The organism is Mucilaginibacter sp. HD30, assembly GCF_054061755.1.
In genome coordinates this window covers 288358-403700 of the sequence record NZ_JBSSEO010000001.1, presented here as the reverse complement: position 1 = coordinate 403700, position 115343 = coordinate 288358, and the positions used below count along the sequence as shown (strand labels likewise).

The window sequence follows — 115343 nt, the reverse complement described above, 5'->3', positions numbered from 1 at the left end:
TGATGTTAAATTTGATATAGCCAACAAGTTCATCAGCGGCAATAACCAATTTAAATTTACAGCGACACAGAATTTTACTAAACTGCAGTTTGACCTGTTCAGCAACCTGAAAGTTGAAAAGGTAGTTTACAAAGGCGCCAATCTTCCTTTTAAACGCGAGTTTAACGCGGTTTTTGTAACCTTCCCTAGGGCCATTGTTAAAGGCACCAAAGGCGAGTTTACGGTGTATTATTCAGGCAATCCCGTAGTAGCAAAAAAGGCACCATGGGATGGTGGCGTGGTTTACAAAACCGACTCATTAGGCAATCCTTTTGTTGCAACGGCCTGCCAGGGGCTTGGAGCCAGCGTTTGGTGGCCCAATAAAGATCATCAGGCTGATGAAGTAGATAGCATGCTTATCAGCATAAGTGTGCCCACAGGTTTAGCAGAGGTTTCAAACGGTCGCCTGCGTAAAACAACGGATCTGAACAACGGCTATACACGTTTCGATTGGTTTGTTGGTAATCCTATTAACAACTATGGCGTTGCGGTAAACATAGCAAAGTATGTACACATAAATGATACTTACGCAGGCGAAAAAGGCAACCTTGATCTTAATTATTGGGTATTGAGTTACAACGCCGATAAAGCAAGGAAACACTTTGAAGCCAATGTAAAACCAATGCTAAAATCATTTGAATATTGGTTTGGCCCTTATCCGTGGTATGAAGATGGGTATAAACTGGTAGAGACACCATTTTTAGGCATGGAACACCAAAGCGCGGTTGCTTATGGTAATGCATATGGTAATGGTTATTTGGGGCAAGACCTTTCTGGCACAGGCTGGGGTTTAAAGTGGGATTATATTGTTGTGCACGAAAGCGGGCACGAATGGTTTGGCAATAACATTACATCTAAAGATATTGCCGATATGTGGATACACGAAGGCTTTACAGATTATTCCGAATCCTTGTTTATTGACACTCATTATGGCAAACAGGCCGGGCAGGAGTATAATTTTGGCCTCCGTAAAGGTATTGATAACGATGGGCCAATTGTAGGACCTTACGATGTTAACAAAGAAGGATCGGGCGATATGTACCCTAAAGGGTCGGTACTTTTGAATACGATACGTACTATTATTAATGACGACGCTAAATGGCGCGATATACTGAGAGGGCTTAATAAAACTTTTGGCCGTAAAACGGTTACTTACGACGATATAACAGGTTACATATCGAAAGAGGCAGGTATAAATTTAGCGCCTGTTTTTGATCAATATCTGCATTATAAAACCTTACCTGTATTTAATATAGAAGTTGTTAGGGGTCGCTTATATTACCGCTGGATAGCAGAAGCGCCAGGTTTTACCATGCCTGTTAAAATACGTATAAAAGGTGGCGAGTATAAATTTGTTACCCCCACCAATGTGTTAAGGCCACTGGAATTTCCGGGCCTTACCAAGGACAATGTGGAAATTGATACGCTCAATTATTATGTAGGTACCCTTATTGAGTAATTGGCAGCAAGTTTGCTTTACAGAAATGGCTCCGACTTATACGGGGCCATTTCTGTTATGAAAAAAGGAGATAAAGTTACCTGGAAATGGGGCAAAGGATCTGCCGAAGGCGAGATAGTAAAAAAGCACGACGAACCTGTTGAAAAAACAATAAAGGGAGCGCATGTAAAACGCAATGCCAGTAAGGAAGACCCGGCGTATGAGGTTAAACAAGATGATGGCGGTAAAGTGCTGAAATCAGAAAGTGAATTGCGGAAAGCATAAAGCTCTAATTTTTTAAAGCCAGGGTTTAAAATCAGGAGTATTTGAAATATTCCAAAAGTCTTTTTGTCATTCTGAGCGATAGCGAAGAATCTTATCCGCTTTACAAGCCGAGCGCTGGGTGTAGTATTATTTATAAGATTCTTCGCTATCGCTCAGAATGACAAATCCATCTTTCGAAGAATCTATATTTAAAATCCATCGCCAAACCATACCCCTACCTTCGCCGCTTTCGCCGCGCATTTACCGACAATTAGCTTGCGTTTACCTAAAAACTGTGTGTAATTATGCTGATTTGAGCCAATTTTGGTGTATAATCAATCGCATAGCAATGGAAAAGTTTTTAACTGCATCGTTACTCTTTATAGCTGCCAAATTTATTGCACATGTTGCTTTGGCAATTCAACTGATAGGTCATCTGGTTAAATAATACGCAAACAGGCAAAAAAATGCAATTAACCTAAATTATTATTGCTTTGTAGGTTTTTCTGCAGCACCTTTACATTATGGCAAAACAACCCATTATCACGGTAAAAAATCTGGTAAAAAATTATGGCGATTTTAAGGCTGTAAATGATATAAGCTTTGAAGTTTATGAGGGTGAGATCTTTGGTTTACTTGGCCCTAACGGTGCCGGTAAAACCACCACGCTTGAAATAATTGAAAGCCTGCGCGAAAAAACATCAGGCAGCGTTACTGTGGATGGGTTCGATATTGACAGCCAGTCCGGCGAAATAAAGAAACGCATAGGCGTACAACTGCAAGCCGCGGGATATTATCCTAACCTTAACTTATCAGAATTGATAGCGTTGTTTTGCGGTTTATATGGTGTTGATAAAACCCCTGCCGAAATGCTGGCTAAGGTAGCACTTGAAGATAAAGCCAAATCAAAATACAAAGAACTTTCTGGCGGGCAAAAGCAACGCTTTTCTATAGCTACCACGCTTATTAACGACCCACGCATTGTATTTTTAGATGAACCTACTACGGGGCTTGATCCGCAGGCTCGGCGTAATCTGTGGGATTTGATACGAGAGATACGCGACAATGGAACAACTGTAGTTATAACCACGCATTATATGGACGAAGCTGAAGTGCTTTGCGACCGTGTGGCTTTTGTTGATGGTGGCCGTATTATAGGCATTGACACCCCCGACCAGTTTATTGATAACCTTGTGGCTACCGGCTTTGAACGCCCTAAACAGGTCAAAGCCGCTAACCTGGAAGATGTATTTATTAACATGACCGGGAAGGAATGGCGCGGGTAGTTTGATTTCGAATTTTGGATGTTCAATTTTGAGCTTTCTGCCTTGCTGCCTGTTACAACAACTTACTAATGACTATTGACCAATGACCAACAACAACAAACCATACAACAATGTTCGCGCCACGCTGGCTATAGCGAAGGCCGCTTTCAGATCAATCATGCGCAGCCCTTCGGCTGTAGTTTTTAGTCTGGCGTTTCCGCTGATATTTATTTTGGTGTTTGGTTTTATCGGGGGCGGTGGGCTTTCTGTTGATGTGGGGTTGGCTAAAGGCAGCGATACATCCAATTATATATACACAGCGTTGAAAGGCAGCGGGGTTATCAGGATGAATGATAAGCTCCCGACTGATGAGATGGATAAAAGCCTTCAAAAAGGAAGCATTGATGCGATCATCAACATAAGAAAGAATCAGTCTGCGCCTCCGTTTACCATCGACGTGCAATACACCCATGCATCGCTGGAAAAAGGAAACATCCTGAAATCCATTCTGAATAATATCATATACCAGGCAAACACTCGCGGTGGACAGATGCCTCCCCCGGTTGCTGAGTTAAAAGAAACAACCGTACATGGCCGCGAGTATAAAACCATTGATTTTATTTTGCCTGGCCAGTTAGGCTTTTCGTTGTTAAGCACGGGCGTGTTTGGTACCGCGTTTGTGTTTTTAAGTCTGCGTATAACCTTGGTTATTAAACGCTTTTTTGCCACCCCTGTACAACGCTATAGTATTGTTTTAGGCGAAGCTATTGCCCGTATTTCCTTTGCGTTAATTGGTGCCCTGTTTATTATATTGATAGGTCACTTCGCATTTGGTTTTACACTGATACATGGCGTGGTCACAGTAATAAATATGCTGCTGCTCTCTACCCTTGGGGTTATAGTTTTTATGGGCTTCGGCTTTGTGGTATCTGGCATAGCCAAAAACGAAAGTTCCGTGCCGCCAATTGCTAACATTATTACACTACCGCAGTTCCTGCTTTCGGGCACCTTCTTTTCTATTAATGTTTTTCCATCATGGTTGCAGCCTATAAGCCGTGCTTTACCCCTCACTTATTTAAATGATGCTCTGCGTAAAGTAGCCTTTGAAGGTGCCGGGTTATTTGATGTCACTCACCAGATCTTGATCCTGTTGATTTGGGGTGTGGTAATCTATGCTGTCGCAGTGAAGCTGTTTAAGTGGGAATAATATGTCAGTAAGCTGTTCACATACTGAAGACCGTGACGTCATTGAAAAAAACATACAAGATTTTGGTTGTCATTTAGTATTGATAGAACCCGATAACTATTTGCCGGGATTTGTCTATTCCATAGGGTTATTTGAACGCTTTAATCACCCCGAAATCATTTGCTTCGGCCTCAACATAAATGTTACGGCGAGTATTATTAATGATGCATGTGCCCAGATCAAAGAGGGAACTATCTTTACAACCAACGAAAAATACGCGCACTTTTTGCAAAATTATGATATACAATTTTTAGATGTAAACGCTTCTTTTTACCCTAATTATTTAGGTTATGGAGGTTGGTATTACGGCACTTTTGACTTTCCTGCATTGCAATTAGTATGGCCCGATAAACAACATAAATTCCCGTGGCATGAAGGTTTTAACTCTGATTGGAAATTTAAACAACCACTGTTAGATCGTGATTCTGACTTTAAATTTTACGAAGAACGTAATGTCGCTGTATTTACTACTGAGCAGGCGTTCGACGGCGATGCAATTTTATATGTTTATCACAATGAAGATGGCGATTGGCAATTCCATACTAGTCTGAATCCGAACTTAGATGATAGTAAGGTGGTTAGCCTCGAACAAATTACCCAAATAGACCCGTCTATTAATGAAATTTACTACTTGCAATATGGTTGGCATGCTTGGCGTGAAAACAAAGCGGCGAAGTGGCAATATGGAGAAGATACCGACTAATAGCTTGTTAACACAAATTTAACATTGGAGAACACAAACTTAATGTTGAGGTAATATTAACAAAATACATTTGCCATCAGAATTTACACAAAATTAACATGGCAAACTTTAAGGCGCAGTTATTCGCTCTGCTCTCCCTACTTTCTGTTATTTCTTTTTCGGCTACGGCTCAAAACAATAAAACAGGCGTTTTTGGCATAACCACCATAACAATGCCGGGCGATAGCGTTACCCGCTGGGGTGGTTATATAGAATTACAAACGCGCTCTAATAAGTTTTTTAACCAGTTTTTTTATTACGAAACCAAGGGCGGCATAAGCTATGACATAGCTAACAATTACACAGCACTTTTGGGAGCCGGCCGTTATGTTACCGATGAAAATGATCTGGGTTTAACGCCTAATACTGAATTTAGAATGTGGGAACAAATGACTGTTAACAGCTTTTTGGATAGGGTTAAATTTGAGCACCGCTACCGTGCCGAGCAGCGCTGGGTTAACGGTATTTATCGCAATCGGTTCCGCTATCGTTTAAGCATGGTAATTCCGCTTAATAATAAAAAAGTTGTGCCCGGCACTTTCTTCATTGGCATGTTTGATGAGGTTTTCTTCAATAATAAAGCGCCGCATTTTGAGCGTAACCGCTTCTCGGCTGGGCTTGGTTATCAGTTTGATAAGTCGCTTAGCTTACAGTTAGGCTGGCTCAATCAGTATAACTATAACCTTACCACAGCAGGCGCTAAAAACAACCTGGCCATTAATATCAACTACCGCATACACCGCGATCACAAAAAATCGAAAGAACAAATACCAACATCGGCGGACTAAGCTTTCGTATTAAGCCATTGTTAATATTTAAAGTTTTTAGGCTTATTTATTGAAGATTTGTATCTTTGAATAATCAAAGTGTACACTTTACACTTTGAGTTTATAAATTAATCCTAAATAGAAAATGAGTTTAATAATTGATGTTCACGCCCGCCAGATACTTGATTCTCGCGGTAATCCTACTATTGAAGTTGATGTGTTAACCGAAAACGGCTTTGTTGGTCGTGCTGCTGTGCCATCAGGCGCATCAACGGGAGCACACGAGGCAGTTGAACTTCGTGATGGCGATAAGTCAAAATACCTGGGTAAAGGTGTTTTAAAAGCGGTTGCCAACGTAAATGATATTATAGCAAAAGAACTGCAAGGTGTTGACGTTTTTGATCAGAACAGCATCGACAAAATAATGATTGATCTTGACGGGACACATAATAAAGGCAACTTAGGGGCGAATGCCATTTTAGGTGTATCATTAGCTGCTGCTAAAGCTGCTGCGCAAGAAAGTCGCCAGCCTTTATACCGCTACATTGGTGGTGTAAACGCTAACACGCTGCCTATCCCAATGATGAACATTGTTAACGGTGGCTCACACTCTGATGCGCCTATCGCGTTTCAGGAGTTTATGATCATGCCGGTTGGCGCACCTTCTTTCTCTGAAGCTTTGCGCTGGGGTGCTGAAGTGTTCCATACATTAAAGAAAATATTACATGACCGCGGCCTTTCAACAGCAGTTGGTGACGAAGGTGGCTTTGCTCCCACTTTTAGCGGTACCGAAGATGGCGTTGAAACCATTTTACAGGCTATTGAAAAAGCAGGATACAAAGCTGGTGAAGAAATTTGCCTTGCGTTTGATTGTGCTGCCTCAGAATTTTATGTAAACGGTAAATACGATTACACCAAGTTTGAAGGTGAAAAAGGCGCTATCCGCACCAGCGAAGAACAGGCGGAGTACCTTGCCGAATTAACCCGTAAATATCCTGTTATTTCTATTGAAGACGGTATGGCTGAGGATGATTGGGCCGGATGGAAAATATTAACCGACAAAATTGGCGATAAAGTACAATTGGTTGGTGATGATTTGTTTGTTACTAACGTGGTACGTTTACAACAAGGTATTGATAGCGCTACTGCAAACTCTATTCTGGTAAAAGTTAATCAGATAGGTTCATTAACCGAGACCATCAACGCGGTATCATTAGCGCAAACCAGCAGTTATACCTCAGTAATGAGCCACCGCTCTGGCGAGACTGAAGACGCTACCATCGCTGATTTAGCTGTTGCATTAAACTGCGGCCAGATCAAAACCGGTTCGGCTTCACGTTCAGACAGGATAGCTAAATACAATCAATTATTGCGTATTGAAGAAGAATTGGGCGAGAACGCTAAATTCATCGGCAAAAACTTTAAATACGCTTATAAGAAATAAGCTTTTGAGGTAAAAGGCGAAAGCTAAAAGGTTAAAGGCTCTCCGGATTGGAGGGCCTTTTTTGTGCCTTATATTTTATGCGTTAATTTTAAAAAACACATAACTAACAGCATTATCGTACCAATGGTCATAATATATTTCCCTTGTTTACGATCACTCTCGCTGTGTGCTAAAACTACTTCGCCGTTAGGTAAGGTCTTTCTGTAGCCCGCTAAATACTGCCCAATAAAAACGCCTATCAGTCCGCCAAGCAAGGCAAATATATAACCCACTATAATAACATTCTTTTGTGAGCCTTGCGGTTTTTCCAGTTCTTGAATTCTTTCTTGTTGAATGTTCTCCATTTTCGATGTTGATTTTTTTTACTAAAAACTACCCATAAATTTAAGAAACAATCCCAATGCAAAACATGCAGTAGCTATATAAAATATATTGCGTCCGTGCTTACGATCATTTTCGCTATAAATGAACACCATTTCGCCATTGGGCAAAGTCTTTTTGTGCGCGTATAAATGTCGCCCAATAAAAACACCAATTATGCCTCCCATCAGGGCAAATACATATCCTAAAACTATCCAAAAAGTTGGCGAAGGCCCAGGTAGTCTTAATTCTTCAATTCTATCCTTGTGTATCTGTTTAATTTTCCTGTCACTTACATCCTCGCCGCGATTGTTTAAAATTTTTCGTGCCAGCATTACATCAAAGGCACTCCACTCATCAGCTTTAGTTAAAACAGCGAACAGCTCTTCGTCAGTAAAGGCAAAAAGGTAGTGATCGCTATTTACCTTTTCAATATCTCCAAGTACGCTTTGTTGTAATAAATCATTTATCTTTTCAAAATCATCATCGTAGGCCATAATTGCATACAGCAAAGGCGCACTTGTCATGGTAGCGATGTCAATTTTAGGGGCAAATGTTTTAAGCTCGTATTGTATTTTGTTTTGCTTAAGCGTATTAGCGATGTCTTCTGCCAGGGCCAGGTCATCAAATGTTCTGAAAGTAATCAATTCTTTCTTCATTGATATTTACCTGCTAAAGCGTCCTGTTGCTTAAGTTTAACAGCCACCGCATGGTCCTTAATATGGCAATGTCGGCAGTATATTGATAAAATAGTTGAGCAAAGGTGGTTAGAGAGCCACGTTTGGTAAAGGCAATACTAAAAATTGATGTCATTATTGTGATACCGCTTATCTTGCTTAAAATACTGCAATAAAATCGGCATTACAAAAGGCCTTGCAGTATTTTTTCACAAATAACTGGGTCAGCTAACAGATACAATCTCAAACTGGTGTATACCGTCCGCCATTTCCCACTCCGTTTTGTGCCCGTTACCGTAGCCCAATAAAGCTATTGATAGAGGATCCGTAACCGGTATTTTATTCAGGCTGTTTCCGGATTCCTGGCTTTCATCAACAATATGTACCCTATAAGTTTGGCGCTTGCCAATGTCCCGTACCAGTACTTTTGATCCCGGGCGAACGATATTGAGCGGCAAAGCATCATCTTTAACTATGCTTGCATCATTTAACTCATCATATAGCTTGCGTTTGTTAAAAACAGAAAGTCCTTTTGAAAAATAGTATTTCATTAACAATTTAAAATTGTTGATGGTTAGGGTCAGTTGAAATCGTTTCCTCATAGTGGTAAATGGAGATGATATTGTTGTGATATGCTATGGGGCAAAGCATCCCTGCAACGTTGTTATTCTTCCAATCAAAACGCAGTTTAAGGTTGAATAGTATTGGCTTTCAGCACCATGGTTACCTTATTACAAACCACCAACAATGTGTAATCAAAAAATATTCAAATTTCATTTTCTATACTTAGAACTTCTATGTATAATTGTATATGCAAGAACTTAACAAGGATTTGATGGCAAGCTCACTGGCGCCAATGGTGTTGCTGATACTTAAGCGCCAGGAGAGTTATGGCTATGAAATTATACAGCAGCTAAAAGATAAAACCGGCGGTGAGCTGGCTGTTGCAGAAGGCACCCTGTATCCTGTTCTGAAAAAAATGGAAGAAAAACAATGGCTGCAAAGTTCATGGAAAAAGGCCGACACCGGCAGGGAGCGTAAGTACTACGCCATTACTGAAAAAGGCACCAGAGAACTGGAAGAGCAATTATCACAATGGAACTATGTAAATAACCTTATCACAAAATTATGGAAACCGGAAATTTCAATTTAGATGCGGCTATCAAAACGCATGTGGAAAACCTGCAAAACAAGGGCAGTATTACGGCGGCAGACGGTATAGAATTAAGCAGCCATCTGTACGACTCTAGCGAAGCATTAATTAAGCAGCAACTTACTGTTGAAGAGGCTTTTATTATCTCAGCAAAGCGGCTGGGTACTGATGATGTTTTACACAATGAGTATAGCAAGGTTAATACATCGCTTAATGTAAACCGGACGTGGGCTTATATGATATTGGGCTTCAACTTGCTTTATGCGGCACCCCTTGTGGTTTTTACGTTGCTGGTGGGTGCCAGTAATTGGATGCTGCGTATGTATTCCGCATCGATAACGACAACGGTTGTGGTAACAACTTTAAATATTTGCGCCTGCATAGCAATGATATATGCAGTAATGCAAAAGCATCGCATTGCCCGCTTTATCGAAAATTTCGTTGAAAAACAACCACTCCGGACGGTGGCATGGTCGTTTTTTTTGCCCGTGTCTATCACCTTCATCTCCAGCTTTTTGTTTCCCGGGTTTACAGGTCCAAATATAAATTCTACTATGATCGCTAGTTTTCACAGTTCATGGGTAGAAAGGAGCTTTTACCTGGTGTTTATAACGTTTGCATTGGCTGCAATAAGTTTAGTGGCAAGTATAAGTAAGTTTGAGAAACTAAGCTTAAAAAGCTTAGTTGAAAGACCCGCAATGACTTTTCTTTTTATATCCGGTGCTGTAGTTGAAATTCTGGCCGCCAGTACACGCACCATCAGACTGCCACATAATTTACCTCAAGTGCTTGGTACTATCTTTAGCTGTGCAATTTTTGGCGTCGTATATATGGCATTTTCAGCCCTAATATCATTTTACAACGAAAAGCAATCGTGGCGATATCTGGTTGTATTCGCTGTTGCAGGTTTTACAATAGAGACCAGCGCTGGCATTAATGCTGATATGAACAGCGGTAATACCTATTTTACGGTCTTTCACGTTTCTGCGCTGGTATTAGGTGTTATTGCCGGGAAATATATTGGTGAAGTTTTAAGGAACAAGAATCACACCCTTGCATAATCACCCAAACAACTCCTGCTCATCAGTATAATATGTACTGCGTCCGCCCAACTCTTTTTGGTGGATAGCAACACCTGTGGGCGTTTGCTTTTGTTTTGGTAGATGCACTTTTAAAAAATCACGCACTTCACCACTGATGATGTCAGGCTTGTGTTTAATGATTTGCTTTTCGGCGTCTTCGAGAACATCTTTTATAGATTCGATCAATTTGTTCAAGGCTGCATCAGGTAATTTATTGGCCGGTGAAAAAGGCGATATCCGTGCTTCCCATAATATTTCGTCGGCATAAGCATTGCCTATGCCACGCAGCACTTTCTGGTCCATTAATACAGTTTTAACAGGCGACCGTTTTTTACCAAATTTCTCTTTCAAGTAAGTTATCTTCACATCCAAAGCATCTGGTATGTCTTTCTCCTCCGGATCAAGTGTAGGTGTAGCCGCTCCCTGGTAATCGGTTAACGCAAGGCCTTTTCCGCCCTTAAAATGCAGCTCAACAATGGCATATTTATTAGTATTGGCGCTATCAAATGTATGAAACTGACCATGCAACATAAGGTGCAAGCCAAGCACACGCTTATTAAACTCAAAGTGTAGTTCCTTACCTACGCGTTTTACGTTGGTTAATTCCTTTCCCTCAAGCGCAGCCTTCAATTCCCTAACTGTAACATTTAACTTCTTTTGGTTGGGCGCTTCAATTTTTTCTAAAGTTTGGCCTTTGAACAATTTGTTAAGGTTACGGGCAAATACTTGCAAGTCGGGTAATTCAGGCATGATTATCAATTTAGATTATAACTGTAAAAGTTGCCGTTGGTTTCACTCAATTCTAACATCCGAATTAAAACCGTATCTTTGCAAAAAATAATACCCGTTAGCTTACGGTTTTGATCATTTCCACGACGAGAGACTCTTCAGATCCGCTTATGCAATCGCGTTAGCATCTATATATTAAGATACATTACATGTCATTTGAAAATTTAAATTTAATTGAGCCTATTTTAAAGGCTCTTAAAACCGAGGGTTATACAAACCCTACCCCAATACAAGAACAAGCAATCCCCATTATATTACAAGGCCGTGACCTGTTAGGTTGCGCCCAAACAGGTACCGGCAAAACTGCCGCGTTTGCTATCCCTACTTTGCAAACCTTGTATAAAGACAAACTGCAACACAAAGAGCAAAAAACGATAAAGACTTTAATATTAACGCCAACCCGCGAACTGGCCATACAAATTAATGAAAGTTTTGCCGCTTACGGGAAGCATACCGGCCTTAAACATACCGTAATTTTCGGTGGCGTATCGCAAAACCCGCAGGTAGACACAATACGCCGCGGCGTTGATATATTAACCGCTACACCTGGCCGCTTGCTTGATTTGATGAACCAGGGCTACATTCGCCTTGACCATATAAAAATTCTGATATTGGACGAAGCCGACCGTATGTTGGATATGGGTTTTGTGCATGATGTTAAGAAGATAATAGCCAAGGTTCCTGTAAAAAGACAAACGCTTTTTTTCTCGGCAACTATGCCTAAAGAAATACAGCAACTGGCTGACAGCATTTTAACCCGCCCCGAGAAGATAGAGGTTACACCAGTGTCATCAACTGCCGATACCATTCAACAGGAATTATACTACGTAGAGAAGAATGACAAACGCTCTTTACTTGCGCATATACTGAAGGACAAGGGCATTAAAACCGCTTTGGTATTTACGCGCACCAAACATGGTGCTGATAAAGTAGTGAAGGATCTTCATAAAATTGGCGTTACTGCCGAGGCTATCCACGGCAATAAATCGCAAAATGCAAGGCAACGTGCATTAACTAACTTTAAAAACCGTACCACACGTGTATTAATTGCTACTGATATTGCCGCGCGCGGTATTGATATTGATGAGCTGACACACGTAATTAACTACGAGATACCTAACATTCCCGAAACTTACGTACACCGTATCGGCAGAACCGGCCGCGCGGGCGCAAATGGCATAGCCCTTTCATTCTGCGACCAGGAAGAGATTGGTTATATCAAAGACATCCACAAATTGATAGGCAAGCAGATCCCGGTTATTGAAGACCAGCCCTACCCTATGAGTGCGAAAGCTATTGCTACTCCTTTACCTCCACCGGCGCAAGGCGGAAGAGGAGGTGGCGGCGGCGGTGGCCCGAAACGCGGGCGTGGGTTTGGCCGCACCGACCGCAAACCCAGCGGTAATGCACCCCGTAAAGAAGGCAGCATGAGCGGAAGATCAAGACCGGCACGTTAACATACCCCGCAAATAAATTCATTGGGCTTTGTGATAGAATTTCGGATTAATCAGATATTTTAGCTGCATGAAAGGCCTTGGCAAACTTATTTGGCGCTTTGTTAAAATATTTGCTTTTGCATTTATTGGCATTAGCGTTTTAAGCGTTATTGCTTACCGTTTTATTAATCCGCCTTTTACCTGGCTGATGATTGGGCGCGGCTTTGAACGCAAGGCAGCTGACAAGGAATGGAAAATTGACAAAGATTGGCGTGATCTTGACCAAATATCTCCTTACATGGCCAGGGCAGCTGTCGCTGCCGAGGATGCTACGTTTTTAAATAATGTTGGCTTCGACTTTAAAGCTATTCAACGGGCGGCAAAAAACAATGGCAAAGGAAAGCACGTAGTAGGCGGCAGTACCATCACCCAACAAACTGCTAAAAACGTATTCCTGTGGTCGGGGCGCTCATGGCTGCGTAAAGGCCTTGAGGCATATTTTACGGTACTGATACAGATATTCTGGAGCAAGGAGCGCGTTATGGAAGTTTATCTTAACGTTATTGAAATGGGCGATGGCATTTACGGGGTACAGGCTGCAGCTCAGGAATATTATAATAAAGATGCCAAGGACCTAACACGGTCACAGTGTGCGGCCATAGCATCTATTTTTCCAAGTCCGCTGCATTGGTCGCCAAATAATCCGAGCCGTTATGTGAGACACCGTCAATACCTTATTAAAAGAAATATGAAAATAATAGGCCCGTTGGAATTTGATTAACCCCGTAAAGCGGAAATATTAGTGAGGCAGTGGCCACAAGAATTCCCCCTTTAGGGGGTTAAGGGGCTTAAGCTCTCGCAAATCTCCTTCACCGTTTCACTTACCGGTTTAAATTCAATACCGATAGCCTGTTTTATCTTGCTGTTATCAAAGTTGCGTACCTGGCTGGCTGCCCGGGCTGCTATCTTATCTAAAAACGGTGGTTTACCTGTAAAAAGTGATACAAAGCGCGCCAACCTCCAGCCTGTTTCCATCATCCATGGTTTGGTATAAACAGTAGGTGGTGCTACATTAAAGCATGCGGCAATTTCAGTGGTCAACTCGTGGTAGTTGCGGTTTTCTGCACTAATAACATACCGTTCCGCGGTAATATCGCTTTCCATTAAAGATATCATACACCTGGCAACATCCTCCACATCAACAAAACCGGCAACGCCTTCGGTGTAAAATTTTAATCCTTTACGCACCGCCTCAAATAACTGACCACTGCCTCTGGTGCCTGCACCAGGCCCGATGATCAATGATGGATTAACAATAACTGCACTAAGCCCTTCGGCAATACCGCGCCATACCTCCATCTCGCTTTCCAGCTTTGATATGGCGTAACCATCATCTTCTAAATTAATATCCAATTCATTACGCTCGGTAGTAAACTCGCCGGGTTTGGCGTGGCCAATGGCGGCAATAGAACTTACATGTACCAGTCGCGCGTTATTTTCAAGGCAGAGATTAACCACATTAGAGGTACCGCTAATATTGGCGTTTATCATTTGCTTTTTATCCGCCTGTTTAAGCGACACCCATGCCGCACAATGGTAAACCTTATCAACACCAATAAAAGCATCTTCAAGGGCAGCAAAGTCCAGCATATCGGCTTCTACCCATTCAATAGCTTTAAAAGGTTGCAATAATGGCGGAATAGCAGAAATCCTTCGTTTAGTACAACGAATTACCTCGCCCCTTTCGGCTAACTGTTTGGCAACCTCTGCCCCTAAAAAACCTGTCGCGCCGGTAACGAGTATCATTGTAAATTTGTAAATATGCGCATGTGCAAATGTGCGTATAGATGTGCAATTGTGCAAATGTGCGGATGTGCAGATTTTTTATGCGAATGTTTAGATGTTTTTATCATTTGCCACTAAATGATTGCGCACCAAGTGCTACCATAAATACCCGTATCGCTATAAATCATCTCCACATTTGCATATCTTCGCATCTGCACATCACATAATTTTGCACATCAAGTACCATGTCCCTGTCCGATTTTTTTTCGCCTGTCGATCTTAATAAAATACTTCCGAAAAACGGTTATTACACCAGTCATTTAGGAAGCAAGATCGCTCTGTATGCTAATGATTTTCCGGATTTGGATGAAGGAATCAACATAGCCATTATTGGCGTGCAGGAAGATCGTAACGCGGTAAATAACCCGGGCTGCGCCTTAGGCCCCGACTACGTGCGCGAGAAACTTTACCTGCTTAACGAGGGCGGCTATACTACAAAAATTGCTGACCTGGGTAACATTAAGCAGGGCGAAACGGTAACCGACACTTATTTCGCGCTTAAAACTGTTGTTAACGAGCTGATAAAAAAAGATATTCTGCCAATTATAATAGGCGGAGGGCAAGACCTTACCTATCCCCAATACCTGGCTTATGAAACACTGGAACAAAAGGTTGACCTGGTTATAATTGATCCACGCTTTGATCTGGATGATGATGATCATCCGGAAACGATTGAAACCACATCAGCATCTTATCTGCAAAAAATATTATTACACCAGCCCAATTACCTTTTCAATTACAGCAACCTGGGTTATCAAACCTATTACACCAGTCAGGATAGCCTGCGGGTGATGGAGAAGCTATATTTTGATGCCCATCGCTTAGGTGAATTAAGTGGACAAGTGACTGTTACAGAGCCTATCATCCGCAATGCTAACATGATAAGCTTTGATATGGGTTCGGTTCGCTCATCAGATGCAATGGGTAATACCAACGCCGGCCCTAATGGTTTTTATGGCGAGGAAGCCTGTCAGATCTGCCGCTATGCTGGTATCAATGATAAGCTTACCTCAATTGGCTTTTATGAGTTTAACCCGGCGTACGACAGTAATGGCCAAACTGCCATGCTTTTGGCGCAAATGATATGGTGTTTTATTGACGGCTTTTATAATCGCAAAAAAGATTTCCCGCTTAATCCAAAATCGCAGTACCTTATTTATAAAACCAGTTTAAAGCACGATGACCATGAGCTGGTATTTGTGAAAAGTAAAAAAACCGACCGGTGGTGGATGCAGGTACCCTACCCTACAGCCGGATCATTAAACGAGCGATTCCATTTGGTACCGTGCCGGTATGATGATTATACCACGGCTGTATCCGGCGAAATGCCCGATCTTTGGTGGCGCACTTATCAAAAATTAGTTTAGCCATGCAATTGAGTGCCAAATTGCACGTTATGTACAAAAACAATTTGATTTGAAGAAGATTTGGTTATTCGCGGTGGCTGCGCTGCCGTTGTTTGCAACTGCACAAACAATTACCCCCCAATTTACAATTAATGGCAAAGTAGGCTCCCTTACCGCCCCTGCCAAAGCTTATTTGATTTACCAAATTGGCGCTGACCAAATGGTAGACTCTGCCAACATAGTTAACGGCGTGTTTAGCGTAAAAGGGCAGGTTTCAGAGCCCAATATGGCAAAGCTGGCTATAGATCATAAAGGTGTTGGTATTCAGCAATTAAGTGGCGATAAGAATGTTGATGTTTTAACTTTCATTCTTTCTAACGAGAATATTGATATATTGAGCAGTAACGACTCTGTTAGTACGGCTGATGTAAATGATTTGTTGAATAGCCAGGGCAAGGAGCTGAATATGCAACTGCTCAGGGTTGAAAACGATGCGAATAAATTAAATTCCGAATATCGTGCCGCTTCAGCTAAGGACCAAAATTCCATTTCGTTTAAAAACGATCTGCAAGCGCGGGCAGCTATCTTACAGGAACAGCGCAACAGGATATTAAAAAACTTTATTACCAGCCATACTAATAGCTATGTGAGCTTGATTGCCTTAAGGATTTTAGGCAGCCGCTCGCCCAATTTTACGGAACTTGAAAAGCTATACAGTTTGCTCTCCACTGAACTTAAAAATACCAGTGCGGGTATGAACCTTAAGCTTACTATGGAAATGACCAAGGCAACCGCCATTGGTTCTATAGCCCCTGATTTTACGCAGAATGACGCTACGGGCAAACCTGTATCGCTTTCATCATTCAAAGGGAAATATATTTTGATAGATTTTTGGGCATCGTGGTGCGGGCCTTGCCGTCAGGAAAATCCTAATTTAGTCAGGGTATACAATAAATATAAAAACAAAAAATTTACTGTTTTAGGTGTATCGCTTGATAAGCCCGACGCCAAATACAGTTGGCTGGCCGCTATAAAAAACGACGGCTTGGTATGGACACAGGTGTCCGACTTAAAATTCTGGAACAATGAAGTAGCCATGCTTTACCATATATCAGCAATACCAGCTAATTTTTTACTGGACCCAGAGGGCCGTATAATAGCCCGCGACCTTCGCGGAGCTGATCTGGAAAAGAAATTGAGCGAGATATTGTAGGCATCGACAATAAAAAATTGTCATTCTGAGCGGTAGCGAAGAATCTTATAAGCTTTACTAACCGAGCGCGTGACTTAGCAGGGTCTACAAGATTCTTCGCTGTCGCTCAGAATGACAATAAAAATTGAAAGCCCCTACTGCAAATACTTCCCAACTATAGGCATCCTTCTGCCCATACCGAAAGCTTTTGGCGATACACGTAAAATAGGCGGGGTTTGGTAGCGTTTATGTTCAGCTATGTTTATCAGTCGTAAAGCGCGTTTTACGGTTGCTTCGTCATAACCCATTTTTACTATCTCTGCTGATGAGCGTCGTTGTTCTACGTACTCAAAAATTATTTTATCCAAAATATCGTATTCCGGTAACGAGTCCGAATCTTTTTGGCCCGGGCGCAGCTCTGCCGATGGTGGTTTTACAATGGAGTTGACCGGGATGATCTCTTCATCCTTATTAATAAATCGCGCCAGCTCAAACACCTGTGTTTTATAAACATCTCCGATAACAGATATACCGCCGCACATATCGCCATATAATGTACCATAACCTACCGCAGCTTCGCTTTTGTTGGATGTGTTGAGCAGTATATAGCCAAACTTATTACACATTGCCATCAGCAATACAGCACGGCTGCGCGATTGTATATTTTCTTCGGCTATGTTAAACGGCAGGTTCTGAAACTGCGGATGCAAGGCTGTTTCAAATGCATCGGTTATATGTTCAATTGCAACCGTCTGGCTCATGCAACCCAGGTTATCTACCAAGTCCTGCGCATCCTTAAGCGAGTGGTCACTTGAAAATTTCGAGGGCAGCAATACCGCCATCACATTCTGCGGACCCAGGGCCTTTGCTGCCAGGGCGCACACCACTGCAGAGTCTATCCCGCCCGAAAGCCCCAAAATGGCCTGCTTAAAGCCAGACTTTTTAAAATAATCCTGAATGCCCAATATAAGGGCATCATGAATTTGAGAGATATCGCTGTCGCGTTCTTGTTTTTTTGTAGTTGGATGATCGAATGTTATTCCGCCATCATCGTTCAATAAATAATAAGCTATGCTCTCTTTAAAGTAAGGCATCTCATCAACCAGGTTTCCCTCATTGTCAAACACCAGCGATCCGCCATCAAATATTAACTCGGTTTGCGCGCCTACGTGGTTTACATACAGCAGCGGCAATTTGTAGCGCGTTACGTTATCTTTTAAAATAGCTATACGTTCCTCATCGTGGTTATAAGCAAAAGGCGACGCGGCAATGTTTATCATCACATCGGGCTGCTGCTCAATAAGCGTATCCATGGGGCGGGTAATATACAACGGGTTTTCAATGGTGTTCCAAAGATCCTCGCAAATAGTAAGCGCTATGCGTTTACCTTTAAAATCAATACAGTTAAATTCGGTTGACGGCTCAAAATAGCGGTATTCGTCAAAAACATCATAATTAGGTAGTAATGCCTTCTCTACTACCGCCTTAACCTCGCCGTTTTCAATAAACCAGGCGGCGTTGCTTAAGTCTTTACCTTCGGGCTTATTATTGGGTATTGGCAGTCCAATTATACAAGCAATATCGGTACAGGCGGCTGCTATGGCACGGGCAGATTCATCACAAAGCGTAATAAACTCATTCAGTTCTAAAAAATCGCGGGCAGGGTAACCACTAATGCAGAGTTCTGCAAAAACAACAAGATCGGCACCATTTAAGCGGGCCTCATCTACAGATTGAATTATCTTGGCTGTATTTGATTCAAAGTTACCAACGTGGTAGTTAAGCTGGGCTAAGGCTATTTTCATAAGTGTATAACGGTTAACTATTGCACCCAAATGCAAATAATAAGCTAATTTTGCTGAAAGTATAAAAATGACAGCAACCTACTGCAAGGTCAAACAAATTTATTCAATTTTTTTTATCGGCGTATTATTTACATCATGTAGCAACGATAAAAATATTGATGTGAGTAATATACCTGTAGAGGTTAAAATTGAGCGTTTTGACCGCGATTTTGATCAGCTGCGTCAAAAACCCATGTCTCAGCAGGCCCTGTTACTGCAGAGAAAATACGGCAACTTTTATGCCGATTATGTGGGACAGATACTGGAAATTGGCAACCCAAATGATACCGCTTATTTTGATGTGCTGCGCAAGGTGTTTGACGGTGATGCTTACAAAGACCTGAAACACGATGTAGACGCTGTTTTTCCGGGCGATATGGCAAAGCAGAATGAAGAACTTACAGATGCTTTCCGCCGCATAAAGTATTATTATCCGCAAAAAAACCTGCCAAAAGTTTATGCTTACTTTTCCGGCTTTAAAGCGCAAACATCTATCGGCGACGGTTATTTTGGCATTGGCCTGGATATGTTTTTAGGTGCTGATTCGCGCTTTTACCCTGCGCTAAGGGAAACCTTTCCGCACTACGTTTCGCGCCGCTTTACGCCTGACTATATTGCAACACGTGTGGTAGAGGGTATTGCCCGCGAGGATATGTTTCCCGAAAATGATAAGGACCGCAGCCTTTTATCTAAAATGGTCTACGCCGGGAAGGTCCTTTATTTTATGGACCAAATGCTGCCCAGTGTAGCCGACTCAGTAAAAATTGGTTACACTACCGAACAAATGAAATGGTGCACTGATTTTGAAGGAAAAATATGGGGTTATTTTTTAGAGGAAAACCTGCTGTACGAAACTGACTATCAGAAAATACAAACTTACCTTAACGAAGCGCCCTTTACTCCGGGGCTTGGCGAGCATAATGATTCATCGCCCAAGTTAGGCATATGGACCGGTTGGCAGATTGTTCGGAAATATATGGCAGAACATAAAGATGTTACCCTGCAGCAGTTAATGGCCGAGCCTGATGCGCAGAAGATATTGAACGCATCTAAGTATCGCCCTAAATAAAAATAGCGATGAGTTTAAAACCCATCGCTATTTTTGATATACTATTTTGTTGCTTACTTTATTATAGCAAACACAGCTTTTAAACCTATAGCAGTGCCTATAACCAAAATTACGTTAGCTATGCCCGATGCGTATTTAAAATCGAAAAAGCGAAGGTAAACACCCACTAAACCTATAACTATGGCAACTACTAACAGTATGTAATGACGTGGTGCGTTTGCTTCTTGTGGTGATATCATGTTGCTGATTTATTTTACTGCACAAAAATAAAAATGTTTGCCGAATAAACTAATGTGGAAGTGAAATTTTATAAGTTGATATATTAATTTATCATTGCGTGGCACGGAGCAATGACAAAGCGTCTAAATCCGAAATCGAAAATCCGAAATCCGAAATCTCCTACACTTCTCCTTCGCGCTTGCGCAAAAACCACTCAATGCTTAATAGTACAAATATAAAAGCGAAGATCCACTTCACATCTATCATGTCGCTGTAGTGCTTATCCTCAAACACAAGCGTTTTAATGTTCTCGTTCTTTTTTATTAGTTCAGCAAGTTCTTCCATTTGCTGCGGGAATAACATTTTACCACCACTTTGTGCGGAGATACTATTTAACAACTGGCGGTTGGCTACGCTTTGTCTTATCTCCAGGTTAAGCGGCTTAACGGTAAACTGCCCGGTAGCATTAAAGGCCCGGTTACCCAGCAAGGTTGTGGCGCTGTAACTGTATTCGCCAATTGGCAGGCTGCCTGCATCTAACTGGTAAGTTTGGCCTATGCGGGTAAACAGGAAGTTATAACTTTTACCCTCTGCGCTTTTTATAGCCATTTTAACATCAGGCGTATTGGTTAGTTGCAGTGCATCGTCATACAATTCAGCGTTCAGCAATACGTTGTCGCCCTCATCAAAAATATTCTTTGAGGGATAGGCCCTAAAGCGCTGCTTATCAGTATTAGCAGTAAGATATTGTACACTTTGGCTAAACAGCTCTTCTATCGCATGGTGGTTGGCGTAAGTTTGATACTCTGATAATTGCCAGCGCCACAAACCCTCGCCCATAAAAACGCCGCTTCTGCGCCCCGCGTCATCGCCAAACATTAACAGCGGGTACGATGTAGGCACGGCACCAATACGCTGCTTCAGCAATACCCCATTAGGCACTGTTACACTGTAATTGGCATAAGGCGCCATCAACGGCGGAAACTTATTGATCTTTTGCAGCGTAGAATCGCTAAGCGTAAATGATGAAAAGTCGGTCGCCGTCATGGCAAAAACCTCCTGCATATCAAAACGGTTGCTGCTTATGCCTGCTAATTTTTGCTGGGTATTAAACCCGCGAATATCCGCCTGCGCACCCAGCATATACCAGATAGGGATACGTATTTTAGCCAGTTCAGGCTTAAGCAAGGTAAGGGTAGAATACGATGGCTGATAAAGGATGAGCAGGCTGTAATCGCTCCATTTTACTGCGCCCATATCGGCAGTAAGGCCGGCCTTTAACTCAAAGTTCTTGTTACTTTCAATAGCTTGCTTAATAACGGTTACATCCGGGTGCGGGCCATCATATAGCAGCAAGATCTTCTGCTGTACATCTAAAACTTCAACATAAATAGTTTCAGAATTATTTTGAGTGGACAGTTCATTTTTTACAGGCGCAATGCTGATGTTGTATTTATGAATTCCTTTTTTATCTGCAGTAAGCTGAAAGGTGCTTACCTTTTTAAAGGCATCGTTGCTTACCTCAATATTTTCAGAATGCACAACCCTGCCACCTTCGCTAACGGTTAGGCGCATGGCCTCGCCCCTGCTTTGCCAGGCTTCTGTTAATACCTCAATTTCAAAACTATTACCCAGGTAAGCGGTTTTATTGTAATTAACGTTGCCGATCAGCAGATCGCGACGGGCAACGGTATCGCCTAAGGCAATGGTATAAATGGTAGATTTTATGTTGCGGGCATCGTATTGCGGATCGGCCCCCTGGTTGTACATCCCGTCGGTAGCTAAAACCAAAGCGCCAATGTTTTGATTGGTATATTGATCATTAAACTGGCGTAAGGCTGCCGATATATCCGTTTTGCGAGCGCTAAATGTATTAGAAAGCCCATTATTAAGATTGGCGCCGAAATTAAATTCGCGCACATCGTAATCATCCCCTAAAAGCTCTTTGAGTTTACCCAGTTGGGTTACAAAAGCAGCAGGATCAAAACCGGCGGGTTTAAACTGCGATACAGACTGCGAATTATCCTGCGCAACCAGAATCAACGGTTTTTGCGGCTGATAACTCAACGATTGCAGCAAAGGCGATAGCAACAGCAATGCTATAACAAATACAGCTACAGCACGCAGGGCAAACAAGCCCCTCCTGAAGTTTTCGCCCAAATTTACAGGCTGACGATACATTAACCATGCATACGCCACACCAAGCAGCAGGCAAACCGGCGCCCACCAACCAGAAACAGCGCCCCAGGTAATTGAAAATAATAGCATTTTTGAGGTTTACGTTTTACGCAGTACGTTTACGTTACCGCAAAATGCAAAAAATATTATTAAATGGTTGAAATGTTTTTGTTACAGAGTGGGATTTTGGGGTTGCAGGAATTACGTTTGACGTTGTACGTAAAACGCCCCGGTAAAAACCGAGGCGCTTGTATAATTTAAAAATTCTAACAATTTAAAATCGCAATTCAAAAAATCCGAAATCGAAAATCCGAATTTCGAAATCCTTCCTACAACATTCCCCCATCAACCGGGATAACCTGCCCGGTAATGTAGGTAGCCATGTCTGATGCCAGGAAAACGCATGCGTTTGCTACGTCCTCTGTCTCTCCTGCACGTTTAAGCGGGATGGATGCTGCCCAGCCTTCAACAACTTTAGGGTCTAAAACCTCTGTCATTTCGGTGCGGATAAATCCCGGTGCTATAACGTTGGTACGGATATTACGCGAACCCAGCTCTTTAGCCATTGATTTAGAGAACCCAATGATGCCCGCTTTTGATGCCGCATAGTTGGCTTGCCCGGCATTACCGTCTACACCTACAACAGAGCTCATATTAATAAATACACCTGTGCGGTTCTTCATCATTATTTTTGATGCCGCTTTGGTAACGTTGAAAATAGATTTAAGGTTTACTTCTATCACATCATCCCACTGTTGCTCCGTCATGCGCATCAGCAAACCATCTTTGGTTATACCGGCGTTGTTAACCACAATATGCAGGGTGCCGAAATCGGCGACTATATCGTTTATCAGTTTATCAGCCTCATCAAATTTTGATGCATCAGAGCGGTAACCTTTAACCTGTGTACCGAAGCTTTGCAGTTCCTGCTCCAAGGCCAGGCCTTTTTCAACTGATGATAAGTAGGTGAAAGCCACGTTAGCGCCGTGCTCGGCAAATTTCTCGGCAATTTTGCGACCTATTCCTTTTGATGCACCTGTAATAAGCGCGGTTTTTCCTGCTAATAATTTCATAAACTTTTCAAAATCCTTTTCGGGCGGTGAAGATAAACATTTAAGCTGAAATAGGGAATTTCTGAATGGTAGCGATTAAATTGATATATAATTTTATCTATTTTTAATAATTCCCACGTAGGTAGCAGTCATGAATTTAGTAGTTGGTCTAAAAATTTTCTTTTTCGCATTTATTACCAATGTAAGCTTCGCGCAAACTTTACATTCAATCAGATTTGTTCATATCGGCGAGGAAGACAAACCAATAGGAACTTTAGCCATCAGTGTCGAAAAAAAAATAATTCCGAGGGATAGAATGACTGATCACTACCTGGGTAAAAGCGTTAAAACAAATATGAAAACATTTGAAACCATAAGAAATTTTACCGAAGCAAGCAAACATTTGGTTTCGCGAAAAGACAATGAATCCGACTATCGCATTATTATTAATAATAAAAAGAATTTATATCTCAATTACAAAAGCGGTCGGAGTTTTTTTGAAGACTTGAGAGCAAAATTAGCAAAAACGAATTGCGATAAAGCAGTTATAGCCGCTTTTAAATATAAGTAATTCTAAAACTTCCCAACTTATGCGAAACTCCGGACTAAAACCTACTTATTCAACTTCTCCGCCGCCTTTATACTATCCTGTTTAGCTTTTTCGCGTTTTTTAAAGAAACCTTTAAGAAAGAAGTTGCTTTGAAGCGCTTGCATATTATCATTTAATTTGACAGAGCTCTGCTGTAGATTACTGATAGTGCTGCGGACCTGACCGGCGGCGGCACCATCGTTTAATAAAATGCCGATGGCGTTGTCGTTGGTGTTAAATTTATTGGTTGCCTTGTTAAGGTTATCTGTAATGGCAGACGCATTTTTAGCGGTTTGCTGTAACTGCGCTACTGATGCGCTTAGCTTGTTGAATGTAGCTGTATCTGTAAACAGCTTATCAGCTAAGCCGCCTTTAGTGTTCATCGTATTGCTGAATCTATCCAACTGCACAGCCATTCTCGCAGCGCTGCCTGTAGCTGCTTCCAAATTACGCATAGAGTTACGCAGTTGTACCGCCATTAAACTATCGGCCATCAGCGTGCCTACAGTGCCTTTTCCTTGCAATATCTTACGGCTTAATAATTTAAAGTCGCCGGTTATTGATAGTAGATTTTGGTTGTTTTGTTGCAGGGTCTTCATGATGTCATCAGTCGATGTCATTTTTTCCGATTGTAAAACGTCGCCTTCTGCAATAACCGGAGCCTGTGGCGTACCACCGTCAATAACAATAATTTTATTGCCTATCAGCCCGTCAGAACCGATATGCACACCCGCATTGCGGTGTATATAAGGTTGGCTGCCTTCGTCAATTTTCATATCCACATCAACCTGGCCGGCGCCAATAAATTTTATTTTACTGATGCTGCCTACCTTTACGCCCGAAAACCAGACGCTGTTACCACTTTTCAAACCGGCAACATCATCAAAAACAGCACTGATGCGCACGCTTTTTGAAAAACTTTTTGATTGGCTGCCCAGTGTAAAAACGCCCAGTAAAAACACAACCAGCCCTATGGCCAGGAATATGCCTACTGTTATCGCGGTTTTATTGTCTGATCTGTCCATAAATATCTTCTTTAAATCTACTTTATAAAATTGTAATCAAAAAATGGTTTTACCCGTTCATCTTTTGTATCAAATACCTCATCAAAAGTGCCCTGGCGCTGAAACTGCCCGTCCAATAACATTGCAATACGGTCGCCGGTTTGTTTGGCGCAGGTTAAGTCGTGTGTAATTATTATTGACGATGTGTTATAACGTTCCTGCACCTCGTTTATCAGTTCGTTTATTTCAATACACGTAATGGGGTCCAACCCCGCTGTAGGCTCGTCATACAGCATAATTTCCGGGTTAAGTATCAAAGTACGGGCAATCCCTATACGTTTACGCTGCCCGCCCGAGAGCTCTGACGGCATCTGGTTAATGGTTTGCGAAAGGCCCACTGCATCCAGCACGGTCTCAACCGCTGTATCCACCTCACCGCGGGTTAAATTTCTTTTATTACGCACCAGCGGGAACTCCAGATTTTTACGTACCGTCATACTATCATACAAGGCGCTGTTCTGAAAAGAAAAGCCCAACCTAACGCGCAATTCACGCAACTCGCGTTCCGTGATCTTACTGATATCCTGACCCAATACTTCAACATATCCGCTATCCAATGTAAGCAAGCCTGATATGATCTTTATCAAAACAGATTTACCTGTACCGGAACGGCCCAGCACCACCAGGTTCTCGCCCTGGTAAAGCTCAAGGTCAATACCCCGTAGCACGTCATAGTCGCCAAAGGATTTTTCCAATCCCTTAATGCTAATAACCGCGTTGCCTTTATCTATGGGTGCCTTTGCCTTGCGCATATTTGCTATCTAAACCAGCTGGTTATCTGTACTATTACAATTTCTTCAATAAAAACTAAAAACATAGCGGTAACTACTGCGCCATTAGCCGCTTTACCTACCCCCTCAGTACCCTTATTTGAGTTGTAACCCTGGTAACAGCCTACTATACCAATGGTAAAGCCAAAAACAATTGATTTTATAAGCGATGCGTTAAAATCAATAAAACTCAGCGGATCAAAAAACTCCTGTATAAAAGTTCTGAAACTGGTACCCTCATTAAGAGCCACGTTAATATAACCACCTAACATGGCTACTAACCCTGTGTAGGTTGCTAAAATGGGGATGGTTAAGGTTGTGGCCAGCACACGTGTACAAACCAAAAATTTAAAAGGGTTGGTGCCCGATACCTCCATTGCATCTATCTGCTCGGTTACGCGCATGGAGCCTAACTCTGCACCAATGCTTGACCCTACTTTACCGGCAGCTATCAACGCTGTTACCAAAGGCGCCAGCGCACGCATGATAGCTATTGATACCAACGATGGCAGCCATGAGCTTGCGCCAAACTGCGCCAGCGACGGGCGGGATTGTTTGGTGAAAATAAGGCCCACAATTAAGCCTGTTAAGGATATTAATGTGAACGACCTTACGCCTACTTCAAAGCATTGCCTTACTATCTCTCTAAACTCAAATGGCGGTACAAAAGCCTCTTTAAAAAAGCGGATAATGAACTTATGAATATCATAAAGCGTAACAAAAAAATCTAATGCCTTTTTACGCGGTTGATTTTTCTTTTTTTTAAGTACTGGAGCCTCGGTGCTTTGTATATCCATTAATGGCGGCAAAGGTATTATTTAATGTATTATAATCTACAAACACATAGGTATGTTGTTTGAGTTCGGTGCAAAATTAATCAAATGATTAATACCGCAAAGTTACATTTGTAATTGTTAGGTAAAGTAAAGCGTACGTGAAGTTTGAATGGTATATAAAGAAAATATACCGGTAGCAAAACTATTCGTGCCGAAAGGATATTTTATAATAAAAAGTTAATATGAATGTTTACCAGCAAAAATGGATTGATGTGTTAAACAGCGTCGGACTAAAAGGATGGACAATCACGGCTCTGGGCGATGACATTTTTATAGAAATGCCGCATGTTACTGATTTGAAACTGATACGCGACAATTTGCCGTCTACTCTTGCCTCTCTGTCACTGGATATTGATGAACCAAAATCCCGATTAAAATTTATCGTAAAAAACGGGTACGAAAAATTTGAATACATTTTAAACCCATCAGGCAGCGACTTGAACAGCGAAAGATAGTTCAGTCTTTAAATTATTAGCGTCATTGTGAATAGATTTATTGCACAACGACGCTAAAATAAAGTAGTTTCTTATTGGTAACTAACGCCTAATGTAATAGGCGCGTTCAGTACTTTTGATATGATACAATTAGCTTTTGCACCTTCTGCAATTGCTTGAAATTGTTCTGCAGATACGCCTTCAATTGCAGATGCTTTCAGCTCCAAATGAATAGCGGTAATGCTTAGTGCTACCATATCCAATTCTAAAATTGCTTCCGTATCCAGATCACCTGGGGTAAAACCGGCTTTGGTAAGTTCAGCGCCAACGGCCATAGTAAAGCAACCTGCATGTGCAGCCGCTATTAACTCCTCGGGGTTAGTACCAACACCATCTGCAAAACGGGTTTTAAAAGAATATTGTGTGTTGTTTAAAGTAGTGCTTTGGGTAGTTATTGTACCTGCACCCTCTTTTAAAGTGCCGTTCCAGTGGGCTTTTGCTGTTCTTTTCATAATGTTGTGTGTTTATTTTATTATTGGTAAAGTTAATACTTGAAGATTAAAGATTGGTTATTGAAGATTAAAGAATTGTTATTAAAGACTGGTTTTACTGTTAAATTAGAAACTGAGTAAGCGCCCTGTTCAGCTTTTTTAAAATTTCAACCCTGCCCTTAAAAATACTGCGCTCCCTACTTCAATTGTACCAAAATAATCTTTAAATTTTATAAAGTAACTTGCCTTAGGGTAAATATTACGGAACATGCGCTGCGTTGCGGTATCGCCGCTGTAAAAGTCATTGTTAATTGGATTATAACCTAAAGTTGTGCCCAAATAACCGCGTATGCCGTGCTGAAAATCGGTATCGTTCTGGTTGTGGAACAGTACTTCGCTGGTTAGGCCTATGCTTAACAGATCTGTACGCGCGTCAACTTTATAACCGGGCTGCGTTATTAAATATTTGCGAAAGTCAGCATAATCGCCAAACTCATGACTATAAGCCGCCTCTACACCAATAAAACGGATATCGGCCCGGTCCTGATTAACATAGAAATTAGCCGAAAACCGCCCACCTACTGCACCAAAAAATTTGTCGCTAAAATAGTTGGCCTTTGCCTTATCGTTTGATCCCGTTTGATAGTCGCCAAAAACGCCGAAGGCACCATACGCCACGTTAAAATTTTCAAAGGTATGCGCACGGCTTAGGTTAAGTTGTCCGCTCACCAACACGTCGTTAATGTTAGTGTTGGTATACATATTTAAACCTGCAGATGCATAATTAGCAGTGCTTTCCTTATCAAATGATGCGGGCTTAGGCAGATAAGCAATATCCTGATGATAAAGCGCCGGGGTGTATACCTGCGAGCACGAACTCAGCAACATACACACGGCAATAATTATAATAGGTAATTGTATTTTCATGGTGATTTAACGTATACAAGTTAAAAAAAGTCTGTAATATCTATTCCAAACAAACAGCGCTTGTTATACTACCAGTCCTTCAAAAAACCCGCCTGTAAAATCATCAGCAAAGTGTATCACGTTCGGCAGGTTATCAAATTCATCCTGTTGATGGGTGGTGGTTAAAATAACCGCTTGCATCCCGGCGTTAAGCGCAGCTTCGGCACCTTTGGGCACATCTTCAAATACGAGGCAATCTTCGGGCTGTACCTGCAATAGTTCGGCCACGCGCAGGTAAGTTTCGGGGTGGGGTTTGCTTATGGCCACATCATCGGCGCTTACTATCGCCTTAAAATAATGGCGTATATTTAAATTGTCCAGCACAAAATCAATGTTAAACGGAATAGCCGCCGATCCTATCCCCATTACGATACCTGCCTTATGTGCTTTATCCAAAAACTGATGTAAACCGGGCAGCAAGGCCAGCTGCGGCAGGTACTCCTGCTGATAGCGGCGCTCTTTTTCAAAAGAGAGTTCTTTCATTTCATCCTCAGTAAACCTGAAGGCGCCAAACATGCGCACCAATACCTCGGGGTTTTTGCCGTACATCTGCGCCTTTACTTCGTCCCATGTAAAATTCCCGCCCAGGTCATGGTTCATTAAATGCATCCATGCGCGGGTATGAAACTCCATGTCGTTTATCATGGTACCATTCAGGTCGAATATAAAGGCCCTCATATTTTATAATTTTTATGCGCTACAAAAGTATTAAATGATTAACACCAGCCCGCAAAAAGTTAAACATAACGTTGAAAGACATCGAAATATCGCGATAGTTAATTTATAACTGATAGGTAACATTTGTATTACAAAAGTTACAGCAGAATAATAATGTAACCACGACATTTAAAAACCGAGTTTATCCCTGCTGCGTATACAACATATACTTATGAGACACAATAAAAGCCTTGCCTGCATTTAGTATGAGTGACGAAAAAAGCCGCCTTGACGCAGTAAGCAGATTTAAAAACCTTGATACCCGCGTAGCCGCTGATCTTAACGAAATTGTTGACCTTGCCGCCCAGATCTGCAACACGCCTGTGGCGCTTGTTACGCTTATTGACGAAAATTTGCAGTGGTTTAAGGCCAGCAAAGGTGTTGATATGGAAAGCACCCACCGCGACATGGCCTTCTGTAACCATACTATTCAACAACCAGATTTGTTGGTGGTGCCAAATACTTTGGCTGATATGCGCTTTCGCGATAATCCGCTGGTTGCCGAAGCGCCCCACGTTCGTTTTTACGCGGGTGCCACACTAACCACTAAAGATGGCCATAACATAGGCAGTTTGTGCGTGATTGATATGGAGGAACACCAGCTTGACGAGTTGCAGCGCAACGCTTTAAAAATACTTTCAAAGCAGGTTATGCACCTGATGGAAGTAAACTGGGCCATACGTGCCTTGGAAGACCGCAACGCTGAAACCGACCGACAGAAAAAACTGATAGAAGAATCGGAATTTAAACTGCAGGCCATTTTTGACAGCTCAAATGATACACACATTTTGGTTAATAAAAATTTGCAGATACTGGCCTTTAACACAGCAGCCGATGAGTTTTGTATAGCAGAACATGGCAAACGGTTGAAAACAGGCGCTTATGTTACCGACTTTACGGCACCGGAAATAGTTGAGGCAATGACCAGGCATTTTAAAAAAGCTTTTGCCGGCGAAACTGTAAGGCGTGAATGGAACGTGTGCCCCGGCCGCGACCCTGAATGTTGGAAAGACCTCACTTTTATGCCCATTAACGGGCCAAACGGCGATATTATTGGCGTGGCCATGAACTCTACTGACATTACTGAACGCAAAATGCATGAGGACCAGATCAACATACAGAACGCTGCGCTAACGCGGATAGCCATTATACAATCGCATGAGTTGCGGCGGCCGGTTGCATCATTATTAGGCATAATGGCGCTGATAAAAATGGAGCGGAATAAAGACAGCAACGATTACCTGGACATGTTGGAATATACTGTAAAAGAGCTTGACCAAAAGATCTGCGAGATAGTGAAAGACTCTGAAAATATAATTAACAACTACATGGCTACAGTGGCTTAAAGGGTGCTTTACTTTTTGTTTAAAGTTTTGGTTAGTTTTGCAGCGCTAACAGCCTTTGCTAAATGAAGAAATATCTATCGCTTGTAACCTTTTCGCATACCATATTTGCAATGCCTTTTGCCTTTATCGGCTTTTTTTTGGCGGTGACTACCACTAATCACCCCTTTGTGTGGCAAAAACTGGTAATGATGGTGCTTTGCATGGTGTTTGCCCGCAACTCGGCTATGGCATTTAACCGCTATCTTGACAGGGAGATTGATGCTAAAAACCCCCGCACTAAAGTACGCGATATACCGGCCGGTCGTATTAGCCCCACGTCCGCACTGGCCTTTACGCTTATTAACTGCACCTTTTTTATTGTTGTAACATGGTTCATTAACCCGCTTTGTTTTTACCTATCGCCGGTGGCCCTGCTTGTGGTATTAGGTTACAGCGCCACTAAACGCTTTACCGCGCTTTGCCATTTGGTATTGGGGCTCGGTCTTTCGCTGGCTCCTGTAGGCGCATACCTGTCAGTAACAGGGGAATTTGCTTTGCTGCCCATCTTTTTCTCGTTAGCTGTATTGTGCTGGGTAAGTGGTTTTGATATTATTTATGCCCTTCAGGACGAAGATTTTGACCGCAGCGAAAATCTGCACTCCATCCCCGCTTATTTAGGTAAGGTAAATGCGTTAAGGCTATCTACCTTTTTACATGTATTATCGGCATTGTTCATCATGCTACCTGTATTTTATACCAATGTGGGGGTATTGTATTATATCGGGATAGCGTTTTTCTGCGCCATGCTCATCTATCAGCACATGCTGGTTAAACCTAATGACCTGAGCCGCGTAAACTTTGCCTTTATGACCACTAATGGCATTGCCAGTGTAGTGTTCGCAGTTTTGTTTTTGCTGGATAGGACTCTGGGTTAGTCTGAAAATTCGCTTTTGTCGGGAAGTCCCGATATATCGTTGGTCTAAATTTACAAATCAACAGCATGACAAAAACTCGGTTGTCATCCTGAGCGATAGCGAAGGATCTTATACGCTTTGCCAATCCTGTGGTTTGTCCGCGCTATTTGTCAGTTATATAAGATCCTTCGCTATCGCTCAGGATAACAAAAAGTGGCCTTTGGAATATCACGAACACTCATAATTTACAATCTCTTACTACCAAAAAACTTCAAAATAATCTGCAACTTTATAGCCCAAATAAATCTCTATGAAAAAATACTTATTTCTCTCGCTTGCTTTCGCCCTGGTGTTGGGTTTTAAAGTTAAAGCACAATCTAATTTTAGCAGTAAACTAATTGGTATTGGCGTAGTTGTAGCCGACATTGAAAAATCTGTCGACTTTTATGTTAACGGTATAGGCATGGTAAAAGCCAGCAGCTTTAATATTGCCGAAGACTTTGCTAAACGCTCGGGTCTATCAAACGGGGTACCTTTTGCAGTAACCGTTTTAAAGCTGGAAAACAGCCCCGAAGCTAACGAATGGAAACTCATCAGCATAAAGGGTGCTAAAGCAACACATCCCAAACAAAATTTCATACAGGATGATGTGCGCCCCCAGTACATAACCATCAATGTAAAATCATTAAAAACGGTGATAGACAAGCTGGCTAAAATGAACGTTAAATTATTAGGCAGCACACCAACCGCCCTAAATGCGCAAAGTCAGTTTGCTTTTGTACAGGATCCGGATGGTAACTTTATTGAACTGATTGGGCCAATGTAATAACCATAAAGCCTCGAAATAATAAAGCCGCAGTGGATTACCGCTGCGGCTTTTTTTTTAGACCGGTTAGTGGTTTATTTTATATTTCATTTTTGGCAGGGTTTATGTACTATTTACTTAAATACCAACAACACAACTATGAAAAAGATATTACAACTTAGCCTAAGCGTTTTAGCCCTTACTTTTATTTTACAGGCATGCTCAACCACCAAAAGCTTGGTAGGTGCCCAAAATGGCCCTGTTAATGGCAATTGGACATTAACCAACGTTACCTACGAAGGCATTGTGGCTAATGCGGTACAAAGTGTTTTTGATCAGGCGCCGCCCTCAGCCTTTGTAAACAGTACCTGGAACTTATCTAACAGCGGTAACGGATCATATACTCTACAAAGCGGAACTTCACAAAAGATTTTCTGGAGTTTTAACAACCAGGATAAAGCGAACCCTACATTTCAGTTTAAGAAAATTTATGAGGGCGAAAAAGCTAAAAACATAGCAGAAGGATACGTACTTAACGTTGTACAGGCAGATAATACCTCTATGACGCTGAAATCGCCAATAACCAATGGTGCCAGAACGGCCTATATAGTGTATACTTTTAGCAAACAATAAAAATAATTTATCTCAATAAAAAAGGGCAATCTACTTATAGGTTGCCCTTTTTTATTGAGATAATTTGCTAATTTTATTAGTAAATTATTAATTTTGAGCTGTAAAGCTTTTTATAATGCAACTAACTAAAGCAAAAATTTACCTTACCGCCGAAGCGAAGGCATGGCTAAACAGGCCAAATGGCGGCGAGGTTATTCGTGTTGTTCCGTCGTACGCACCGGTTGGCATGCAGTGTTATGAACTGTACACATCCTTTGAGAAAACATCCGATAATTTAGGTCGTATTTTATTTGACAACGAGGGTTACTGGATCTATGACGGCCACCATTTAAGTGTTACTGAACAAGAACAACTGGCGGGTTTTATTATCAATTATATGGACCGCTTATGATAGAACAACTGGCGTTATTTGCTGAGGCCGGACAAAGCAGGGGTTTACCCGGGCATTTGCTGGAATACCACCCGTACTTACTTAACGAAACGGAAAGCGACAGGCTATTGGAAAAGCTAATTGCCGAAACACCCTGGCAACAAACCACCCAAAAGCTTTGGGACAAGGAATATTTGACGCCCCGCCTTACCTGCTGGTATGGCGATACCAACCGTATTGAAGGCACCCTACCCTGGACGCCCGAACTGCAAGCGCTGCGCGAAGTGGTGGAACCGCTGGCAGGTATACGCTTTAACAGCGTGTTGCTAAATTATTACCGCGATGGGAACGATTCGGTAGCGTGGCACAGCGATAAAGAAAGCATTATGGGCAGCCAGCCTGTAATTGCATCAATAAGTTTTGGGCAGGTACGTAGTTTTGATATCCGCAAAAAAGACGATCACAAAGAGCATTATTCGATAAAACTGGAACATGGCTCGTTTTTATTGATGAAAAGCGGGTTACAGGAGCATTGGCAGCACCGCATAGCCAAATCTACCAGGCCAATGAAAGCGCGCCTTAACCTTACCTTCAGGCTCATATTATAAAAGATAACCTAACAAACCATAAAGGCCGCTGTAAATTGATGATGGCCTTTGTGTTTTACAAATGTTAAGCCAGTGTTATGTTTGCCACCTACCCTAATATCTGCGCTGATTTAACCTAAAAAAGCCAATCATTTTTATGGGTGCGTTGTTACAGAACAAAGCAAACACATGAATATCGATCATATATTTATTATTGTTAACCCGTCTGCCGGTAAAGACGAACCTATTTTACAGTTGATAGCTGATGTTTTTAGAAACTCTGCGCTGAAAACCACCGTTCATATTTTGAAAATAGATGAAGATCCTGCAGAAGTTGCCCGCATGGCATCAAAACCCAAAACGCTGATTGCGGTATATGGCGGAGATGGCAGCGTTACGCAGGCAGCAGGGGCCTTGATCAATACTGCTTTTCCGCTGGCTATTATTCCGGGTGGTACCGCCAATGTGTTATCAAAAGAACTCAGCATTCCGCAAGATACTGAAGAGGCCCTTATGTTGCTTAAAGAGGGAAATTATGAACTTACCAAGATAGATACGGGAACAATCAATGGCCGACCGTTTTTACTACGTATCAATTTAGGCATAATGGCCGAAATGATAACCGAAACAGATCCCGGCCTGAAAGACAAGATAGGCCAGTTGGCTTACGGAGTTGCTACCGTTAAAAGCGTAGTAAATGCCGAACCAACCACCTACAAGTTGACCATAGACGGACAAACGATAAATACAGAAGGCGTGGCGTTAACCATTACCAATTCGGGCAGTATGGGTATCGGTCAGTTGCAATTGGTTTCGGGCATTAGTGTAAGCGACGGCTTACTGGATGTTGTTTTACTGCAAGATGCCGGTTTTTTATCAATTGTAAAAGCCACAGGGGGCGCTTTGTTAGGCAAAGAAACCGATGCGGTTGCGCATTGGCAGGGCAAAAATATTACAGTGCAATTGCCCAACAAGCAAACTTATTTGTGTGATGATTGCGAGGACACGGCCAGCGAGCTAAACATTAAAGTCGTTCCGGCATCACTAACTGTTTCGGTACCATTAAAAACCTCGTAATGACAAACAAAATAAAAAGCGTTGCCATCCTGATAGTTATTTTCTGGCAGAAGATATGGGACAACATTTACCGTTTTTTTAACGGAATACCCACGCTTAAACGCAGCCAGATAACAGCAGATCTTTTTCTTGGTAGCCAATACAGTTTACTGGGTTTACAAAAACTGAAAGCTTTGGGCGTAACCGCCATCGTCAACATGCGCGAGAACCCAATTTTTGCTGAGTCGCAATACGAGGGTTTCAAGTACCTGCATTTGCCTACCATAGATAATACGCCACCCCCTTTGGAAACACTGGTAAAAGGAGCCGATTTTATAAGCAACGAAATTAAGGCAGGAGGAAAAGTGTATGTGCATTGCCGGCAAGGACTTGGGCGCGGGCCAACCATGGCAATTGCCTATTTGTTAAGCACGGGCCTTACGTATCAGGATGCATTTGCACTGGTAAAAAAAGTACGCACCTTTATTAATCCGCGCGTTACGCAAATTGCGCGACTGAAAGAGCTTGAAAAATATTACAAACAACATTAACAGGCAACGCACTTAGTTAAAACTTGTTAAATTCTACTATAACTGAATTAAATGCGGTAAAATTGGTAATTGTTTTTAAAGCGGCCAATTGAAAAAGATCACCTTATTACTCTTAGCTTTTGTACTTTATATTAAAGCTGATGCACAAACGCAACAGCAAATTGATAATCAAATAGCCTTTACCAAACTCTATGGTTATGTGCGTTACTTTAATCCGAGTGATGAAGCGGCGGGGATAGACTGGGACAAGTTTGCGATATATGGCAGTAAAAAGGTTGCGGCATGTAACAACAATCAACAACTCAAAACCGCCCTTGAAGATCTGTTTTTGCCCATCGCCCCTACTTTACAAATTGGCGATAAAAATTTAAGTTTAAACAAAGCGCAGCTCATTCCTTCATCCCTTAGTGGTTATAAAACCATAGCGTGGCAGCACCTGGGTGTTGGTTTAGTAAATGATAAGCGTAGCCCTTACCAAAGTGCCCGTACTAACCGTAACCTTGTTTTTGAGCAGATACCTTTACAAGCCGGCGCATTGATAGTAAGCGGCCTTGATGCCAGGCCCTACCGCGGCAAGGAGTTTAAATTGCAGGCACGGGCAAAAATGGTTAGCGGTACCGGCACCGGGCATTTGTGGGCCCGCGCTGATCTGGATAACCGCAAATCCGGCTTTTTTAATAATATGATGGAAGATCCGATCATTAAAAACGAATGGCAGGATTACACCATTAAAGGCGTGGTAGACACTAACGCAGTAAGCCTTGTAACCGGAACTTTCTTATCTGGCACAGGTGAATTTTTATTTGATAATTTTAAAGTCTCTGTAAAAGAAGGCGGCGAATGGAAAGAGATATTTAAAGATGAGGTCAATAGTAAAAAAAACGGTCCGTTTAACATAAATGCTTACGCAAATGCAGAATATTCATACAATATTATTGAGGATGAAACAGCGCCGAAACAAAAATGGACATCAATTACAAGTATACCAAAAGAAATTGCCGAAAAACACAGCACTTATTTTAAAGCTTATCCTGCTGTTGGCGAGTTCATTAATAAAAATATAGGCAGCGGGCTCAATGCTATTATTCCGCTTGCACTTTACGGGACTACCCTCCACACTTATCCACTTGCAGATACGGCCAAATTATCAGCCTTAAAAAGCAATTACAGTAAAATACCGGATGCAATGATTACCGGCGACGACCTGAACACACGCCTGGCAGACCTGTGTATCACCTGGAATGTTTTACAGCACTTTTTCCCATATTTTGATTTTGCCCAAACCAACTGGGCCGCCGATCTAAGGGACGCTATAACTACCGCATATGCGGATAAAACAAGCTATGATTTTAAGAAAAACCTGCAAAGATTAACCGCGCGGTTAAAAGACGGGCATATTTTTATAAGGCAGACACGAGGAGACAAAGACCTTTTTATACCACCCATTGCATGGGAATGGATAGAAGGCAAACTGGTTATAACCCATGTTATTGATAATGCCATAGCATTAAAAAAAGGCGATATTGTAACAGCAATAAACGGAATAAAACCAGAAGACCACTTTAAAACGGTAACGCAGTACATATCGGCAGCAACTACAGGATACTTAAACCACCGGGCGCAGACAGAAAGTTTGTTGGGCGAAAGGGACAGTGAGCTGAAATTGACGGTTTCAAATACAGCGGGCGCAACCAGTGATGTATTGCTTAAGCGGAGCATGCCCAGTCAGCAATTTGACTCACCGGCTTATGGCGATATTAAAATGTTGACGAATGATATAATGTACATTAACATTGGCAGCGCTTACATGAAAGTGATAGATAGCGCACTGCCGCAATTACAAAACGCTAGGACTATTATTTGCGATCTGCGAGGTTACCCGAAAGACAATAACAACTTTATAGAATACCTGCTTACAAAGAAGGATACCGCTGCCAACTGGATGCAAATTCCGCATATTATATATCCCGATCAGGAAAAAATAGCGGGGTATACTAAGGAAGGCTTTGAGTTAAGACCACGCAAACCGCATTTAAATGCTAAAATTATTTTTTTAACAGATGGGCAAGCCATTAGCTGGGCCGAAAGTTATATGAGCTTTATAGAGCACTATAAGCTGGCAACCATTATTGGTCAGCCTACGGCGGGTACAAACGGTAACATAAATAATCTGTTCTTGCCCGGCGGCTATCATATTGTCTTCACCGGTATGAAAGTGGTTAAACTGGACGGCTCACCACACCATGGCGTTGGCACAAAGCCCGATATTTATGTGAATAAAACCATAAAGGGAATTAGGGAAGGCAGAGACGAATTTTTAGAGAAAGCCATTGAAGTGGCGCAGGGATTTAATAAGTAAATGGCCGCACTTCGTCCTGATATGACTTGTCATTTTTTCTGTTGGGACAAAAACAAGTAACTTACCAATATACTGAATATCAATATATTAAACCAATTTTACAGTTAAATTTGCTAACGAATAAGTAGTCCCACTTTGTCCCATCATAAAGTGGCAAGGTACTTACTACCAAACATTTACGTAAAATTCCGTCCCAAAGTGTCTCAAACTGTCTCACACGCGCGTGGGACAGAACGACGGCATAACTATCGCATCTTTCATGTCATCTGCAAATTTGCACATCTGCACATTTACTCATTTACCACTTTCAGACTTCCCGACTAATCTGCACATTTGCATATCTGCATATTCACGCATCAACTAACATGATCCATAAGAAAACACGAAAATACATACCTGCCGACCTTGATATTAAATGGGAGAACCTTGAGCCTCTTTACCTTGACCTGGTAAACCGCCACATAGACAATGCCGGCGACCTTGAGCTTTGGATGCGCGACCGTAGCGAGCTTGAAGCCGCTTTAGAAGAGGATTTTGCCTGGCGCTACATCCGCATGACCTGCGATACCAACAGCGAGGAGAAGCTGGCAGCATTTCAATACTTTGCCACTGATATTGAGCCTAAAACAGCACCCTACAGCAACGAACTGAACAAGAAGCTGGTAGCCAGCCCCTATTTTGAACAGTTGGACCACGATAAGTATTTTGTATATCTACGCGGTGTTAAAAAGGCATTAGAGCTCTTCAGGGAAGAGAACATACCATTGCAAACGGAGCTACAGGTTACCGCGCAGCAGTACCAGCAAATAAGCGGCGCCATGTCTGTCACTATCGGCGACAAAGAGTATACCCTTGAGCAAGCCGGTGCCCTGTTAAAAGACACCGACCGTAATAAGCGCCACCAGGCTTGGGAGGCCATAACCGCCCGCCGCCTGCAAGACAAAGACAAGCTTGATGAGCTGTTTGACCGTTTGCGTACGCTTCGTCACCAGGTGGCCCTTAATGCGGGCTTCGAGAACTACCGCGATTACATGTTCCAGGCCCTGGGCCGGTTTGACTATACCCCGCAGGATTGCTATGCCTTCCACGAGGCGATAGAGCGCGAGGTGGTGCCAATTTTGCAGGAGCATGCGCACCAACGCCAGCAGGCATTAGGCTTAAGTGAGCTACGCCCCTGGGATATGGACGTAAATACATCCGGCAAGCCGCCGCTTAAACCCTTTAGCAATGGCGACGAACTGATAGATAAAACCATACAGTGCTTTACCAACATCAGCAAATATTTGGGCGAGCGCCTGGAGATAATGAAGGCCAACAACCTGTTTGACGTGGAGAGCCGCAAAGGCAAGGCACCCGGCGGTTACAACTATCCGCTGTCTGAAACCGGCGCACCGTTCATCTTCATGAACTCGGCTAACACCTTTCGCGACCTGACTACCATGGTACACGAGGGCGGGCACGCTGTGCATACCTTCCTGACTGCTGATCTGGAGCTGAATGACTTTAAACATTGCCCATCCGAGGTGGCGGAATTGGCATCCATGTCGATGGAGCTGGTATCAATGGATACCTGGAATGTCTACTTTACTGATCAGGATGATCTGCGCCGCGCCAAGCGCGACCAGTTAGTTGATGTGCTTAAAACCCTGCCTTGGGTAGCCGTGGTTGACCAGTTTCAACATTGGATCTATACTAATCCTGAACATACCGCTGATGAGCGCCGCGCCGCCTGGAAACAGATCTATGAACCCTTCGGTGCCGGCTTTGCTGACTGGAGCGGGTTAGAGGATGCAGAGGCGAATCTATGGCAAAAACAGTTGCACATTTTCGAGATACCTTTCTACTACATAGAGTACGGCATGGCTCAATTAGGAGCTATAGCCGTATGGAAAAACTATAAGGAAAACCCCGAAAAGGCCCTTGAGCAGTATCTGGACGCGCTAAAACTGGGTTACACCAAAACCATTAAAGAGATCTACGAGACAGCAGGTATCAAATTTGATTTCAGCGCTGATTACGTTAAGGAGTTGGCCCAATTTGTAAAGGCGGAGATAGAAAAGTTATAGGTTGGTGAGTGGTTGAATGGTGAAGTGTGAGTGGTTTAGTCTATCAACTTAAAGACTTTTTACTCGTCTCTTACTCCCATGTTTATCTAATCATTAACCACTCTCCACCCACCATTTACTACTCACTATATACAAAACTGGTACGGTTTTGGGGTTACGGTCTGTATGAAAAAGATAGTATTAGGTGCCGCCTTGCTGCTTTTTACCACAGCAGGATTTGCACAGGAACTTGAACCGGTAAAAATTGATAGTTTGGTAACCGTGTCGTTACCGGCCGATTATAGTAAGACTGACACGCTGAATCAGCAGGTATTTTCTGCAAACAGCGATTATGGTTACATGGTGGTTGTAAAAGCAACCGACAAAACTAATAAGCCGCTGGCAAAGGAGAAAGACCTTAACAAGGTAATGAATAATTACGTTGATAACTTTAAGCAACAATACAAAGACGCCAGCGCTCAAAATGTTCGCGATACTACTGTAGGGAAGCTTAAGGCAAGGGCCTTTACTTTGGAATATCGTGCGGACGACAGCAGTGTTCAGTTTAAAAACTTTGTGTTATTGTACACCACAACAGCAAGTTACTTTTTTGAGTATGCCTACCCTGGTATGCGTGCCGGTGTGATAGGTAACGAGTTAAAAACCTTTTTAACATCGATAAAGTTATCGCCTGAGCTGCAACGAAACGATCAATACCTTTCAAACGACACAGGCATGTCGCCGGTTGTTAAGACTGGTTTGATTGCGGGTGGATCGTTATTAATAGTTGCGATGGTGATCGTATTCATCAACAAACGCAGGAACGCTTTGGCCTAATATTCAGTTAGAATTTAGATCTATAGGATTTAAGGATTGTAGATGCTACAATTCTTAAATCCTTTTTTATTTTCTGCCGATCTTGGTTAAGCCGGTGTTCCACTTTTCTGATCTTAAAAATTCCCGGCCCTCGGCCCAATAAAGCCATATAGCTGTTACAACTACGCCAACGGCCGAACCGGCAGTAACATCTTCAAAAAAGTGCTGGCTTAGATACATTCGCGAATAACCGACCAAAGCAGCCAATAAAAAAAGCGGAAAGCCCCAAAGTTTGTTGCGGCACAAATAAGTGATCATCATTGCCGATGTAAAAGCGCTCACAGTATGCCCAGAAGGAAAGCTATGCAGGCTTAGCTGTTCGGTACCAAGCACAAAATGAATACGGTCAAGCTGATCTTTAAAATATAGCTGTGGGCGTGGTGCATCAAAATAATGTTTAAGTGTTTGCGCTATAAGAGCGGTCACAATATTAGCGGTAGCAAATAAAAAAGCATTACGAAAGCTGAAGAGCAGCAATACGAGTGTTAAAACTACCACCGTCCAACCACTGCCCAAATTGGTTATATACGGAGCGGCTGCATCCGCCCAACCGCTGTACATGGCGTTTACGGCGTAATATATCTCCTCGCGGGTGTAGGTTAACTTAATGATAAGGCACAGGCCCAGGGCTATCAGATAAGGAATGAAAAACCACCGTAACTGATATAAAATCTGTTTCATGCTGCAAAGTAAAGCTTATACTTATACTGAGCAAAAAAATCATTATGTTTGGTATCCATTGACTGATCTTACGTAAATGTCTAAAAGCATATTTCGCAAAAAATCCATTACTAAAATATTGGCTGATGTTGCCAGCGGCTTCAGCGACGCAGAACACTCCGGCGTCCATCTCAATAAAGAATTAAAAGTTAAAGACCTCACCCTGATGGGTATTGCGGCCGTAGTTGGCGCAGGTATATTTTCTACAATAGGCGAAGCCTCGTTTTATGGCGGGCCGGGCGTAAGTATATTATTTGTGCTAACAGCCATCACCTGCGGATTTTCGGCCTTATGCTATGCTGAGTTTGCATCGCGCATACCGGTAGCAGGTAGCGCCTATACTTATGCTTACGCTTCGTTTGGCGAGTTGATTGCCTGGATAATAGGTTGGGATCTGCTTATGGAATACGCCATCGGCAATATTGCCGTAGCCATATCATGGAGCGGCTATTTTGTCAATTTGTTAGAAGGATTTAATATCCACATGCCTGTTTACCTTACAATGGATTACCTATCGGCTTTTAAGGCACATGAGCATGTTCAGCAGCTTACGGCAAGTGGCCAGGCAGCACAAATTACCGCTGATGTTAAACAGGCAGCCTTGGCATGGGCAACCGCGCCGGGTGCCGGTAGTTTTAAATTGATAGCAAATATACCGGCATTGATCATAGTGGTAATTGTAACCTATCTGGTCTATATCGGCATCCGCGAAACCAAGAAAGCCACCAATGCTATGGTGTTTTTGAAAATTGCTGTAGTAATTGCTGTTATCATTATCGGTTTTTTTTATGTTACGCCTGCCAACTGGCACCCCTTTTTACCTAACGGTTTTGGCGGAGTAATGAAAGGTGTATCAGGCGTATTTTTTGCTTACATCGGTTTTGATGCCATATCAACCACCGCCGAAGAATGCGAAAACCCGCGCCGCGATCTGCCACGCGGAATGATATATTCTCTGGTAATTTGCACGGTGCTATATATACTGGTGGCGCTGGTGCTTACCGGCATGGTCAGCTATAAAGATCTACAGGTTGCAGATCCGCTGGCGTTTGTTTTCGGCAAGGTGGGTTTAACCAAAATAAGTTACGTAATATCCATAAGCGCAGTTATTGCAACTGCCAGTGTATTGTTGATATTTCAATTGGGGCAACCCCGTATTTGGATGAGCATGAGTCGTGATGGTTTGCTGCCAAAAGCATTTTCGCGCATCCACCCAAAATATCACACGCCATCATTTTCAACCATTGTTACCGGTTTTGTAGTGGCTATACCCGCCCTGTTTATGAATTTGACCGAGGTTACCAACCTAACCAGTATAGGCACCTTATTTGCCTTTGTACTGGTTTGTGGAGGTGTTCTATTGCTGCCTCAGGAAGCAGCAGTCAAAGGTCGTTTTAAAATGCCTTACATCAACTCCAAATTTATAACCCCTGCCCTGTTTATAGTTGGCGTAATTGTTTTCAATAAACAGTTTATCAACCTCTTCTCTGATGAAGAGATCCACAAAAATTTCCCTTATTTTCTTTTTGTGTTGATAGCGGCCGGGTTAGCCATTGCATCTTTTATCAAAAATCTCTCGCTTATCCCGGTGCTGGGCCTATTAAGCTGCTTTTACCTGATGGCATCTTTAGAATACGAGAGCTGGATACGGTTTTTAGTATGGCTGATAATAGGCCTGGTTATCTATTTTTCTTACAGCTACAAAAACAGTGTTTTAGCTAAACAAAATAATTAGCAAGTGAATTTTATTGATATAATAGGTTTGGTGGCAGCATTGTGCACCTCTACTTCGTTTTTGCCACAGGCCATAAAAACTATCCGCACGCGCGACACCTCCGGCATTTCGTTAAGCATGTATTGCGTATTTGCAGCAGGCACATTGTTATGGTTAATTTATGGCGTAATGATAGGCAGCTACCCTGTGGTAATTGCTAATACTATTACCATTGTGTTGGCAAGCATAATATTGTATTATAAGATAAAGCATAAATAGTGAGTTTGTCTGAACAAGGACTTTTAAGATTTCACGATGATAAGAGCGCTTTAATATCCTGAAATCATTTAATCCTATAAATCCTGGTTCACACAAATAAACTTCAAAATGGTAGTTTACTTTTCCACACCGCCTCCACTCCCATTACTTTTTTAATAAATTTGTATACTACCGATTTGAGGGACGGAGATACAGCGAGATATTATGCCAGAGTTTTCACATTTACACGTACATACCCAGTTTTCGTTATTAGACGGCGCTGCCGACATATCCAAGCTATACAAAAAAGCGGCTGCGGATGGCATGAAAGCGCTGGCCATTACCGACCACGGTAACATGTTTGGCGTGTTTAAATTTGTAGCAGAGGCAGGCAAACACAACGTTAAACCCATTGTGGGCTGCGAGTTTTATGTGGTGGATGACCGCCATAAAAAGCAGTTCACCAAAGAGAAAAAAGACGTGCGTTGCCACCAGCTTTTGCTGGCTAAAAACCCGGAAGGTTACAAAAACCTGGTTAAACTGTGCTCGTTGGGCTACATGGAAGGCCTGTACAGCAAGTGGCCCCGTATTGATAAAGAACTTATACTTAAATACCATAAAGGCTTAATCGCCACAACCTGTTGTATTGGCGCATCGGTGCCTCAAGCCATCCTGAAAAAGAGCGAGGCTGAGGCGGAAGAAGAGTTTAAATGGTGGCTGAATATTTTTGGAGAGGATTATTATATAGAGCTGCAGCGCCACGCTATCCCCGATCAGGAAATAGTTAATAATGTACTGCTAAAATTTGCCAAAAAATATAATGTAAAGGTGATTTGCTCTAACGATTCGCACTATGTGGATCAGCAGGACTCCAACGCGCATGACATTTTGCTATGCGTAAACACAGGCGACATGCAAAGCACGCCTATTGCTACTGATGAAGAGGGCGGCAAGGGCTACCGATTTGGTTTCCCTAACGACCAGTTTTATTTTAAAACGCAGGATGAAATGGGCAAACTGTTTCATGATCTGCCCGAATCATTAGATAATACCAACGAAATTGTAGACAAGGTGGAGGTATTAAAGTTAAAGCGCGATATACTGCTGCCTAACTTTGTTATCCCTAACGAGTTTAAAATACATAGCGAAATCACCCCCGATTCTGACACGTTAAATCAATGGGAGTACCTAAAGCACCTCACATTTAAAGGCGCTGCAGAACGATACCACGACCTAACAGCCGAGATTGAAGAACGTATCAACTTTGAGCTGTTTACGGTACGAACGATGGGCTTTGCCGGCTACTTTTTAATTGTAGCTGACTTTATCAAGGCCGGGCGCGATATGGGTGTATTTATCGGTCCGGGGCGTGGTTCGGCGGCTGGTTCTGTTGTTGCATATTGTATTGGCATCACAAATATTGACCCTATAAAATACAACCTGCTGTTTGAGAGATTTTTAAATCCCGACCGTAAATCAATGCCCGATATTGATACGGACTTTGACGATGCGGGCCGCCAGAAAGTTATCGACTACGTAGTTGATAAATATGGCAAAAACCAGGTAGCGCAAATTATCACTTACGGCTCTATGGCTGCCCGTACCAGTATTCAGGATGTGGGCCGAGTGTTGGATATGCCACTATCTGATGTTACAGCGCTGAAAAAGCTGGTGCCTGAAACCTTGGGTATCAACCTTAAAACTGCCATTGAGCAGGTGGCAGAATTGCAGGCCATCTACAAATCACCAGATCTAAAAGGCATTGTATTACGTGAGGCGGAAAAACTGGAAGGATCTGTACGTAATACCGGCGTACACGCGGCTGGTATTATCATTGCGCCATATGATTTGACTGATATAGTGCCCGTAGCTACTGCAAAAGACTCGGACCTGTTGGTTACCCAGTATGATGGCCGCGTAATTGAAGATGCCGGCGTTATCAAGATGGACTTTTTGGGCCTTAAAACGCTTACCATTCTTAAAGATGCATTGCGGTTGATCAAGCAAAATCACGGGGTTGAAATTGATATTGATACCATTCCGCTTGATGATCAAAAAACTTTTGAGCTTTATCAGCGCGGCGATACCAATGGCACGTTCCAGTTTGAAAGTGATGGTATGCAAATGTATCTGCGCGACCTTAAACCCGATAAGTTTGAGGATCTGATAGCCATGAACGCGTTGTACCGTCCCGGGCCTATTGAGTATATACCCAACTTTATCAGCAGAAAACACGGGCGCGAGGCAATAACCTTTGATGTACCCGATATGGAGGAATACCTGGGCGAAACCTATGGTATAACGGTATATCAGGAGCAGGTGATGCTTTTATCACAAAAACTGGCGGGCTTTAGTAAAGGCGATGCCGACGTACTGCGCAAGGCCATGGGTAAAAAGCAGATTGAAGTGCTTAACAAAATGGAAGCGCAGTTTATGGATGGCGCCATAGGTAAAGGCCATCCAAAAGATAAGCTTACCAAAATATGGAACGACTGGAAAGCATTTGCGCAATACGCCTTCAATAAATCGCACTCTACCTGTTATGCCTTTGTGGCATACCAAACGGCTTATTTAAAAGCGCATTATCCGTCAGAATATATGGCGGCGGTATTAAATAACCAGAATAATATTGAAAAGATAACCTTCTTTATGGAGGAGTGCCGCCGTATGGGTGTTGAGGTTTTAGGGCCAGATATTAACGAGTCTGATCTATCATTCGCGGTAAATAAAAAGGGACAGGTAAGGTTTGGCTTAACCGGCGTTAAAGGCGTTGGTGATAAAGCGGTAGAGAGTATTATTGAAGAGCGCATTGAGCGCGGCCCCTACCTGTCGGTTTATGATTTTGCCAAACGGAGCAACACCCGCAGCGTTAACAGAAAATCATACGAAAATTTGGTATACGGCGGCGCGTTTGATGCCTTTGGTTTAAATAGGGCCCAGTTTTTTGCCAAAACAGAGAATGGGCTGCTTACGGGTGTAGAGCGCTTAATAAAATTCGCTAATGATTATCAGAACACGCAGAACAGTTCGCAATCGTCGCTCTTCGGCGGATCAATAGCATCCTATGTACCTGAACCTGCTATGCCCGATGCAGAAGAATGGCCACTTATAGAGAAGCTTAAGTACGAAAAGGAAGTTATTGGCATATACTTAACCGGGCATCCGCTGGATAATTATAAGCTGGAGATGGATAAGTATTGCAATACCACCATTGCCGAGTTGAAAAACATGCAAAAAGCGCGCTCCGGCGAGGGTGGTGATGACGTAATGGCGGCTTTTGCCCAGTTAAGAAAACGGGGCGAAGTATGCGTTGGCGGCCTTGTAGGTAATGTGCAGCATAAAATGACCAAAACTGGTAAACCTTTTGGCACATTTGTACTGGAAGATTACAATGAATCTTACGAATTTGCAATGTTTGGCGAAGACTATGTTAAATTCAGAAACCTGATGGTTAACGGCTATTTCCTTCACATTAAAGGTAACATAGAAGAAAAATTCAGGCAAAAGGATAATTGGGATCTGCGTATAACTACCATGAGCCTGCTATCAGAAATGCGCGATAAACTAACCAAATCGGTTACTGTAGCATTGGATCTGAATGCCATAAACGCGCAGTTGATGAACCAAATACAGCATATTGTAAACATCAACAACGAAAAATATCCGGTAAAAAACTGCTCCCTTAGATTTGTTGTGAAAGACCGGGACGATGCTTTACTGGTTGATATGGGTTCTAAAACCTTTAAGGTTAACCCCAGCGACGACCTGATGGCTGATATATTGCAATTAACCAATAGCCCGGCTATTTTAAATTAAACCCCGATTTAAAAATACATCCACATTGCGTATCCGGCCAATATTTGGTAGCGAATAATATCTAATTAATTAATAGTCAGGCAACATTAACCTAACACCTATATTGTTTTCTCTTAACAGCAAACCAAAACATTTTATTGTACGTATTTGTATAAAATTATATAACCTTGTATCACAGCATGTAAGGCTGTTGACCAATTAGCTAAGTTTTAATACATATCCTACAGTGAATTTAAGCAACGAAAAGCCTTATTTACGCTGTTCAACATGCAAAGCCCCCTATCACTTCAGGATGGCCAGACCATGGTGGGCAAGCAGTTTACTATTTTTCTTACCGATAAAAACGTTTTTTTGCGCCAGGTGTCAAAAAAAACACAATCTCCTTATCAGCAAAGAAAAATTAGGTACTTACCACGATCCAAAGTAATTTCAAATTTAACGGTTGATAATTCTAACAGTGTTAGTAATTTCTTTGTCAGATTGTCAGGTCGCTACTTGTGGCAAGCAATTTGAATACTCATATTTGTTGAACATAAAATTTAAATATCATGGCTTTAGAAATTACTGACGCAAACTTTGAGGAGCTTGTGCTTAAATCAGATAAACCCGTATTAGTTGACTTTTGGGCTGAATGGTGCGGTCCTTGTAGAATGGTTGGCCCGGTAGTAGAAGAAATATCAAAAGATTACGCTGATAAGGCGGTTGTAGGGAAAGTGAATGTTGACCATAATCCAGGCATTTCTGTAAAATATGGCATCCGCAATATACCTGCATTGTTATACTTTAAAAACGGCGAAATTGTTGATAAACAAATAGGTGCTGTTCCAAAATCGGTTTTAGCCGGTAAATTGGATAAGCAACTGGCTTAATCGTCATAAAATATTCGTTTAAAAAGCGTTACAATTGAATTGTAACGCTTTTTTTATGCATCAGATTTGACAAATTAAAAAAGTTGTCAAATCTTTAGGTACATTAGTTTTTATATGTCGCAACTTAACGAAGATCAGCAGGTAAGGCAGTTAGCCAATCTTGAACTACTTGCAAGGCAGGTGGTTGAAGGTTTTATAACCGGCCTGCACCAAAGCCCTTTTCATGGCTTCTCGGTAGAGTTTGCCGAACATCGCCTTTATAATAATGGCGAATCGGTAAAAAATATCGACTGGAAACTATTTGCTAAAACCGACAAACTGTTTGTAAAGCAATTTGAAGAAGAAACCAATTTACGCTGCTACCTGGTGCTGGATTCCTCATCGTCTATGAATTTCCCCGAGCAGGGGTTAAATAAATTGCAATTTTCTATCTACGCCATAGCATCATTAATGTACCTGTTTAAAAAACAGCGCGATGCCTTTGGATTGTGCACCTTTTCTGATAAGATAGACAGCTTGAGCCATGTTAAATCAGCTTCAACGCACCTGTTCTATTTGTATGCTCAATTGGAAAAACTTTATCAGGAGCCAAAAACTAACACCGCCACTAATATTGCAGAGGTGCTGCACCATGTTGCAGAACAGGTTCATCAACGCTCGCTTGTTATTATTTTTAGCGATATGCTGGAGAATAATATGGATAACGCCAAGCTACAGGCGCTTTTTGCGGCTATACAGCATTTAAAATACAATAAGCACGAGGTTGTTATATTTAATGTGAATGATAAGCAAAAAGAAATGGACTTTAACTTTGACAATCGCCCACATCACTTTATTGATATGGAAAGCGGCGAGGAAGTAAAGGTTCACCCCGGAAAAATTCGTCACGCTTATAAAACTTCATTACAACATTACCGCCGCGAACTGGAACTGAAATGCGCCCAATATCATATTGATATTATTGATGCCTCTGTTCAGGATGGCTATTATGATATTTTAAGATCATACCTCATCAAAAGGAACAGCATGATATAACTGTAACAACAGAGGCGGATATCCATCTAAATGGTATAAATAATTAAATGTTATGCGTTACTTTTTGTGTTTGATATTCCCGCCGCTGGCTGTACTTACAACCGGTCGTATCGGCGCGTTCATACTCAGCATTATATTAACAATATGCTTTTGGATACCAGGCGTTATTCATGCGGTATTAGTCACTAATGATTACTATGCCGCCCGCAGACACAGGCAACTGGTTAGGGTAGTGCGCAGCGGCTATTAACCATTCTTACTAATTATTGGCTAAAAAACATCCGGAACGACGTTGGTTATTATATTTGTTGTAACCAATTAAAAACCGAAATGAAATTTAAGTCATTAATAGCAGCAATATTGCTGCTAACTATCGGGTCGGCATATGCCCAGGACGCTAAGCAGATACCATTATATGCCAACGGTGTCCCCAATTCAAAAAAAGGCCCCGATACCTATGTTGAACAGGATGTCACCGGCAGAGTTTCTAAGGTGACGGAACCTACACTTATTCCTTTCCTTCCTGAAAAGGGCACAGCCAACGGAACAGCGGTAATTATTTGCCCTGGCGGTGGTTACGGATTTTTAGCAATGACGGGCGAAGGCTTCCCGGCCGCTAAAGAATTTAACAACATTGGCGTTACCGCATTTGTGTTAAAGTACCGTTTACCGAGTGACGATATAATGAATGACAAAAGTATTGGCCCGCTACAGGATGCGCAGGCAGCTATGGCTTTAGTACGGTCGCGCGCTGCCGAGTGGGGAATTAACCCTAACCGCATTGGTATGATGGGTTTTTCGGCCGGTGGGCACTTAGCCTCAACAGAGGGTACCCATTTTGATAAACCTGTTATTGAAAATAAAGGCGTTAGTCTGCGCCCGGATTTCATGATACTGATATATCCCGTTATCACTTTTGGCGAGCTGGCGCACGGTGGTTCGAGAAGGGGCTTGATCGGCTCTACTCCTACCCAGGATAAGGTTGATCTGTATTCAAACGAAAAACAGGTAACGGCCAATACGCCCATAACCTTCATTATCCATGCACAGGATGATACTACTGTACCCGTACAAAACACGCTGATGTTTTATGAAGCGCTGGTTAAAAATAAGGTACCGTCAGAAATGCATATTTATCCGGCTGGTGGCCATGGTTTCGGTATTAACAACCGCAAAAGCAAAGAAAACTGGTTTGATTGGTGCAAAGGCTGGATGGATACCAATGGTTTGCTAACGGCAGCTAAATAAGATAATATTAAAAGGATTTTAGAGGCCTAATTGTAAACCACTTAATTTGTGGTGTTGCAAAAGTGTTGCTAATCTGTTGCTATTGTGTTGCTAAAGTGTTGCAAAAAATGCCAAAAAATGCCTAATTTCATCGTTTTACAATTCACTCATAATCAGCTATTTAAGGAATTATTACAGCTAAATTTCCTGACGAATAAGTTATTGTAATTGAAAATAACAACTACTTGATAACCAAATAATTATACTTTTACAACAGGGGTAACGCATATTTTTTGCAACACCTTAAGCGTAAAGTTTAAATTTGGTGTAACTATTTACCAGGCAATAACGTCCTAATAAAAACCAACAATACAACTATGAAAACAAACTTTAAACTGATAATGGCCGCCGCAATGTTAGTAAGCACAGGCACATCGTTTGCTACGCCTGTTAAACCGGCTCACGTACGTTTTGCAGATATTGAAGACCGTAAGGTTGCAGACTTTAATGGCATCAGCATATCCGGATCATATGATTATTACATAAAACAAGGTTCAACTAACGCAGTGCGCGTTGAAGCGCCTGCTAAACTATTGCCTTATATTGTTACCGAAGTTAAAGGCGGCGTATTAAACGTTACTACCAAAAACCACACTAACTGGGGCAACGTTTTTAACAACGAAAAAATAGCTATCTACATCACTGCTAAAGACGTTAACAGCATACAGTTTTCAGGTTCGGGAGATGTTTATTTTAAAGAAGGCATAAACACGAGTGAAATGCACATTTCAATGAGCGGATCTGGCGACTTAACCGGAAAAATTACCGCTAAATCAGTTGATTGTTCGCTTACCGGATCTGGTGATTTAACCCTGTCAGGCAGTACAGAAAATGCTAAAATAAAGCTGGTAGGCTCGGGCGACTTATCTACCCGCGCTATGCAAGCCGTTAATACCTATGTTGAAGTGGTGGGCTCTGGCGATGCCAGTGTAAATGCCAGCGGAAGTCTTAATGCAAAACTATCAGGCTCTGGTGATATTAATTACAGTGGCAACCCTAAAAGTGTATCAAAGTCTAAATCGGGCAGCGGCGATATTAACAGAGGGTAGAAGTTTTTTTACCTGCTTTTTAATTTTCATGGTTGATTTTTAAATTTGTTACCCAATTACAACAAATTTTTATAAAAACAAACCAGTAAAATTCACCATGAAAATTAGCTTTAAATTTTTATTGGCGGGCGCGCTGATTATGAGCGCCGCGCATTTATCGGCAAAACCATTAACGCCCCATAACCAGGCGCAGGCCGCACAAACCCGGCAAGTTTATGGGTTTACTAAGATTAATGTATCAGGCCCGTACCATTATTTCATTGCAATGGGCACAAGCGAAACATTACGGATAGAAGCGTCAAAAAACATTTTACCCTATATTGTAAACGACGTTAAGAATGGCACCCTGAGCGTGTACGAAAAAAAGGCTGCCGGTTTAGGTGCCATGTCTAAAAACGAAAAAGTAAATATTTACATCACGGCCCGGGAGATCACCGATATCAATCTGTCAGGTTCGGGCAATGTAACCGTTAAGAACCTTTTAATTACTTCTGCATTGCGTTTGGCTTTATCAGGTTCCGGTAACCTTACCGGTAATATAAATGTGTCAACAGTGGATTGCAATTTAAACGGATCAGGCAATATAAAACTGGGTGGTACTACTACGAATGCCAAAGTAAAGCTTGCTGGCTCAGGCAACTTTGTAGCTAATGATTTAAAGGCTATTACTACAGATGTAGAAGTTATTGGATCTGGTACTGCACGCGTAAATGCTTCAAAAAGTTTAAACGCAAAGGTTGTGGGTACAGGAAGCGTGCATTACAACGGAAATCCAAAAACCATAACCAAATCAAAATCAGGCGGCGGCCAGGTAATTAAAGGGTAACAGGCCCTGTTAAACCGCCCATAGAAAGACTACAATTTTTGTTTATAAGCCCGCTCTTCCGTAAGGATTAGGCGGGCCTGCTTTTTTACCTAAACCTCGCTAATACCTTTCGGCCCAGATCATATGTAATTCTGAATGCCTGCTGGTTATCGTTATTATACCCGGGCGAGAAATGGAAGCTGAATATAAACTGCCCTTTAATATTCTTAAATAAAAACGGCGTATAAATTATATCCAAACGATTGTATGTTGGCTTTGAGTAATAGGAGTCGCCATAAATAACGTTGCTGCCTTTGCCGCTGTAGAACTCGTCATATAAAGCAAAACGCTTATAACTTAGATAAGCGCTTGCCACAAAACCCGTAGGCGTACGGGCACCGTCAACACCTCTTACCCGCTCAAACGAGGCCATCCCCCCTACCTCAACGGTAAGCGAATCAAACATAGTTTTGTTGCTTAGGTCAAGCCCCAACCTTATTTGCCCTGCGCCGTTATCACCAATATGGTCATTAGGTAACAATACTTCCGCCCCGGCATCATGCATCAACATAAAATAGTGCGAAATGTAAAACGGCCCGTTTACTATAGGTTTATACTTTCCCGCAAAGCCGAAAAGAAATTGTTCCCTGTCTGTAGTCGTTTGGCGGCTCACCCAGTCCAGCCATGCCGTCTCGGTAAAATGCTCATTGCTGTAACGTGTTAATAATCCCTGTACATTGGGGCGGTAGTAGCGCAGCGTGTCGTTCAAAATGGCACGTGGGTAGTTGGTTAACAAACCTTCGCGCGGAAACATGCCGGCGTTAAACAGCCAATTTTTGCCGGTATAGCTGTAATAGGCTACAGGATCGGCCTTGCCAAAAAAAGATTTAGCGCCAAACTCGTGCAAGGCGTTGGCACCCACAATAAAATGATTGGAACTATCCAGGTTAATTCCCAGATCAATTGCTATACGCGTGCCCGAATAGGTATGCGAGCGGGGTATAAATGCCTTGTACTCCCGGTTATCCAAAAATCCTAAACCGTTAAAGTGTATATCAAGACTTTGCTGAGCAAGCGCAGCAGTGGAGGTGATTATGAATAAAAAGAGTATTAAATATATTTTTCTGGTCATGGTGGCGGCTAAGCTATTCTACTGTGAGTTTTATTGTACGGCTATTAGTGCTCCCTGCAAAAGGAGTTGTTTTTATTGAAAATATCAACTGATAGGTGCCTTTTTGCTTTGGCGCAAACATGTTAAAATTATAAGGGCTACTATCGCCTGGTTTTATAGTGATCTTATTAAATAACGAGTCGCTTTTTTGTGCATGCATCAGCCTGTCGCCCATAAAATAACAGGCCCCTAATAATACGTGCTGTTTACGGCCGGCGTTATTAAAGTTAATGGTGTATGGGTAAGGATTTGTGATTTTAAGTGGGATGCTAAGTTCCTGCCCCTGCTTAACAGTTATTTTATCCGGTTCGGTTTCGATCTTTACTTTTTGATAAGTTCTGAAATCGTTAACCCATTCTGTATACCATACCCAGTGCGGGTTTACAATTGAATCGGTAGTTAAAGAGCTTTTAACATCATTTAGATAAAGCACCCGCTTGCTCTGCATTTGCTCTTCAACAGGCCAAATATCAAACTGCGTGCGATGGTAGTAACGCGAATCATACGAAAAACCTTTGAGGCTATTGGTGTAATAATTGTATTTAGATGGATTTTGAAAACCATCGGTCATTACCACATAAGCATCCCCTGCCTTTTGCTTTACCACTGCCGACCATTCCTTAAAACCATAATAGCTTTTTATCTGCCCCAACTGTTTTACAAACGGCACAGCAAATGCCAGGCATAATCTTATAGCTACAATAATTATAATATTAATAGTTGCCAGCGGATAAAACCAGCGCGGCACAGCGCCCACCTGTTTAAAGCGGATTAATGCCAGCATAGTTAGCGGTGCAAAAGCTATCAAGGTCCAATGTGGCTGTGCCTCGCCCCTGAAAGTGGTTATAAAAAAGAAGATAAGCGTGCCGATGCAATTAACCAGCAAGCAGCGTATGAAGGCATCTTTAATTTTAATACTAAAGGCCAGATAAAACAAAAACCAACCAATAAGCGGCCCAGCCATTAGCAGTTGGCCGGGTATATAAGAGAATGTATTATCAGCGTTATAAATACTGGCCGCCCGCTCATACAAATGGTAGTTAAGCGATGGATAACCGTGCTGCACCTGCCATAAAATATGCGGCAGATATAAGAGGATAGACAGTATTACTATCAAATAAAACGACGGCCTTTTTAATAACTTGATATTTGATGCCAGCGTGAACGCTACCAATAACACGGCGTGATATTTACTATACAGCATACAGGCTATCAATACCCCTAAAACTATTGCAAGCAGCCAGTTATCATCATCAATATACTTTTGATAAACATAGTAAAAGAGGATGGCGAAGAAATACAAGGGCGCATCCGGCGTGGTAGTAAAGCCATAAATGCTAAAGATAAAAATGCCACCGGTCACCATTATAAATGGTAAAATTTCTACCGCATATTTTTTAAGGATGAGCCAGAGGATGTAGATGGAAAGGCTGCTGGTAATTATTGTCATAAGACGCAGACCAAGCTCGTTATGCATTAGCTTATCCCCTATCCGGATAAAGATGGCCACCATAGGCGGGTGATCGAAATACCCCCAACTCAAGAACCGCGAATACATCCAATAATAAGCCTCGTCGGCATGAATTTCGAGGGTAAAAGCCTGTACAATGTTCAGTAACGTCCAGCATATCAAAAAACAGGTGAGTATTTGGGCAGACCTAAGATTTTTTTGTGCGCTGAACAATTGCATCTGGTAAAGTAAAACGTATCAAATGTAGATAAATTAAGTTTAAGCCTTAAATTAGACCCATATTTTACGCAACCATGAACAAAGGCCACGACTTTATAAGAAAAGCACGTTTAACATTAACAAACATCGCTAATGAGTTAAGCGTTGAGCAACTTAATGAGATTCCAACGGGTTTCAACAATAACATCATCTGGAATATGGGCCATTTGATAGCCACACAGCAAATAGTATGTTATCGCAGAGCACGGGTCGATACAGTTGTTGATACCGAGTTTGTTGATATGTACGCGCCAGGTACCAAGCCTGAAAGATTGATAACCGGGGAAGAAGTACTGCGCATACAAGAGTTATTTTTTACGTCGTTAGATCGTTATGAACTTGATATACACGCCGGTGTATTCAATAACTACACGCACTGGACAACGAGGGCGGGTGTTGACATAACGAACGTTAACGATGTTGATGCCTTTTTACCATACCATGAGGGGATGCATATTGGATATATTATGGCTTTGAAAAGGGCATTGAGCCCGTTAACTCAAAAAAACACATTTTAAAAGGCATGCAATAATAAAAGCACTGTATCGATCCCGAACTACACCGTACGTTTTCGAACAGTTTAACAATCAAACACCAAATAAAATATTGATTGCCAATTAGTTAATCAATTGGTCTAATTTTGGCATTAGGTTGATTCAAACCTCTTGAGATATGTTAAAGCATTACTTACAAACCGCCTTAAGGCATTTTAGTAAACATAAGCTAAGCGCTGCCATTAATGTTCTGGGGCTTTCCGTAGGGATAAGCGCTGCTCTGGTTATCTTTATTATAGTTAAATACGACTATAGTTTTGATAAATTCCAGCCAGACAATGACCGCATCTTTCGTGTTGTGACTGATGGTGACGGCTGGAAAAACGCCGGCGTTCCGGTTCCGTTTCCCTTGGCTTTACAACAAAATGCAGGTGGTATAGCAAAAGTTGCCCCTATGTTTACCTACGGCTGGAATACGCCTGTAACCATACCCGAGAACAGCAAGCAACCGGATAAGCTATTTAAAAAACAGGAAGGCATAGTTTTTACAAACGCCGACTATTTTGATATTTTTCCGCATAAATGGCTGGCGGGCCACGCGGCTTCTGCTCTTAAACAACCCAACGCCTTGGTGCTATCAGCACAACGCGCACAATTATATTTCCCCAATATGCCGTCTGATAAGCTGATAGGGCGTACAGTTGTCTTTAATGATACGGTTAAAACAACCATAACCGGGATTGTGGCCAACCAGACTGAGAACAGCGATTTTAAATATGATGCTTTTATTTCTATAAACACCGTTTATAACACCGGTTTAAAAGTGTCTTATCAAACCGAAAAGTGGGATAATACTAGTTCATCCAACGTGGTATTTGTAAAGCTATCTCCTAAGGTTTCTGAAGCCAGCGTTAATAAACAGATAACCAACATTTTCAACAGGCATAAAGCAAAAGACGATAACTCTAAGACAGTGCACAGGTTACAGGCTTTGTCTGATATCCATACCAACCTTGATTATGAAGGGCAGGTAAATACCGAAACTTTACGTAACCTGGCTTTACTGGCTATGTTCCTATTGGCATTGGGGGCCATCAACTTCGTCAATCTATCTACCGCGCAGGCTTCTGAACGGGCCAAAGACATAGGCATACGCAAAACGCTGGGCAGCCTAAAAAGTCAGCTAATAGCGCAGTTTCTTACCGAAACATTTCTACTTACCATTTTTACTGCTCTCGTATCCCTTGCCTTACTGCCGCTTTTGTTGATGGTGTTTGGCAGTTTTATCCCTGAAGGTTTGGGCGCTACTTATATATTGCGCGAGCCTATGGTGTGGCTGTTTCTGCTGTTATTGATTATTGTTGTTAGTTTGGTGGCGGGGCTATATCCGGCTTTAGTACTTACGCGCTTTCAGCCTATTTCAGTATTAAAAAATACGGTTGTCAACAGCAGCGGTGCTACACGCGGGTCATGGCTGCGTAGTACGCTTATCGTATCGCAGTTTGTAATAGCCCAGGTATTTGTTATTGCTGTACTTGTAGTTAATAAACAAGTACATTTTGCTGTGCAAAAAGATATGGGCTTCCGCAAAAATGCCGTTATTAATTTCCATATACCTCTTAATTTTTTCAATCCAGATAATAAAGGTGTTATACTAAAGAACGAGCTGGCTCAAATGCCCGGCGTACAAGCCGTTAGTTTGGGTGCTCAATCACCAGCCTTTGCCGGATCAATGCAAACACGTGTTTCGTATAAAGAAAAAGGCAAAGACATAGATCTTTCTGTAGCCTCACGCAGCGGAGATACTTCCTTTTTAAAAGTATACCAGATACCGCTGATTGCAGGGCGAAACATCGTTGCTTCTGACACCGCGAATGAGCTGCTTATTAACGAGACCCTGGCCAGGCAGGTGGGCTTTAAGCAGCCGGCGCAAGCAGTTGGACACACCCTTAACTTTGGCGGCCCCAAACCCATAGTTGGCGTTATGCACGATTTCAATCAAGCCTCTGTTCGCAGGAATGTGGAACCGCTGATCTATTATGCAGCTCCAAAATTTGGCTATATGATTCACGTAGCACTGGCTCCCGATCCCACCACCTGGAAAAAAACCATTGACCAAACGCAACGCGCCTGGAAAAGCATATACCCCGATGTGGATTTTGAGTATAATTTTCTGGATCAGCAGATTGAAAAATTCTATAAGACCGAGCAGCAATTATCTTTACTACTGGCCTGGTCTGCCGGAGTTGCCATTCTGATAAGCTGCCTGGGTATGCTGGGCTTAGTAATTTTCATGACGAACAAACGTGTTAAGGAAATAGGCATAAGGAGGGTATTAGGCGCAACCATTACCGAGATTGTGGCATTGCTCTCCGCTGATTTTGCAAAATTGCTGTTATTGGCTTTTGCAATTGCTGTGCCCATTGCCTGGTGGCAAATGAGTAAATGGTTGCAAACTTTTGCTTTTCACACCCCCTTAAGTTGGTGGTTGTTCGTAATCAGCGGTTTGTTTATGATAATTATTGCACTTGTCATCGTTGGCGTAAGGGCCGGTAAAGCTGCAATGGCTAATCCTGCCAACAGCCTAAGAGCAGATTAAATAAGGTATTTCTAAATCAAGATCAGTGAGATAGAATAGTATTCACGTTTAACCGCGTGAACACTTAGCCTTCAATCTTATTAAAAATGCCACGCATGCGGTAGCAGTTCATAGCGGTATCGCCTAATTGTGCAATAACGCTATAATTACAACTAATCTTGAAGCAAACTATCTTAGCGGGGAATTCTTATCCAAAAAAGGTTTTACCTTGCTAATAGCAAACGCTAATTGCTCGGCCGGGGTAAGGTCGGTGTTATCTAATATAATAGCATCATCCGCACGGGTAAGCGGGCTTTCTGTGCGGGTAGTATCCTGGTAATCGCGGTGTGCCAAATTCTCGAATACTTCTTCTAACGTAATTTCAGGATTTTTAGGAAGCAGCTCTTTATATCTGCGCTCAGCGCGGATCTTAGGGTCGGCGGTCATAAAAAACTTTACCTGTGCATTGGGAAATACAACGGTGCCAATATCGCGCCCATCCATTACCACGTTTTTTGATTTGCCCATGCGCTGCTGCTGCCTTACCATTTCAACGCGCACATCATGCAATGCCGCTACAGGACTAACCATTGCAGAAACCGGCATCAGCCTTATCTCTTCAGATACCTCTTCATCATTCAGCGTTATATGCGTCTGATAATCGCGCGAGTGGAAATTAAGGTGGACATCTTTCAATGCGTCCCTTATTTGACTTTCGTCTTTCAGGTCAACATTGTTCCGCAAAAAGTATAAGGCTACAGCACGGTACATGGCGCCGCTATCAACATAAATAAAATGTAGTTCTTTTGCCAAAGCCTTTGCCAGCGTGCTTTTGCCGCATGAAGAATAGCCATCAATGGCTACCATAATATTGCTGCTCATGTGCCGCTAAGATAACAAAATTTGGATATTGGCGCTGGTGTTTTGGCATAGAACCACGTAAATTTCGACTGATCACCTCATCAACCCAATCAACTATTAACTAAATTGCGCCATGAATTTTTCAAAATTGACCCTTGCAAAAGAGGTGAGCTATAAAACATCGCGCAGCGGCGGCAAAGGGGGGCAAAACGTAAACAAAGTATCTACCAAAGTAGAACTTTTGTTTTCTGTTGACGACTCCACTCAATTTACTGATGATGAAAAATTGTTGATAAAAGAAAAACTACAATCGCGCTTTAACAAAGATGGTTATGTGCAGGTTATATGCGATGAGGAACGCAGCCAGCTATTGAATAAACAAATAGCTTTAGAACGATTAAGCACGCTGCTTACACGCGCACTTCAAAAACCAAAACCCCGTAAAGCAACCAAAGTGAGTAAACAGGCTAAAGAGGCCCGGCTTGCCGGTAAAAAGATCGCATCGCAAAAAAAGGAGAGTCGCCGGCTAAAAGATTTTGATGCTTAATTAAAGCGGTAAAGCACAGTAACACTTGCCCATTGCTGGCTGTAAACCTGATGCTTTACAGCAGTGGTAGGAAATGTTGCAGTATAATCAAGCACCCAACGTTTACCAACAAACGATACACCCACCTGATTACTGAATATAGCACGGTTGGGCACACTTGTAACCTCAAGCGATCCTGCTTCTTTTTTATCAGACAATCCGCCTTCAATGGTAGCATCATAAGCTATGTAATTAAACTGCGGTTTGTAATGAATAAAGAACTCGCCATTATTAGTTTGCGGCGCGTTTTCTTTGGTAATAACCGTACTCTGGGTACTGATGGAATTAAACAGCTGCCCTAATTTTCCTAAACGAAAAAGCGGCCCTGCTCCCGCCCCGGTAAAACCTGTACCTAAATTTCCGTAGGCGCTTACAGAAACATCAAACCCATCGCTACGTGTAAGCAAGCGATTATATTCCGCAGAAAGATTTAACTGGAACGCATTCTGAATTTGATACTTCCAGCCATTGATGGGATAAAAGCCAAATGTATTGTGGATAAACTTTTGCGTCCCTTCGCCTGCTGCAGCCGGGCCAATAACTCCTATCTGCGCGCCAAGCTTAAGGTTGCTCTCGTCTTTATAAAGTAAATTTAATGAGCCGCCTGCATATAAATATCCGGCAAAAGGCCTGTCAACAAAAGTGGCAGCTGGTATATTACCTGTTCGCGGGTTATATATTTTTTGTCCCAACTCAAAACCGAGCACCTTATTTTGCAGCTTCTTGTTATTGTCGGTTTTTAATGCGTGCCTGTAAAACAGGAAAATGCCGTCGGTATAATAACGGTCTGATCCTTGAAAAAGATAAGAGTCGTTATCGGTTTGCAAGCCAATTTCGCTCCCATGGGTCTGCGCTTTTGTAGTTAAAAAAGCTGCAATTAAACATATTGCTGCTATCGAAAATTTTAAATTTAAGCTCATTAGTGTGCCAAAAATAAAAAAAAGCCGGGAATAGCTCCCCGGCTTGCTTATTAAATATGTTTGAGTTTCATCATCAGTTCAACTCCGCTCTTGCCGGCTCAGCCTTCACCGTCAAATCTATCGCATCGGTAACCTTTTCATGTAAAAGAGCAAGTTCAATCACCTCGCGCATTTCGGTAACATAATGAAATTGCAGATCCTTAATATACCCCTCTTTAATTTCCAGGATATCTTTTTGGTTTGATTTGCAAAGGATGATCTCTTTTATATTCGCTCTTTTCGCTGCTAATATTTTCTCTTTTATACCACCTACCGGCAATACCCTGCCGCGTAACGTAATCTCGCCTGTCATGGCCAGATGCGGCTTTATTTTGCGTTGGGTAAACGCAGAGGTTAAGGCCGTAAGCATAGTTATACCAGCCGAAGGACCATCCTTAGGTGTGGCGCCGGCCGGAACGTGCACATGCACATCCCATTGATCAAACAGGCGGCCATCAATGCCGAATTTAACGGCATGCGCCCGCAGGTAAGCTAAAGCTATAACTGCCGACTCCTTCATCACGTCGCCCAAACTGCCGGTAAGGGTTAATTTACCTTTACCCGGACTAAGGCTGGCTTCAATAAACAAAATATCGCCACCAACAGATGTCCAGGCTAAGCCCGTAACCACGCCTGCGTTGTTATTGTGTTCGTAAAGGTCCTTATCAAAAATAGGCGCACCTAAAATGCGCTCAACATCTTTTTTACTTACCGTTGTGTTATAGGTTTCTTCCATGGCAATGCTTTTGGCAACACCCCGCACCACCGATCCTATTTTTTTCTCTAATCCCCGCACACCCGACTCGCGTGTATAATCCTCAACCAACTTTTCAATAACATCAGGTTTTATCACAACATCCTTGGCAGTAAGGCCGTGCGCCTCGCGTTGCTTAGGCAACAGGTGTTGTTTAGCTATTTCTATCTTCTCTTCAATGGTATAGCCATTTACCTCAATTATCTCCATCCTGTCTAACAAAGCTGGCTGGATGCTGCTTAATGAGTTGGCTGTAGCAATAAACATTACGTTGGACAGGTCAAAATCCATCTCAACATAATGGTCGTAAAAAGAGCTATTTTGTTCCGGGTCAAGCACCTCCAGCAATGCTGATGATGGATCGCCGCGGAAATCGCTGCCTACTTTATCAATCTCATCCAAAATAAATACAGGGTTAGCTGCACCAGCTTTTTTTACAGATTGGATAATACGGCCCGGCATAGCGCCTATATAAGTTTTGCGGTGCCCGCGAATTTCGGCCTCGTCGCGGATACCGCCCAAAGCCATACGTACATACTTACGGCCCAAAGCCTTGGCAATTGATTTACCTAACGATGTTTTACCTACGCCCGGAGGGCCAACTAAACAAAGTATAGGCGCTTTCATATTATGCTTCAGCTTTAAAACCGCTAAATACTCTATTATGCGTTGTTTTACCTTATCTAAACCAAAGTGATCTTTGCCTAAAACTTTCTGAGCTCGTTTAAGGTCGAAGTTGTCTTTGGTAAACTCATTCCAAGGCAGGTCAAGCAAAAGCTCCAGGTAGTTTATCTGTACTGAGTAATCAGCCGCAGCAGGATTGGTACGCGCCAATTTCTCAACTTCCTTATTAAAATGATCTTTAACCTCAACTTTCCATTTCTTTTTAGCTGCACGCTGGCGCAGGCTCTCTATCTCCAAATCAGGCGTATTACCACCCAGCTCTTCCTGGATCGTTTTTAGCTGCTGATTTAAAAAATAATCGCGCTGCTGCTTATCCAGGTCAACCCTTACCCTTGTTTGGATCTGGTTTTTCAGTTCCAGCATCTGCAACTCGGTTGTAAGATGCTCCAATACCAAATTGGCCAGATCGCGGCGGTTGCGGGTTTCAAGCAAAGTTTGCTTAGCAGCCATATCAGCATTCATATTTGATGATATGAAATTGATAAGAAACGAAGTGCTTTCAATATTGCGGATAGCTATTCCAGCCTCGCTGGGTATATTGGGTGATAACTGAATAATATTCATTGCCATGTCTTTAATAGAAGATATCATGGCTTTGTATTCGCGGTCCTCTTTAGATTTTACATCTTTAAAAGGTTCAATAGTGGCTTTAAGGTAAGGGTCAGACTGAACCTCCTCCTTTAAAAAAAAGCGTTTTTTACCTTGCAAAATAACGGTGGTGTTACCGTCAGGCATTTGCAGCATTTTAATAATAAGTGCAACAGTGCCTACTTTATTTAACTGCTCAAAGGTTGGGTCTTCATTGGCAACATCTTTTTGCGCAACCACGCCTATCATACGCTTGCCCTTGTTGGCATCCCGTATCAGTTTGATAGATTTATCCCGGCCAACCGTAATAGGTATTACTACGCCCGGAAACAAAACAGTATTGCGTAAAGGCAGTATAGATAAAATATCGGGAATCTGTTCATTGTTCATTTCCTCTTCATCCTCTGATGACATGAGCGGAAAAAACTCAGAATCTTCATTTATAACGGGCATTGTATTCTTAAAATCAAACGGGTCAAAACTCATCAAATACCTTTCTGGTTAAACGTCATATTGTCAGCCTCCAAATGCAGGATGGCCGCCAACTTGTGCTGACGTATGCAATTAATTTAATATGGCACTATGTTTCAACTAATATGCCAAGATGCCGAATATTTACCGAATGAGGCGTATTGATCTGAATACATGCAATTTACAAAAACCAGGCACCCCAAACATTTTATTTAATATAAATGTTGCATATGAAAAAAAGTCAGGTACAATTGTGGAAAACTCTTTCATAAAAAAGCAGGATATTTTAAATAAAATTGCTGCCGCTTATAATAATTTAAACTATTATAAGTTATTTGTATACTGTTGTTTACACCACAGTTAATTTGTAAATGAGGTTAACGGTAATTGCATCCTTTTTAATCATCTCCTCTGTTGAGCATGCGGCATCACAAAATGCCTATGTTAGATTGGGGCAACAGGCTTATATTGACGGTAATTTTAAAGCCGCCATAAAGCAGTTGGAGAAAGGCTGCCTGATAGATTCTACCGATGCAAATGCACTATGGATGTTGGGTTACTCCTATTATCACAGTGATAATTTACCAAAATCGGTAACCGCGTTTACTAAAGAGATAGCCATTGCACCTAATGATGCTGCTGCTTATTATTACCGCGCCATGGCCAAATATCGTTTGGGCAAAGGCAGCCAGCTACAGGCTGACCGGGAAAAGCATTTATTAGGTTCTATTTTTGATTTTACCAAAGCTATTAACCTTAGTCCTACCGACACAAAAATTGCAAGTTTTTTTCAAAACAGGGCTATTGCTTACCGCGACTATGGAATGTTTAAGTTAGAAACAGCAGCAAAACCATATGACAGAGCGCGGGGGCTTAATTCGTTAAGAGCGGCAATGAACGATCTGCAAAAAGTTTTGGATTCGGATCCGGGCCGGAGCGATATTGCCTCGCTATTTGAGGTAACCAAAGAGAAATTAGCTACCGCTAATGGCCATCATTAATTAAACTTTCCGGCTATCTTGTAAGTATTAGCGCCCAGCAGCTTCACTTTTTGATATTTTTCTATTACGTAAGCCGAGTCAGGGTAGTAATTCAGTGTTTCGTGTGTGTTGTAGAGTGCGTTGTTAACCTGGTTATAAATAGAGATCTGCTTGATGCTCCCATCTGCTGTTTTGCAAATAACTACACGGCGCGTCCTTAGTTCAGTATCCTTAGCCGTATAAATAATTGCTCCTTCGCTATCTCGCTTTGCATAACTCCCACTCCATGCAGGCTTGTTAATGTCCGACTCGGTAAACAAAGCCAATTCGATGTTCCAATTAGTTATTTCAACCCTTTTGCTTTCAGTTGTTCCGTTATGTACAACAGTTTTAGTAACGGTGTGATGTTGTTTTTTTAGCTGCGCGATGTTCTTTTCAAAATAACCTTTAATGTCGAAATATTCTTTTACAGCGCCCTCCTTTAGGTTATCTGGTTTGCAGGAAGGAAGGGAAGACGCGAAGAATAATATCATTACCACACTTTTAAATATTCTAAAAGCATTCAAGTTCCCCTCTTGAGAGGGGGTGCGGCAGCCTGAGCATTGGCGGGGGTGTGTTTTCCCGCTATAAAAAGTATTACTTATCATTACTATTAATTCTTCTCATAAATATATCCCGCAATATGGGCATCAATTGTTCTTAACACGTTTACCATATCCTTTCTAATATCCTGTTCCCTAAAACGTAATATAATTAAACCCCACTGTCTCAATTCATCCTCACGTTTTTTATCAGTCGCGCTTATCTCTTCATGTGTGTGATAAAACCCATCTATTTCAATCACCAAATCTAACTCATAACAATAAAAATCAACTATGTAATTTAAAAGCGGTTTCTGACGATGGAAATCAAAGCTGTACATTTTCTTATTGCTTAACTCTCTCCACAACAAAACCTCACCTAACGTACTATCGTTTCTTAGCTTTCTGGCGAGTTCTTTTAAATATGGCTTGTAAGGAATAAGTTTACGTTTCATTGCGCTGAACAGCTAAAATATAATTTATTAAGTTAGTTCCATAACACACCCCTACACCCCTCTCAAGAGGGGAATCGCACGGTCCACCGTTTCTTATAACAAAAGGCTGCAACCATAAGGTGCAGCCTTCAATTTTGTTAAGATAAAACATTTGAGTTACTTTATACTCGCCGGGGCTACACTCTGTATATAGCTTAGATCCCTTACCGGGCGTTCAACCTCGTAAGGTATGGGCATACCGCTAAATGTCTGGAAATAAAGGATACTGCCATCTTTCCAAACCTGCGCGTCGCGCGCGTGGATGCGCAGGCGGCTTTGAACATTTTCAAAGCGTTCCTTATCCACAAAGGGCTGCGCCATATCCCAAACAACCTGAAACTGCCTTACCTGCTTGACGCCTGTATCATATTTAATGCAAAGCTCATCCCACAAGGTGCGTCCACTTTTCATTTTATATGTCCATGGTACGTGCTGGAACCAAAGCAAATAAATTTCGGGGATATTCTCCAGTGATGAATAAGTTGTATTAAGGGGCTCGTGGTACTGGCTAACGGCATCTGTCCCAGTCTTAGTTCTGTTAAAACCAATGCCTTGTTTATCTGCTTTATGGTAATATGGCGGCGTCCAATCTGCACGCGTACGTGGCGGCGCATACCATGAACCCGGTCCGTAATGATCAGAAGCCGAGAACTGGTGGTGAAGCCCAAGCGGCATCATGTAATTAACCGCGGCCTCGCGGCTGTCTAACATCATTTTTTTTACCGGGGCCAAAAAGCCGGCATCCCAGTTTTTGGTGGCCATGGCAGCTTTACCTTCGTCGGTAACCGGGGCGAAGGTTAATTTCAACCACTCGCCGGCTATCTGCGCGCTGGTTAGTGTATTATCCCAACCTAATCTGCCAAACGCATACCAGTTGGCTGCGGCAAACGGGTGTGCTGTCCAGTTACTGTCTAAACCAATGTTTGATACACCTGCAATAGCCGTATATTTTTGCGGATAGATGCTGCCATCGGTAACCTTACCAACAGTACTGCCTGCGCCAGCCTGATAGGTGTCGCTTTTAAGGCACTCTTCCCACATGGTTGATAAAAATACCAGGTGCTTGGCCTGCCCAAGGTACTCCTGCATGATCTGAAACTCGGGCATAACCGAAGTTTTCTTCATGGCACCAAACAGCGGACTAAATGGTTCGCGCGGCTGGAAATCAACCGGACCATTTTTTACCTGGATAATAACGTTATCTCTAAACTGCCCATCAAACGGCATAAATTCCTGAACGGCTTGTTTAGCCCTGTCGGGATCGTTGGGAGCATACACAAATGCCCGCCACATAACAATGCCTCCGTAAGGTTTAAGCGCATCAGCCAGCATATTTGCGCCGTCTACGTGTGTACGTTTGTAATCCTGCGGACCAGGTTGCCCTTCGCTGTTGGCTTTAATTAAAAATCCGCCAAAGTCTGGTATCAAGGCATATATTTCTTTAGCTTTTGCCTGCCAGTATTTAATAACTTCAGGGTCAAGCGGGTCGGCTGTTTTTAATCCACCCTGGCGTATTGGCGAAGCAAAGTTTGGCGCCATATAGATCTTCATGCCGTATGGGCGCACGGCGGCGGCAATAGCGGCGTACTTTTTTAGATAAGGTGCAGATAACATCATGGGCTGTGCGTTTACGTTATTAACAACAGCGCCGTTAATACCGATAGATGCATTAAGCCGCGCGTAATCCTTCCAACGGCTTATATCGCCTGCGTTAACAGTTACAGAATCTTTCTCGTTACGCCAAAAAATCGATTTTCCGGCAAAGCCGTGTTCAATATTACCGGTCGGGTTGTCCCAGTGGTTCAATACGCGGCGCTGGTACGATGGATTTGACAATATATTATCGGTTGATTGTCCGCTGGCCATTCTGCGCAGCATATCATACACTCCGTAAAGAATACCTGCATCGTTACCGGCAGTAATTACACCTCCATTAATTTTAAAGCCATCGGTTTTAAGCGCCTTATCGGCTTTCACCACCAGCTGAACAGTGGCATTTGGGGTGCCCTGCCAAAATTTAGCGAGTTCTTCCTTTGCCACATCTAAAGTAGCCGACTTTTTGCCTGACACAACAACCTTAACAGGTTTTGCAGGGCCTTTTCTAAGCCACAGGTCATATCCATTTTCAGCGTGTAGGGTGGTGCTGCACAACACAGCCGTAAGGATAAAAATAAATTTTATAAGCGATGCTTTCATCATAAAAGGGCTATTTGGTTTATATCAATATTATCGGGTTGATAATACAGGTATAAATCTGCGAAATACACTTGGCAACTCACAATTTATGAAATTAATATACAGACTTTTTACGAAAACGAAGTAGTTGGCAGCAAGTTACATATACAAAAGCGAGATTTGACTATCGCATTAGGTAATGGCGCAAGAACTATGCTATTTTTGCGCATGGATATCTTTGCTTACGTCGCCTCTGCCCTCATCGGTGTATCTTTAGGGCTGATAGGTGGCGGCGGTTCTATCATGACGGTACCAGTGCTGGTTTACCTGTTTGGCATTAGTCCGTTGCTGGCAACCTCGTATTCTTTGTTTATTGTTGGCACTACTAGTATGGTTGGCGCCTATAATAATTATCGCAAGGAGTTGGTAAACATAAAAACGGCCTTGCTTTTTGGTATTGCTTCTATAACTACTGTTTTTTTTACCCGTAAATTCGTTATTCAACGTTTACCAAAGCATATTGCCCAGATCGGGTCATTTGAACTTACCGAAAATATATTGACCATGATACTGTTCGCCGTGCTTATGATAGCGGCGGCAATTGCCATGATAAGCAGCGGGCGGGAAAATGATGTGAATGATATTCCCACTAACAAGTTGCTTAATTTACCCAAGCTTTTAGGCTATGGTGCTGCTATTGGTTTAGTAACGGGCTTATTAGGTGCAGGTGGCGGTTTTCTGCTCATCCCAATGCTGGTATTATTTGTCGGCCTGCCCATGAAAGAAGCTATTGGCACCTCGTTACTTATCATTGCCCTTAACTCACTTATCGGTTTCACCGGCGATCTTGGGCATTTTAAAATAGACTGGCTCTTTCTAATAAAAATTACAGCAATAGCCGTTGCGGGTACATTTATAGGCGATGCCATTAATAAAAAAGCAGATGGCGTTAAGCTAAAAAAAGGGTTTGGCTGGTTTGTGCTGGTTATGGGTATTTATATTATTACCAAAGAGTTATTTTTATAACCCTGAAAGAAATAACTGCCGGATGACTTTAGTCGCCGCTAAAAAGCAGATAACATACCGATATTTGCGTAGAGATTATTCACAGTATAAAAATGACGATAGAACAAATATATACCGGATGTTTAGCGCAGGGAGCTTACTATATCCAATCCGGAACCGACGCGGCTATCATCGATCCGCTTCGTGAGGTGGAACCTTATATCAAAAAGGCACAGACATCTGGAGCGAAAATAAAATACGTATTCGAAACACACTTCCATGCCGATTTTGTATCCGGGCATATTGATCTGGCCAGGAAAACCGGTGCAACTATCGTTTATGGCCCTAATGCCGAAACAGGCTTTGATGCCCACATTGCTCAGGATAATGAAGAATTTAAAGTAGGTGAAATTACCATTAGAGTTTTGCATACGCCCGGCCACACAATGGAGTCGGTTTGTTATTTGCTGATTGATGAACAAGGTGAAGAAATAGCCTTATTTTCTGGCGATACACTGTTTATTGGTGATGTTGGCCGCCCGGATCTGGCGCAAAAGGCCGGCAGCGTAACACAAGAAGATCTGGCCGGAAACTTGTTTGATTCGCTTCGCAACCGCATCATGCCATTAAGCGATAAAGTGATTGTTTATCCGGCACATGGTGCGGGGTCAGCCTGTGGTAAGAACATCAGTAAGGAAACTACTGATACCTTAGGCAATCAAAAAAAATTCAATTACGCGCTGCGCGAAAACATGACTAAGGAAGAGTTTATTGTTGAGGTAACTCGCGGCCTCCTGCCTCCGCCGCCTTATTTTCCACTCAATGTTAAATTGAACAAAGATGGTTACGAAAACATTGACAATGTGTTGTATAAAGGTAAACAGCCATTAACAGCTGATGCTTTTGAGGCTGCTGCGAATACTACAGGTGCCCTGTTGCTTGACACCCGCACTGCGCAGGATTTTGCCCGATCATTTATTCCAAACTCCATCAACATTGGCTTTGATGGTAGTTTTGCGCCGTGGGTAGGCGCTCTTATCCCCGACATTGATCAGCCAATATTACTAATTACCGAAGATGGGCGTGAGGAAGAAGCCGTTACCCGCCTGGCCAGGGTGGGCTACGACAACGCTATCGGTTACCTTAAAGATGGCGTAGCGGCATGGATAGCAGCAGGCAAAGAGACCGATACGATACAGTCTTTATCAGCCGAAGAACTTGCAGATATAGCTCGCGCACACAGTGTAAATATTATTGATGTACGCAAACAAAGTGAATATAATGCTGAACATCTTTTAAAGGCTGAAAATCTTCCCCTTGAAGACATTAATGACCACCTGGCAGAGCTTGATAAAACAAAAACCTATTATGTGCATTGTGCCGGGGGTTACCGTTCTATGATATTTAACAGCATGTTAAGGGCGCGTGGGTTTAACAAGCTTGTAGATGTTAAGGGTGGGTTTAAAGCGCTTAAAGAATCCGGGCGTTTTGACACGAGCAATTATGTTTGCCCAACCACCAGGCTTTAAAAATTATAAATCAATAATAATATAATGCTGCAACTTTTGAAACAACCATGGCCATGGTATGTGTCCGGGTTATCCATTGCCATGATTATGACTTTACTGTTGTATTACGGTAAATCATTCGGGTTTTCGGCTAACCTTCGCACCATGTGTACTATGGCAGGCGCAGGTAAAAGAGTAAAGTTTTTTGATTTTGACTGGAAGACCCAAAAATGGAACCTTCTGTTTTTAATAGGTTCTGTTATGGGAGGCATTATTTCGGCCACGCTTTTAAGAAACGATGGTCCGCTGCAACTTTCTGCCGCTACAATAAACGATCTAAGCGCCTTAGGCATCCATTTTGACGGGCATTTGAACCCGGAGCAACTATATAGTATCCAAGCGCTTTCCATAAAAAACATGATTTTACTGTTAACCGGTGGTTTGTTAGTGGGCTTTGGCTCGCGTTATGCTGGCGGCTGCACATCAGGCCATGCCATCAGCGGCTTATCCAACCTGCAATTGCCATCGCTGTTGGCCGTTATCGGCTTTTTCGCAGGCGGCCTTATCATGACTCATTTACTTTTTCCGCTGATCTTCAAAATATGAAGGGCTTTAGATTTGTACTTGCCGGGATAATCTTTGGTATTGTGATGGTAAAATCAGAAGCAGTATCCTGGTATCGCATACAGGAGATGTTTCGTTTCCAATCATTCCACATGTATGGCATTATTGGTACGGCAGTTATTGTTGGCGCAGTGGCCGTTTACCTGATAAAAAAATTCAATTTAAAAGATTCTGATGGCAATGCCATCAGCCTGCCCGATAAAGACAAAAGCTTTAAAAAGCACATTATTGGAGGCTTGATTTTTGGATTGGGATGGGCTTTGACCGGCGCTTGCCCCGGCCCAATGTTCGTAAACATTGGGTATGGATATATAACCATGATCATTGTGGTGATTGGCGCTTTGTTAGGCACGTACCTGTACGGTTTGCTTAAAGGCAGGCTGCCGCATTAAGCGCCTGTCCCGGGTTGATAAAAACTAAAAAGGCCACGTAAATTTAATATCGCAGCCTTTTTACAACTGGTCGAAGGTTGTCAACTTTCGAGCCTAAACAATGCAAGCATTCTGCTTGCGTGAAGCTAAAACTTGACGCATTTATGAATAAGCCAAGGCTTCGACAAGCGATGAGAATGTCACTGGTATTTAAAACTACTGATATTGCACAGGCACAAATATTTCCCTTTTTAGGGTTGTGCCATCGCCTAACTGATTTTCTGAGTTACCACCAGCCGCCCATACAGAATTATCGTTTTTAATGATAAGGCAATGACCTGCTCCGGCCTTTATCGCTTTCACTTCTGATGCAATTTTTACAAGATTAGGGTAATTACTCGATTTATTTGTAGGATCGGGATAAATAAACGCTGTCCCGCAGGTAAATAAACTACCATCGCTTTTCAACACTAATGAATAAGACGAATTTGTTGAAACAGCCTTAACATTGTCGGTAATTTTTACAAATGAAGATTTGTCTGTATAGGAACCATCACCTAACTGCCCGCTGGTATTAAGGCCGCTAGCCCAAAGCGTATTATCATTTTTTATAATTAAGGCTTGAAATATCCCCGCGCTTACCGCTTTAACGCCATCAGCAACTTTAACAAATGTGTTGACATCTGTTTGAGTTCCATTCCCAAGTTGCCCGTAAGTGTTATTTCCAGCTGCCCAAAGTGTATTGTCTTTTTTAATGACCATAGTAAAATGCCCGTTTAAACTCATGGCTGTAACATCATCGGCTATTTTTGCAAAAGAGGTAGTACCACCAATTGTAGCATTGCCCAGCTCGCCATAGTTATTTCTGCCGGAGCCCCAAAGCGTATTATCGTCCTTCAATATTAGGGTGGCCAGGTTACCACATTCCACCGCGTTAACACCATCAGCCACCTTGCGCATGCTATTACTTAATTCTTTGGTACCTATCCCCAACTGACCGTCAAAATTATAGCCGCATGCCCAAAGCGTATTGTCTGTTTTTAGCAGCATGGTATGTTGAAAGCCTGCACTGACGGCCTTCACATGCTCTGCTATTTTTGTGAATTTTGGGCGATGATAGGTAGTACTTCCATCATCAGTCTTTAAAAAACCATTACTGCCGCAGGCCCAAACAGTTCCGTCGGTTTTCAATATTAACGAGTGTTCCATTCCCGCCGCAACAGCCACATCCGCTGTTGTATTGTCAACATTGGGTTGGCTTTTTTTACAGGAAATAATAAGCAATGAAACAAAAAAAAAGTAAAGGATGATCTTAGGTCTCATGGTTACCAATTTTAGCGTCACAATATAAGAAAAAGTACCCATAAGGGTGTTCGGGCTTTACAATTTCCGCCTATGCTGGGCCCTCTACGAGAGGCCCTACTCAGTAACAGCAAAGGCCGCGTTAAATAACAACGCGGCCTTTTTTATATTCTAAAACGCTCAATTACACCAAAACATTCCCGCTCATTTCGGTGGGAATGGCAACGCCTAATATTTTTAAAATGGTAGGTGCAACATCACCTAATTTACCATCATTTACATGTATTACATCTTTATCAATAACAATACAAGGCACAAGGTTAGTTGTATGCGCCGTGTTTGGAGATCCGTCGTCGTTTATCATATAATCGGCATTGCCGTGGTCTGCCAGTATTATGAATGAATAGCCATTGGCTATACCGGTTTCAATAACCGCCTGCGCGCAGGCATCAACAGTTTCAGCAGCTTTTACAACCGCGCTGAATACGCCGGTATGGCCAACCATATCTGTATTGGCAAAGTTAAGTACAATGAAATCGGGCCAGCCGCTTTGCAGCTCGGGAATAATAGCATCGCGGATGCCCTGGGCACTCATTTCGGGTTGCAGATCGTAAGTAGCAACTTTTGGCGATGGTACCAGCAAACGTTTTTCGTTAATGAACTCTGCCTCTCTCCCACCCGAAAAGAAAAAGGTAACGTGCGGGTATTTTTCAGTTTCAGCAATACGAATCTGATTTTTACCGGCATCCTGCAAAATCTCGCCTAATGTTTTTGTCAGATCGTCTTTTGTAAATATTACTTTAACACCTTGATAGGTTTCATCATAAGTGGTCATGGTTACGTAATACAACTTTAGCGGATGCAGGTTATATTCCGGGAAGGCTTTTTGAGTTAAAGCCAGGGTAATCTCGCGCCCGCGGTCTGTGCGAAAGTTAAAGCAGATAACCACATCGCCTTCTTTAATAACAGCTAAGGGTTGCCCGGTGCTGTTGGTTTTAACAATTGGCGGCATAAATTCATCTGTAACATCCTGCAAATACTGGCTTTTTATAGCCTGCGGAATATCATTTACGGCTTCGCCAACACCATTAACCATTACATCATAAGCTTGTTTAACACGCTCCCAACGGTTATCCCTATCCATGGCGTAGTAGCGGCCAATGGCCGATGCTAATTGAACCTTAGTGCCAGCAATATGCTGCTCCAGATCGGTAATGAAACCTAATCCCGATTTAGGATCAGTATCGCGGCCATCTAAAAATGCATGGATAAAAACGTTATCCAAATTGTACTCGCCCGCCGCATCACATAAGCCTTTTAAATGTTTTATATGCGAGTGCACACCACCATCAGACACCAAGCCAATGAAGTGAACAGCCTTACCATTTTGTTTGGCATAGTTAAAGGCATCTTGTAAAACGGGGTTACCGGGTAGCTCATGCTCATCTACAGCTTTGTTAATGCGGCCAAGTTCCTGGTAAACCACCCGACCGGCACCCAAATTCATGTGCCCTACTTCAGAGTTGCCCATCTGCCCGTCAGGCAAACCAACAGCCATTCCCGAAGCCTCGAGCTTTGAGTGGGGATAAGTGTTTATTAAATGATCAAAAAAAGGGGTGTTTGCCGCCAAAATGGCGTTAGATTGGTCGTTACGGCCATAACCCCAGCCATCCAATATAATTAATGCAAGTTTTTTCGTATTTTCCACAATGCAAATATAAATGTCGCGTTGTATACATTATAATTTATAGCTGCGCTTATTTGCGCAAACATTGTTTACCTTGTCTTACCTGCTATGAAATTACTTTACTTACCACTGCTCGCCTTTCTGTTTTTTCCTGTGTCACCAGCTGATACTGTAGACACCGTTGCGCAATTGTTAGGCAAAGGTGCTGTGCACGAAATTGCTAAACTTTTTCCCGCCGAAGTTGAAATTGGACTGCCGGGCTCAGATCAGGACATGCTCACCAGGGCCGCGGCAGAAAGCATGTTAGAAAAATTTTTCGCACAAAATAAGCCGCTTGGCACTAAAGTGCTCCATAAAATAATTAATGGCAGCAGCTTTCAGTACGGTGTAGTTATTCTTTCAACAGCTAAAGGACCATACCGGGTTTCTTTTAATCTTAAAAATGAAAACGGTGCCATACAGCTAATAAAATTGCTGATAGAGCCCGAAATGGTTAAATAGCATCCCGGTAAATTCTGCGCGCTTCGTCTGTCAACATTATTTCTTTTAAAAAAAAATCTATCCCTGTAGCGAAATGAAGTTTACCTTCGTTTAACAGCAGGATAACGAATAAATTTAATATTATGAAACACTTTAAATCAATTAAAAATTTTGCGATAGCGGGGTTTGCCGTTTTACTGGCAGCAGGTTGTGCCAAGACCGATAATGAACCTTCGCAGCCGGTATCAACCTTTGCCGTTTACCACGTATCGCCGGATGCGCCAAAAATTTCGTTCAAATTAAACAACAGCGTTTTAAATAGTGATTCGGTAGGCTATGGCACTTATGGGTATTATGTGAATGCGATTGCAGGGACCAGGGAATTAGCTGCTTATCAACGCGAAATTAAAAAACTAAGTATTACCACCACATTTCAGGAGGGTGCTATATATTCTGCCTGGTTAACCGGACCTTGGGCAACGCCTGAATTTGTTGTATTGGAAGATAAATTGACCAACCCTGCTACGGGCAAAGCCAATGTTCGTTTTGTTAATATGAGTGTTGGCTCTCCCTCACTTGATCTGGTAACCAGCAGCGGTGCTACTGTTGTGAGCAATAGAGCGTACAAGGAAAATAGCGACTTTACAGCTATTGACGGTAACCAAAACTATAACTTCGTTATTCGTCAAAGTGGTTCAACCGTTGATAAATTTTTACTTCCGTCTGTAACCATACAAACCGGTCGTATTTACACTATTGTGGCAAAAGGCTTTTATACCGGCACAGGCGCCACAGGTTTAAGCGGCGATGTGATTGTAAACTATTAAAGTAGAGGGGCTTTTTGCACTAATACTGCGGCGAGGTTATGATATTTGCTTGTGCGAAATAAAGAGCAGACATTAGAAAAACTAATTGAGGGATGTATAAAAAAGGATTTCAGGAGTGAGGAACTTTTGTACAAAACTTATTTTGGTTATTTATCGGGTGTGGCGTACAGGTATACAAAAGAACGCAATGAGTCGGTTGAATTGATCAACGACTCATTCGTTCGAATCTTTAAAAAGCTGGACAGTTTCGCATTCAATGGCCCGCCAGACGAAAAGCACAAAGCATTTAAAGGGTGGATAGGCCGCATCACCGCCAATGTTGCAATTGACCGCATACGCGCAAAACGTTCCATTATATATTTAGAGGATTTAGGCAGCGATACCCAAACTGATATTGCTGTTGAAACCCCTGATAACCTTAGCTACCAGGATATTTTGACGCTTATTGGCCGCTTGCCTGATGTACAGCAGCTTATATTTAACATGCATGCAATTGAAGGCTTCTCGCACGAAGAGATAGCCGTTAAATTGAATATCCCGCCAAGTACCAGCAGAGTATACTTAACAAGAGCAAAAGCAAAACTCGTGGCGCTTTATAACGGTAACCAACACGCACGATGAAAGACGAGAAGGATCTGTTTTACGAGATAGAAAACGTGCTGCATGCTCACGAGGATGCTTACGTACCGGGTGCGTGGGAAGGATTTGTGAAAAAGAAAAAGCGTAGGCCAGGCCTGGTATATCTGCGGCTGGTGGCTGCGGCATCTGTATTGCTATTCCTGGGTTACGCTGCGTGGCTTTTTAAACCTTCAACACCGGTTGATAAAGAAAAAAATCAAACAAAAAATACTACAAAACCACCCTATATCTACCCTGAAACCAACCCGGCGCACGACAGTTTGGCCATAAACCAACCTGTTGTGCCCCAAAAAAGCGGTAGTGGTAAAGCAACTGCTCCTTCGCTGTTAACCACACCATTACCACCTGGGTTTCCCGAACAAAATTTAAACCGCAAAGTTGTTAAAGATGCTGTAGCCGGAGTAACTAAAACAGATGGTAATCAAAAACCGGTCGGTACAACTAACATAGCAGAATTGCTGAAATTAAAGACGGATTCTACCGCGGTTGCTAATGCTATTAATGCTTCAAAAAATACAGCAGATCAATTTGTTGTAATTAAGGACGTGCCGGTTGTTGTAAAGGCAGAACCTAAACGTTATGAAAGAGGTGCGCAAAGACTAAACTACGACAGCCTTGCCGACCTTAACAAACCAAAACCATTTGCTGCTGATAAAAAGAAGGACAAAATTTTAAGTTACGCGCTCATGGTATCGCCTTCTGTAGGTAATCAGAAAATGAATTTTGGCACCGGCGTAGAGGTAGCTTATAATATAAATAAAAGCTTTTCTGTTAGCAGTGGCATAGCCTATGCTTATGTAAATGCCGGATCAAACAGAAACGCGCTCCCCGGCGATGCTACACGAAACTATAGTTTGCAGGGATATAACGCCTCATACGCTTCACCATCTCAATCTCTTTCCTCAACATCTACACAAAGCGTAAAAGATGTAAAACTTGCTTTATCCGGTCTTGAAATTCCGCTTAGTTTTCAATATAAAACTAAGGGCGGCTTTTTTGTGAGCGCAGGTGTCTCGGCCATGTCTGTAATTGGCAATGATCTTTCCTATAATTTAATAAGTAACCATGCGGTAAGTTCATCGTCTGCCAATGGCTTAGCTAACGCCATCAGCGTAGTTACAGAAGAAACCACTGCAAAAAGCAACGAGAAAATTGCCGGTTATGTTGGTTTTTATACACTCTCTGCAGGCAAAAAAATCAACTTTGGCCGTGGTAAATTAAATTTTGCCCCTTTTATAAAAATTCCTTTTAGCGGCGTTTCTTCAGAAAACATTCAGTTGATGCATGGTGGTGTGCAGTTAGGCTTTGGGTTTTAAACACTTGTACTCTTTAACACTGTGACAGATCTATGCACCGGCCCGTCCTGTGGCTCAACGCGTGTATAGTTCTCTCGCTATAGCCCGAAAGGACAATTTGATGCCAGCATATAAAAAATGTTATTACTTTTGAGGCATAAAACCCCTGTACAATTTGGATACGGAACTTTTAAAAAGATTTATAACCAATGCCCTGGCCGAAGACGTTGGCGATGGCGACCATACATCATTGGCAACCATTCCCCACGGCACGCAGGGGAAAGCCAAATTATTAGTAAAAGATGAAGGCGTAATTGCCGGTGTTGAACTGGCGCTCCTTATTTTTAAAGAGGTTGACCCTGCATTAAAAGTAGAAGTATTGATAACCGACGGAGCGCTTGTTAAACCAAAAGACATAGTTTTATGGGTAGAGGGCGATGCACAAAGCATACTTAAAGCAGAACGCCTTGTACTTAACTGCATGCAGCGCATGAGTGGTATTGCTACTAAAACCCGGCATATAGTTGATTTGCTTAAAGGTACCAATACCAAAGTATTGGATACACGCAAAACAACACCCGGCATACGGTATCTTGAAAAATGGGCCGTACGCATTGGCGGAGGCGTGAACCACCGTTTTGGCTTGTATGATATGATCCTGATAAAGGATAATCATGTTGATTACGCAGGAGGCATAAGAAATGCTATTGAAAACACCCATCAATATCTAAAAGAACAAAACAAAAAAATAGCCATTGAAATTGAGGTTAGAAACCTGGATGAGTTGGAGCAGGTTTTAGCCACGGGGGGCGTTAACAGAATATTGCTTGACAATTTTAACTTTGCAGAACTGAAGCAGGCCGTTAATATTATTGAAGGCAGGTACATAACCGAGGCATCAGGCGGGATAACGGTTGATACCGTACGCGATTTTGCCAATTGTGGCGTAGACTATGTTTCTATAGGCGAGTTAACGCATTCGGTAAAGAGCCTTGACCTGAGTTTAAAGGCGGCTTATTAATAACTTTTATTGTAGCTGTAACTTTTATTATATATATCAAAAAAATTTACGCAACCGCGCTTAAATATTATTAAACTTGTTAAGTGAACTGATCGCTTATTATCTGTTTTTTGAATGATAAATGTCTATTCTATTTCCGTACTTATTTTAGCTTATATGTTCGGCTCAATCCCTACGGCGGTTTGGATAGGACAGGCGTTTTTTAATATAGACGTAAGGGAGTACGGCAGCGGCAACGCGGGCGCTACAAACACCTTTAGGGTACTGGGCAAAAAAGCGGGCATCCCCGTTATGCTGCTTGATATTTTAAAAGGATGGACAGCCACCAACCTGGCCTATATGATAGGCATCTCCACCACCGGCCCCGTTGGCTCAGTTTCATTTACTAACTTTCAACTGGCGCTGGGCATAGCCGCTGTTATGGGCCACCTGTTCCCGGTTTTCGCCGGCTTTCGCGGTGGCAAAGGTATTGCCACTTTATTTGGGATGATACTGGCCGTTAACCTGCCTTCGGCCCTGCTTTGCGTATCAATATTTATTGCTGTTGTGCTTATTACCAGGTATGTATCCTTAGGCTCAATAATGGCCGGGTTTATGTATCCCATAGGTGTTACCTTTATATTTCCCACCTATATAAAATCAGTTATTATATACGGCATGTGTATGTGCGTATTAATATTGGTTACCCACCAAAAAAACATTGAGCGCCTTATAAGAGGTAAAGAATCAAAAGTTAATTTCTTCCGGAAGAAAGAAGTTTAATTTACTCCTCAAACATTCTTTGTTTTATTAAGTTAATAGTGAAATTAACAATTAGTATTCAGCGACCTTTAAAATTATGAAAATATCTAAATTTATCCTTGCCCTTCTAACCGTTACCTTTATTTATTCGTGCTCAACCGTGCCATTAACAGGTCGCAGGCAATTAAGCCTGGTAGACGATTCGCAAATTAATCAGGCCGCAGCAGCAAGTTATCAGCAGTTATTGTCTGATCCGAAGACGAAGGTAATCAGCACCAACACCACCGATGCGCAACGTGTAAAACGTGTTGGGCAACAATTGGCCGTAGCTATTGAAAAATATCTCAATCAAAATGGTTATGCTAATCAATATCAGTTTGCCTGGGAATTTAATTTAATACAAAGCGAAGAAGTGAACGCGTGGTGTATGCCGGGTGGTAAAGTAGCTATTTATAGCGGCATATTACCGGTAACGCAAACAGACGCAGGCCTTGCAGTAGTTATGGGCCACGAAATTGCACACGCTATTGCCAGGCACTCTGCCGAGCGTATGTCGCAGGAGTTGGCAGCACAAGCCGGCGGAAGCGTTATTGGTGCAGCTACAAACAATAAATCATCAGCCAATATAATTAGCGCTTTGTATGGCGTTGGCGGTCAGTTAGCCTTATTAAAATATGGCCGCGACCAGGAAACAGAAGCCGACCGTTTGGGCCTGACTTTTATGGCTATGGCCGGTTATGACCCGAATACAGCTGTTACTTTTTGGCAACGTATGGCCGCTCAGAAAACAGGCGGTTCAACGCCCGAGTTTTTAAGCACCCACCCTGCCGATGCTACCCGTATAGCCAATATTCAAAAAGCCATACCAGAGGCTATGAAATATTATAAGAAGTAAAATTATTACACGCTACAATATTTAGCCGCTAAAGCCCATCGCTTTAGCGGCTATCTTTTTTCACTCAGTCCCACAGATTCTCTTTAATGCTATTGAGTTGAACCTCCGTAGGAGTTAAAGGTAGGTAGAAAATAAAGGAAAAGAAGATTATCGTGCCGTAGGTACTATACCAAAGTGGCTTACCTACCATTGATTACAATCATCTTTAGAACATTCCCAAGCTCCCTCCCCGCAGGGCAATGTCATTAGGTTACGGAATTTGTCATCTCGAACGCATTGAGAGAAGACAGATCTACGTTTTATTCGTTATGGCATTGCACACGGTTTCCTTAAATGAAACCTCCGCAGCATATGCTGCGTATAAACTCCACAGATCACACAAACCGCAGGATGTTCTGCGATAAACCCTATCTGACAATCATCCATGAAGAAGTACATTTTCCTGATCATGTTTCTTGCTTTAAGCACAGTTTTTTCATGTAAAAAACTGGGCGATGTTATGGCTACAACTACTCAGGAAAGCTTCAGCCAGGTTTATAAGGTTGGCGCCGGGACGGGTGACCTTACTATCGACGGAAACGCGACAACGTATATGGACAATTCGCTTATTGTAATTGCACCCGGTGTATACGGCACCATTAATATCCAGAATATCAATCCCGCGACAAAGATCACCATTAAAAACGGCAAGGGTGTGGTAGCAATGGATGGTGGCAATTATGCGGGCGGAACTCAAAATATTTATGCCGGCCTAAATTATAGCAACTGCAGCAATTTATTGATCAGCGGTAATGGGTCGGCAGATAGTTTTGGTTTTTACATACATGATAACTTTTACAGGCCCACTTCTATATCAGGTACCAATAAAAATGTAACGCTACAATACTTTTCCTACAAAAATATTGGCGACTATCCCGTGATAGTATATGGCAGCGGCGCGGTTTGGAACGGCACAGACGCGTCGGTTAAAAATATGGGGCTAAAGTTTAGGGGGAATAAGTTTGACAATTGCAACGGCACCATCCAGTTAGGCGGGCAGGTAACAACAACCCAGATTACCGACCTAACCAAGAATATTGAATTTGCCTATAACCAATGGACCAATTGCGACGCGGGCAGCCTGGTATTTGCCGGCGCTACAGACGCTATGGACATACACGATAATGCTTTTACTAACATAAACCCTACTAATAATAACGATAACGGCTTTTTTTTGATAATAGGCAATGCTGATTATTACCGTAATTATGCAAAAACGTATCAGGGTCACGCTTTAAGGTTATGGTCTATTAGTTTTGGCACTACGCCTGCAGAATGCCTGATATACGATAACATCAATATCGGCTCGCGCAAATATAGTCCGTTTGAATGGCAGTCAACAGAGGGTTTGAATGTTGTTGCCGCGCCTAACACCACTTATGTTAATATTAAGCTAAACAACAACACCTCCGGCCACCTTAATTACGAGGACCATGCAGAATTTGGCGCCTGTTTGGTTGATAATTATGGTATGCCTGCCGGGTCTGTGCAAGAGGTTTATAACAATATGTTATACGACACTTTTACTGCAACAGGCATACCTCATCGCATCTTTCAATTCTCTGACACCGCGCTTGAAGCTCAGGCCAAAGCAAATAAAAACATCTATTATACAGATGACGCAGCAGCCGGCTTTAACGAAAGCACTTTAAAGCTATTAAACAAATCGGCAGCTAAAAACAAAGGATTGAGCGGGCATTTGATTGATCCTTTAGACTATCACCAACTGCCGTTTAACCCGGCGGCGCCATCAATTGGCGCGGTGCAGTAATGCGATGTAATGTAGAAACTATTTTAAAAAATACTTGTTGTTAATTTTATAAACCCAACATTATGAAATCAATAACCATTCCCGGCGATCCACATACCCTAACAGCAGTTATGGTATCGCAAACAGAAGAGTTCCATGACCACGAAGTTGTACAATTGGTTTCGTCTGATGGCCTGCATACGGTAGAGAAAAGAATTTTTCGTGTAGTAGATGGCGGCGAAGATCAGTGGGAACTACAGTTTGAGTAGTTGCTGTTTAAGTTGCAAAAAGCGTTTCAGAAGATTTTCAAAAAGGGCTAAATATTAATGAAATACAAACCCGTGATTTATAGCGAGTTATCAAGGGATTACAGCTAAATCTCCTGACGAATAAGTAGTTTCACTGCGTTTCATCGAAAAGCTATTATCTATTGATTATCAAACACATACATAAATATGTGTTTCAACTGTTTCGTGTGTGTTATATATTCTTGTGAAACGCCGACACCCGTTACAAGTAGGTATTCAAGGCATCCCGTACCCTATCTAAATACCCGGCCCCAAACAGGTTAAGATGCACCAATAGTGGGTACAGGTTCCACAGATCCGTGCGCTGCTGCCAGCCCTTAGCCAGCGGGAAAGCCTCATTATAACTCATGTAAAACTCGTTGCTGAAGCCACCAAATAAGGTCGTCATAGCCAGATCAACCTCGCGGTGGCCGTAGTAAACGGCGGGGTCTATTAAATAAGGTTCGTCGGCAGGTGTTGTTAGGTAGTTACCGCTCCACAGGTCGCCATGCAGCAGGGAGGGTGCTTCCTCCTCAAACAACTCGGGTAGTTTACCATACAGCTTTTCAAAGTTGCCCGCATCGGCATATTCAAGCAGGCGTTTATCTGCCGCCAAGCTCACCATGGGCTGTAATCGCTCCTGTATAAAGAAATCGCTCCACTTACCATGCTTTTTGTTTGACTGCGGCAAAGAGCCTATATAATTGTCAGTATCAAGCCCAAACTCGCTTGCCGTATTGCTATGTATTTGCGCCAGTTGCGCCCCTAAAGCCCGCGTGGCTTGCACCGAACCGCGTTTGGCATCAACCCACTCCAATAGTAAGAAGCTTTCATTACCGGCATCACCTTGCAATACAATAACAGGTACTTTAACGGTGTTTGTTTGTGCAAGCAGTGCCAGCCCCTTAGCCTCCGCCGCGAACATGCCGGGGTACAGTGCTTTATGGTTAACTTTGAGAAAGTACTTACCACCGGCGGTTTGCAGTTCATAAGCTATGTTGATGCTGCCGCCACTCACAAAGCGCGAGCCCGTAATAGTGTCAGAAAGATGCTGCTCAACTATTGATATAATACCCTTGGATGGTGTCATGGGGTCAAATTAGCTAAAACTAAAGTACCTTACAAATATCGCTTAAAAAAGCTATTTTTGCGGCTGAATGAAGCACATACGCAATTTTTGTATTATAGCACATATTGACCACGGTAAGAGCACCCTTGCCGATAGGTTATTAGAATATACCAACACCATTACCCAGCGCGAAAGCCAGGCGCAACTGCTTGACGACATGGACCTTGAGCGTGAGCGCGGTATTACCATTAAAAGCCACGCCATACAAATGGATTATGAGCTTGATGGGCAAAAATATGTTCTCAACCTGATTGACACCCCCGGCCACGTTGACTTTAGTTATGAGGTTTCGCGGTCTATTGCTGCCTGCGAAGGTGCTTTGCTGATTGTAGATGCTGCACAGGGGATACAAGCACAAACCATCTCTAACCTTTATTTAGCTTTAGAGAATGATCTGGAGATCATCCCGGTACTAAACAAAATGGACCTGCCCGGCGCTATGCCCGAGGAAGTTAAGGACCAGATAGTTGAACTGATAGGCTGCAAACGCGAGGATATATTGGCTGCATCAGGTAAAACCGGCATGGGCGTGCATGATATTTTACGTGCCATTGTTGAGCGCGTACCGGCCCCTGTTGGCGACCCGGAAGCGCCGTTACAGGCATTGATATTTGATTCGGTTTATAACTCATTTCGCGGTATAGTAGCTTACTTTAAAGTAGTTAACGGCGAAATCCGTAAAGGCGATAAGGTAAAGTTCTTTGCTACCGAGAAGCAATATATTGCAGAAGAGGTTGGCACGCTTAAACTCAAGCAGCTACCTAAAGATGTAATTAAAACCGGCGATGTGGGGTATATTATATCCGGCATCAAAGAATCGAGGGAGGTTAAAGTGGGCGATACCATTACCACCATTACCCGTCCTTGCGAATCAGGTATACAAGGGTTTGAAGAAGTAAAACCAATGGTGTTTGCCGGTATCTATCCTGTTGATACCGAAGACTATGAAGAGCTGCGCGAAAGCATGGCCAAACTACAGCTAAACGATGCTTCGCTGGTTTTTGAGCCTGAATCATCTGCGGCATTGGGCTTCGGTTTTCGTTGCGGTTTCCTTGGGATGCTCCACATGGAGATCATCCAAGAGCGGTTAGAGCGCGAGTTTGATATGACGGTTATTACTACCGTTCCCAACGTATCGTACCTGGCTTATTCAAGCCGTGGCGAAGAAATTGTAGTAAACAACCCATCTGATCTTCCCGATCCAAGCAAAATAGACCACGTAGAGGAGCCTTATATTAAGGCAACCATTATTACTAAGTCTGAATTTGTCGGACCGGTGATGTCGCTTTGTATTCAAAAACGTGGCTTTATCAAAAACCAGTCGTACTTAACGTCTGACAGGGTGGAGCTGATATTTGAAATGCCGATGGGTGAAATTGTATTTGATTTTTACGATAAGCTTAAAACTATATCGAAAGGCTACGCTTCGTTTGATTATCATCAGATAGGCTACCGCACCTCAGATCTGGTTCGTCTGGATATCCGCCTTAATGCGGAACCGGTTGATGCGTTGTCGTCGTTGATATTCAGAGGCAACTCTTATGATTTTGGTAAAAAGATTTGCGAAAAACTGAAAGAGCTTTTACCGCGTCAGCAGTTTGAGATCATTATACAGGCATCTATAGGCGCCAAGATCATAGCCCGCGAAACGGTGAAAGCCTTACGAAAAGACGTTACCGCCAAATGTTACGGCGGCGATATATCGCGTAAGCGAAAACTGTTAGAGAAACAGAAAAAAGGTAAAAAACGCATGCGCCAGGTGGGTAACGTAGAGATACCTCAAAGCGCGTTTATGGCGGTTTTGAAACTGGATTAATTTATTAGAGACAAGAATCAAGAGCCAAGAATCAAGACCAGCAGGTTATATATCTTGACTCTTGGTTCCTGGCTCTTGACTCTATAAAAAACATGCAATTACTCGACGGTAAACACGTATCAGAAAAACTTAAGATTGAAATAGCCGAAGAAGCGGCTAAGATCTTAGCAGAAACCGGCCGCAAACCACATTTGGTTGCTGTGCTGGTAGGTCATGATGGCGGAAGCGAAACCTATGTAGCCAGCAAGATAAAAAACTGCGAAAAGGTTGGTTTTAAATCAACGCTGGTGCGTTATGAAGATACTGTTACCGAAGAAGAACTGCTTAAAAAAGTAGAAGAGCTTAATGCAGATGCTGATATTGACGGCATAATTGTTCAGCTTCCTCTCCCAAAACACATTGACCCTGAAAAAGTAACAGAACGCATTGACTATCGTAAGGATGTTGATGGATTCCACCCGGTAAACCTGGGTCGTATGCAACGCAATTTACCTTCGTTCATTCCGGCTACGCCGTATGGCATTACGCTTATGCTGAAGGAATACGGTGTTGAAACTGCGGGTAAGCATTGTGTGGTAGTTGGTCGCAGCAATATTGTGGGTTCGCCCATGAGCATTTTAATGGCGCGTAATACTACGCCCGGCAACTGTACAGTTACCATATGCCACAGTCGCACACCCGATATTAAAGCAATGACCCTGCAAGGGGACATACTAATTGTTGCCATTGGTAAAAAGAATTTTATTACTGCCGATATGGTAAAAGCAGGCGCCGTTGTTATTGACGTTGGTATGAACCGCGAAACATCAACCGTAACTAAATCTGGCTACAAATTATATGGCGATGTTGATTTTGATAACGTAGCACCAAAGACGTCATGGATAACTCCGGTACCGGGTGGTGTTGGACTGATGACCATAATTGGCCTTTTACAAAATACTTTGGCTTCTGCTAAGAAAGAAGTATATCAATAACCTAATTAGTATTCAATATCAGCCTTGGCTCGTCGTAATCAATCATACGGTTACGTTCTGTTTCGGGTATCGGGATTGATTTTTTAGCCGAATAATCATAACAGATACATACCGTTTTGCCTGTGGTGCAGATCTCATGCCCCGTTGCTGTTTCTTTAACCAGCACGTGCATTACATCAAAACTACTGTTGCCAATCCGTACTACACGCACGTAACAGGTAATTTTATCAAACAAGGTAACCTGTTTAAGGTAATTGATTTCTGATCGGCCCACTATAATTCCGCATTTCTCAAAGTTCCAGCCTATAGCATCTTTCCAGTAATGCAGGCGCGTGTCTTCAAAATATGTAAGATACGTTGCATTGTTTACATGGCCTACCGCATCAATATCCGAAAAGCGGATAGATATAGGGTGTTTGAATTTATAATCAGATAGTTTTTCAGGCATTTTATGTCAATATGTCTGCACGATTTGCTTTTTAGACGACACATTGTCGTATAATTTAAAAAATCAGGCGTTGGTACGAGAGTTGAACAATAGCTTACGAAATTAGTAAAAAGAAAAAATTTAGGAGGATATAAAAATGACTTTAGTAAAATTTGGTAAAGAACACAAAAACGGATTGGTAAACCCATTTTATAACGACGTTTATTCTTTGTTAAACGATTCGTTCTTTAACGAAAAATTTGCCGCCACAGTACCTGCAGTTAATATTGCCGAAAACGAAAATGCATTTGAAGTTGCATTGGCTGTACCTGGCTTAAAAAAAGAAGATATCAAGATCAATCTGGACAAGAATGTATTGAGCATTTCTGCGGATAAGAAAACTGAAACCACTGATGAGAATAAGAAATTCAGCAAACGGGAGTACAATTACAATTCTTTCAGCAGATCATTCACCTTGCCTCAAAGTGCTGACAGCAGCAAGATTGATGCGGAATATGTTGATGGTGTATTAACACTTAGCATCGCTAAAAAGGAAGAAGCAAAGAATCTTTCAAGAGAGATCACTTTAAAATAATATTTCGGAGCAACCTTAGATCCGGCAGGGAGAGCGATTTGATGCAGAGCAGCGCCGGCTTTGGTTACCGAAAAATAAGACAGTTTTCATAAGTAATGTTGGTTTAGTTTGAAGGGTCGTCCATTTTTGGGCGGCCTTTCTTTTTTTTACCTGTTTAATTTTTCCTAAAATATCAGTTACACCATTTTATCTAAGCGCAGGTTTGCTATTTTAGCGGTATGCGTGTTTTTACAGGGATACCCCGTTTGCTTTGGTTCTGCTTGTTAATTTTAACTGTGGCAGCAGCATGTAAATACGATAAACCAACTAACCGTAACCGCATATCGTTTAAAAGCGTGGTGGGCGTTAATTACATTGAAGTTAAACGCAGATTTGGCGATGGTTTATCTGTTAGCAAGTATGGCTATGGCCTTACCCCTTCATGGAAAATGTCTTTTTATTCGGATGATTCTGCAAAGGTGTTCAGTCCGGATGCAAATGCATTTTTGGGCTTTCATGTTACCCTTGATCACGATTCCCTTTTTCATGTTGCACGCTCGTGGTTCAGGGCAAAAAAAATCACTAAGGACAGCCTTGTTATGCAGGTTATGAAAGTGCAATCCAAAGTAATTTATCTGGATAAGTCGCAGGTTTTTTTAACCTTGTATTCAGACAAATATATTCGCGATGTATTACATACTGTTCCGCAAGCTTTAATGGGCAAAACCAAGAGCGATACATCATTTATTAAACAGCGTACGGCTGAGGTTAATGCCCACCCTGACAGCGCTTTCATTGCAACTAATTCACCTGTATTTACCAGTAGAACACCATTAGCCACCGTAAAAAAAATTGAAGTAAAAGCTACGGTAATGAACAATTACGATAATTACGATCTGCCTAAATACGATATCACTATCAAAAACAAATACAAGAATTTTAACTACCCGGAGCTGGTAGTTGTTATAGATTACAAAGGAAAAGTAAATTATTTATACTCTATGTGGACACTCCCAGAGGGAGGCAACGAAACTATAAAGGTTATTTTAGATAATTATGTAAAAACTTATTTTCACATAACACCCGGCAATACCTTTGGTATTAACCATAATAGCTATGCTTTTATAAATTTGAAGGGTATAAAAGAATAGTTACTGAAGATTAGTTATTAAAGATTAAAGGTTGCAATCATTTTCTCACGTTATTGCTCAATCTTCATTTACCAATCTTTAATCTTCAAACACCAATCTTTCCTATTTAAACGCCTCTTCACCTGTAATATCCATCCCGGTTATCAGCAGGTGGATATCATGGGTACCTTCATAAGTTATTACAGATTCCAGGTTCATCATATGGCGCATAATGGGGTATTCGCCGGTTATACCCATACCGCCTAATATTTGCCTGGCCTCCCTGGCAATGTTAATGGCCGTTTCAACGCTATTGCGCTTAGCCATTGAAATTTGAGCAGGCGTAGCCCGGTTCTCGCTTTTTAACACCCCTAAGCGCCAAACAAGTAGCTGCGCTTTGGTTATCTCGGTTATCATTTCGGCCAGTTTTTTTTGCTGAAGCTGAAAAGCGGCTATAGGTTTCCCAAACTGTTTACGCTCTTTTGCATAGCGTAACGCCGTATCGTAGCAATCCATAGCTGCGCCTATTGCACCCCAGGCAATACCATAACGTGCCTGGTTAAGGCAGCCAAGCGGCCCCTTTAAGCCAATTGCGTTTGGCAGCAGGTTTTCTTTTGGCACCTTAACGTTATCAAAAACCAGTTCGCCTGTTGCCGATGCGCGTAACGACCATTTATTATGTGTTTCCGGGGTTGAAAATCCTTCCATTCCCCTTTCCACTATCAATCCCTGTATTTTTCCTTGTTCGTTTTTCCCCCAAACAATAGCAACATCAGCGAATGGTGCGTTTGAGATCCACATTTTAGCGCCGTTAAGCAAATAGTGATCGCCTGCATCTTTAAAATTAGTGGTCATTCCGCCGGGGTCAGAACCATGATCAGGCTCGGTAAGACCAAAGCATCCTATTAACTCACCCGTGGCCAATTTGGGCAGGTACTTTATCTTCTGCTCTTCTGAGCCGTAGGCATATATCGGGTACATAACCAATGAACCCTGTACTGATGCTGTAGAACGAATGCCGGAATCGCCGCGTTCTATTTCTTGCATAATCAGTCCATAGGCAATGTAATCCAGCCCAAGGCCACCATATTGCTCGGGGATAGTTGGCCCGAACGCCCCTATTTCAGCAAGCCCCTTTAACACTTGTTTCGGAAATTCGGCACGTTGGGCGTAGTCTTCTATAATTGGGCTCACCTCTTTTTTCACCCAATCGCGCACACTTTTGCGGATCAGCTTATGTTCGTCAGTAAGCAGTTCATCTAACAGGTAATAATCGGGCGATTCAAATTGGTCTGTTTTAGCCATAAACAAATATATGTAAAGGTAAATGATTTGATTAACGGGCCATTTTAATAAATGTTTAGTAAACCGGCGGTTCATCGCCGCACAGTAATCAACTAAAATTATAAATTTGACCTATGATTGTAGCGTTACACGGAGCAGAGTTTTTTGCTTACCACGGATTTTATCCTGAAGAGCAACACACGGGTAATTCTTTTATTGTAGATATTGAAGTATCATTTGAGGCTTCGGCAAGTGGCGGACTTGCCACAGATGATCTTAATGACACGGTTAATTATGAGAAACTCTATGATATATGTGCCAGCCGTATGCAACAGCAGCAAAAGCTGATAGAAACTGTAGCTACATTTATTTTAGAGGACGTTAAGGCGCAATACGGCTTTGCACAGAAAATAACCGTGGGCATAAAAAAATTAAACCCTTTAGCTGGGGCCAAAGTAAAATACACCGAGATAATTATCAATTACACCCGATAAAATGGCATTTAATAAAATAACAGACGAGATACTTGCCGAAATAATTGCCATAGTTGGCGCCGAAAACGTTTTAACAGGAAAATTAGAACTGGAAAGATATAGCCATGACGAAACCGAGGATCTGCAATATTACCCGGAAGTAGTTGCAAAACCTGCAACGCCGCAAGAAGTTGCGGCACTGCTTGTGCTGTGCGGAAAACACCATGTCCCGGTTACGCCGCGCGGTGGTGGAACAGGCCTTGCTGGCGGTGCCCTTGCTATTATGGGTGGTTTAATGCTGGCCATGGAACGTTTTAATAAGGTGCTGGAAATTGATGAGCGAAACCTGCAGGCTACAGTTGAACCCGGAGTTATTACCGAAGTATTTATGAACCGGGTTGCAGAACTTGGCCTGCTCTACCCAATCGATCCATCAAGCAAAGGGAGTTGTTTTATAGGGGGCAATGTGGCGCACGGGTCAGGCGGACCAAGGGTTGTAAAATATGGCACCATCAGAGAGTATATTCTTAACCTTGAAGTTGTGTTACCATCGGGTGATGTTATATGGACCGGTGCCAATACCTTAAAATATGCTTCGGGTTATAACTTAACCCAATTATTTATCGGGTCTGAAGGAACACTGGGCATTGTTACCAAAATAGTGGTAAAGCTCATTGCTGCGCCAACAAAAAATATTTTAATGCTGGCAGCCTTTCCTGATAATGATACAGCGGCTTCTGCTGTGTCAGCTATATTCAGGGCGGGCGTTTTACCTTCCGCTTTGGAGTTTATGGAGCGAAGGGGTATTGAGTGGGTTAAAGAAAAAGAAGGCGTTTACTTTGACCTGAAGGACGATGCAGCTGCGTTCTTGATGATAGAACTTGATGGCACTGATACCGACGTGATATTTGGCGAGGCTGAAAAGGTAAACATAGTGTTAGAGCAATTTGGTTGTAACGAGGTATTATTTGCCGAAACCGCAGCTCAGAAAGAAGAGATATGGCACATGCGCCGCATAATGGCCGTATCTGTAAAAGCTAATTCTATTTACAAGGAAGAAGATTGTGTTGTCCCTCGGGCCTCTCTACCTGTATTAATCAAAGGCATTAAAGATGCAGGAGCAAAATATGGTTTTGAATCTGTTTGTTACGGACACGCGGGCGATGGCAATGTGCACATTAACATCCTGAAAGGTGGCATGAGCGATGAAGATTGGAATAATAAGTTAAAAGACGGTATCCGCGAGATATTTGAATTAACAGCCTCATTGGGAGGCACAATATCCGGAGAACATGGAATAGGACTTGTTCAACGCGAGTTCATGTCGATAAAATACTCGCAGGTACACTTCCAATTGTGGCAGGGTATAAAAAACGTCTTCGATCCTACCGGCTTTTTAAACCCAGGCAAAATATTTTAATTGAGAACATATTTTTTTCTACCACACGCCAAACATTTATAACGCTTCAATGGCAAAAAAAACAATAAACTTTTTACCAGAATACCGCGGGAAATACGGGAATCCATTTGACTTGCACACTTGGGACATGCAGGGTAAGCCTTTTTTTCACGATCGGGGGTCGCTATCATATCTATGGGGGTTAATGTATCAAAGATAGCCACAAAAAAGTTACGAAATATTAAAATACGATTAAAATCTCATTAAAATTTACTAAAAAGAAAGAAGGTAAGTTAAATCTGCAAGTATAAATCAACAGAATAATACCCAATAATATTATTTTAATGATATTTCGATATCCTATCGTTACTTAAAAGTTAAAAAATAGCTGACGTTGGATTTTTCTTTGACAAAGAAGGGCGTCGGGTTAGATTAGCGTTATTCCAACTAACATCGATAATATAAGGCACCGGCCCATACCCGTTTATTTAAACATCATCTTCATTTTTTCAGTAAATGAAAACATGCCTACATACACGCCGTCATCACGCAACTCTACCGGATAAGTATCTATATAATCATTTTGGCCGGGGTCGCCTTTCCCGGTTTTTATATTGTATGAATAGCGATGAAAAGGGCAAATCAGTTTTCCGTCTTTACACCACCCTCCGCTCAGGTCGGCGCCTGCATGGGGGCATGTAGCCCCTACCGCATAAACACTGCCTTCGTAACCCACCAGACAAAGGTTCTTACCGTTTATTTTAATTTTTAGCAGAAAAGTTGTTGTTTTTAATTTACCATCATAAGCCTTATACCAATGCATACAACCTAAAAATCAACGTTAAGATCCATAACATTGGGGTCTTTAATAACCTCGTCCATTGTGGCAGATAGCGTTACCTGTTTTCCATCGGCCGATAATACGGCATTCGGGTTATCTACTTTTTTTATAGGCTTGGCAAAATTTAGTACAACTTTATAAGGCATATCTATCAGCATAGCTTTCGCGGCCGATAATGCAGACTGTGTTTTTTTAAGAAAAACATTGAATTTATCCTTATCAATTATCCGCATAAATTTATTGGATGTTATTTTATACGAATAATAATCAGCACCGGCTGATAGCGCAGGTTGAGCACTAATTCCGCCAGCTATCGTCGATTTCCCGGCCATCTGGCTTAACTGGCTGTTCAGAGATAAACTTGAAAGGTGATTTAAATAATATTGCAAATCGTTTGCGTCTCTGGCAACATGGGCAATGCTAACTTTCATTAAGCTCTTTTTTAGATCCATTTTTACAGAAAGGTCACTATTAATAGCCATGGTTACTTGTTCTGTACTTAATTTTCTTCGGGAACTATCGGGCAGAGCCGACAGGAAATTGAGAGTAGTGTCTTGAACCAGCGAGAACTGGGGCGTTGACTTGACAGAGTCAGGCATTAAATTCATGAATACTGATATAGCGCGGCTCATGTCAAACCCGTACACTACTCTGCAAGAACCATCTTCACTAAAATTGTAAACTTCCTCTACATCAACACAAGAGCTGAAACTAAGCATTACAAAAAAAAGTAAAATGGTAAGGTATTTCTTCATGCTAAATCAAATATAAGCTATTGAGCATAAAGCTAAAAGCTAAAAGCTTCATTTTTAGCCATTATTGATACTAAGTCATACTTTTTTTGCTTTTGGCTTTGCGCTTTAAGCTTTCCGCCTAAAAACCTACCTTTGCAGGCTATGGCGCATCAGGTTCCGGAAGACGGCACATCGCTTCCATTAATGGAAGAGTTTTATACTATACAAGGAGAAGGATACCATACCGGTAAAGCTGCTTATTTTATACGCCTCGGCGGCTGCGACGTTGGCTGCCACTGGTGCGACGTTAAAGAAAGCTGGGATGCTGAACTGCACCCACTAACACCAGCCAATCAAATTGTTGAAAACGCTTCTAAACATCCTTCAAAAGCTGTTGTGGTAACCGGCGGCGAACCGCTGATCTACAATCTTGATTATCTAACAGCGCAGTTGCAGCAAAGCGGTATTCAAACTTTTATAGAAACATCCGGCGCTTATCCCCTTTCAGGCAGTTGGGACTGGATCTGTTTATCACCGAAAAAATTCAAGGCACCAATGCAACAGGTTGCAGACGCTGCCAATGAGTTGAAGGTTATAATTTTCAATAAATCAGATTTCGCCTTTGCAGAAGAGTATGCATTACGCGTAAAACCCGCATGTAAATTGTATTTGCAACCTGAGTGGTCGCGCTCAAAAGAAATGACCCCGCTTATTGTTGATTATGTAATGAATAACCCTAAATGGGAAATATCTTTACAAACGCATAAATACCTTAATATTCCCTAATAGTTGTAACTTAGGTTAATAACTATCGTTTTAATTAAGGGGTTGAGGAAATTTATATCCATATTATTACTCATACTTATATCCGCGTTTTGTTACGGGCAGCAAGGCTATTCTACGCGTAACAAAACAGCAATAAAATACTATGTTACAGCTAATCAAAGCCTGGATAATCTGGCTTATGACGAAGCGATAGCCAACCTGTTAAAAGCGATAGAAACCGACGCCAAATTTGTAGAAGCACACGCTTTATTGGCTGATGTAATGCGGCAACGACGGTTAAACCCAATAACTATTATTGAAGAATATAAAAAGGCTTTGGCCTTAAACCCCGACTTTAGCCGGGCCACCTATGTTAATTTGGCTGAGGTTGAGTTGAGTCAAGCTAAATATCAGGACGCGCTTCAACATATTCAAAAGTACCTTACCTACTCATCTATATCTACTAAAGACAAAACGCGCGCCGACAAGATTGCTAAGGATTGTACTTTTAGTATTAATGCACAAAGTCATCCGGTGGCTTTTAATCCGCTTAATGTTGGAGCAGCCATTAATACAGTAGCAGATGAATACTCGCCTGTTGTAACGGCCGATGAGAAGACAATTATTTTTACCAGACAGATAAACGCCAACGAAGATTTTTACCACAGCAATAAAACAGACAGCATATGGCAAAAAGCGAAGTATTTAAGTTCCAGAATAAACACACCTAATTTTAATGAAGGCTCTGAAGCAATATCTCCGGATGGAAAATATTTGTTCTTTACCGGGTGCAACAGACCCGACGGGATGGGCCGGTGCGATATATATGTAGTTCAAAAAAAGGGTGACGACTGGGACAAACCGTTTAACCTAGGTTCGCCGTTAAACACTGCGGGTTGGGAATCGCAGCCATCCATCAGTCCGGATGGCGGTACGCTTTACTTTGTGAGCAACAGGCCGGGCGGCTATGGTGGCTATGATATATGGAAATCAAAATTGGGTGCAAAGGGCTGGGGAACTCCTGAAAATTTAGGACCAACTATAAACACACCCTATAACGAGCAATCGCCATTTATTCATCCTGATGACAGCACTTTATATTTTTGTTCAGACGGATGGCCCGGAATGGGCGGGCAGGATTTGTTTGTTAGCCGTTTAAGCAAGGATGGCAAATGGCAGGAACCGGAAAATTTAGGCTACCCTATTAACTCTCACGGTAATGAAACGGGCTTAAGTTTAACTGCAAACGGCGATTACGCGTTTTTTTCTTCTAATAAGTTAGAGGGATTGGGTGGGTTTGATATTTATTCATTCAAAATACCTTCCAACCTGAGGCCCAAACCGGTTATCTATGTTAAAGGGTATGTGTTTGACGCTAAAACAAAAAACCCTTTGGAAGCCGCTGTTGAAATTGTTGCTCTGCAGGATAGCAAACCGGTATATCAAAATTACAGCTCGGTAACAGAAGGCGATTTTTTAGCGACTTTAACGTCTGATAGAAACTACGGGCTCAATATTTCAAAAAAAGGGTATCTTTTTTATTCAGAAAACTTTTCGCTTATTGGCTATAAATCAGATAAACCCTTCAATATCCGCGTGCTGTTGCAACCAATTGAGATAGGGAATAAGGTGGTGCTGCGAAACATATTTTTTGACACTAATAAATTTGATCTGAAACCTGAGTCGCGGAGCGAGCTGCAGGAACTAGTCAATTTTTTAGCCTACAATCCGTCAATCAAAATAGAAATATCGGGCCATACCGATAATATTGGCAATGATGAACCTAATCAAACCTTATCTCAAAATAGGGCAAAAGCGGTTTACCGGTTTTTAATAAGCAGTAAAGTAGATGCTGAAAGACTACAATTTAAAGGTTACGGTAAATCTCAGCCTATTGCTCCCAATGATAACGAAGATGGGCGCGGTAAAAACCGCAGAACAGAGTTTAAAATAATTGCCAAATAATTATTGCTTCGCAAAAGCAAACTTACCCCAAAAATCTGATGACGAAGTTATTGGTGTACCTTGATTATTCGCGGCAAAAATTGCTGCTCCAGCGGGGTTAGAACGTGCAGGGGTGCTACCCCTGCGACCACCGCTGACGGCGGCAGCCGGAGCAGAAGCCTCGGCTGCTGCTGCTGCAGCGGCCCCGAAACTCGGCGTTAGTCTGATAAACAGACCGTTTATTTTAATATTGAAGGCCCATTCTTCTGCTGCGGCATTGGCAGCAAACAGCTTTAATGGTATGGCCTCTTCTAAAACCAATTCGCCATCAGCATTAGATTTTATAGAAGCGTAAATATTTTGCTCGTTCTTTTGAGCGCCGAAAAATGGAGGAATGCCTGCAAAGCCTGTGGCATGGATCTTTTTGAACTCCATTGATGCTACTCTCATCTTAAAATTGGCGTCGTCCAGGTGCTCAAACTCGCTAAGGTCATCCATATCGGGTTGCGGAAAGGCAACACTGAATGTTTCCTTTTTCTTACCATTGGGATCAATGCTGAAAGTAACCCCGGCTCCTAAAATATTCTGTTGCTTCTTTCTATCCTTAGTTTTTAAAACAAGGTATAAATTATCCTTATCACTGGATATTATATAGGTTATGTGGGATTTTTCATTTACGTTCTCATCATATCCCTTCCATTCTTCGGCGTTACCATCAACTTTAACAGCAGCGGGCGCATTTTTTAGGATGATGGTTTGCGCATTAACAGTAAAAACTGTGAACAGCGCAAATAATGAACTTGCAAGGCAGATGGAAACTCGATTCATAATAGCTATAGATTAATCGGTAATCAAATTTAATCTATTGTAACAGAATAGCAAGCAACACTACACCACACATTACCTGCAAAATACAGATAGCCCGCGCTACATCACTCAAAGGCTGTTTAGTAAAGTTTTGTAAGTAAATTTTTACAGTAAGGAAGAGCAATAAAATTTTCGTGGATGCCTTTAAGCGGTTTTATTTATTTTATCGGCTATTACGTCAATGCAATTTCCAACATTGTACATTTTTTCTGCGGCATCAAAATCTATCTCAATATTGTATTGTGCTTCGGCATCAATAATAATATCAACCAAATTGGCTGAATTAATTTTTAAGTCTTTTATCAGATCTGTTTGTTCCGTTAATCCTTCCAGCATTGCTTTATCTTCTGTGTACGGCACCAACACTTTTTTTAATTCATTCAGAATTTCTTTTCTGTCCATTAGTTAAATTTTGATAATATTAAGCAGGCGTTCACATCGCCAAATCCAAAGTTGGCTTTCGCCACAGTATTAATCTGCCTGTTTACCGTAGTTGTGGGCAAATTATTTGACCCAATTGCGTCTAAAATTTCCGGCATCGGATCTTCCAGGTTTAAATTTGGATGCGCAAAGTTATATTTTAACTGCAAAACTGCAGCAACTGTTTCAATTGAACCTGCAGCACTTAGGGAATGCCCTATCATTGATTTTAAAGAATTAACCAAAGGGAAGTCGTCGCCACTGCGCCCAAGTGCCTTAACCCAGTTCTGTATTTCCAATTTATCAGCTATAGTTGCCGTTAAATGCCCGCAAACCAGATCTATAGCATCAGGTGTAATTCCGCCATCGGCCATAGCCTCTTGTATGCATCTAACCACACCTTCAGAAGATGGGGCCGTCATAGAACCGCCATTACGCTGCCCCCCAGAGTTGGTTGATCCGCCGAGTACTTCGCCGTATATTTTAGCACCGCGTGCTAAAGCATACTCCATATCTTCTAAAACCAGGGCACCTGCACCTGATCCCGGTACGAACCCTCCGGCAGAAGCGCTCATCGGTCGCGAAGCACGTTCAGGCTCATCATTATATTTACGTGATAGCACACGCATAGAATCAAATCCTCCAAAAACATACCTGTCAACAAACTCACAGCTCCCTACCAGCATGCGTTTAGCCATGCCGTACTTTATATATTCGTAACCCATAAATATAGATTGCGTTCCCGTTGCACAAGCTGCAGAGTTATTGATGATCTTGTTACCCAAACCTAAGCGGCCCGAAATGTATGCGGTAACCCCACTATTCATGATCTGCTCCACCACACGCGAGCCCAGCTTTTTAGATTCATGGGCATCAACGCGATTAATGGCGTTCTTTATTACATCCGTGTCAGCAACGCTGCTGCCAAAAACGCATCCTGTATCCCAAAGCGGCTGTTCGCTAACAATTTCGTTGCCTGCATCTGTCCAGGCATCTAACGCGGCCTTTATACCATAGGCAATACCTTTGCCTTTAAGGCCATATAAACTGGTTTCGGTAATATAGTTACGCAGCAAATCCCATTCAAAATCTGGTACACCGCCAACCTGGCAATTAAATTTCAGATCCTCGTATTCAGGAAAGTGTTTTATACCCGAAACGCCATTTTGTATAGCCGTTAAAAAATCAGGCACGTTGGTTCCGTTTGGAGCCACAACGCCCAAACCTGTTATTACTACCCGATTATTCATGCTTGTAGACAGCCGCGTTTTTTATAACTCCTGAAAATACGCCTTTAGCAATTAATTCTGCCTTGGCATTATACATTTCTATCGCACATTTTAGTTTACCAAATCTGAAATACACCTTTTTTGAAGTGACGCTAACTTTTTCGCCGGGTAATACCATCTTATAGAACTCAACATTGATTGATGTAAGCAGCGGGAAAGAATCTTCGTGCATTTCAAATCCTTCATGCGGAGTATTGCCTATCATTAAATGTATTCCTAAAACCACCAAACCTATCTGCGCCATTATTTCTGTAATGATAACACCCGGCGTAACCGGGTTATCCGGAAAATGATCTTCATAAAAAAAAGAATCAGCCTTTAGAGTATACTCTCCTGTAACGCCATTATCATCAATGCTCAATATATCATCAACAAACAGAAAAGACGATTTGTAAGGAAGATGGTTTAATATGTCGTTCATTTTAATATTCATTGGTCATTATGTCATTGGTTACTTTGATTGCTATGAACTATCAACCATGAACAATCAACTAACAACAATGCTCTCCTCCATCAACATGTATCACCGCGCCATTTATCCAAGCGGCTTCGGGCGTGCAAAGCAGGTATATAACGTTTGCAACGTCTTCGGGTTTTGTTAATCTTTTAAATGGATTTCTTTGTATGGCACCCTCCAATAAACGCTCGCTATCGGGTATGCGTTTAAGCGACGGTGTAGCCGTTACGCCCGCCTGTATCAAATTGGTTTTTAAGCCAAATTTGGCCAGTTCAACGGCCATATAAGTATTCAAGCTCTCTAACGATGCCTTGGCTACAGATACTGCGGCATAGCCTTCCCAGTACTTGTGCGATCCTTCGCTGGTAAGGCCGATAACACGGGCATCATCGCAAAAAGCACCTGCAGCTTGCAGATCGCGTGCCCAATCTAATATACTGGTAGCCATGGCGTAAGTAGTCAGTTGGATATCGTCAACCGTAAGCGATGCGCCCCCATCGGCAGCAAGCGGCTTCAAGTTACCACGGGCAATAGAGTGCAGCAGTAGTGTAACCTTATGCTTTTTATCGCTCACAAAATCAGCAATAAAAGTCTTTCGTGCGCCGGCATCCAAGGCATTGATGTTTAACGGAAGTATAGTTACACCATTCTGGCTGGCTATTTCAGAAAAACTTTGTTTAACAGTTTTATCGGCAGTTGCAATTTCGCGATATAGAACGGCTATGTTCATGCCATGCCGGGCCAGCTTCTCCGCTGTGGCGAAACCAAACCCGCTTGATCCGCCCAAAATAATGGCCCAACTGTCTAAAAATTGCTTTGTTGTATTATCCACTTAACCTTTCTGAAAAATAAACGTCTAAAATAAGCTAAATCCTGATATTTTAGGGAGACCTAACGGATATTAGGCCGCTGTACATAAATAATTATATTTGCTCACCGTTTACTGATTTGCTATTATGGGTTTTAAAATTGGGTCATTTTGTTTTTTTATGCTGATGATGATATCAGTAAACGTAAAAAGCCAATCACAAAAATTTGATAAAGCGGCTTTCTACGAGGCAATGTCATCTGCCGATCTGGACGAGGTCAATAAAGAGATAGATGTTGTTACCGCATCGTCAACTCCAAATAAAGAAGGCTATGAAGGCGCATTGTTAATGCGTAAAGCCGGTTTAGTAAAGCGCCCCGCCGAAAAGCTGAAATTCTTTAAAGCCGGCAGGATAAAGTTTGAAACCGCCATAGTGAATGATAAAGACAATGCTGAATTGCGCTTTTTACGTTTTGCCATACAGGAGCACGCCCCTAAAATTGTAAAATACAATAAAGACTTACAAGCCGATAGACAGTTTATTATAATAAGCTACAGAAAACTTGTTCCTGTTGTGCAACAGGCCATTTTAAGCTACACCAAAAATTCACAATTATTGAACGCGCAGGACCTTGACTAACATGGGTAAAAAAGTATTGGCCATTTATTACTCGCAATCCGGCCAATTGGTCGAGATAATTGAAAATTTCACCTCACCTTTAGTTGAGGCAGGCGTTTCAGTTGAAACGGTGCGGGTAAGGTTGGTGGATGAACCTAATTTCCCGTGGACAGGCGATACTTTTTTTAGCGTAATGCCCAACTGCCAGTTGGACGTTCCGGCTGAATTACAACCTTTCGAATTGAAAGAAAGTAAATATGACCTTATAGTATTAGGTTACCAGGCCTGGTTCCTATCGCCGAGTATCCCTTTTAATTCCTTAATGCTAACTCCGCAATTAAGAGCAGTACTTAAAGACACACCCGTAATTACAGCAACCGGCGCCCGCAACATGTGGTTGAACGCCTTTGTAAGAGTAAAAAAACTGATAAGAGAAAGCGGTGCCAAACTGGTGGGTAATATAGCTTTGGTTGATAAACACCCCAACCCTGTTAGTTTTGTTACCATCTTTCACTGGATGTTAAAAGGAAAAAAAGACCGTTTGCTAAACATTTTCCCGCTTCCGGGTGTTGCAGAAGCGGACATTAAAAATACGCGCGTATTTGGCGCAAGTGTACTTGAGCATTTGAACATTAATAGTTGGGACGGTTTACAACATAAACTGGATGCCCAAAAAGCAGTGGTGTTAAATTATAACCTGATGGTAATTGAGGGGGCAGCAGGTAAAATATTCAAGGTCTGGGCAAATTTTATTTCTAAAAGAAAAAATAAGCTGCCATGGATAAGGGCCTACAAATATTACTTGTTAATTGCTTTTTTTGTGGGTGCACCAATTTTAATTACGCTTGATGGGATATTGTTCAGGTTCACCTCGCCCAAACGCATCAATGCAAGGAAACAACATTTTTTAAGTTTAAACTAAACAAACAGGCATGCCCGTTTACATTACAGATACCTCTAAATTTTTACCGAATGAACCTGTCGCTAATAACGACATGGAAGAATACCTGGGCTTCATTAACGGAAAGCCCTCCAAATCAAAAAGTATTGTGTTGCGCAATAACGCCATCACTAACCGCTACTACGCTTTAAGTAAAGGCGGCAAATCTACCCACACTAATGCGCAAATGACGGCGCTTGCTGTAAAGGAGCTGTTTAAAGATGATCCTGAAAAATTAAAGGACATTGACCTGCTTTCATGCGGTACTTCATCACCTGATCAAATGATGCCATCGCATGGCGTAATGACGCACGGCTGGCTGCCAGAAATGGGACCGACCGAAGTTGTATCACCCGCGGGTGTATGCTGCGCGGGGATGCACTCGCTTAAATACGCCTATATGGCTGTTAAAACCGGCGATGTAAAGCAAGCCATTGCTACTGGATCAGAACGTTTTTCGGGCTTATTAGTGGCAGACGTTTTTGAGGAGGAAGCTCAAAAGCTGAAGGAACTGACCGAAAATCCATTCATTGCTTTTCAAAAAGAGTTTTTACGTTGGATGTTATCAGATGGAGCATCAGCTTTTTTGTTAACAGACGAGCCAAACAAAGAAGGTATAAGTTTGCGTATTGACTGGATTGAGGGTGTATCCTACGCTAACGAGATGGAAGCTTGTATGTATATGGGTTGCGAAAAAGAGAAAGATGGCACCATAAAAGGCTTTATGGATTTTACGCCTGATGAGATCATGACCAAATCTATCTTTAGCATAAAACAGGATATTAATTTGTTAAGTGATAATATAGTTGCGCTTGGCGGCAAAAAAATAAAGGAAATATTTGACCGTAAGGGCCTATCTGCCAAAGACATTGATTGGTTTTTGCCGCACATATCCAGCAATTTTTTCAAAAGCAAGATCTATGACCTGGTTGAGATCTACGGCGGAGGCATTCCTTATGAAAAATGGTTTATTAACCTTTACACGGTAGGCAATGTGGGCGCTGCATCAGTTTATTTAATGATTGATGAGTTGTTTCATAGCGGCAAACTAAAAAAGGGTGAAAAAATATTGCTGCTTGTACCAGAAAGCTCGCGCTTCTCTTACATGTATGCTATGCTGACGGTGGTGTAACACAATGAGAAAAGAAGAAGTTCCGCAGGACATGAGCGCTTTGGGTAAAATTACCAAAGAGGTTTGCTATGCTACGGACGAAACAGGCAAATACACCACACAATTAAGCGACGGTTGGGACGTTAAAATAACCGCGCTTGACAAAGCCTGGGAAGAAATTGACGACCGTGTTAAAATTGCCCAACAGAAAGTATTGAATGGAGAGGCAAGTCCCCTACTATTTTTTATGGAGAAGGGCCTGATGGATACAGCACTATTGGCCCAATACACCGGCTTTTGGCAATGGCAGGTAAAAAGGCACTTAAAACCCGACGTTTTTAAGCAGTTATCTGAAAAAAAGCTGCAGAAATATGCAGAAGTATTTAATGTAAGCGTTAACGATTTGCAAAACATGAATTTTAATGACGCTTGACTTTAATCATATACAAGCCGCGCACTGCGAAAACGGCGTTACTACCAGTTTATTAAAACATAGCGGCGTTCAGCAAATTACAGAACCTTTGGCCTTTGGTATAGGCGCCGGGTTATTCTTTGTATATATTCCTTTACTTAAAATAAATAACGGGCCGGTAATTGCATTTCGTACGCTGCCGGGTTTGATATTTAACCGTACCTGCAAAGCTTTGGATATACCTGTGGTGCGCAAGAAATTTTATTCAAGAGAAGCCGCCGAAAAGTTTTTAAAAGATCGCCTGGCGGAAGGGCATCCAGTGGGTTGCCAGGTTGGGGTTTACTATCTACCCTATTTTCCAAAAGAATACCGCTTCCATTTTAATGCCCATAATATTATTGTTTTTGGCAACGAAAATGGCAACTACCAAGTGAGCGACCCGGTAATGGAAGGCACCAACATATTGTCGCCATATGAACTGGAACGCGTGCGTTTTGCCAAAGGAGCTTTAGCGCCAAAGGGCCAGTTGTACTATCCAAAAGAACACAAACAGGTTACGGATGAGCAGATTAAACGCGGCATTATTAGTGGGATAAAAAAGAACGTAAGCAATATGCTGATGCCGGGGCCAATTGCAGGCATCAATGGGATAAGATTTGCCGGCCGGCGCATAAAAAACTGGCGCGACAAGTTAGGCCCTAAAGATGCCGGTTTATACTTGGCGCAATTGGTGCGCATGCAGGAAGAAATAGGCACGGGTGGCGGGGGGTTTCGTTATATTTACGGTGCGTTTTTGCAGGAGGCGCATCCTTATACAAAACAGGATGAGTTATTAGACATAGCGCAAACTTTTACCGCCAGCGGCGACCTATGGCGCACGGCAGCTGTTCATGCGGCAGGTATTTACAAGGGTCGTTTGGGTAGTCAGGAAGATTTTAATACCATGGGCGATTACCTGTTAGAGATTGCCGAAGTGGAGAAAAAAGCGTTTATAGCGCTAAAAAATATAAGATGGCAGTAAGCGATTGGGCGGTAAGTATTAACGACCTCGGATTTCGATATCCGGGAAATGATCACGTATCGTTTTCGGGCCTTAACCTGCAGGTTGCAAAGGGCGAACGCTTTGGTTTATTCGGGCCGAACGGTGCCGGTAAAACCACATTAATGAACCTGATGACCGGCGTGCTCAAAACTGACACCGGCAGCGTAAAACTGTCAGGTAGAGACGTAAACGCATCAGACAAGGCAGCTAACCGCTTATTCGGCTTTGTACCTCAGGATTTTTCTTTTTATCATGAACTATCGCCTGCCGAGAATCTGGAATTTTTTGGTGCATGGGCCGGCTTAAATAAAACACAAATAGCGCAGCGTACGGATGAACTCTTGGAAATTCTGGGCCTGAACGATGTCCGCGATAAAGCCGTAGGTAAATTCTCGGGGGGAATGAAAAGGCGGGTTAATCTGGCTATCGGCGTTATTCACAATCCTGAGATAATTTTTTTGGATGAACCCACTGTGGGCGTTGATGTACATACCCGCCACGCCATTATGGAATATTTGCAAACCTTAAATGATAAAGGCGCCACGCTTATATACACATCGCACCAGTTAAGCGAAGCGGAAGATCTTTGTAAGCACATAGCTTTTATTGATGCAGGGAAAATTATTGCCGAGGGTGATATTGAAACAGTATTGCTGCAACACCGCCACGAAACATTGGAAGAACTATTTATTAACCTAACCGGTAAAGCCCTGCGCGACTAATGTTTAAACTCTGGCTCACCATAAAGAAAGATGTAAGGATCTTGCTCCGCGATAGGATTGGCATATCGCTGATGTTTGTGATGCCTATTGTTTTGGTGGTTGTGGTAACCAGTATCCAAAACAGCACCTTTCAACTGGTTAATAAAAACAAGATCCCCGCAGTTGTTTTTAACCTTGATACAGGCAAACTGGGTACGCAACTTATTAAAGACATTGATAAAATAGGCCTATTTAAAGTCGTCACCCTAAAAGGAGATAAGGCCGATCAGCTTATGCCAGCAATGGACAAGAATGACGCTATGCTTGGCATAATCATCCCCGACAACTACTCTGCACAGGTTTTAGCTAAGGCAGCCAACTCTGCGGATAAAGCCATGGCGGAGTTTAACGGCAGCGCGGATAGTTTAAGCACGACCGCCCCAAGGATAGATGCATTTACTGTGTATTATAACCCGGTTTTACAGCAATCGTTACGTTTTTCAATACAGGGAGCTATACAAAGCGCAATGCAATTGGTTAAGAGCCGCCAAACCCTCCGAACGCTCTATTACAATACCAACGAAAAGGAAATGCCCGAGACGCTGGAGAAAGAAATGTTAAGTGCCGATACAAAGATCAACATGATTGCAGCGTCTAAAGACGGCACACACACTACACCCAATGCTGCTCAACACAACGTACCGGCATGGACCATATTTGCCATGTTCTTTGTTATTATGTCATTAGGAGGCAGTGTTGTTAGGGAAAAGGTAAGCGGCAGTTTTATCCGTTTAAAAACACTACCTACTAATTATGCGGTGGGGATAATATCAAAGCAGATTACCTATCTGGTGGTAACCCTGCTGCAGGCCGCCGTAATTTTCTCCATGGGGATCTGGCTTTTCCCTGTAATCGGGTTGCCTGCACTTAATGTGCCCAATGACATTTTCGGCACCTTTGTGGTAACGGTTGTTTGCGGGTGGTGCGCGGTTAGTTATGCTATTTGCGTGGGTGTTTTTGCATCAACCCACGAGCAGTCGAATGGATTTGGTGCTATATCCATTGTTATACTGGCGTGTATTGGCGGGTTGATGGTGCCCAGCTTTGCCATGCAGGGTTTGGCTAAAACGCTCGCGAGCTTTTCGCCAATGCACTGGGTGCTTGAGGCTTACTATGGCCTGTTTTTAGAGGGCGCACAATTAAAAGATATCATAAACAATATCCTATCCATATTACTTATTACTGGGGCCTTTCAGTTTATAACTTACATCGGCCTGAAAAGAAAAAATTTAATATAATTGCCTGATGGAAAAAGCAGCATTAAAAGAGCAACTAAAAACACAAATTATACAGTTTTTAAACCTTACGGACCTTACCCCAACCGATATTAAAGACGATGAGCCCCTGTTTGGCGACGGTTTAGGTTTAGACTCCATTGATTCGCTTGAATTGATAGTGCTGCTTAAAAAGGAATACGGCATCAGCATTAATGATCCTAAAGAGGGCCGCAAAGCGTTGACTGACATTAATACCATGGCCGACTACATACTGGAGCACGGCAAAAAATAGGGATTTTGTAAGCTGTTTCGTTTCACGTGGATATGACATTGTATGAAACAAATGAAACAGCTTTTTTATTAGGCAATTGAATTTCAGCACTTTACATTTAGAACTGAATCAAAGTGAAACAACTTATTCGTCAGGAAAATTAGCTGTAAAGCCTTCTTAACCATCTGATTATTAATGCAATTAGCAAATTGTCCTTTTGCCCTGTTAGTGAAACAACGTAACGACCATTTGAGCATTTGTAAGGTTAATTTTTTGCTGTAAATATCGCCTGCAATTTCATAAAAACTACTGCCTCACCAGCCAGTTCAGCAACAACTTTCATCTGATTATCCATCAATTGATAGCTGATCTTCATGGACAGGCCGGTATTGTCCGGGGTTACCATATTCAGAAACTTGATATTGTCGGCTTTAATCAGCCTAAGCGAAGTTGTAAAATTATTTTCTAATATTTCCTTTACTGTTTGCAGCATGCAAGCCCCGGGAACCACGGGTTGATCAGGAAAATGTCCTTTTAAAATATCGCTTTCCGCATCAACCTGCAAAAGGGTTATAATGCTGTTTTCTTTGCACTCTACCGATATTATTTTGAAAACTGGCTCAATCACAGGCGGAAAGTAGCATTAAAGAATGATAAACGTTTTGGTAATGGTTATAAAACAGCACTTTCTTTGGTTTTTTGCCTGCATCAGAAGCTCTTTGAACAGTTACCGCCGGAATATTCTGCCCCTTTACAATGTTTGCCGCCATCCATAAGCCAAATGCCGACGAGGTTGGATATTCGCCGCAAAGATGTTTGTAATTGGCAATCGCACTGGCATTAAACAGATCCGGAACAAAATCATAAACATTATCATTGTTTGTATCGCCGTTTTTGCCTGTTACCACCACATCAATATCTTCCATCCTCACCCCTTCTTTCGCTAAAAACGCCTCAACAATTTCACTTATAGGCTGCGTTGGTTTAAACACCGTTTTTAAGGCCTGTAGCTCGGCCATATTTTCTAATGAGGCTTTATCCGTCAGCAGTACAAACGATGCTCCCTCGCCGCCTATAGTGCCTCTTGAGGCGTAATGGAATAACTGAAGATTGGTTATGGGTTGGCGCTTATATAAGCCGAGGCGGGTTAAAACTGTAAAGCTGGCATCGGTCATTTCATCAATCCCGCCTACCAGCACATTATCGGCATCCTGCTCTTTCAGCAATAGCATGCCATCTAATAGTGCATTCTCAAATGATACTCCTTTATGCACAAACGTATTGTTGTAAGCGTGGCACTTCAACATCAACGCTACCTGCGCCCCCACCGTGTTATGGGTAGATTGGATAAAAGCCGTTGGAGGAAGCATTTCCTCGTCCATTTCAATTATGCGCCCCAAAAAGGTATACGTATCTTCCAGGCAGCCAAAAGCTGTACCGGTAACTATAGCGCCGGGCATCTCAACCTGTGCTTTGCTTAAACACTCCTGCGCGGCAGCCACCCCCATTTTAATTACATGGCTCATGCGCCTTATTAATTTGGGGTCGATGTATTTTTTATAGTCAGGCTCAATAGCCGGCAGGCGCGTGTCTGTATAAGTAACAACATCAGTTAAAAACCCATCGTTACTTAAAGTATTTTGGGCAGATACGCTTGCTGCAGAACGGATGTAAATACTCATATCAGCAGGCTGAGAAAATTAATGATGTGCAATTGCCACCAAACCCAAATGAGTTAGATAGCACGTGTTGTACTTTGGCATTTTTGGCTAAACGTTTTTGCGGAACAATATCAATGCCCTGTATAGGAGTTTCAAACCGCAGATTAGGGTAAATAAGGCCATGCTTTATTGCCAATACTGAATAAACAGCCTCAATGCCCCCGCTGGCTCCCAACGTGTGCCCGGTAAAAGATTTAGTTGAGCTCATGGCCGGATATTCGTTGCCAAACAGGCGCTTTACAGCTGTCCCTTCGGCGCTGTCGTTATTAGGCGTACCTGTACCATGTAAATTAACATAATCTATATCTGATGCCTGCAAACCGGCTTTATTTAGCGCACCCTGCATAGCCATAAAAGAGCCTACACCCTCTGGCGATGATGCCGTTTGATGATAGGCATCATTACTGTTATTATAACCGCTTAATGTACAATACATAGGTTTGTTTAATTGAGCGGCAACTTTATCTGATACCAGCACTACATAACCCGCACCCTCGCCCAAATTTAGACCTTCGCGGTTGTCATCAAATGGTTTGCAAAACTTCTTGTCTAATATCATCAGCGTATTAAAGCCGTTCAGTGTAAATTTGGTAAGCGCGTCTGCTCCTCCGGCCACAACAACATCCAATAGGTCATTCCTGATTAGGCGTGCGCCGTAGAACACCGCGTTAGCAGATGATGAACAGGCCGTACTGATAGTAGATACATGATCCCTTATTCCCAACTGATCAGCCACTACCTCGGTTACGCTGCCGCATTCGTGGTCAAAAATGCGGCTGAGTTTGCCCTTATTGTTGTCCTTAATAAACTCTACAAAAAAGTTTTCGCTTTTATCCATGCCACCTACGGTATTGGCAGACACAAAACCTGTACGCAGACCGGGTATATTCTCAACTCCCGAATTGCGCAGGGCTTCGCGGGCAGCTACAACACTTAGCAGCTTGGTTCTGCTGGTCTGTGCAGACATGCCGGCCAGTTGTGCCAGCGCATCATTATCCAGTTTTACTTCTGCTACAGGTAACTCGCCTTTATGCCTGGTTTCCATATGGGTTATCGGCCCCAAACCCGCCTGTTCCTTTTCAAAAGCCGCAAGGTTCTCGGCAACATTGTTACCAATGGCCGAAATCACCCCCACACCTGCTATATACACTGTTGAACCCATGCTGTTACTTATCGCCGTCAAATATACTATCCATATTGTTTTTTGAAAACAGCACCGCGTTTTCCTTTTGCTCTTTTTCTACCAAAAACAATACCGCTTTGTATTCATCGCCCAAAACATCTACCCAACCGCAAATGCAGCATTTTAGATTGCGGTTAATAAAAAGATCGTTTACATAGTTTTCAAAAAAAGCAGCATCAAATTTTTCCGAAATGAAAAAAGCCCCCTCGCCCTTGAAGCCGTTCCGGATGCTGATCTCGGCGATCATAATGTTCGGCAGTGTGTAAACAAACAAGGCCGGGCTTGCTATATCGGCAACACTCTTCATGTACCTTAGGTCGCTGTCTAAACTTGAGTTGGCGTTGGCCAGCACTATACCTACCTCGGCAGGGGAGTAAGCAGCTTTATCAAAACTGTCCATCAACAGCACTTCGCTTGCCAGCCAGCCCAGCTTACTGAGCACGTCCATTTTATAAAACTTAGGATAACTCAACTGGAAGTTTTGATACGCTGAGAGCAGAAAATCTACAGGAGTAGCCGCATCATGGGCAAATACTACGGCGCCATTTTTATGAACAGCATTACCCGCTATGCTGCAACTTGATATTATGTAATTATTTATATCCAATACTTTATATGTCTGATTATTAACGATCTATTTTCTTATATATGACAGCATGACATGGTTTTTATCTTGCTCAATCACGTCAATTTCTCGTTGCTGTTGTCATCTCGAACGTAGCGAAAGATCTATGCAGGAGCCCGTCCCGTGGCTCAACCGTTTATAGATGTCTCGTTATCACTCGAAATGACAATTACTCTTTCTAACGTCTCTCACCTACCTTAATCACAATGGACCAATTGTTTCAGCTAATAAAACCGGGGATTACCGCTCATAAAACTCAATAGGCAACCCATCGGGGTCGGCAAAAAACGTAAAGCGCTTGCCGGTAAACTCATCAACACGGATAGGCTCAACTGTTAAATTATGCAGCTTAAGAGCTGTTATAGCCTCGTCTAAATCATCAACCTCAAAAGCCAAATGGCGCAACCCTGAGGCTTCCGGGCGCGACGGACGAGCAGGAGGATTGGGGAAAGAAAAGAGCTCTATCTGATATTGGTCGCCCACCTGCAGGTCCAATTTGTACGACTTTCTTTCTTCGCGGTAAACTTCCCTTAAAACAACAAATCCAAGCACCTTTGTATAAAAGTGCCTGGATTTATTATAGTCTGAGCAAATAATTGCTATATGATGGATCCGGTTTATCCGCGGTATCATGCTCCTAAAATAGCATGAAGCACGTTATCATAAACCAGTTTAACATCAGTAATATGACCGAACGATTGCTCATCAACGTGCATGTAGCCATTGCTTACGGTGCCTAAGTAGCTAAAATCAACTTCGCTCGTAGCCATCATCTCAACAAAACGTTCCTGGTCTGCCGGGGCAACACTCACTACTACCCTACCCTGTGCTTCGCCAAATAGGAAAGCGTCTTTACGAACGCCATTGTCTGATGCGATATCAAAGCCAAGGCCGTTAGGCATTGACGATTCTACCAACGTTATAAATAAACCACCATCGGCAACATCATGTGCCGATTGGATCATTTTATGCCTTATCAATTCTTTTACCACCTGGTGCATGGCATACTCTTTATCCAAATCGAAATAAGGCGCCGGGGCAGCTGATATTTTATGGTAAGATGCCAGGTATTGTGATGATGCGATATCATTAACGGACTCGCCTATCAGGTATACCAGGTCATCCGGCTGTTTAAAGTCTGCCGTCATGATGTTGGTCACATCATCCATCACACCTAACATGCCAATAGTAGGAGTCGGGAACACAGGTCCTTCGTCTGACGACTGGTTATAAAAGCTAACGTTCCCACCGGTAACAGGTGTTTCAAACTTGGTGCAAGCTTCGCCCATGCCTTTAATAGCACCTACAAACTGCCAGTAAACTTCGGGCACGTATGGGTTACCAAAGTTTAAACAATTGGTTATAGCCACCGGCTCGCCGCCTGCGCAGGTAATGTTACGGGCAGCTTCGGCTACGGCAATGGCTGTACCCTTCTGCGGGTCGGCATTTACATAACGTGAGTTGCAATCTACCGTTAAAACAATGGCTTTATCTGTGCCTATAACGTTCACTACAGCGGCATCGCAAGGGCGGTTAGTGGTCATGGTGGCCACGCCTACCATTGAGTCGTACTGATTTGTAACCCAACGTTTAGATGCAATATTTGGATGGGAGATCAAATGCTCGGCAACATCAATTAAGTTTTCGGGTTGAGGAACGTCCTCAATTTTAAATTTTTGGTTTTCTGCATAGTAAGCAGGTTCGCGGTATTCGCGCTCATAAACCGGAGCGCCACCACCTAAAACAAGGTCATCAGCAGGTACGTCCGCCACCAATTCGCCTTTCGCATAATATTGCAGGCGTTTGGTATCGGTTACTTCGCCAATAATAGCGCAATTCAGGTCCCATTTATCAAAAACCGCCTCTACTTCTTTTTCACGGCCTTTATGCACCACAATAAGCATACGCTCCTGCGATTCTGAAAGCAAGATCTCAAACGGCAGCATATTAGCTTGACGGGTTGGTACGGCATCCAAATTAATCTTCATACCATGCTCGCCTTTGGCAGACATTTCTGAGTTAGAGCAGATAATACCGGCAGCACCCATATCCTGCATACCCACAACAGCGCCGGTTTTAATAACTTCAAGCGTTGCTTCCAGCAATAATTTTTCCTGGAAAGGGTCGCCTACCTGCACAGCCGGTAAATCGTTTATAGAATCTTCAGTGATATTTTTTGATGCGAAAGCCGCACCGTGGATCCCATCTTTACCTGTTGCAGACCCTACTATATAAACCGGGTTACCCACGCCATACGATGTTGCAGAAACGGTTTCGCCCGCCTTAACAATACCTGCCGACATAGCGTTTACCAAAGGGTTAACATTGTAGCAATCGTCAAAAAACAATTCGCCGCCAACAGTTGCAATACCGAAAGCGTTGCCATAATCGCCAATGCCTTTTACTACACCTTTAACCAGCCATTTAGTACGCTCCTGGGTCAAATCACCAAAACGCAGTGAGTTAAGCTGCGCGATAGGGCGTGCGCCCATGGTAAAAATATCGCGGTTAATACCACCAACACCGGTGGCAGCGCCCTGGTAAGGCTCTAAAGCCGAAGGGTGATTGTGTGATTCTATTTTGAAAGCGCAGCCTATGCCGTCGCCTAAGTCAACCAAACCCGCATTTTCCTCGCCTGCCTTGGCCAACATACGCGGACCATCTTTAGGCAGGGTTTTAAGCCAGGTGATAGAGTTTTTATAAGAGCAGTGCTCGCTCCACATTACCGAGAAGATAGATAGCTCGGTAAAGTTAGGCGTGCGACCCAATATTTCTTTTATGCGGTCAAATTCCTGAGATTGTAAGCCAAGTTCTTTGGCTGTTTCAACGGTGGTAAGTTCCTGGGTCTCCAATTTTATATGTGTTTTGAAAGGAAGCCCAAAAGTAGGGATTTAAGGTGAAAGGAGGAAAGATTAGTGATTAGAGATTGAAGATTAGTGATTGGTAGTGTGTGATACCACGGTTTGAAAATAAAACAGCAAATGGTGAGCAGAGTTTAACGATACGATCACCTTCCAATTCGTCAACCACTCTCTACTCACCATTTACCACTCACTATCTTATTGCAACGCAAAATTTATAGGCAGGGTAAACGCCACCCTTACCGGTTTGCCGCGTTGTATGCCGGGTGTCCAGGCCGGTGCTTTTTTCAACACGCGCAGGGCTTCTTCGTCCATTCCGTAGCCGGGGCCTCGGATTATTTTTATATCTGTTAACGTACCATCCTTTTCAATTACAAAGCTAATCCAAACCTTGCCACCTTTTTCTGCGTCAACCGCCTGGTCGGGATAACGCAAGTTCCTTTTCAAGAATTTTGTCCAGGCTTCATCGCCTCCAACAGGAGCAGGCAGAACGCTTAGCACACCAGGCGAAAGAGGTTCGGTGCTTTCTGTAATGTCAGTACCCGGACCGCCACTTGTACTGGGTTCAACCAAAACATTTTTAGGCCCATTATCCCGCCCGTCAACATTAGCCGGTCCTACCGCAACGTTTACTAGTTCATCAATAGTTGCCGGTTCTACATCAGTCGGGGTTGCAGTGGGCACCATTTCTACATACTGCCTGGTTTTTATCGGCTCGGCCGCTTTGGGTTTTTCCAGTTCCGCTTTTACAGGTTCCTCTTTTTTTGGTGGGGTAGATGGAGGCGAAATATCCACCACCGTAACCACCCTGTCTTTGTCTGTAAGCTTCGGCTCCACCTTAATGGCCGCGCCCACTGCCACCGCCCCACCCACCACCACTACCACCGAGATAAGCAGCGCCCGGGTTAAATTTTCTGCGTAATGTTGCCTGATGTTGTAGGCGCCGTACTCTTTGTTACGTTTGTCGAATACAAGATCGAGCCACTCGTTCTTGTACAAATTGAAGTTTGAGATAAGCATGTTGTTTTAATTTAGATTGACTAATTGAACGTATCCTAATTTACTATTAAAACGAGTCCAAAATTCAACTTGTTGCAACATTATTGCATTTTATTATTATTGCAACAATATTGCGTTTTGCTATCATTTAATGCAATCAACTAAATGCTTAGTTATAATATTTGTAATGAAATGGCCCGTGGTTAGGCGAGTATTGGATGTGAAATGGCCAGGAGAAAAATCAAAAAGGGTAAAATTCTGCGCGCGGGCCGCGTTTTGGCGGGAAAAGCCCAAAAGTTGTTCTCGTAAAAAGGGCTTTTATTTATGATAAACTGATTGAAGTAATGTATACCAAACTATTTCGTTTAGTTATCATACTTTTCGTCTAAAGACAACTTAAACTGTAGCACCCCTCTTGCTACGCCGCAAATTTTTACCAGTTGGTGGCCGGTATAGTCGTTTTCTTAACCTCTTTTTTAATAGAAGAAGCTACCGGAGTTTTCATATAAGTTTTTAGCCTGTTACCAATGTCCTTAATGTTGGCAAACAGCTTGGCGCTGTAACCATCAAAGTCTTTTTTTGAAAGGGTAGACAGTCCGTTCTCTAATGGAAGGTTTTTGCCGGTTACCGGTACAAAATTAGCGTAACGGTCTCGGGCGTATGGTACTATAACAAAATCAGTAAACCAATAGCGGTATCGGTTATCTTTCACCTCAATCGTCATGGTATAATCAATTCGGGCATCCTCGTGCATAGCTACTGATGACTTTTTGGATACCAACACACCGCCGGTAGCACGTATAGTTCCTTTATCGTTCTTCTTAAATTTCAGTTTACTTGCCTCAAATGCATTCTTAGCAAAAGCAATGGCTCGTGCCTGCAAGCTATCGGCAGCTGATGCCGGCTGTGCAACTACCTGGTAATATATATATTTGTTATTTTCGTCCATCACCAGCGAATCGGCTTGTGCCGAGGCGGTAGCAACCTTAAAAAGCAGGCAAGTAACAGCTAATACTATTTTTTTCATAATGTAAATATAAAACAAAAGCCGCCCTTTTGAGGCGGCCTTTGCAAACAATTATATACCTATCAAATATTAGAAAGAATAAACAACTGCTAAAAGCGCTTGTGAAGCTTTTTTAGTTGGCATGCCGCTTTTGTTAAAGAATGTCATGTCTGAACCATTATCAAGTCTGAATTCAGGGATGATAGTTAAGTTACCAGATTTGATGTTAGCAGTAGCTGTTAAAGCATTTACTGAAGTTCCACCAGCTACATAGCTGTAAGGTCCTGAACCTGTTTTAACTTTGAAGTACTCGCCTCTTAAACCCAAGGTTACAGTTGGAGATACAGCTAATTGAGGGTATAACGCTACGCCAGAGAAACCACCCTTAACGCCGCCACCCAATTTATAATCGGCAGCATTCAAACCTAATTTAAATGCCTCGGTTATTTGGTAAGAAGTAGTTAAGTCAAATTCAGTACCCGCAGTGTAACCTGTTAACACATTAAGGTAAGCGTTCCAACCCTCTACAGGCGACACAAATAATTGAGCACCGAAGTTATCAATTTTACCGCCTGATGTGTATACGTTCCAACCAGAGTTAAATATACCAGCCATTAAGCTTGCTTTTGGTGAGAAAGCGTAAGTAGCTTTAAAGCCTGCATTTTGGAACGGACCGTTAGTGAACAGGTATGAAGTAGAGTAGTTAAAGTTTGCAGCAGGGCTAATAACCTCATAACCAATAAAGGTACCCATGTAACCCATGGTAAAGGTAAGTGCGTCTGTAGCAGCAAAGTTTACATACAAGTTTTGGATGTGGAAGCTGTTTGAAGTTTCGCCGTACAAACCATCAGCGCTTGGTAATGATTGAGCCTGACCTCTTGGACCAAAAGAAACCTCACCTACGAAAGATGTTTTGCCTGTAGTTTTCTTTAAAGCAATGTCAACCATACCAATTGAGAATGAATTGTGATCGCTTGCGAAGCTGGTACCAATTTGGCTTGATTTAGCAAAATCGTATTTGTAATACGCGTCAACCGATCCTGAGATAGTTAAAGGGGTGTCGCCGGTATCGGCAACCATAGTCAACTTACTGGTAGAGCCAATAGTGGCAGCCTTTACCGTAAGCGTTCCTAAAGCGATCAATGATAATAGTAAGATTTTTTTCATGTTGATTAATTTGATAAGTGTTGTTGATAATTAATTGATGTTTCTAATAAAGTTGTTTTGTTGCTTCAATAAAATTCAAATTCATTTTGTTCTTAAAACCCGCTATTGCGAAT

At 42.3% G+C, this 115343-nt stretch carries 114 protein-coding genes (1 of these 114 running past the window's edge); 69 read left to right on the top strand and 45 right to left on the bottom strand.

What is annotated here, in order from left to right; translation table 11 throughout:
* The 7 genes from ACVW2L_RS02020 to eno all read left to right on the top strand — a co-directional run.
* A protein-coding gene (locus tag ACVW2L_RS02020) for a M1 family metallopeptidase (protein ID WP_457126280.1) crosses the window boundary here: on the top strand, positions 1-1498 show its 3' portion. Its footprint begins 158 nt before the window's first position; 1498 of the gene's 1656 nt are visible here — the last part of the coding sequence; its start codon lies beyond the left edge, outside the window; it ends in the stop codon at positions 1496-1498.
* Between the two features lie 57 nt (positions 1499-1555).
* Positions 1556-1762 carry a DUF2945 domain-containing protein gene (locus ACVW2L_RS02015; RefSeq protein ID WP_457126279.1) on the top strand — a complete coding sequence of 69 codons (207 nt, stop codon included), beginning with the start codon at positions 1556-1558 and terminating at the stop codon, positions 1760-1762.
* Positions 1763-2265: 503 nt separating this feature from the next.
* On the top strand, positions 2266-3027 hold the full coding sequence (locus ACVW2L_RS02010; protein ID WP_457126278.1) for an ABC transporter ATP-binding protein: 762 nt from the start codon (positions 2266-2268) through the stop codon (positions 3025-3027).
* A gap of 82 nt (positions 3028-3109) precedes the next feature.
* Positions 3110-4213, top strand: a complete 1104-nt coding sequence (locus ACVW2L_RS02005; RefSeq protein WP_457126277.1) for an ABC transporter permease — start codon at positions 3110-3112, stop codon at positions 4211-4213.
* A 1-nt stretch (position 4214) separates the two neighbouring features.
* Positions 4215-4955, top strand: a complete 741-nt coding sequence (locus tag ACVW2L_RS02000) for a DUF4262 domain-containing protein (protein WP_457126276.1) — start codon at positions 4215-4217, stop codon at positions 4953-4955.
* A 98-nt stretch (positions 4956-5053) separates the two neighbouring features.
* Complete coding sequence (locus ACVW2L_RS01995; protein ID WP_457126275.1) at positions 5054-5782, top strand: DUF2490 domain-containing protein; 729 nt, start codon at positions 5054-5056, stop codon at positions 5780-5782.
* A 124-nt stretch (positions 5783-5906) separates the two neighbouring features.
* Positions 5907-7205, top strand: coding sequence for a phosphopyruvate hydratase (gene eno, locus ACVW2L_RS01990; protein WP_457126274.1), 1299 nt, complete (start codon positions 5907-5909; stop codon positions 7203-7205).
* Between the two features lie 68 nt (positions 7206-7273).
* Here eno and ACVW2L_RS01985 read toward each other — a convergent pair whose 3' ends face one another.
* The 3 genes from ACVW2L_RS01985 to ACVW2L_RS01975 form a co-directional block, all read right to left on the bottom strand.
* Positions 7274-7549, bottom strand: a complete 276-nt coding sequence (locus ACVW2L_RS01985; protein WP_457126273.1) for a hypothetical protein — start codon at positions 7547-7549, stop codon at positions 7274-7276.
* Positions 7550-7570: 21 nt separating this feature from the next.
* Positions 7571-8224 (bottom strand): hypothetical protein, encoded by a 654-nt coding sequence (locus ACVW2L_RS01980; protein WP_457126272.1) that lies wholly within the window; start codon positions 8222-8224, stop codon positions 7571-7573.
* Positions 8225-8466: 242 nt separating this feature from the next.
* On the bottom strand, positions 8467-8844 hold the full coding sequence (locus ACVW2L_RS01975) for a GreA/GreB family elongation factor (protein ID WP_457126271.1): 378 nt from the start codon (positions 8842-8844) through the stop codon (positions 8467-8469).
* Between the two features lie 209 nt (positions 8845-9053).
* Here ACVW2L_RS01975 and ACVW2L_RS01970 point away from each other — a divergent pair, with 209 nt between their 5' ends.
* Both ACVW2L_RS01970 and ACVW2L_RS01965 read left to right on the top strand, forming a co-directional pair.
* Positions 9054-9395, top strand: coding sequence for a PadR family transcriptional regulator (locus ACVW2L_RS01970; protein WP_457126270.1), 342 nt, complete (start codon positions 9054-9056; stop codon positions 9393-9395).
* Positions 9371-10456 carry a hypothetical protein gene (locus tag ACVW2L_RS01965; protein WP_457126269.1) on the top strand — a complete coding sequence of 362 codons (1086 nt, stop codon included), beginning with the start codon at positions 9371-9373 and terminating at the stop codon, positions 10454-10456. The genes ACVW2L_RS01970 and ACVW2L_RS01965 overlap by 25 nt, the downstream gene beginning before the upstream one ends.
* On the opposite strand, the gene ACVW2L_RS01960 is transcribed toward ACVW2L_RS01965, so the two are convergent.
* Positions 10457-11227, bottom strand: a complete 771-nt coding sequence (locus ACVW2L_RS01960; RefSeq protein ID WP_457126268.1) for an Fpg/Nei family DNA glycosylase — start codon at positions 11225-11227, stop codon at positions 10457-10459.
* 188 nt (positions 11228-11415) lie between these two features.
* Between ACVW2L_RS01960 and ACVW2L_RS01955 the strand changes: the two genes are divergently transcribed.
* Positions 11416-12723, top strand: a complete 1308-nt coding sequence (locus ACVW2L_RS01955) for a DEAD/DEAH box helicase (RefSeq protein ID WP_457126267.1) — start codon at positions 11416-11418, stop codon at positions 12721-12723.
* A gap of 67 nt (positions 12724-12790) precedes the next feature.
* A complete protein-coding gene (gene mtgA / locus ACVW2L_RS01950; RefSeq protein ID WP_457126266.1) occupies positions 12791-13483 on the top strand; it encodes a monofunctional biosynthetic peptidoglycan transglycosylase in 693 nt (230 codons plus the stop codon).
* A gap of 50 nt (positions 13484-13533) precedes the next feature.
* On the opposite strand, the gene ACVW2L_RS01945 is transcribed toward mtgA, so the two are convergent.
* Positions 13534-14508 carry an NAD-dependent epimerase/dehydratase family protein gene (locus ACVW2L_RS01945; RefSeq protein ID WP_457126265.1) on the bottom strand — a complete coding sequence of 325 codons (975 nt, stop codon included), beginning with the start codon at positions 14506-14508 and terminating at the stop codon, positions 13534-13536.
* Positions 14509-14732: 224 nt separating this feature from the next.
* Here ACVW2L_RS01945 and ACVW2L_RS01940 point away from each other — a divergent pair, with 224 nt between their 5' ends.
* Together ACVW2L_RS01940 and ACVW2L_RS01935 are read left to right on the top strand one after the other, a co-directional pair.
* Positions 14733-15914 carry a formimidoylglutamase gene (locus ACVW2L_RS01940; RefSeq protein ID WP_457126264.1) on the top strand — a complete coding sequence of 394 codons (1182 nt, stop codon included), beginning with the start codon at positions 14733-14735 and terminating at the stop codon, positions 15912-15914.
* A 49-nt stretch (positions 15915-15963) separates the two neighbouring features.
* Positions 15964-17106: a redoxin domain-containing protein gene (locus ACVW2L_RS01935; RefSeq protein WP_457126263.1), complete on the top strand. Its 1143-nt coding sequence runs from the start codon at positions 15964-15966 to the stop codon at positions 17104-17106.
* Positions 17107-17240: 134 nt separating this feature from the next.
* Here ACVW2L_RS01935 and ACVW2L_RS01930 read toward each other — a convergent pair whose 3' ends face one another.
* Positions 17241-18890, bottom strand: a complete 1650-nt coding sequence (locus tag ACVW2L_RS01930) for an NAD+ synthase (RefSeq protein ID WP_457126262.1) — start codon at positions 18888-18890, stop codon at positions 17241-17243.
* 67 nt (positions 18891-18957) lie between these two features.
* Between ACVW2L_RS01930 and gldB the strand changes: the two genes are divergently transcribed.
* Entirely contained in the window at positions 18958-19998 is a 1041-nt protein-coding gene (gene gldB / locus ACVW2L_RS01925) for a gliding motility lipoprotein GldB (RefSeq protein ID WP_457126261.1), read from the top strand.
* A 53-nt stretch (positions 19999-20051) separates the two neighbouring features.
* On the opposite strand, the gene ACVW2L_RS01920 is transcribed toward gldB, so the two are convergent.
* The 3 genes from ACVW2L_RS01920 to fabG form a co-directional block, all read right to left on the bottom strand.
* Positions 20052-20237, bottom strand: coding sequence for a hypothetical protein (locus tag ACVW2L_RS01920; RefSeq protein ID WP_457126260.1), 186 nt, complete (start codon positions 20235-20237; stop codon positions 20052-20054).
* A gap of 160 nt (positions 20238-20397) precedes the next feature.
* Entirely contained in the window at positions 20398-22485 is a 2088-nt protein-coding gene (locus tag ACVW2L_RS01915) for a hypothetical protein (protein ID WP_457126259.1), read from the bottom strand.
* A 239-nt stretch (positions 22486-22724) separates the two neighbouring features.
* Entirely contained in the window at positions 22725-23468 is a 744-nt protein-coding gene (gene fabG / locus ACVW2L_RS01910; RefSeq protein ID WP_457126258.1) for a 3-oxoacyl-[acyl-carrier-protein] reductase, read from the bottom strand.
* 130 nt (positions 23469-23598) lie between these two features.
* Between fabG and ACVW2L_RS01905 the strand changes: the two genes are divergently transcribed.
* Complete coding sequence (locus ACVW2L_RS01905; protein WP_457126257.1) at positions 23599-24018, top strand: hypothetical protein; 420 nt, start codon at positions 23599-23601, stop codon at positions 24016-24018.
* Positions 24019-24059: 41 nt separating this feature from the next.
* Here the strand turns inward: ACVW2L_RS01905 and ACVW2L_RS01900 are convergent, their stop codons facing one another.
* Genes ACVW2L_RS01900 through ACVW2L_RS01890 form a run of 3 tightly spaced genes read right to left on the bottom strand, consistent with a single transcriptional unit; the run spans position 24060 to position 26667 of the window.
* Positions 24060-25061, bottom strand: a complete 1002-nt coding sequence (locus ACVW2L_RS01900; RefSeq protein WP_457126256.1) for an MlaD family protein — start codon at positions 25059-25061, stop codon at positions 24060-24062.
* A gap of 17 nt (positions 25062-25078) precedes the next feature.
* Complete coding sequence (locus ACVW2L_RS01895; protein WP_457126255.1) at positions 25079-25852, bottom strand: ABC transporter ATP-binding protein; 774 nt, start codon at positions 25850-25852, stop codon at positions 25079-25081.
* Between the two features lie 5 nt (positions 25853-25857).
* A complete protein-coding gene (locus tag ACVW2L_RS01890; protein ID WP_457126254.1) occupies positions 25858-26667 on the bottom strand; it encodes an MlaE family ABC transporter permease in 810 nt (269 codons plus the stop codon).
* Between the two features lie 221 nt (positions 26668-26888).
* Here ACVW2L_RS01890 and ACVW2L_RS01885 point away from each other — a divergent pair, with 221 nt between their 5' ends.
* Positions 26889-27161, top strand: coding sequence for a hypothetical protein (locus ACVW2L_RS01885; protein ID WP_457126253.1), 273 nt, complete (start codon positions 26889-26891; stop codon positions 27159-27161).
* Positions 27162-27232: 71 nt separating this feature from the next.
* Here ACVW2L_RS01885 and ACVW2L_RS01880 read toward each other — a convergent pair whose 3' ends face one another.
* The 3 genes from ACVW2L_RS01880 to ACVW2L_RS01870 form a co-directional block, all read right to left on the bottom strand.
* Positions 27233-27652, bottom strand: a complete 420-nt coding sequence (locus ACVW2L_RS01880) for an OsmC family protein (RefSeq protein ID WP_457126252.1) — start codon at positions 27650-27652, stop codon at positions 27233-27235.
* Between the two features lie 138 nt (positions 27653-27790).
* The gene (locus ACVW2L_RS01875) at positions 27791-28558 is read right to left on the bottom strand and encodes a hypothetical protein (protein WP_457126251.1); all 768 of its coding nucleotides are present in this window, start codon (positions 28556-28558) and stop codon (positions 27791-27793) included.
* A gap of 63 nt (positions 28559-28621) precedes the next feature.
* On the bottom strand, positions 28622-29275 hold the full coding sequence (locus ACVW2L_RS01870; protein WP_457126250.1) for an HAD family hydrolase: 654 nt from the start codon (positions 29273-29275) through the stop codon (positions 28622-28624).
* Positions 29276-29520: 245 nt separating this feature from the next.
* On the opposite strand from ACVW2L_RS01870, the gene ACVW2L_RS01865 reads away from it, so the two are divergent.
* The 11 genes from ACVW2L_RS01865 (at position 29521) to ACVW2L_RS01815 (ending at position 40796) form a co-directional block, all read left to right on the top strand.
* Complete coding sequence (locus ACVW2L_RS01865) at positions 29521-30660, top strand: GAF domain-containing protein (RefSeq protein ID WP_457126249.1); 1140 nt, start codon at positions 29521-29523, stop codon at positions 30658-30660.
* A gap of 62 nt (positions 30661-30722) precedes the next feature.
* The gene (locus tag ACVW2L_RS01860; RefSeq protein ID WP_457126248.1) at positions 30723-31574 is read left to right on the top strand and encodes a UbiA-like polyprenyltransferase; all 852 of its coding nucleotides are present in this window, start codon (positions 30723-30725) and stop codon (positions 31572-31574) included.
* A 289-nt stretch (positions 31575-31863) separates the two neighbouring features.
* Entirely contained in the window at positions 31864-32379 is a 516-nt protein-coding gene (locus tag ACVW2L_RS01855; RefSeq protein WP_457126247.1) for a VOC family protein, read from the top strand.
* 138 nt (positions 32380-32517) lie between these two features.
* Positions 32518-32991, top strand: a complete 474-nt coding sequence (locus tag ACVW2L_RS01850; protein WP_457126246.1) for a hypothetical protein — start codon at positions 32518-32520, stop codon at positions 32989-32991.
* Positions 32992-33106: 115 nt separating this feature from the next.
* The gene (locus ACVW2L_RS01845) at positions 33107-33382 is read left to right on the top strand and encodes a hypothetical protein (RefSeq protein ID WP_457126245.1); all 276 of its coding nucleotides are present in this window, start codon (positions 33107-33109) and stop codon (positions 33380-33382) included.
* On the top strand, positions 33379-33969 hold the full coding sequence (locus tag ACVW2L_RS01840) for an alpha-ketoglutarate-dependent dioxygenase AlkB family protein (protein ID WP_457126244.1): 591 nt from the start codon (positions 33379-33381) through the stop codon (positions 33967-33969). Before ACVW2L_RS01845 ends, ACVW2L_RS01840 begins: the two co-directional genes overlap by 4 nt.
* A gap of 168 nt (positions 33970-34137) precedes the next feature.
* Positions 34138-35025, top strand: a complete 888-nt coding sequence (locus ACVW2L_RS01835) for a diacylglycerol/lipid kinase family protein (protein WP_457126243.1) — start codon at positions 34138-34140, stop codon at positions 35023-35025.
* Positions 35025-35555 (top strand): protein-tyrosine phosphatase family protein, encoded by a 531-nt coding sequence (locus ACVW2L_RS01830; protein WP_457126242.1) that lies wholly within the window; start codon positions 35025-35027, stop codon positions 35553-35555. The genes ACVW2L_RS01835 and ACVW2L_RS01830 overlap by 1 nt, the downstream gene beginning before the upstream one ends.
* Positions 35556-35643: 88 nt before the next feature.
* On the top strand, positions 35644-37914 hold the full coding sequence (locus ACVW2L_RS01825; protein ID WP_457126241.1) for a S41 family peptidase: 2271 nt from the start codon (positions 35644-35646) through the stop codon (positions 37912-37914).
* Between the two features lie 365 nt (positions 37915-38279).
* A complete protein-coding gene (locus tag ACVW2L_RS01820; protein WP_457126240.1) occupies positions 38280-39980 on the top strand; it encodes a M3 family oligoendopeptidase in 1701 nt (566 codons plus the stop codon).
* 165 nt (positions 39981-40145) lie between these two features.
* On the top strand, positions 40146-40796 hold the full coding sequence (locus tag ACVW2L_RS01815; protein WP_457126239.1) for a hypothetical protein: 651 nt from the start codon (positions 40146-40148) through the stop codon (positions 40794-40796).
* Positions 40797-40862: 66 nt separating this feature from the next.
* On the opposite strand, the gene ACVW2L_RS01810 is transcribed toward ACVW2L_RS01815, so the two are convergent.
* Positions 40863-41516, bottom strand: a complete 654-nt coding sequence (locus ACVW2L_RS01810; protein WP_457126238.1) for a phosphatase PAP2 family protein — start codon at positions 41514-41516, stop codon at positions 40863-40865.
* 76 nt (positions 41517-41592) lie between these two features.
* Here ACVW2L_RS01810 and ACVW2L_RS01805 point away from each other — a divergent pair, with 76 nt between their 5' ends.
* The 9 genes from ACVW2L_RS01805 (at position 41593) to ACVW2L_RS01765 (ending at position 52409) form a co-directional block, all read left to right on the top strand.
* Positions 41593-43290: an amino acid permease gene (locus ACVW2L_RS01805; RefSeq protein WP_457126237.1), complete on the top strand. Its 1698-nt coding sequence runs from the start codon at positions 41593-41595 to the stop codon at positions 43288-43290.
* A gap of 3 nt (positions 43291-43293) precedes the next feature.
* Positions 43294-43548 (top strand): SemiSWEET family sugar transporter, encoded by a 255-nt coding sequence (locus ACVW2L_RS01800; RefSeq protein WP_457126236.1) that lies wholly within the window; start codon positions 43294-43296, stop codon positions 43546-43548.
* Between the two features lie 204 nt (positions 43549-43752).
* Complete coding sequence (gene dnaE, locus ACVW2L_RS01795; RefSeq protein WP_457126235.1) at positions 43753-47343, top strand: DNA polymerase III subunit alpha; 3591 nt, start codon at positions 43753-43755, stop codon at positions 47341-47343.
* A 548-nt stretch (positions 47344-47891) separates the two neighbouring features.
* Positions 47892-48212 carry a thioredoxin gene (gene trxA / locus ACVW2L_RS01790; protein WP_100342052.1) on the top strand — a complete coding sequence of 107 codons (321 nt, stop codon included), beginning with the start codon at positions 47892-47894 and terminating at the stop codon, positions 48210-48212.
* 114 nt (positions 48213-48326) lie between these two features.
* Positions 48327-49247 carry a DUF58 domain-containing protein gene (locus tag ACVW2L_RS01785; protein WP_457126234.1) on the top strand — a complete coding sequence of 307 codons (921 nt, stop codon included), beginning with the start codon at positions 48327-48329 and terminating at the stop codon, positions 49245-49247.
* Positions 49248-49299: 52 nt separating this feature from the next.
* Positions 49300-49497, top strand: a complete 198-nt coding sequence (locus ACVW2L_RS01780) for a YqaE/Pmp3 family membrane protein (protein ID WP_457126233.1) — start codon at positions 49300-49302, stop codon at positions 49495-49497.
* Positions 49498-49577: 80 nt separating this feature from the next.
* Entirely contained in the window at positions 49578-50495 is a 918-nt protein-coding gene (locus tag ACVW2L_RS01775) for an alpha/beta hydrolase (protein ID WP_457126232.1), read from the top strand.
* 356 nt (positions 50496-50851) lie between these two features.
* Positions 50852-51583: a head GIN domain-containing protein gene (locus ACVW2L_RS01770; RefSeq protein WP_457126231.1), complete on the top strand. Its 732-nt coding sequence runs from the start codon at positions 50852-50854 to the stop codon at positions 51581-51583.
* A gap of 97 nt (positions 51584-51680) precedes the next feature.
* On the top strand, positions 51681-52409 hold the full coding sequence (locus ACVW2L_RS01765) for a head GIN domain-containing protein (protein WP_457126230.1): 729 nt from the start codon (positions 51681-51683) through the stop codon (positions 52407-52409).
* A gap of 85 nt (positions 52410-52494) precedes the next feature.
* Here the strand turns inward: ACVW2L_RS01765 and ACVW2L_RS01760 are convergent, their stop codons facing one another.
* Positions 52495-53520, bottom strand: coding sequence for a hypothetical protein (locus ACVW2L_RS01760; protein WP_457126229.1), 1026 nt, complete (start codon positions 53518-53520; stop codon positions 52495-52497).
* 13 nt (positions 53521-53533) lie between these two features.
* Positions 53534-55249 carry an ArnT family glycosyltransferase gene (locus ACVW2L_RS01755; protein ID WP_457126228.1) on the bottom strand — a complete coding sequence of 572 codons (1716 nt, stop codon included), beginning with the start codon at positions 55247-55249 and terminating at the stop codon, positions 53534-53536.
* Positions 55250-55323: 74 nt separating this feature from the next.
* Here ACVW2L_RS01755 and ACVW2L_RS01750 point away from each other — a divergent pair, with 74 nt between their 5' ends.
* Together ACVW2L_RS01750 and ACVW2L_RS01745 are read left to right on the top strand one after the other, a co-directional pair.
* A complete protein-coding gene (locus ACVW2L_RS01750) occupies positions 55324-55806 on the top strand; it encodes a DinB family protein (protein WP_457126227.1) in 483 nt (160 codons plus the stop codon).
* 154 nt (positions 55807-55960) lie between these two features.
* Positions 55961-58381, top strand: coding sequence for an ABC transporter permease (locus ACVW2L_RS01745; RefSeq protein ID WP_457126226.1), 2421 nt, complete (start codon positions 55961-55963; stop codon positions 58379-58381).
* A gap of 168 nt (positions 58382-58549) precedes the next feature.
* Here the strand turns inward: ACVW2L_RS01745 and cmk are convergent, their stop codons facing one another.
* Positions 58550-59242: a (d)CMP kinase gene (gene cmk / locus ACVW2L_RS01740; RefSeq protein ID WP_457126225.1), complete on the bottom strand. Its 693-nt coding sequence runs from the start codon at positions 59240-59242 to the stop codon at positions 58550-58552.
* 112 nt (positions 59243-59354) lie between these two features.
* On the opposite strand from cmk, the gene arfB reads away from it, so the two are divergent.
* Positions 59355-59768: an alternative ribosome rescue aminoacyl-tRNA hydrolase ArfB gene (gene arfB / locus ACVW2L_RS01735; protein WP_457126224.1), complete on the top strand. Its 414-nt coding sequence runs from the start codon at positions 59355-59357 to the stop codon at positions 59766-59768.
* Here the strand turns inward: arfB and ACVW2L_RS01730 are convergent.
* Both ACVW2L_RS01730 and lon read right to left on the bottom strand, forming a co-directional pair.
* On the bottom strand, positions 59765-60727 hold the full coding sequence (locus ACVW2L_RS01730) for a lipid A deacylase LpxR family protein (protein WP_457126223.1): 963 nt from the start codon (positions 60725-60727) through the stop codon (positions 59765-59767). The two genes, arfB and ACVW2L_RS01730, sit on opposite strands and share 4 nt — an antisense overlap.
* 73 nt (positions 60728-60800) lie before the next feature.
* Positions 60801-63278 carry an endopeptidase La gene (gene lon / locus ACVW2L_RS01725; protein WP_457126222.1) on the bottom strand — a complete coding sequence of 826 codons (2478 nt, stop codon included), beginning with the start codon at positions 63276-63278 and terminating at the stop codon, positions 60801-60803.
* A 356-nt stretch (positions 63279-63634) separates the two neighbouring features.
* Between lon and ACVW2L_RS01720 the strand changes: the two genes are divergently transcribed.
* The gene (locus ACVW2L_RS01720) at positions 63635-64264 is read left to right on the top strand and encodes a tetratricopeptide repeat protein (RefSeq protein ID WP_457126221.1); all 630 of its coding nucleotides are present in this window, start codon (positions 63635-63637) and stop codon (positions 64262-64264) included.
* Here the strand turns inward: ACVW2L_RS01720 and ACVW2L_RS01715 are convergent.
* The 3 genes from ACVW2L_RS01715 to ACVW2L_RS01705 form a co-directional block, all read right to left on the bottom strand.
* The gene (locus ACVW2L_RS01715) at positions 64261-64776 is read right to left on the bottom strand and encodes a hypothetical protein (RefSeq protein ID WP_457126220.1); all 516 of its coding nucleotides are present in this window, start codon (positions 64774-64776) and stop codon (positions 64261-64263) included. The genes ACVW2L_RS01720 and ACVW2L_RS01715 overlap by 4 nt on opposite strands.
* A gap of 119 nt (positions 64777-64895) precedes the next feature.
* Positions 64896-65279: an endonuclease domain-containing protein gene (locus ACVW2L_RS01710; protein WP_457126219.1), complete on the bottom strand. Its 384-nt coding sequence runs from the start codon at positions 65277-65279 to the stop codon at positions 64896-64898.
* 156 nt (positions 65280-65435) lie between these two features.
* Positions 65436-67517, bottom strand: a complete 2082-nt coding sequence (locus tag ACVW2L_RS01705; RefSeq protein ID WP_457126218.1) for an alpha-glucuronidase — start codon at positions 67515-67517, stop codon at positions 65436-65438.
* 204 nt (positions 67518-67721) lie between these two features.
* Between ACVW2L_RS01705 and ACVW2L_RS01700 the strand changes: the two genes are divergently transcribed.
* From ACVW2L_RS01700 to ACVW2L_RS01685, 4 genes are all read left to right on the top strand, one after another.
* Complete coding sequence (locus ACVW2L_RS01700; RefSeq protein WP_457126217.1) at positions 67722-68519, top strand: sulfite exporter TauE/SafE family protein; 798 nt, start codon at positions 67722-67724, stop codon at positions 68517-68519.
* 92 nt (positions 68520-68611) lie between these two features.
* A complete protein-coding gene (locus tag ACVW2L_RS01695) occupies positions 68612-70027 on the top strand; it encodes an MBL fold metallo-hydrolase (protein ID WP_457126216.1) in 1416 nt (471 codons plus the stop codon).
* A 24-nt stretch (positions 70028-70051) separates the two neighbouring features.
* Positions 70052-70612 (top strand): YeeE/YedE family protein, encoded by a 561-nt coding sequence (locus ACVW2L_RS01690; protein ID WP_457126215.1) that lies wholly within the window; start codon positions 70052-70054, stop codon positions 70610-70612.
* Positions 70609-71022 carry a DUF6691 family protein gene (locus ACVW2L_RS01685; protein ID WP_457126214.1) on the top strand — a complete coding sequence of 138 codons (414 nt, stop codon included), beginning with the start codon at positions 70609-70611 and terminating at the stop codon, positions 71020-71022. Before ACVW2L_RS01690 ends, ACVW2L_RS01685 begins: the two co-directional genes overlap by 4 nt.
* 195 nt (positions 71023-71217) lie before the next feature.
* Here the strand turns inward: ACVW2L_RS01685 and ACVW2L_RS01680 are convergent, their stop codons facing one another.
* Complete coding sequence (locus ACVW2L_RS01680; RefSeq protein ID WP_457126213.1) at positions 71218-72324, bottom strand: RCC1 domain-containing protein; 1107 nt, start codon at positions 72322-72324, stop codon at positions 71218-71220.
* A 163-nt stretch (positions 72325-72487) separates the two neighbouring features.
* On the bottom strand, positions 72488-74011 hold the full coding sequence (gene gpmI / locus ACVW2L_RS01675; RefSeq protein WP_457126212.1) for a 2,3-bisphosphoglycerate-independent phosphoglycerate mutase: 1524 nt from the start codon (positions 74009-74011) through the stop codon (positions 72488-72490).
* An 87-nt stretch (positions 74012-74098) separates the two neighbouring features.
* Here gpmI and ACVW2L_RS01670 point away from each other — a divergent pair, with 87 nt between their 5' ends.
* The 9 genes from ACVW2L_RS01670 (at position 74099) to ACVW2L_RS01630 (ending at position 81946) form a co-directional block, all read left to right on the top strand.
* Positions 74099-74491, top strand: a complete 393-nt coding sequence (locus tag ACVW2L_RS01670) for a DUF4783 domain-containing protein (protein ID WP_457126211.1) — start codon at positions 74099-74101, stop codon at positions 74489-74491.
* Positions 74492-74613: 122 nt separating this feature from the next.
* Entirely contained in the window at positions 74614-75297 is a 684-nt protein-coding gene (locus ACVW2L_RS01665; protein WP_457126210.1) for a DUF4397 domain-containing protein, read from the top strand.
* 51 nt (positions 75298-75348) lie between these two features.
* Positions 75349-75918 (top strand): RNA polymerase sigma factor, encoded by a 570-nt coding sequence (locus ACVW2L_RS01660; RefSeq protein WP_457126209.1) that lies wholly within the window; start codon positions 75349-75351, stop codon positions 75916-75918.
* Positions 75915-77252, top strand: a complete 1338-nt coding sequence (locus ACVW2L_RS01655) for a hypothetical protein (protein ID WP_457126208.1) — start codon at positions 75915-75917, stop codon at positions 77250-77252. Before ACVW2L_RS01660 ends, ACVW2L_RS01655 begins: the two co-directional genes overlap by 4 nt.
* Before the next feature lie 154 nt (positions 77253-77406).
* The gene (gene nadC, locus ACVW2L_RS01650; RefSeq protein ID WP_457126207.1) at positions 77407-78252 is read left to right on the top strand and encodes a carboxylating nicotinate-nucleotide diphosphorylase; all 846 of its coding nucleotides are present in this window, start codon (positions 77407-77409) and stop codon (positions 78250-78252) included.
* 114 nt (positions 78253-78366) lie between these two features.
* Positions 78367-79014 (top strand): glycerol-3-phosphate 1-O-acyltransferase PlsY, encoded by a 648-nt coding sequence (gene plsY, locus ACVW2L_RS01645; RefSeq protein ID WP_457126206.1) that lies wholly within the window; start codon positions 78367-78369, stop codon positions 79012-79014.
* Positions 79015-79090: 76 nt separating this feature from the next.
* Positions 79091-79888 (top strand): M48 family metallopeptidase, encoded by a 798-nt coding sequence (locus ACVW2L_RS01640; protein ID WP_457126205.1) that lies wholly within the window; start codon positions 79091-79093, stop codon positions 79886-79888.
* A gap of 424 nt (positions 79889-80312) precedes the next feature.
* Positions 80313-81698, top strand: a complete 1386-nt coding sequence (locus ACVW2L_RS01635) for a hypothetical protein (protein WP_457126204.1) — start codon at positions 80313-80315, stop codon at positions 81696-81698.
* A 62-nt stretch (positions 81699-81760) separates the two neighbouring features.
* Positions 81761-81946, top strand: coding sequence for a hypothetical protein (locus tag ACVW2L_RS01630; protein WP_457126203.1), 186 nt, complete (start codon positions 81761-81763; stop codon positions 81944-81946).
* 241 nt (positions 81947-82187) lie between these two features.
* On the opposite strand, the gene ACVW2L_RS01625 is transcribed toward ACVW2L_RS01630, so the two are convergent.
* Positions 82188-83054, bottom strand: a complete 867-nt coding sequence (locus ACVW2L_RS01625) for a fructosamine kinase family protein (RefSeq protein ID WP_457126202.1) — start codon at positions 83052-83054, stop codon at positions 82188-82190.
* Positions 83055-83121: 67 nt separating this feature from the next.
* On the opposite strand from ACVW2L_RS01625, the gene lepA reads away from it, so the two are divergent.
* Both lepA and ACVW2L_RS01615 read left to right on the top strand, forming a co-directional pair.
* Complete coding sequence (gene lepA / locus ACVW2L_RS01620) at positions 83122-84909, top strand: translation elongation factor 4 (protein WP_457126201.1); 1788 nt, start codon at positions 83122-83124, stop codon at positions 84907-84909.
* Positions 84910-85001: 92 nt separating this feature from the next.
* Positions 85002-85883 (top strand): bifunctional 5,10-methylenetetrahydrofolate dehydrogenase/5,10-methenyltetrahydrofolate cyclohydrolase, encoded by an 882-nt coding sequence (locus ACVW2L_RS01615; protein WP_457126200.1) that lies wholly within the window; start codon positions 85002-85004, stop codon positions 85881-85883.
* A gap of 1 nt (position 85884) precedes the next feature.
* Here ACVW2L_RS01615 and ACVW2L_RS01610 read toward each other — a convergent pair whose 3' ends face one another.
* A complete protein-coding gene (locus ACVW2L_RS01610; RefSeq protein WP_457126199.1) occupies positions 85885-86331 on the bottom strand; it encodes an acyl-CoA thioesterase in 447 nt (148 codons plus the stop codon).
* A gap of 136 nt (positions 86332-86467) precedes the next feature.
* On the opposite strand from ACVW2L_RS01610, the gene ACVW2L_RS01605 reads away from it, so the two are divergent.
* Both ACVW2L_RS01605 and ACVW2L_RS01600 read left to right on the top strand, forming a co-directional pair.
* The gene (locus ACVW2L_RS01605; protein ID WP_457126198.1) at positions 86468-86905 is read left to right on the top strand and encodes an Hsp20/alpha crystallin family protein; all 438 of its coding nucleotides are present in this window, start codon (positions 86468-86470) and stop codon (positions 86903-86905) included.
* Between the two features lie 218 nt (positions 86906-87123).
* Positions 87124-88035 (top strand): hypothetical protein, encoded by a 912-nt coding sequence (locus tag ACVW2L_RS01600; protein WP_457126197.1) that lies wholly within the window; start codon positions 87124-87126, stop codon positions 88033-88035.
* Positions 88036-88137: 102 nt separating this feature from the next.
* Here ACVW2L_RS01600 and ACVW2L_RS01595 read toward each other — a convergent pair whose 3' ends face one another.
* Entirely contained in the window at positions 88138-89319 is a 1182-nt protein-coding gene (locus ACVW2L_RS01595) for an acyl-CoA dehydrogenase family protein (protein WP_457126196.1), read from the bottom strand.
* A 113-nt stretch (positions 89320-89432) separates the two neighbouring features.
* On the opposite strand from ACVW2L_RS01595, the gene folB reads away from it, so the two are divergent.
* A complete protein-coding gene (gene folB / locus ACVW2L_RS01590) occupies positions 89433-89792 on the top strand; it encodes a dihydroneopterin aldolase (RefSeq protein ID WP_457126195.1) in 360 nt (119 codons plus the stop codon).
* A 1-nt stretch (position 89793) separates the two neighbouring features.
* Positions 89794-91191 (top strand): FAD-binding oxidoreductase, encoded by a 1398-nt coding sequence (locus tag ACVW2L_RS01585; RefSeq protein ID WP_457126194.1) that lies wholly within the window; start codon positions 89794-89796, stop codon positions 91189-91191.
* Positions 91192-91654: 463 nt separating this feature from the next.
* On the opposite strand, the gene ACVW2L_RS01580 is transcribed toward ACVW2L_RS01585, so the two are convergent.
* Both ACVW2L_RS01580 and ACVW2L_RS01575 read right to left on the bottom strand, forming a co-directional pair.
* Positions 91655-91993, bottom strand: a complete 339-nt coding sequence (locus ACVW2L_RS01580; protein WP_457126193.1) for a Rieske (2Fe-2S) protein — start codon at positions 91991-91993, stop codon at positions 91655-91657.
* Between the two features lie 5 nt (positions 91994-91998).
* Positions 91999-92766 carry a hypothetical protein gene (locus tag ACVW2L_RS01575; protein WP_457126192.1) on the bottom strand — a complete coding sequence of 256 codons (768 nt, stop codon included), beginning with the start codon at positions 92764-92766 and terminating at the stop codon, positions 91999-92001.
* Between the two features lie 141 nt (positions 92767-92907).
* Here ACVW2L_RS01575 and ACVW2L_RS01570 point away from each other — a divergent pair, with 141 nt between their 5' ends.
* Positions 92908-93531 carry a 7-carboxy-7-deazaguanine synthase QueE gene (locus ACVW2L_RS01570; RefSeq protein WP_457126191.1) on the top strand — a complete coding sequence of 208 codons (624 nt, stop codon included), beginning with the start codon at positions 92908-92910 and terminating at the stop codon, positions 93529-93531.
* 42 nt (positions 93532-93573) lie between these two features.
* Complete coding sequence (locus ACVW2L_RS01565; RefSeq protein WP_457126190.1) at positions 93574-95475, top strand: OmpA family protein; 1902 nt, start codon at positions 93574-93576, stop codon at positions 95473-95475.
* Here the strand turns inward: ACVW2L_RS01565 and ACVW2L_RS01560 are convergent, their stop codons facing one another.
* The 5 genes from ACVW2L_RS01560 to ACVW2L_RS01540 form a co-directional block, all read right to left on the bottom strand.
* Complete coding sequence (locus ACVW2L_RS01560; protein WP_457126189.1) at positions 95476-96282, bottom strand: hypothetical protein; 807 nt, start codon at positions 96280-96282, stop codon at positions 95476-95478.
* 183 nt (positions 96283-96465) lie between these two features.
* Positions 96466-96723 carry an acyl carrier protein gene (locus tag ACVW2L_RS01555; RefSeq protein ID WP_294795958.1) on the bottom strand — a complete coding sequence of 86 codons (258 nt, stop codon included), beginning with the start codon at positions 96721-96723 and terminating at the stop codon, positions 96466-96468.
* The gene (locus ACVW2L_RS01550) at positions 96723-97991 is read right to left on the bottom strand and encodes a beta-ketoacyl-[acyl-carrier-protein] synthase family protein (RefSeq protein WP_457126188.1); all 1269 of its coding nucleotides are present in this window, start codon (positions 97989-97991) and stop codon (positions 96723-96725) included. Before ACVW2L_RS01550 ends, ACVW2L_RS01555 begins: the two co-directional genes overlap by 1 nt.
* The gene (locus ACVW2L_RS01545; RefSeq protein WP_457126187.1) at positions 97984-98451 is read right to left on the bottom strand and encodes a 3-hydroxyacyl-ACP dehydratase FabZ family protein; all 468 of its coding nucleotides are present in this window, start codon (positions 98449-98451) and stop codon (positions 97984-97986) included. Before ACVW2L_RS01545 ends, ACVW2L_RS01550 begins: the two co-directional genes overlap by 8 nt.
* Positions 98452-98521: 70 nt before the next feature.
* On the bottom strand, positions 98522-99319 hold the full coding sequence (locus ACVW2L_RS01540; RefSeq protein ID WP_457126186.1) for an SDR family oxidoreductase: 798 nt from the start codon (positions 99317-99319) through the stop codon (positions 98522-98524).
* 163 nt (positions 99320-99482) lie between these two features.
* Between ACVW2L_RS01540 and ACVW2L_RS01535 the strand changes: the two genes are divergently transcribed.
* Genes ACVW2L_RS01535 through ACVW2L_RS01500 form a run of 8 tightly spaced genes read left to right on the top strand, consistent with a single transcriptional unit; the run spans position 99483 to position 105689 of the window.
* Complete coding sequence (locus ACVW2L_RS01535) at positions 99483-99935, top strand: hypothetical protein (RefSeq protein WP_457126185.1); 453 nt, start codon at positions 99483-99485, stop codon at positions 99933-99935.
* A gap of 1 nt (position 99936) precedes the next feature.
* Complete coding sequence (locus ACVW2L_RS01530) at positions 99937-100836, top strand: hypothetical protein (protein WP_457126184.1); 900 nt, start codon at positions 99937-99939, stop codon at positions 100834-100836.
* A gap of 10 nt (positions 100837-100846) precedes the next feature.
* Positions 100847-101986, top strand: coding sequence for a beta-ketoacyl-ACP synthase III (locus tag ACVW2L_RS01525; RefSeq protein WP_457126183.1), 1140 nt, complete (start codon positions 100847-100849; stop codon positions 101984-101986).
* 4 nt (positions 101987-101990) lie between these two features.
* Positions 101991-102398, top strand: a complete 408-nt coding sequence (locus ACVW2L_RS01520; protein WP_457126182.1) for a hypothetical protein — start codon at positions 101991-101993, stop codon at positions 102396-102398.
* Positions 102388-103398 (top strand): BtrH N-terminal domain-containing protein, encoded by a 1011-nt coding sequence (locus tag ACVW2L_RS01515; RefSeq protein ID WP_457126181.1) that lies wholly within the window; start codon positions 102388-102390, stop codon positions 103396-103398. Before ACVW2L_RS01520 ends, ACVW2L_RS01515 begins: the two co-directional genes overlap by 11 nt.
* Complete coding sequence (locus ACVW2L_RS01510; protein ID WP_457126180.1) at positions 103389-104141, top strand: ABC transporter ATP-binding protein; 753 nt, start codon at positions 103389-103391, stop codon at positions 104139-104141. The genes ACVW2L_RS01515 and ACVW2L_RS01510 overlap by 10 nt, the downstream gene beginning before the upstream one ends.
* A complete protein-coding gene (locus tag ACVW2L_RS01505) occupies positions 104141-105418 on the top strand; it encodes an ABC transporter permease (protein ID WP_457126179.1) in 1278 nt (425 codons plus the stop codon). Before ACVW2L_RS01510 ends, ACVW2L_RS01505 begins: the two co-directional genes overlap by 1 nt.
* Before the next feature lie 7 nt (positions 105419-105425).
* Positions 105426-105689, top strand: a complete 264-nt coding sequence (locus tag ACVW2L_RS01500) for a phosphopantetheine-binding protein (protein WP_457126178.1) — start codon at positions 105426-105428, stop codon at positions 105687-105689.
* A 244-nt stretch (positions 105690-105933) separates the two neighbouring features.
* Here ACVW2L_RS01500 and ACVW2L_RS01495 read toward each other — a convergent pair whose 3' ends face one another.
* The 9 genes from ACVW2L_RS01495 to ACVW2L_RS01455 all read right to left on the bottom strand — a co-directional run bounded on the left by ACVW2L_RS01495 (position 105934) and on the right by ACVW2L_RS01455 (position 115230).
* Positions 105934-106296 (bottom strand): hypothetical protein, encoded by a 363-nt coding sequence (locus ACVW2L_RS01495; RefSeq protein WP_457126177.1) that lies wholly within the window; start codon positions 106294-106296, stop codon positions 105934-105936.
* A complete protein-coding gene (locus ACVW2L_RS01490; protein ID WP_457126176.1) occupies positions 106289-107350 on the bottom strand; it encodes a beta-ketoacyl synthase chain length factor in 1062 nt (353 codons plus the stop codon). The genes ACVW2L_RS01495 and ACVW2L_RS01490 overlap by 8 nt, the downstream gene beginning before the upstream one ends.
* A gap of 1 nt (position 107351) precedes the next feature.
* Complete coding sequence (locus ACVW2L_RS01485; RefSeq protein ID WP_457126175.1) at positions 107352-108551, bottom strand: beta-ketoacyl-[acyl-carrier-protein] synthase family protein; 1200 nt, start codon at positions 108549-108551, stop codon at positions 107352-107354.
* A 4-nt stretch (positions 108552-108555) separates the two neighbouring features.
* Positions 108556-109179: a hypothetical protein gene (locus ACVW2L_RS01480; protein ID WP_457126174.1), complete on the bottom strand. Its 624-nt coding sequence runs from the start codon at positions 109177-109179 to the stop codon at positions 108556-108558.
* A gap of 258 nt (positions 109180-109437) precedes the next feature.
* Positions 109438-109830, bottom strand: coding sequence for an SMU1112c/YaeR family gloxylase I-like metalloprotein (gene gloA2 / locus ACVW2L_RS01475; protein ID WP_457126173.1), 393 nt, complete (start codon positions 109828-109830; stop codon positions 109438-109440).
* Positions 109827-112049, bottom strand: a complete 2223-nt coding sequence (purL, locus tag ACVW2L_RS01470) for a phosphoribosylformylglycinamidine synthase subunit PurL (protein WP_457126172.1) — start codon at positions 112047-112049, stop codon at positions 109827-109829. Before purL ends, gloA2 begins: the two co-directional genes overlap by 4 nt.
* A 207-nt stretch (positions 112050-112256) precedes the next feature.
* Complete coding sequence (locus tag ACVW2L_RS01465) at positions 112257-113078, bottom strand: energy transducer TonB (protein ID WP_457126171.1); 822 nt, start codon at positions 113076-113078, stop codon at positions 112257-112259.
* 412 nt (positions 113079-113490) lie between these two features.
* On the bottom strand, positions 113491-114084 hold the full coding sequence (locus ACVW2L_RS01460) for a DUF4468 domain-containing protein (protein WP_457126170.1): 594 nt from the start codon (positions 114082-114084) through the stop codon (positions 113491-113493).
* A gap of 69 nt (positions 114085-114153) precedes the next feature.
* Positions 114154-115230, bottom strand: a complete 1077-nt coding sequence (locus tag ACVW2L_RS01455; RefSeq protein ID WP_457126169.1) for an outer membrane beta-barrel protein — start codon at positions 115228-115230, stop codon at positions 114154-114156.
* Positions 115231-115343: the final 113 nt, after the last annotated feature.

Excerpts from the sequence above, each read along its gene's own strand:
- ACVW2L_RS02015 (WP_457126279.1), top strand. The coding sequence starts at position 1,556 with ATGAAAAAAGGAGATAAAGTTACCTGGAAATGGGGCAAAGGATCTGCC.
- ACVW2L_RS02010 (WP_457126278.1), top strand. The coding sequence starts at position 2,266 with ATGGCAAAACAACCCATTATCACGGTAAAAAATCTGGTAAAAAATTAT.
- ACVW2L_RS02005 (WP_457126277.1), top strand. The coding sequence starts at position 3,110 with ATGACCAACAACAACAAACCATACAACAATGTTCGCGCCACGCTGGCT.
- ACVW2L_RS02000 (WP_457126276.1), top strand. The coding sequence starts at position 4,215 with ATGTCAGTAAGCTGTTCACATACTGAAGACCGTGACGTCATTGAAAAA.
- ACVW2L_RS01995 (WP_457126275.1), top strand. The coding sequence starts at position 5,054 with ATGGCAAACTTTAAGGCGCAGTTATTCGCTCTGCTCTCCCTACTTTCT.
- eno (WP_457126274.1), top strand. The coding sequence starts at position 5,907 with ATGAGTTTAATAATTGATGTTCACGCCCGCCAGATACTTGATTCTCGC.
- ACVW2L_RS01985 (WP_457126273.1), bottom strand. The coding sequence starts at position 7,549 with ATGGAGAACATTCAACAAGAAAGAATTCAAGAACTGGAAAAACCGCAA.
- ACVW2L_RS01980 (WP_457126272.1), bottom strand. The coding sequence starts at position 8,224 with ATGAAGAAAGAATTGATTACTTTCAGAACATTTGATGACCTGGCCCTG.
- ACVW2L_RS01975 (WP_457126271.1), bottom strand. The coding sequence starts at position 8,844 with ATGAGGAAACGATTTCAACTGACCCTAACCATCAACAATTTTAAATTG.
- ACVW2L_RS01970 (WP_457126270.1), top strand. The coding sequence starts at position 9,054 with ATGCAAGAACTTAACAAGGATTTGATGGCAAGCTCACTGGCGCCAATG.
- ACVW2L_RS01965 (WP_457126269.1), top strand. The coding sequence starts at position 9,371 with ATGGAAACCGGAAATTTCAATTTAGATGCGGCTATCAAAACGCATGTG.
- ACVW2L_RS01960 (WP_457126268.1), bottom strand. The coding sequence starts at position 11,227 with ATGCCTGAATTACCCGACTTGCAAGTATTTGCCCGTAACCTTAACAAA.
- ACVW2L_RS01955 (WP_457126267.1), top strand. The coding sequence starts at position 11,416 with ATGTCATTTGAAAATTTAAATTTAATTGAGCCTATTTTAAAGGCTCTT.
- mtgA (WP_457126266.1), top strand. The coding sequence starts at position 12,791 with ATGAAAGGCCTTGGCAAACTTATTTGGCGCTTTGTTAAAATATTTGCT.
- ACVW2L_RS01945 (WP_457126265.1), bottom strand. The coding sequence starts at position 14,508 with ATGATACTCGTTACCGGCGCGACAGGTTTTTTAGGGGCAGAGGTTGCC.
- ACVW2L_RS01940 (WP_457126264.1), top strand. The coding sequence starts at position 14,733 with ATGTCCCTGTCCGATTTTTTTTCGCCTGTCGATCTTAATAAAATACTT.
- ACVW2L_RS01930 (WP_457126262.1), bottom strand. The coding sequence starts at position 18,890 with ATGAAAATAGCCTTAGCCCAGCTTAACTACCACGTTGGTAACTTTGAA.
- gldB (WP_457126261.1), top strand. The coding sequence starts at position 18,958 with ATGACAGCAACCTACTGCAAGGTCAAACAAATTTATTCAATTTTTTTT.
- ACVW2L_RS01920 (WP_457126260.1), bottom strand. The coding sequence starts at position 20,237 with ATGATATCACCACAAGAAGCAAACGCACCACGTCATTACATACTGTTA.
- ACVW2L_RS01915 (WP_457126259.1), bottom strand. The coding sequence starts at position 22,485 with ATGCTATTATTTTCAATTACCTGGGGCGCTGTTTCTGGTTGGTGGGCG.
- fabG (WP_457126258.1), bottom strand. The coding sequence starts at position 23,468 with ATGAAATTATTAGCAGGAAAAACCGCGCTTATTACAGGTGCATCAAAA.
- ACVW2L_RS01905 (WP_457126257.1), top strand. The coding sequence starts at position 23,599 with ATGAATTTAGTAGTTGGTCTAAAAATTTTCTTTTTCGCATTTATTACC.
- ACVW2L_RS01900 (WP_457126256.1), bottom strand. The coding sequence starts at position 25,061 with ATGGACAGATCAGACAATAAAACCGCGATAACAGTAGGCATATTCCTG.
- ACVW2L_RS01895 (WP_457126255.1), bottom strand. The coding sequence starts at position 25,852 with ATGCGCAAGGCAAAGGCACCCATAGATAAAGGCAACGCGGTTATTAGC.
- ACVW2L_RS01890 (WP_457126254.1), bottom strand. The coding sequence starts at position 26,667 with ATGGATATACAAAGCACCGAGGCTCCAGTACTTAAAAAAAAGAAAAAT.
- ACVW2L_RS01885 (WP_457126253.1), top strand. The coding sequence starts at position 26,889 with ATGAATGTTTACCAGCAAAAATGGATTGATGTGTTAAACAGCGTCGGA.
- ACVW2L_RS01880 (WP_457126252.1), bottom strand. The coding sequence starts at position 27,652 with ATGAAAAGAACAGCAAAAGCCCACTGGAACGGCACTTTAAAAGAGGGT.
- ACVW2L_RS01875 (WP_457126251.1), bottom strand. The coding sequence starts at position 28,558 with ATGAAAATACAATTACCTATTATAATTATTGCCGTGTGTATGTTGCTG.
- ACVW2L_RS01870 (WP_457126250.1), bottom strand. The coding sequence starts at position 29,275 with ATGAGGGCCTTTATATTCGACCTGAATGGTACCATGATAAACGACATG.
- ACVW2L_RS01865 (WP_457126249.1), top strand. The coding sequence starts at position 29,521 with ATGAGTGACGAAAAAAGCCGCCTTGACGCAGTAAGCAGATTTAAAAAC.
- ACVW2L_RS01860 (WP_457126248.1), top strand. The coding sequence starts at position 30,723 with ATGAAGAAATATCTATCGCTTGTAACCTTTTCGCATACCATATTTGCA.
- ACVW2L_RS01855 (WP_457126247.1), top strand. The coding sequence starts at position 31,864 with ATGAAAAAATACTTATTTCTCTCGCTTGCTTTCGCCCTGGTGTTGGGT.
- ACVW2L_RS01850 (WP_457126246.1), top strand. The coding sequence starts at position 32,518 with ATGAAAAAGATATTACAACTTAGCCTAAGCGTTTTAGCCCTTACTTTT.
- ACVW2L_RS01845 (WP_457126245.1), top strand. The coding sequence starts at position 33,107 with ATGCAACTAACTAAAGCAAAAATTTACCTTACCGCCGAAGCGAAGGCA.
- ACVW2L_RS01840 (WP_457126244.1), top strand. The coding sequence starts at position 33,379 with ATGATAGAACAACTGGCGTTATTTGCTGAGGCCGGACAAAGCAGGGGT.
- ACVW2L_RS01835 (WP_457126243.1), top strand. The coding sequence starts at position 34,138 with ATGAATATCGATCATATATTTATTATTGTTAACCCGTCTGCCGGTAAA.
- ACVW2L_RS01830 (WP_457126242.1), top strand. The coding sequence starts at position 35,025 with ATGACAAACAAAATAAAAAGCGTTGCCATCCTGATAGTTATTTTCTGG.
- ACVW2L_RS01820 (WP_457126240.1), top strand. The coding sequence starts at position 38,280 with ATGATCCATAAGAAAACACGAAAATACATACCTGCCGACCTTGATATT.
- ACVW2L_RS01815 (WP_457126239.1), top strand. The coding sequence starts at position 40,146 with ATGAAAAAGATAGTATTAGGTGCCGCCTTGCTGCTTTTTACCACAGCA.
- ACVW2L_RS01810 (WP_457126238.1), bottom strand. The coding sequence starts at position 41,516 with ATGAAACAGATTTTATATCAGTTACGGTGGTTTTTCATTCCTTATCTG.
- ACVW2L_RS01805 (WP_457126237.1), top strand. The coding sequence starts at position 41,593 with ATGTCTAAAAGCATATTTCGCAAAAAATCCATTACTAAAATATTGGCT.
- dnaE (WP_457126235.1), top strand. The coding sequence starts at position 43,753 with ATGCCAGAGTTTTCACATTTACACGTACATACCCAGTTTTCGTTATTA.
- trxA (WP_100342052.1), top strand. The coding sequence starts at position 47,892 with ATGGCTTTAGAAATTACTGACGCAAACTTTGAGGAGCTTGTGCTTAAA.
- ACVW2L_RS01785 (WP_457126234.1), top strand. The coding sequence starts at position 48,327 with ATGTCGCAACTTAACGAAGATCAGCAGGTAAGGCAGTTAGCCAATCTT.
- ACVW2L_RS01780 (WP_457126233.1), top strand. The coding sequence starts at position 49,300 with ATGCGTTACTTTTTGTGTTTGATATTCCCGCCGCTGGCTGTACTTACA.
- ACVW2L_RS01775 (WP_457126232.1), top strand. The coding sequence starts at position 49,578 with ATGAAATTTAAGTCATTAATAGCAGCAATATTGCTGCTAACTATCGGG.
- ACVW2L_RS01770 (WP_457126231.1), top strand. The coding sequence starts at position 50,852 with ATGAAAACAAACTTTAAACTGATAATGGCCGCCGCAATGTTAGTAAGC.
- ACVW2L_RS01765 (WP_457126230.1), top strand. The coding sequence starts at position 51,681 with ATGAAAATTAGCTTTAAATTTTTATTGGCGGGCGCGCTGATTATGAGC.
- ACVW2L_RS01760 (WP_457126229.1), bottom strand. The coding sequence starts at position 53,520 with ATGACCAGAAAAATATATTTAATACTCTTTTTATTCATAATCACCTCC.
- ACVW2L_RS01755 (WP_457126228.1), bottom strand. The coding sequence starts at position 55,249 with ATGCAATTGTTCAGCGCACAAAAAAATCTTAGGTCTGCCCAAATACTC.
- ACVW2L_RS01750 (WP_457126227.1), top strand. The coding sequence starts at position 55,324 with ATGAACAAAGGCCACGACTTTATAAGAAAAGCACGTTTAACATTAACA.
- ACVW2L_RS01745 (WP_457126226.1), top strand. The coding sequence starts at position 55,961 with ATGTTAAAGCATTACTTACAAACCGCCTTAAGGCATTTTAGTAAACAT.
- cmk (WP_457126225.1), bottom strand. The coding sequence starts at position 59,242 with ATGAGCAGCAATATTATGGTAGCCATTGATGGCTATTCTTCATGCGGC.
- arfB (WP_457126224.1), top strand. The coding sequence starts at position 59,355 with ATGAATTTTTCAAAATTGACCCTTGCAAAAGAGGTGAGCTATAAAACA.
- ACVW2L_RS01730 (WP_457126223.1), bottom strand. The coding sequence starts at position 60,727 with ATGAGCTTAAATTTAAAATTTTCGATAGCAGCAATATGTTTAATTGCA.
- lon (WP_457126222.1), bottom strand. The coding sequence starts at position 63,278 with ATGAGTTTTGACCCGTTTGATTTTAAGAATACAATGCCCGTTATAAAT.
- ACVW2L_RS01720 (WP_457126221.1), top strand. The coding sequence starts at position 63,635 with ATGAGGTTAACGGTAATTGCATCCTTTTTAATCATCTCCTCTGTTGAG.
- ACVW2L_RS01715 (WP_457126220.1), bottom strand. The coding sequence starts at position 64,776 with ATGATATTATTCTTCGCGTCTTCCCTTCCTTCCTGCAAACCAGATAAC.
- ACVW2L_RS01710 (WP_457126219.1), bottom strand. The coding sequence starts at position 65,279 with ATGAAACGTAAACTTATTCCTTACAAGCCATATTTAAAAGAACTCGCC.
- ACVW2L_RS01705 (WP_457126218.1), bottom strand. The coding sequence starts at position 67,517 with ATGATGAAAGCATCGCTTATAAAATTTATTTTTATCCTTACGGCTGTG.
- ACVW2L_RS01700 (WP_457126217.1), top strand. The coding sequence starts at position 67,722 with ATGGATATCTTTGCTTACGTCGCCTCTGCCCTCATCGGTGTATCTTTA.
- ACVW2L_RS01695 (WP_457126216.1), top strand. The coding sequence starts at position 68,612 with ATGACGATAGAACAAATATATACCGGATGTTTAGCGCAGGGAGCTTAC.
- ACVW2L_RS01690 (WP_457126215.1), top strand. The coding sequence starts at position 70,052 with ATGCTGCAACTTTTGAAACAACCATGGCCATGGTATGTGTCCGGGTTA.
- ACVW2L_RS01685 (WP_457126214.1), top strand. The coding sequence starts at position 70,609 with ATGAAGGGCTTTAGATTTGTACTTGCCGGGATAATCTTTGGTATTGTG.
- ACVW2L_RS01680 (WP_457126213.1), bottom strand. The coding sequence starts at position 72,324 with ATGAGACCTAAGATCATCCTTTACTTTTTTTTTGTTTCATTGCTTATT.
- ACVW2L_RS01670 (WP_457126211.1), top strand. The coding sequence starts at position 74,099 with ATGAAATTACTTTACTTACCACTGCTCGCCTTTCTGTTTTTTCCTGTG.
- ACVW2L_RS01665 (WP_457126210.1), top strand. The coding sequence starts at position 74,614 with ATGAAACACTTTAAATCAATTAAAAATTTTGCGATAGCGGGGTTTGCC.
- ACVW2L_RS01655 (WP_457126208.1), top strand. The coding sequence starts at position 75,915 with ATGAAAGACGAGAAGGATCTGTTTTACGAGATAGAAAACGTGCTGCAT.
- plsY (WP_457126206.1), top strand. The coding sequence starts at position 78,367 with ATGATAAATGTCTATTCTATTTCCGTACTTATTTTAGCTTATATGTTC.
- ACVW2L_RS01640 (WP_457126205.1), top strand. The coding sequence starts at position 79,091 with ATGAAAATATCTAAATTTATCCTTGCCCTTCTAACCGTTACCTTTATT.
- ACVW2L_RS01635 (WP_457126204.1), top strand. The coding sequence starts at position 80,313 with ATGAAGAAGTACATTTTCCTGATCATGTTTCTTGCTTTAAGCACAGTT.
- ACVW2L_RS01630 (WP_457126203.1), top strand. The coding sequence starts at position 81,761 with ATGAAATCAATAACCATTCCCGGCGATCCACATACCCTAACAGCAGTT.
- ACVW2L_RS01625 (WP_457126202.1), bottom strand. The coding sequence starts at position 83,054 with ATGACACCATCCAAGGGTATTATATCAATAGTTGAGCAGCATCTTTCT.
- lepA (WP_457126201.1), top strand. The coding sequence starts at position 83,122 with ATGAAGCACATACGCAATTTTTGTATTATAGCACATATTGACCACGGT.
- ACVW2L_RS01615 (WP_457126200.1), top strand. The coding sequence starts at position 85,002 with ATGCAATTACTCGACGGTAAACACGTATCAGAAAAACTTAAGATTGAA.
- ACVW2L_RS01610 (WP_457126199.1), bottom strand. The coding sequence starts at position 86,331 with ATGCCTGAAAAACTATCTGATTATAAATTCAAACACCCTATATCTATC.
- ACVW2L_RS01605 (WP_457126198.1), top strand. The coding sequence starts at position 86,468 with ATGACTTTAGTAAAATTTGGTAAAGAACACAAAAACGGATTGGTAAAC.
- ACVW2L_RS01600 (WP_457126197.1), top strand. The coding sequence starts at position 87,124 with ATGCGTGTTTTTACAGGGATACCCCGTTTGCTTTGGTTCTGCTTGTTA.
- ACVW2L_RS01595 (WP_457126196.1), bottom strand. The coding sequence starts at position 89,319 with ATGGCTAAAACAGACCAATTTGAATCGCCCGATTATTACCTGTTAGAT.
- folB (WP_457126195.1), top strand. The coding sequence starts at position 89,433 with ATGATTGTAGCGTTACACGGAGCAGAGTTTTTTGCTTACCACGGATTT.
- ACVW2L_RS01585 (WP_457126194.1), top strand. The coding sequence starts at position 89,794 with ATGGCATTTAATAAAATAACAGACGAGATACTTGCCGAAATAATTGCC.
- ACVW2L_RS01580 (WP_457126193.1), bottom strand. The coding sequence starts at position 91,993 with ATGCATTGGTATAAGGCTTATGATGGTAAATTAAAAACAACAACTTTT.
- ACVW2L_RS01575 (WP_457126192.1), bottom strand. The coding sequence starts at position 92,766 with ATGAAGAAATACCTTACCATTTTACTTTTTTTTGTAATGCTTAGTTTC.
- ACVW2L_RS01570 (WP_457126191.1), top strand. The coding sequence starts at position 92,908 with ATGGCGCATCAGGTTCCGGAAGACGGCACATCGCTTCCATTAATGGAA.
- ACVW2L_RS01560 (WP_457126189.1), bottom strand. The coding sequence starts at position 96,282 with ATGAATCGAGTTTCCATCTGCCTTGCAAGTTCATTATTTGCGCTGTTC.
- ACVW2L_RS01555 (WP_294795958.1), bottom strand. The coding sequence starts at position 96,723 with ATGGACAGAAAAGAAATTCTGAATGAATTAAAAAAAGTGTTGGTGCCG.
- ACVW2L_RS01550 (WP_457126188.1), bottom strand. The coding sequence starts at position 97,991 with ATGAATAATCGGGTAGTAATAACAGGTTTGGGCGTTGTGGCTCCAAAC.
- ACVW2L_RS01545 (WP_457126187.1), bottom strand. The coding sequence starts at position 98,451 with ATGAACGACATATTAAACCATCTTCCTTACAAATCGTCTTTTCTGTTT.
- ACVW2L_RS01535 (WP_457126185.1), top strand. The coding sequence starts at position 99,483 with ATGATGATATCAGTAAACGTAAAAAGCCAATCACAAAAATTTGATAAA.
- ACVW2L_RS01530 (WP_457126184.1), top strand. The coding sequence starts at position 99,937 with ATGGGTAAAAAAGTATTGGCCATTTATTACTCGCAATCCGGCCAATTG.
- ACVW2L_RS01525 (WP_457126183.1), top strand. The coding sequence starts at position 100,847 with ATGCCCGTTTACATTACAGATACCTCTAAATTTTTACCGAATGAACCT.
- ACVW2L_RS01520 (WP_457126182.1), top strand. The coding sequence starts at position 101,991 with ATGAGAAAAGAAGAAGTTCCGCAGGACATGAGCGCTTTGGGTAAAATT.
- ACVW2L_RS01515 (WP_457126181.1), top strand. The coding sequence starts at position 102,388 with ATGACGCTTGACTTTAATCATATACAAGCCGCGCACTGCGAAAACGGC.
- ACVW2L_RS01510 (WP_457126180.1), top strand. The coding sequence starts at position 103,389 with ATGGCAGTAAGCGATTGGGCGGTAAGTATTAACGACCTCGGATTTCGA.
- ACVW2L_RS01505 (WP_457126179.1), top strand. The coding sequence starts at position 104,141 with ATGTTTAAACTCTGGCTCACCATAAAGAAAGATGTAAGGATCTTGCTC.
- ACVW2L_RS01500 (WP_457126178.1), top strand. The coding sequence starts at position 105,426 with ATGGAAAAAGCAGCATTAAAAGAGCAACTAAAAACACAAATTATACAG.
- ACVW2L_RS01490 (WP_457126176.1), bottom strand. The coding sequence starts at position 107,350 with ATGAGTATTTACATCCGTTCTGCAGCAAGCGTATCTGCCCAAAATACT.
- ACVW2L_RS01485 (WP_457126175.1), bottom strand. The coding sequence starts at position 108,551 with ATGGGTTCAACAGTGTATATAGCAGGTGTGGGGGTGATTTCGGCCATT.
- gloA2 (WP_457126173.1), bottom strand. The coding sequence starts at position 109,830 with ATGATACCGCGGATAAACCGGATCCATCATATAGCAATTATTTGCTCA.
- ACVW2L_RS01465 (WP_457126171.1), bottom strand. The coding sequence starts at position 113,078 with ATGCTTATCTCAAACTTCAATTTGTACAAGAACGAGTGGCTCGATCTT.
- ACVW2L_RS01460 (WP_457126170.1), bottom strand. The coding sequence starts at position 114,084 with ATGAAAAAAATAGTATTAGCTGTTACTTGCCTGCTTTTTAAGGTTGCT.
- ACVW2L_RS01455 (WP_457126169.1), bottom strand. The coding sequence starts at position 115,230 with ATGAAAAAAATCTTACTATTATCATTGATCGCTTTAGGAACGCTTACG.